This window comes from Streptomyces sp. NPDC050988 (genome assembly GCF_044456225.1).
In the GTDB taxonomy this organism is placed as follows: Bacteria; Actinomycetota; Actinomycetes; order Streptomycetales; family Streptomycetaceae; genus Streptomyces.
On the sequence record NZ_JBITFQ010000002.1, the window covers coordinates 398,149 to 511,268 of the forward strand.

Sequence of the window (113,120 nt, forward strand, 5' to 3'; positions counted from 1 at the left end):
ACCCGGCCGCCCGTCGGCTGGCCGCCGCCCGCAACAACCTCCTCGGCGTCTTCAGCTTCACCGCCACGTTCCCGACCGATGTGCAGCACTCGTACTACCCCTTCCTGGTCGGCGTGGAGCGCGAGGCGGCGGCGCTCGGTTACGACCTGGTGCTGTTCACCGGGTCGAGCACCGGCGGCGCGGGGGCCGCGGGTCCCGACGCCCTGAGCCGGGTCCGGCTCGCCGACGGCTGTCTCTTCATCGGTCGGCACACCCCCCGGGCGGAGCTCAAGCGGCTGGTCGAGGACGGCTTCCCGGTCGTGCACCTGGGCCGCCGCGAGGAGTTGGAGGGCGTGGCATGGGTGGGCGCCGACTATGTCGAGGCCACACGTGAAGTCGTGGGCCATCTGGCCGAGTTGGGACATCGGCGGATCGTCCTCGTCCGCGAGGACGACGACGCGCCCGCCTCGGCGGACCGCCAGCGCGGTTTCCTGGAAGGGCTGGAAGCGGCAGGTCTGCCCTCCGGGGCCACGACCGTCTTCCGGTCCCCGGATCCACAGCGGGACCTCACGCCCGAACGGCTGCGCGCCTGGGCCGACGAAGGAGTGACGGCCTTCGTCGCGGAGGAGACCGACACCGGGGCGGCCTGGCGAGGCCTGCTCTCCGCCGTGCGCGAGGCGGGCCTCGACTGCCCCACCGACGTGTCCCTCGCCCTGCTAGGCAGTCCACCCGCCGACCTGGCGAGTGAGCCCGAGCCCACCGGATTCGACATCCCCCGGCCGCAGTTGGGCGCCGCGGCCGTACGCCTGCTGGCCGCGCTCGTCGCGGGCGAGGAGGCGCGAGAACCGCTCGTCGGCTGTGTCTTCCGCCCGGGCCTGACAACCGCACCACCGCGTGCCCGTTCCTGAAGACACGGTCCCCGCAGACCCCTCTCCCCCACCGAACGCGAACAGCAGCAAGGAGAAGCGTGATACCGGAAGCAGACATCCTCGTCGTGGGCGGCGGTCTTGGTGGCGTTGCGGCCGCACTCGCCGCCTGCCGGGCGGGACGCAGCGTCGTGCTCACCGAGGAGACGGACTGGGTCGGCGGCCAGCTGACCAGCCAGGCCGTACCGTCCGACGAGCACCCGTGGGTCGAGCAGTTCGGCACGACCGCCTCGTACCGGCGGATGCGCGAGGAAATCCGGAGGTACTACCGCCACTGGTACCCGCTGCGGGCCGAGGCCCTGGCACTCACCGACCTCAACCCGGGGGCCGGCCGCGTCAGCAAGCTATGCCACGAACCGCGGGTCTCACTCGCGGTCCTGGAGGGGATGCTCGCGCCCCACCGGGCTGCGGGACGACTGACCGTACTCACCGAGCACCGGCCGGTCTCCGCCGAGTCCGACAACGATGTCGTACGGTCGGTGACGTTGGAGGACCTGCGTGACGGGACGCAGCGCACCCTCACCGCGCGGTATGTCCTGGACGCCACCGAGACGGGCGAACTGCTCCACCTCGCGGGTGTCGAGCACGCGAACGGGGCCGAGGCACGGGCCGAGTTCGACGAGCCGCATGCCCCGGACGAGGCTCAGCCTCTCAACCAGCAGGGCATCACGGTCTGTTTCGCGCTCTCCCACCACGAGGGCGAGGACCACACGATCGACCGGCCGCAGGACTACAGCTTCTGGAGCACGTACCAACCCTCGTTCTGGCCGGGCCCGTTGCTCGGCTTTCAGGCGCCCGACCCGCGCACGCTGGAACCAGTGCCGCGAACCTTCGTACCGAATCCGGATCTCGATCCGCTCGGCGTCTCGGCCGACCAGAGCGCCGACGCCGGCGACAAGGAACTGTGGGGCTTCCGCCGGATCCTCGCCCGCAAGCTGCACACGCCGGGGGCCTTCGACTCCGACATCACGCTCGTCAACTGGCCGCTCAACGACTACTGGCTCAAGCCGTACATCGGACAGGAGGCCGAAGCGCTGCGCGAGGCACGGCAGTTGTCGCTGTCACTGCTGTACTGGCTGCAGACCGAGGCACCGCGCGCGGACGGCGGCACCGGCTTCCCGGGCCTGCGGATCCGCCCGGACGTGACCGGCACGGCGGACGGCCTGGCCAAGGCGGCGTACGTCCGGGAGTCCCGCCGTATCAAGGCCGTCACCACGGTCACCGAGCACGACGTGGCGATCGACCTCGTCGGCCCACGCGGCGGAACGCGCCACCGCGACTCCGTGGGCGTCGGCAGCTACCGCATCGACCTGCATCCCTCGACCGGCGGCGACGACTACATCGACATCGGGTCCGTGCCGTTCGAGATCCCGCTCGGTGCGCTCGTACCGCGCCGAGTGCGCAATCTGCTGCCCGCCGGCAAGAACATCGGCACCACGCACATCACCAACGGCTGCTACCGGCTCCACCCGGTGGAGTGGAACGTCGGCGAGGTCGCCGGCGCCCTGGCCGCGCACTGCGTCGCCGAGGACGTCGAGCCGCACCAGGTGCAGGCCGAGGACAAGCGGTTCGAGGAGTTCGCGCGGCTGCTCGACCGCGACGGAGTGCAACGCCACTGGCCGGACGTACGCGGCTACTGAACAACCCCCGGGTGGACGGGAGTTCGGGCGCGGCGGCTCCACCCGCCCCGCCCGGCGACCGCCCGCGCGAACCGATCCAGCACAAGGAGGTGCACGGATATGAACACACCCCGCATCCGCGTCGGCATCGACGTGGGCGGAACCTTCACCGACGCCGTAGCCGTGGACGCCACGACCCTCGAACTCCTGGGGCAGGTCAAGGTCCCCACCAGCCACCATCACGAGGACGGCGTCGCACACGGCATCGTCGAGGCGCTCGACCGGCTCCTGGAGCAGACAGGCTCTGCCCCCGCCGACGTCGCCTTCCTGGCGCACGGCACGACCCAGGCCACCAACGCCCTCCTGGAGGGCGACGTGGCGACCGTCGGGCTGATCGGCATCGGGGCCGGTCCCGCGGCGGTGCTCACCCGCCGCCTCGCGTCGTTCGGCAAACTCGAACTCGCCCCCGGCAAAAGGCTTCCGCTCGCCTACGCGCATGTCACCGACCCTCAGGACACGGCAGACGTCCGCCGCGCGGTCGAGGAGCTGAAGAGCGAAGGCGCTCAAGTCCTCGTCGCCAGCCAGCCGTTCAGCGTCGACCGCCCCGAGGGCGAGCAGGCGGTCCTGGAGGCGGCACGGCCGTACGGGCTGCCGATGACCGCGGCGCACGAGATCACCTCGCTGTACGGGCTGCACAAGCGCACCCGCACCGCCGTCGTCAACGCGGCGATCCTGCCGCGCATGCTGGCCACCGCCGACCTCGTCGACGCCTCCATCACCAAGGCGGGCGTGACCGCGCCGCTGATGGTGATGCGCTGCGACGGCGGTGTGATGGCGCTCGACGAGATGCGCCGCCGGCCGCTCCTGACGGTCCTGTCGGGACCCGCTGCCGGAGTCGCGGGCGCTCTGATGCAGGAGCGTGTGAGCGAGGGCGTGTTCCTGGAGACCGGCGGCACATCGACCGACATCAGCGTCGTACGCCGCGGCAAGGTCGCCGTCCGGCACGCCACCATCCTCGGCAAGACCTCGTATCTCAGCGCCCTCGACGTGCGCACGGTCGGCGTCGGCGGCGGCTCCATGGTGCGGATCGGCGGCGGCCGGGTGACAGGTGTGGGACCGCGCAGCGCCCACATCGCGGGGCTGCCGTACGCCTGCTTCGCCTCCCCCGACCAGCTGCGCGACGCCACGGTGGACACCGTCCGGCCCATGGACGGCGACCCCGCCGACTACGCCGTGATCGACGCGGCGGGCGGCCGGTTCGCCGTCACCATGACCTGTGCCGCCAACACCCTCGGCCGCGTCCCCGAGGGCGACTTCGCCCGCTGCGATCCCGAGAGCGCACGTGCCGCCATCGCTCCGCTGGCCGCACATCTCGGCATCGATGTCGCGACCGCGGCGACGCGGATCCTCGACGCGGGCATCGCCCAGGTGAAGACGGTGGTGGATGCCATGATCCGCGACTACCGCCTCGACAAGGACACGGCGATCCTCGTCGGCGGAGGCGGCGGTGCCGCGTCCGTCACGCCGCACCTCGCCGGCACCAGCGGCATGGAAGGCCGGATCGCCCGCCACAACGAGGTCATCAGCCCCATCGGCGTCGCCCTCGCGCTCGTACGGGAACAGGTCGAGCGGATCGTGCCCGGCGCCACGCAGGAGCAGATCCTCGCCGTCCGGGCCGAGGCGGAGCGAGCGGTCGTCGCCCAGGGCGCCGCCGCCGAGGGCGTCGAGGTCGAGGTCACCGTCGACCCGCAGACCAACACCGTGCGCGCGGTCGCGACCGGCGCCACCGAACTCCGCACCCAGGACCGGTCCCACCGCGCCGACGACACCGAGCGGCTCCGCGCCGCGGCGTCCAGCCTCAAGACCGACCCCGCGACGGTCCACGTCCTGGCGGGCACCTCCGCCCACACCGTCTACGGCACCGAGACGCACCGCCGCCTGCGGCCGACCCGCCGGCCCATACGGATCGTCGACGTGGACGGCGTCGTACGCCACCACGCCGCCGACGCCCACGTGGAGACCACCACCGTGGCCGGCGCCCCGGAGGTGCTCGCCCGGCTGGTGGGCGAGTCCACCTCGTACGGCGACGGCGGGGTCCGCGCTCCCGCCCTGCGGCTGCTGCTCGGCGCCCGCATCGCCGACCTGTCCGGCGTCCTCGACCCGCAGCCTCTACTGGCGCTGGCCCGCAGCGAGTTGCGGGCCCGAGCGGCCGACGAGCCGGTGGTCGCGGTGCTGGAGGTGCGGTCATGACAGCCGCCGAACTCACCACTGGTGACCGGGCGTTGGTGGATCCCGCGTCCGTCGACGACGTTGAATGGGGCGTACGACTGCTGGCCGCCACGCCCACCCACGAGGGACGGGACCGCGAGCTGCTGCGCCAATGGGCCCGTAGGGCCGATGAGTTCGGGTCCCGGCTCGCCCCCGTCCAGTCCACCGCGCGTGTGGTCGAGCGGTCCGACGGGGTGGACCGGATGCTGCTCGCCCGCTACACGTCACGGCCCCCGACCGTCGAGCTGTACACCGACACACTCGCCCTCGCCGAGGAGTTGGTCGACGCGCGCGGCTGGCGGGCCTGGTACCCGCCGGGCTCGGTGCGCGCGGCCGCGCTGGCCCACGAGGCGGTGCACGCGCATCTCCACCACGGCCCCGCGAAGGCCGCGCTCAAGCAGGCGCTCGACCACACCGTGCTGCGCCTCGGACGCCACCGCGTGGCCGGCCATGTCGCCGGTGCCGAGGAGGTCGCCGCGCACGCCTATGCCCGAACCGTCTGCGGACTCGGTCGCAGCCCCCTGCTCCTCACCGCCGCGCTTCGCGCGGAACTCACCCGGCCCGGAAGAGAGAAGTGACCCATGGGTGTCGTCATCCTTCTCGTCATGGCGGCCGGCGTCGCCCTGATGCTCACCCGCAGACTGCCCACCGCCTTCGCGCTGGCCCTGCTCGCCGTCGCCATCGCCTTTCTCGCCGGGGCGCCGTTCACCGGCAAGAACAGCGTGCTGGACACCGTCCTTCAGGAAGGCGCGCCGGCCCTGGCCGCCACCATGATCGCGATCATTCTGGGGTCCTGGCTGGGGAAGCTCCTCGACGAGACGGGCATCGCCGGCACGCTCGTCCGCAAGATCGTCGAGTTCGGCGGTGACCGCCCGACCGTGGTGGCCCTCGGCGTCCTGGCCGTGTCCGCACTCGTCGGTACGGTGACCGGCTCGGCGCCCGCCGCCATGCTGGCCGGCATCATCGGCATCCACGCCATGATCGCCGTCGGCGTTCCCAAGGTGACCGCCGCGGGCACGATCCTGATGGGCATCGCCGTGGGCATCCCCTTCGAGCTGCCACTGTGGCAGTTCTTCTCCACCGCGCTGGAGCTGCCCATCCCGACCGTGCGCGGCTTCATGGTGAAGCTCTTCCCGTTCGCACTGGCCGCCGCCCTCGCGTTCGTCTTCGTGGAGACACGGAGGCGGGGCACCGAGCACGCCTGGTCGCTCAAGTCCGTTGACTGCCCCGGCTCCTCCGGCTCCTCCGACGCGAAGCCTCGTTCACGACGCGAGGAGCTGGGTGACGCGCCCTGGTACGCGCTGCTCGCCCCCGCCGTCCCGCTCGTTCTCGCCCTGGGCTTCGAACTCGCCATCATCCCCTCGCTGTTGGCGGGCGTCCTGTACGCGCTGGTCACCACGACGCGGCCCGGCGCGATGAACAAGCGGCTGCTGCGCACCCTGTACGGCGGCTTCGAGGTGGCCGCCCCGCCGCTCGTCCTGTTCATCTCCATCGGCGTCCTACTCGCGGCCGTGAAACTGCCCGGCGCCGTCGACGCGCTCGAACCGCTCGTCAAGGCCGTCAGCCCGCACAACCCCGTGGTGTTCGTCCTCGTCTTCACACTCCTCGTCCCACTGTGCCTCTACCGCGGCCCCCTCAACGTGTTCGGGCTCGGCGCGGGCATCGCCGGCGTCCTCATCGCCGCCGGCATCTACCCCGCGGTCGCCGTCCTCGGCATGGCCACCTCGTACAACCAGGTCTTCGGCGTCGCCGACCCCACCAGCACACAGACCGTGTGGAGCGCCCAGTACGCGGGGGTCTCTCCCCAGCAAGTCATGGTGCGCACCCTGCCATACGTCTGGGCGGTCGCCCTCGGCGGCCTGTGCGTGACCGCAGCCACCTACCTCTGAGCCCTGGCCCCGCCCGGGCCCGCCGAGCCACACACCTTCTGCCACCCTTCTGTCATTGGAGCCACCATGCAGGAGCAACACCTCGACCGACGCCTCTTCCTGCGCGCGACCGCGGCCACCGGAGCGGCCTTCGCCGTCGGGACGACCGTGGGCGCGCAGCCCTCAGCCGCAGCACCCGGCGGATTCCCCAACTACACCTATGTACGCACCCTTCTGACGCCGTCTCAGCTGAAGTACAACCCCACCGGCGAGATCATCTTCCCCTGCATCAGAGGCGTCTACGACAAGCTGAGCACCCCGCTCGGCCGCTACTACCTGTACTACGCGCCGCACGACGCGCCCGGTGGAATCTGCCTGGCCTACGGCAACTCGCTGGAAGGGCCGTTCACGGAGTACCCGTCGAACCCGATCGTCTCCAACAAGTGGTCCCCGCATTACTCCGTCAGCCATGTCTCGTCCCCCCACGTGCTGTGGAACGCGGACGCCAAGGAGTTCTGGCTGTACTTCCACGGAGAGAACACCACGACTCGCCTCGCCCGCTCGGCCGACGGGATCCACTTCACGTACGACAAGGTCGTGCTGTCGACATCCATGCTCCCGGCAGGCACCAACGAGACGTCGTACGCCCGGGTCTTCCGCCACGACCTGCCCTCACGCGGCGCCCGCTACGTGATGGTCTTCATGCTCAACAACACCACCAACCACCGTGACATCCACTGGGGTTGGTCCGCCGACGGCCGCACCTGGAGCTACGACCAGCAGCCGCTGATCCGGCACGGCGACGTCGGCGCCGTCAACGTCGGCGGCCCGCACCTTCTCTACCGCAACAACAGCACCTACGTCGTCTACAACAAGGACAAGGAGAGCGGCGGCGACATCATGATCACCGAGGTCGGCAACGACTTCAGCAAGCGCACCCACCTCGGCGTCTTCTACAACTCGCGCGGCACCGCTCCGGAGAACGGGCGCGCCGCGGCACCCTCCTTCGGCACCGACGGCGGCGTCCCGTACATGATCTACGAGGCGGGAGAGAGGCTCTCGGGGGCCATCGCGGTGGCCCGGGGCTAGACCCGCCGAGCGGGGGCGCCCCGGCTCGGCGGCACGTCCGGTGCCGCACGTCGTATATCGCGTTGTGGGTCCAGGGGCGCCCGCCATATGGTCACCGGCATGTCTGTACGTCTTCGAATGCGTCAAGCACTGCCGGAAGCGATGCGTGCCCGTGACAAGGCCGCGGTGAGCGCCCTGCGGTCGACACTCGCCGCGCTGGACAACGCCGAGGCGGCGCCCGTGGACGAAGCCGACCTGCGCGGCGTGGCCCTTGAACAGTCACCGGTCGGTGCCGGCGCCACCGAAGCGGTGCGGTGTGAGCTGAGCGAGCGCGGCGTGATGGATGTCGTGCGCGCCGAGGCCGCCGAACGGCTGGAGGCCGCGGAGCAGCTGACCGCACCCGCGCACGCCGACCGAGCCGCACGCCTCCGCGCGGAGGCCGCCGTGCTGCTCGGGTTCCTCGACGGTCCTGACACCGCGTAGGGCACGGCGAGGGGTCGCACTGGGCACTGGGCACTGAGCACGGCAACTGCGAGACCACGCCGATCGCCGGTCACGGGACGCGGGGCGGTACCCGGCGCTGAGGTTCCCGCACGCAGGCACCGCCCGACGGCCACCACGTCACGCGTCACGCGCCGCCGACATCGTGCGGGTTCGCCGCCAGGTGAACGGCCGCGTCGACCAGCACGTCCACCGCCGAAGGCGAGTGCGGCCAGCCCTCGTACCGCACGCGCAGTTCGCGGTCGCCCGTCTCCACCGAATCCACGCCGTGCGGCAGACCAAGCCGACGTATCTCCCGACGACTCAGCCGTGCGGCCGGCCGGCCCAGGCAGACGGACCAGGACGACCGTGATTGCCGTTCCCGCCTCGCCCATGTCCTCGACAGAGCAGGCGACGCCCACCTCAACGCTCCGCGGGCGGCCCACGGCAAGCAGCTCACCGCGGAATCGGGGACTTGCCGGCACTTCCCACCCCTGGGCGTCGCAGGTGAACGCCGCCGCGCTGGTGCCGAAGCGCCCCTCGTTGCGGCCGGCCCACGTGGCGAGAGCTCCGTGAGTCAACGCCTTCCGACGTGCGGCGCTTCGCACATCAGCCAGCGTCATCCCGGAGATCAGGCCGGCGATGGCGACCGAGACGACGACAAGCAGCAGCGACATCTGCCACGGAAATCCCCAGAAGAGCCCGACCCCCACGAGCAGCGCCGACGAGAACACCGCGAGGAAGACCCCCGTCTTCAGCACTTCCCGTTCTTCGTCCATGGACGGCATGTATCGCAGTACACCACCGGCTACGCCGGACCGACACACCCTTGCACCTGGCCATGGCCGACACCATGCCGTGGTTGGAGGGGAGGACGATGTCCTCCAGCACCCGTGCCGAGACGCCCGCCACGAGCTGTGCCCTCCGTGGCCGGTGTGCCAGTCCTGGAATCAGCGATGTCAAGCCGTGTGCTTGTGCATCACGTCGAGGTAGTGACGGTCCGGGTGAGGCACGTGGTTGTCCCTGCCGGGGAGACTGAAGACCGCGCAGACGTCAGCGGGCCGGGTGAGGATGCTGGACTGCCGGCCGAATGTCAGGGTGTCGTTGACGTGATGCTCGCAGCCTGCGATGTCCAGGGCTGCGACCAATTCCTCGCTGAGTACGGTGGCCTCGTACGACTCCGAGTCGGGGAGGATGAGATCGGGAAGCTTGACGGTCGAGCCGGGCCAGAGGTTGATCCCGATGCCGCTGACCGCCCGCCGGGTGACAACCAGCTCCAGCCTGCCCCAGGAGTACGGGTAGCCGTCGATGTCGGGCCCCTTCATGAGGATGGCGGGGTGCGGACGCCCTCGACCGAGGAGGTCCTCAGCCTCGGTCAGGGGCATTCCGCAGTGGAGAGGCCCGATCCGGCCGGTGCGGGCGAAGGCGACGAGGACGTCCATCAAGGTCACGGCAGTGACTGTGACATGCCCCTGGGCCGGTTCGCACTCCCATATCGGCTCGGCCTCCGGATCTCCCGTCGGCGCTGCTCGGCGGACTCGACGAGTTGAAGACCACAGCGGCCAACGCTCGGCAGCCGGCGGGTGGATGCCCCCCCAGCGATGCCGCCGGAGCCCGCTGCGAATTCCGCAGACGGCCGAAGTGGCGGTGTGGGATCTCCCCGCAGTGCGCTCCTACCGCGGTCGCATGAGAGCCAAGTCCTCACCCCATGAGTCCAGCACCGCGCTGTGCCCGGCCCGGCGGGCCACTGCCTCGACCTGGGCGAAGAGACGACGCTGTGTGGACACGTCGCCCGTTCCCGAGATGTGGTCCACAGCGTCGAGCAGCATGCCGGTGTCCCAGCCTGGCAGCGGGAATCGGGCAAGCTCCCATTCCAGGTACTTGTTGTAGGGGCGGGGGCGACGGTCGAGGGCGAAGAGCAGCTCCAGCAGAAACCGGATGCTGTCGGTGGCGTCGAGTCGGGCCGCGAGCGCATGTCCGTCGCGGGCGTTCTTGACCGAGCGGTAGAGGGAGTTGGCGTAGGCGTCGAGCCACTCGCCGGCCTCACGGAAGGCCTCATCGGTGTCGAGCCGTGCCTTGCCGGCCAGGATCCGGGCGATGCCTCCGTCGAGCTGGTCGAGCACGATCCGCGCGCGGGCCAGGGCGTACCGCTCGAAGCCGGGCATTCCGGCGGCGCGGAACTCGGCGAGGGAGAGGATGACGAGGTCAAGCTCTGGGGTGCGGTGCCCCGTGAACCGGGTGAGGGCCGTCGTCGCGCCGTCTGCGAGGACGACGTACAGGTCGTGGTCGGAGCTCTCAGTGGTCATGCCTTCGTGGGCTCGGGAACCCTTGAGGACAAGGCCGACGACAGCTGAATCATTGGTGGCGAGTTCGACGAACGCGTTGTAGGTGATGGGCTGTTGAGCAGTCATCGCGTGATCTCCCGTGTTGGGACGACGGGCAGGCCGGGGCCGGGCGACCCGGAACTCGTCGGGGTCACCCACACCGTCTGCGGCGGCGCATGGCCGCCGCCCGGAAGATCAACGCACGTGCGGACTCTACCGCCCTCCGGTCGACCCAGGGTTCTCGCCCACGGCCGTCTCAGGCACGGCGCGTACGCACGGCACGCACGCACGGCGCCGAGGTGGGTCATACAGCCCGGGCCCCGTCGGCCGGCACAGCGGGATCAGGGGCCGACAAATGTATTCGGCCGGGCAGCAAGAGCGGGGTGGCCAGTAGGAGTACGCCGGACAAGGTGATCGCGGTGAGCGGGCTGGTGAGTGTGGCGAGGATGCCCCAGATCACCATCAGGGCGGCTTGCAGGAGTTTGCTGGTGGCGCTCCAGGTACTGAGGACTTGGGCGGTGCGGTCCACAGGGGTCCGCTGCAGGCGTTCTGTCGCGTAGATCGGGTTGAAGATGCCCATGCAGGTGATCAGCAGGCCCTCGACGACGATCACGGTGAGGAGTCCGAGTGGGCCGGGCTGGACGAACGCGAGACCGAGCGGGAAGAACGATCGCAGCCAGCCGGAGACGATCATGATCCGGTATCGGCCGTAGCGGGCCACGAGGCGTGCGGAGAGGCGGGCGCCCACGAAGCCGCCGAGTGCCGGTATGCCGAAGGCGAGACCGTATTGCCAGGCCGGGAAGTGGTATTGGCCCAGCAGGAGGACGGACAGGAGCGGGGCGGTGGCCATGATGAGGCCGCCGACCAGGATCGAGTTGAGGAACAGGCGCCTCAGTGCGCGGTCGCGGAGGATGAACCGCCAGCCGCGGAGAAGGTCGGCTCCGCGCAATCTGGCGGCCCGGTCGCGGGGTGCCGCGATGTCGCCTCCCCGGATACGGAGGACACCCAGCGCGGAGAGCAGGTAGCTGAGGGCGTCGGCCATGACCGTGACGACCGGGCCGAGCAACCCTATGAGCGCACCGCCGAGGGGCGGGCCCGCCGCGGTCGCCGCCCAGCTCGTGCCCTCGAATCTCCCGTTCGCCACGAGGAGTTGATCGCCACGGAGGAGGTACTTCAGATACGCGCCCGAGGCAGCGGAGAAGGCGATGCTCGCGGTTCCGGAGATGACCGAGACAACCAGCAGTTGGCCGTACGAGAGCAAGTCGAGGACGTACGCGATCGGGATGCTCGCCACCGCGACGAACCGGATCAGGTCCATCGCGATCATCACCGGACGCTTGGCCCGCTGCTCGACCCACGGCCCGAGCGAGAACGCGACGATCGCCGCGACGGCAAGCCCGGCCGCCTCCAGCAGCGACACGGCGAATGCCGACGAGTGCAGCACTTGGACCGCGATCAGCGGGAACGCGCCGAAGGCAAGCCACGTACCGTATGTACTCACGGCGTAGGCCGACCACAGCCAACCGAAACCGCGCCCCAACTGCACGCGCATGCGTCTCCCTCGCGACAACCGATGTTCGGATCGCTGAATCACACCGGACGCTCCGGCGCGGAATCAAACAACCGGCTCCCGGGCAAGCCACAACCATCGGTTGGGCACGTCTATGCTCGACCAATGGATACCGAGGCGGTGCGATCGTTCGTCCGCGCGGCCGAGCTCGGGCAGCTGCAACACGCGGCCGACGAGCTGGGCGTAACGCAACAGGCCGTGTCGAAGCGGATCGCGGCCCTTGAGCGCGTACTCGACGTCCGGTTGTTCACCCGCACCGCCCGGGGGGTCGAGCTGACACTCGACGGCCAGGCCTTCCTCCCGCACGCCCGGAGCATCGTCACGGGTGTCGATCGCGCGATCACCGCGATCAGACCGGGTTCGCGGGCGCTTCGGATCGACGTTCTCGGCCTGCGATCCGCGCAGGCCGTCGTCCTGCACGACTACTGGCGGTCGCATCCCGAAACCGACCTCGACGTGGTGACCCTCAGGGTGAATGATCCGCGCCTGGTGGTCGCCGCCGTCCAGGCCGGCGATATCGACGCCTCGTTCCGCTCGGTCACCGACCCGGCCACGCTGCCGCGCGACGTGCGGATGATCCACGCCTTCGACTCCCCGTCGGAACTCCTCGTCGGCCCGAGGCACCCGCTCGCCTCCGCACGGACACTGACACCGACCCAGCTGCGGCGGCACCGGATCTGGGTGCCGGGTATCGCGCCACGGAGCGAGTGGGCGGATTTCTACGATCAGCTCGCCACCGACTTCGACCTCCGCGTCGACGCCACGGGCCCGAACTTCGGCAACGAGGTCCTCCTCGACATCCTCGCGGACTCCGCGGACGTGGCAACCCTCGTCGGCTCGCGCGACCGGTACATCTGGCCGACCAACCACGACCTGCGCCGCATCCCGATCGTGAATCCGACGCTCGCCTACCCGCTCTCGCTCATCCTCCCCCGCGAGAACCCACACCCAGGGCTCCGGGCGATCATCAACCACTTCGGAAGCCTGGCACCGCTCCCCGAGAACGTCTGGCGCCCCTCCTGGGCAACGACACCACGCCGAGGCGACGGACCACCCGTCGAACACACCTGACGCCGAGGGCGCACACCGCCATGGCCCACCCGTACCTGGTCGCTCAACAGTTGGCGGCGGTGGAGTCGATCGACTGCAGGATCGGACTAGGACCTGCGCAGCAGCCGTTGCCCGAGCGTCCGACGCCGGGGCCGCACCACCACGCGGCCGTGAGCTTTCTGCCCGACCAGCTCCACTCGCAGAGTGACCGGCGCGTCAGAATTCGTCGGAGTCTGCCGGTACTTGACCCTGCTGTGCACCAGCTGCAGCCCATCGGTATCGACCTCGACGCCCGGCCTCGTGACCAGCGTCAGGGTCTTCCCCGTCATGGCCACGTCGATCCGCAAGGTGTCGTGCGTGATCACGGCGTCAGTGAAGTCGAGTGTCACATGGCAGAACGTCACCGCGAGCTCCATCCTCCGCGGTACTACCCAGCGTCCCACGCGCTCGATCGCGCCGCTGTGGACCTGTTCGATCCGGACGACGTCCTTGACCTCGGCCACGGTCGTACCGGCCGCGGCCGATACGGGCGGCAAGTCAGCGGTGAGCGTGGCCAGTTCACTCAGGGTCCGCGCCGACAGGGCGGCTTCCAGGCGCTCGTCCAACTCGTCCGCGGTCAGCAGGCCGTCCCCCGCCGCGATACGCAGCACATCCACCACCCGGTCCCGGTCCGCGTGAGAGGCTCGCAACTCGGGCGACGAGTCGGAGTGCTTCCCGGTGGGCGAAATCTCTCCCGGCATGCTTCCGTCCTGGTCCAGTCGAACGTCTGCGCGCGACGCGGGCAGCGGCGCACGTTGAAGACTAACGCTATATCGCGACACGAACCCCGGACCTCGGACCCATCTGCAAGTGACGCCACCGCGCCGCCACCAACACATCAGGGCACTCGCCCAGAGACCGTGGGACGTGCGAGAGACCCGACCCGCCACTACGGGGGGAAGTGACGGGCCGGGCCTGGGGTCCACGGTGCCACACTCGTCCCCGGCGCGCGCGGTCTCCGGGGGAAGTCGCCCGGGCCCAAGGGAGCCGTCCCCCTTCACCGTGGCCTGTTCCTTCAGGGCGGCGCTCATCCGAGTCCCGTTACCGTGGGGCGCCATGAAGGTCCTGATCATCGGCGGCAGCGGGTTTCTCGGCACTGAACTGGTGCGCCAGGCGACAGCCGCGGGCTGGGAAACGGCCGCGACGTACTGTTCCAGCCCCGCCGGCATTGCCGGAGATGCCGGAGCCTCGTGGCACCGGCTCGATCTTCGCTCCCCCGGGCACATCGACGAGGTACTGGCCGCGGTGGCCCCCAGTGCCGTCATCGACGCAACGAGCGGAGGAAGCGACTGGGCGGTCACCGCCGACGGCTCGATCCGCGTGGCGATGGCCGCGATGCGACGCGGTTGCCGCCTGGTCCACGTCTCCAGCGACGCCGTGTTCTCCGGTTCCCGGATTCACTACGACGAGACCTGCCTGCCCGATCCGCTCACCCCGTACGGCGCGGCCAAGGCCACCGCCGAGACCGCGGTGCGGCTCATGGCGCCGACCGCCGCGGTCGCCCGTACGTCGTTGATCATCGGACACGGCGGGTCCCGGGCGTCCGTGCACGAGCGCCTGGTCCACGCCCTGGCCGACGGCACACGCGACGGCGTCCTGTTCACCGACGACATCCGCTGCCCGGTCCATGTCGAAGACCTGGCTTCCGCGCTGCTGGAGCTCGCGGTGTCGGACCGGGCCGGGATGTTCCACCTGGCCGGAGCCGACGCCTTCAGCCGCCATGAACTCGGCGTACTCATCGCCCGACGCGACGGACTCGACGCGGCCCGGCTGCCCGCCGGGCGCCGGGCCGACACCGTCACGCCCGGTGCCCTCGACATCCGCCTGGACAGCGGCGCCACCCAGAAAATCCTCCGCACACGGCTGCGTGGAGCCGGAGAGTTCCTCGACGTCCAGTAGACGCACGACGCACTACAGGACCGGCGGGCCCTGTTCGATGCGGCGCAGCACCGGTGTGAGCCGGTCCAGTGTTTCGCTGGTCTGGATCTGCCGCTCGTCCCACCAGGTGGCCCCCGCTTCGGCCAAGGGGCCGATCAGGTCGCGGGTCCTGGCCGCGTCGTCGCCCGGTGTGGCACCGCCGAGGACGATCTCGAACGGGGTGCCGGACCGGTCCTCGCGCTGCTTGCGGACGTAGGCGACCAGGTCGTGGACCTGATCGACGGGCGGTACGTGGCCGTGCCTGGCCTCGGTGAACAGCGGGACCACGCCGTCCCAGCGGGCGGCCCGGCGCATCGGCGGGCGGTTCGGCCAGAAGCCCGCGACCCAGACCGGCGGCCGGGGGCGCTGCACCGTGGCGGGCAGCAAGGTCACGTCCCGTACCTGGTAGTGCCGTCCGTCGTGGTTCACCGGCTTGCCCGACCAGTAGCGCCGGAGCAGGTCCAGGCCCTCGTCCAGCCGCTCGGCCAGTACCTTCGGGTCGGTGGTGTCGCCGAAACTCGCGTACTCGTCCTCGACGGGCCCGCCCAGCCCCGCGGCGAAGGTGACGCGGCCGCCGCTCACGGCGTCCAAGGTGGCCACCTGGCGGGCGAGTTGCTGTGGGCGCCGCCGGGCGACGGGGGTGACCAGCGTGCCCAGTCTGATCCGGGACGTCGCCAGGGCGGCGGCGGTCAGCAGCATCCAGGGGTCCCCGAACGGCCTGTCGCCGTGCTTGCGGTGCAGAACGTGATCCCAGACGAACAGCCCGTCCCACCCTGCCTGTTCGGCCGCCGCGGCCACCTTCGCCACGGTCCTGGGATCGGCGAAGTCACCGAAGTTCGGAATGTTCACCGAGAAGCGCATCCCCGCATCGTGCTGCACGGCACCGGGACCGGCAACCGAAAAACCTGGCTGGATGCTGCGCCCTGTTCTGGCGGGCCGGTACGCCCTGTCCCCCGAGAGAGCTACGCGCAGGTGTCCACCGAGCGGTGACGATTCCGGGTCGCCGGATCCATAGCTTTCTACACAGCCCGCGGCACTCCGGCCGCGGCTCCGGCGTAGGAGTTCTCATGAGACTGGTATGGCAATTCTTGGCCGTCGCGGCGGTCGCCTTCATCGGCGGGCAGGGGCTTGCCGCCGCGGAGGACAGCCCCTGGCTCCAACTGGCCATCGGCGTCCCGACGGCCGTGCTCGCGGTGCTGGTCTACGGGTGGGTGGTACGGCGGACCGAGCACCGGCCGACCACGGAAGTGGCTCTGGAAGGCGCCCCGGCCGCGACAGGCCGCGGAACACTGATCGGTGCCGCGCTGTTCGGGGCCGTCATGGTGAACCTCTTCACCTCCGGGCACTACGAGGTCGACGGCGTGGGCTCGGTGTCGGGCGCGGTGGGGCTGTTCGGCTTCATGGCCGCCGCCGCGGTGACGGAGGAACTGCTCTTCCGCGGCGTCCTGTTCCGCATCACCGAGGAACGCATCGGCAGCTGGATCGCGCTGGTGCTGACCGGTGCGCTGTTCGGCCTGTCGCATCTGCTCAACCCGAACGCCAGCCTGTGGGGAGCCACCGCCATCGCCATCGAGGCCGGCGGCATGCTCACCGCCGCGTACGTCGCCACCCGCAAGCTGTGGGTGCCGATCGGTCTGCACTTCGGCTGGAACTTCGCCGCGTCCGGCATCTTCAGCACCGAGGTCTCGGGCAACGACACACCTCAGGGACTGCTAGACTCCACGATGTCGGGCCCGAAGCTGCTCACCGGCGGCGACTTCGGCCCGGAGGGCAGCGTGTACTCGGTGCTGTTCTGCGTACTGGCGACGATCGCGTTCATGTGGCTGGCCCGTCGGCGCGGCCATGTGGTGCCCCGGCGCCGACGCGCCGAGCGGACCGACACCACCGCTACACTCCCCCGATGATCAGTCTTCGGCGGGCCCCGGAGTGGTGGCACCGGTCCGACGTCACGGTCCGGGATCTCCCGATCGGGTTGCTGTGCCTCGCCGCGTCGTTCCTGCCGGGGTTCTACGGCACGCAGATCGGGAACCTCCCGCACCGCCCCTTCGACGTACTGGCCTTCGTGGCGGTCGCCCTCGAATGCTTCCCGCTCGCCGTGCGACGGCGGTGGCCGGTCGTCTGTCTCGCCCTGGTGTCGGTCGGCTTCGCCATCGACCAGATCCGCGGCTACCACTCGTTCGCGGGCACCGCGCTGCCGATCGCACTGCTGAGCGTGGGGGCCCACCTGGAACGGCACCGGCGTACCGCCGCGATCGCCTTCTCCGTGGCGTACGTGCCGCTGGCGGTCGCGCTCCTCCTGCTCGATTCGGGCGAGCCGCCGAGCGGGTTCGTGACGTTCTATCTGGCGATGGTCCTCGCGTGGGGTTTCGGGGCGTGGCTGCGCTCCACCCGGGTCGCGGATGCCGAACGCCGGAGCCGTATCGCCGAGGACACCCGTACCGCCGAACGCACCCGCATCGCCAGTGAGTTGCACGACGTCGTGACCCATCATGTGACGGCGATGGTCGTGCAGGCCGAGGCGGCGCGCTATCTGACCGCCTCACCCGATCGGCTCGACGAGACACTGACCGCTGTCTCCGACACCGGCCGTCGGGCCATCACCGACCTGCGCCACCTGCTCGACCTGCTCAACCCCGACCACGGCACCGAGGCCAGAACGCCGTCCGTCGGCAGACTGCTGACACTCGTGGAGCAGACGCGCCGGGCCGGTCAGCCGGTGGAGTTCACCGAGGAGGGCACACCGGCGGAGTCGACCGGCAGCGCCGACCTCGTGGCCTACCGGGTCGTGCAGGAGGCCCTGACCAACGCCCTCAAATACGCTCACGGCAGCCGCACTTCGGTCCAAGTGCGCCATGCCGAAAGGGAGATCACCGTGGAGGTCAGTACGGACGGTTCCGGCTCGCGGGCCGGGTCCCCGGGCGGGAGCGGGCGGGGCCTGGCCGGTCTCCGCGAACGGGTGGACGTCCTGGGCGGCGACTTCAGCGCGGGCACGCGGAAGGCCGGTGGCTTCGTCGTACGGGCGCGGATACCCGCGGGGAGCCCGTCGTGACCGCACCGATCCGGGTCCTGGTCTGCGACGACCAGGTGCTGATCCGTACCGGGCTGGTGACGATCATCGACGCCCAGCCCGACCTCGAGGTGGCGGGCGAGTGCGGAGACGGACAGGCCGCGGTCGACCTCGCCGCCCAGGTGCACCCCGATGTCGTGGTGATGGACGTACGCATGCCGGTGCTGGACGGCATCGAGGCCACCCGCCTGCTGGCCGGCGCCGGGGTGCCGCATCCCGTCAAGGTGCTCGTGGTGACCACGTTCAACCTGGACGAGTACGTCTACGAGGCGCTGCGCGCGGGGGCCAGTGGGTTCCTGCTGAAGGACGCGCCGCCGGCCCAACTGCTCCACGGGATCCGGACGGTGGGCACGGGCGCGGCGCTGCTGGACCCCGAGGTGACGCGTCGGCTCGTGGGCAGGTACGCCGCCCGCATCCGCCCCGCCGAGAGCGGCCCCCACGACATCCCGCTGACCCCTCGCGAGCTGGAGGTCCTTCGGCTCATCGCCAACGGCCTCTCCAACAGCGAGATCGCCGCGACCCTCGTGATCAGCCCGGAGACCGTCAAGACCTTCGTCTCCCGCATCCTCGCCAAACTCAACCTCCGCGACCGCGTCCAGGCCGTCGTCTACGCCTACCGCCAGGGCCTGGTGACCTGACTTCGCTACCGGGCCTGTCCGGTCATCGGGCCGGCGACGGTACGCGCGCCGCTTCCGCGGCCGACCAGTCCCGCGAGGGCGAAGGCACCGGGGCCGGAGAACACGATGAGCAGGAATCCCCAGCAGAAGAGCACCGGTGCAAGTCCCCCGTTCTGCAAGGGGAAGAGGCCGTCCTGCTGGTGCTCCGTGAAGTACGCGAACGCCATGATGCCCGAGCTGATGAACGCCGCGCTGCGGGTCGCGACCCCGAGGAGAACGAGGACACCGCACACCAACTCGATCACCCCGGCGTACCAGAAGGGCCAGTCGCCCGTCGGACTGGCCTTGCGGTCCAGCACCCCGAAGACCGTGGCAGCGCCCTCGCTGGCGAACAACAGGCCAAGGACCATACGGAACAAGCCCAGCACGAACGGCTGGCGCGTCGTCAGCCAGTCTCCGAGGCGCGGAGTGGTGGTCATGGGTACTCCTCGAAAGTGTCACAACGGAATCAGGGGGCGATGAACCACAGGATGCCGGTAGAAGCCCCCAGTTGACCGTACGTGTCCGGAGCGCTCCCGGTTCAAACGGGTTCCGATGTCTCTGTCCACCGTGATCGCCGTCGCCTGCGCCAAGGCCTGAACCGCCCCCATCTCGCACTGGCACTCACCAAGTGGCAGACGGCATGATGTCCATCCGGAGCCCATAGGGAGTAGCCATGAGATCGCGCCTGCAGTGGACCCAAGGCCGCGGGGAGCATGTCGTAGTCGGCCGCAAGCAGACGTACACGGCCGAGATCTTCATCAAGTTCTTTGTCCTGGCCGGCCTGCTGTACATGCCGGTTCTCATCTTCAAATGGGGTGAGTGGATTCCGTTCGCCGGAGCCAGCGTCTACCTGCTCCTGGAGCTCGGCCGCTCCAACAGCGCACTCGGCGAACTCGCCGAGCTCTGGAACGAGCAGCACGAGCACCACGAGCACCGGCAGGAGCCGGCTCGCAGCGACTCGCTCCAGTGACACAGCCCGCCAGTTGACGCGCCTGCTGCCGCGCCCCGACCACGAGAGAGTGGCCGGGGCGCCCGCCTCATCGCACCCGTCAGTGGTGGTGGCCCTGGCGGCCGAGGGTCTCCACCGGGGTCGCGCCGGGGCGGGTCCACTGCGGCACGGGTCGGCTGGTCGGGCCCCAGGTGGCGATGCCGTCTGCGTCCGAGCGCCAGTACCAGCAGGCCTGTTGGCCCACGGACGGGTGTCCCTCGCGGACATCGCCGATCGCGGACCGGCCTTCGGGGTTGTCCTCCCACGCCTCGCCGCGGCCGTAGGGCGTCATGTCGAGCAGGCTGAGGGAGCCGTTGACCGGCTCGTTGCCGCGGCCCGTCGTGGAGTAGGTGAGGAACACACGGTCACCGTCGCGCAGGAAGCAGGAGATGTACCCCATGTCTCCGCCGACCGGCGCCTCCACTCCCCGTACCGAGTACCAGGGCTGGGTGTAACCCATGAACTCGACGTAGGCGGCGACCTCGTCCCACGGACCCGAAGTCAGGACGGCGTACGAGACACCCCGGGCGTTGAGGTAGACGGCGTCCTTCATGTGCCACGCCGTGGTGGTGCAGCCCTCGCACTGCCCCTGATGCGGAGCGCCGTCGTACCACATGTGCTGGTACACCACGAGCTCGTCGCGCCCCTGGAACAGGTCCAGGAACGGGACCGGGCCGTCGGCTCCGACGACCTCGACCGTCCCGTCCAGTTCGACCATCGGCAGGCGACGACGGGCAGCGGCGATCGCGTCGCCCTCACGGGTGTGCGCCTTCTCGCGGACCAGTAGTTCGTCACGGGCGGCCTGCCAGGTGGCGAGGTCGACGACCGGTGGCTTGCCGGGAAGGTCGCTGCTCGCGTGGCCGGGCGTGGTCGTCATGGTGTCCTCCGTGGTGTCTCGTGCCGGGCAGTGTCGTACGACGTCTCCACGACGTCTACGGTGCTCACCAGAACAGACTCGCGACCCCGCCGAAACTCATCGCGGCAGGGGGCTCCTCGGCCGAGCCTGCACGGATCCCTCCGGGCCGGCAACTTCACAGACGCGCGCCCGGCGATGAACGAGAGGGCCCCGTACACGGGTGCCGAGGTCAGCCCGGTTGGCGCAGGCCCGCGACGAGGAGCTCGACCAGTCGGCGTGCGTCGTAGCGGGAATCGCTGTCGGCGCCGATGCAGAGGTTTCCGACGCCGCGCATGAGTTGGTAGGCGGTGAGGTCGGAGCGGATCTCTCCGGAGGCGGCGGCAGCGTCGAGGAGCTGGGTGCACACCGGCAGGAGGCGGTCCAGGAAGTAGGAGTGCAGCGTTTCGAAGCCGGCGTTGTCGGTCTGCAGCGCGGCCGCGAGTCCGTGCTTGGTGACCAGGAAGTCGACGAAGAGGCCGACCCACTGTCCGAGGGCGGCGTGAGGTGTCGGGCTGGTGGCCAGCAGGGCCGGGCCCGCCTCGGCACAGGCGTCGACCTGATGGCGGTAGACGGCGATGACGAGATCCGCCCTGGTCGGGAAGTGGCGGTAGATCGTGCCCAGCCCGACGCCGGCCTCGGCCGCGATGTCACGTACCGGTGCTTCCACTCCCGACGTGACGAAGACCGCGGCGGCCGCGTCGAGCAGGGTCTCCTTGTTGCGCCGGGCGTCCTTGCGCTTGGACTGGGCCGCGCGCCCCGCGCCCTCGTCGCTGTCGTTCACCGCGCCATCCTCCACCGTCGAGCTCGCCAAACGGAACAGCGTTCCATATCGTTCCGGAACGAGGTTCCGTTTGCTCATGATGCCAGAGCAGGGGCCCGACAACCAAGCCATGCAGTGACACACCACACTTCACCCGCAATGGAGGATCACGGTCATGCAGTACCGCACCTTGGGCCGCACCGGTGTGCAGGTCAGCTCCCTCGCGCTCGGCGCGATGAACTTCGGCAGGATCGGGCGCACCACGCAGGACGAGGTCACCGCTGTCGTCGACGCCGCTCTCGCGGGTGGGATCAATGTCATCGACACGGCCGACGCGTACAGCGGCGGCGAGTCCGAGGAGATGGTCGGCAAGGCCATCGCCGGCCGCCGCGACGACATCGTGCTGGCCACGAAGGCGACCCTGCCGATGGGCGACGAGCGCAACCATCAGGGCAGCTCGCGCCGCTGGCTGGTCACCGAGCTGGACAACAGCCTGCGCCGTCTCGGTGTCGATCACGTCGATCTCTAACAGATCCACCGGTGGGACCCGGCCACCAGTGACGAGGAGACGCTGTCGGCCCTGACCGACCTGCAACGCGCGGGAAAGATCCGTTACTTCGGCTCCTCGACCTTCCCGGCGTACCGCATCGTGCAGGCACAGTGGGCCGCGCGCGAGCACCGCCTGAGCCGTTACGTCTCCGAACAGCCCAGCTACTCGATCCTGCAGCGCGGGATCGAGACCCATGTCCTGCCCGTGACCGAGGAGTACGGTCTCGCGGTACTGGCGTGGAGCCCGCTGGCCTCGGGCTGGCTGTCGGGGGCGATCCGCGAGGGCTGGGACATCACCACCAGCCGCTCGGCGTTCATGCCGCAGCGCTTCGACACCGCGATCCCCGCCAACCGGGCGAGGCTCGACGCCGTCGAGCAGCTGGCCGAAGTCGCCGACGAGGCCGGCCTGACCATGATCCAGCTCGCGCTCGGATTCGTGACCGCGCACCCGGCCGTGACCAGCGCGCTCATCGGTCCCCGCACACTGGACCACCTGCGCTCGCAGCTCGCCGCCGCCGACACCGTGCTCTCCGCCGACGTGCTGGACGCCATCGACACCATCGTCGCTCCCGGTGTCGACCTGGCAGCACACGAGAAGAACGACACTCCGCCGGCCCTGCTCGACCCGGCACTGCGACGCCGCTGACGGCCCGGCCCGCCACAGCGCGCCCACGTCCACATCAGACAGCCGTTACTCGTTCCGGCTCCCCGATCCGCCCGGTGGCCCTTGTTCTCGTCGGCCGGGTCCGGAGTCTCATCCGCGCTCGCGGAGGTACGCCTCCAACTCGGCGGCCCCGGTCAGCATCGCCCGTCCGCGGGCCGATACCCGGCCTCGCCAGTCGGACAGTGCGGCCTCCAGCGGCTCCAGCCCGCCGGCCGACCGCACCTGGGCGATCAGCGGGGCGATCTGCTCCAACAGGTAGCCACCGCGCCTGAGTTGGTGGGCCAGCCGGGCATCCCGTACGTCGGACTCGTCGTAGACGCGGTACCCGGTCAGCGCGTCGCGGCGCGGGCGCACGAGCCCGGCGCGCTCCCATTTGCGCAGGGTCGCGGGCCGGATCCCGAGCTCTTCCGCCAGCGGCCCGATGAACCTGTCGGGTCCGGAACTCGCGTCGGGCGCAGCAGCCGCAACGCTCCCGTACCCGGTGGTGGACTCCAGGTCGCGGAGGGCGCTCTCCACGGCCTGGAGAGTCCGCCGGTCGTCGAGGAGTTGGGCGTGGCTCTCGTCGATAAGACGGAACGCCTCATCGATCGCGCCCTGGTTCACGGCCCGCATGATCGACGTCGCCGTCTGATGGCCGTGGCCGGGCACCAGGGCGAGAAACGCGCGCAGGGCCCCCGCGTGCAGCGAGGTATAGGTCCGGTAGCCATTGGGTGTGCGGTCCGCGGCCGGAAGGATGCCCGCCTCCTCGTAGTTCCTGACCGCCTGCGTGGACAGACCGTGCCCGCGCGCGAGATCAACCGGCCTGAGCCGCTCACCGTTTTGAAGGTTTCGTCCCATGGTCCTGCCGACATCGCGCGAAAGTTTCAACTGTAGGTTCAACGATACCGTTGAAGGCATGGCTACTGACATCAAGGACGCCGTCCACGCCTTCGACGCTTCCGCAGTCATGAGGCTGCTTCCGACCCGCCCTCGCCTACTCGCGCTGGGCGAGCCCACCCACGGCGAGGACACTCTCCTCGACCTGCGCAACGAACTCTTCCGGCAGCTTGTCGAGCAGGAGGGCTACCGGACGATCGCGATTGAGAGCGACTGCCTGATGGGCCTGGTCGTGGACGACTACGTCACCTCGGGCAAGGGCACTCTCGACGACGTGATGGAGCACGGATTCAGCCACGGCTGGGGCGCGTCGGCGGCCAACCGCGAACTCGTGCGCTGGATGCGCGCCCACAACGAGGGCCGGCCCGCGTCCGAGCAGGTCCGCTTCGCCGGTTTCGACGGCCCGCTGGAGATCACCGCCGCCGCGAGCCCCCGGCGGGCCCTCACCGCACTCCACTCCTACCTCACGGCCCAGGTGGACGCGGACCTGCTCCCCTGCACCGCGGAAACCCTCGACGGCCTGCTCGGCACCGACGACCGGTGGACCGATCCCGCCGCGATGATGGACCCGTCCCAGTCCGTGGGGCAGTCGTCCGATGCCGGCCGGCTCCGGCTGCTCGCCGACGATCTGGTGGCGCTGCTGGACGCACAGACACCGCACCTGATCACGGCGACCTCACGGGAGGACTTGGACCGGGCGCGCCTGTACGGCCGCACCGCGACCGGCCTCCTGCGCTACCACCACTGGATGGCGGACACCTCACCTGCCCGCATGACACGGCTCTGCGCGCTGCGGGACCTGATGATGTCCCACAACCTCCTGGCCGTCGCCGCCCGGGGACCAGCCCTCGTCCACGCCCAGAACTCCCATCTCCAGCGGGAGAAGAGCTCCATGCAGATGTGGCAGGGCCGGGTGGAGTGGTGGAGCGCCGGCGCCCTGGTGAGCGCCCAACTCGGCAAGGAGTACGCCTTCGTGGCCACGGCCCTCGGCACGATCCGCCACCAGGGAGTGGACACCCCACCACCGGACACCCTCGAAGGCCTCCTCTACGAACTCCCGGACGACCGCTGCGTCATCAACCCCCCACGCCTGACCACCGCCCTCGGCGACACACTCCCCACACCCCGCGTCTCCCCCTGGTTCGGCTACGCCACGTTCGACCCGGCCCACCTGGTGAACAGCGATGGCATTGTGTTCGTGAAGGATGTCTTGCGGAGCTAGCGCCACTCACACGATCGGCGATGCGGCGGACGGGTAGGGCGGTGTCCCTCTACTCCGGTGCGGTGTCAGTGCCTCCTGGCATGCTCTGGCGCCATGAACACACAGCAGCTCTGGCAGCTCATCGAGGCAGCCCGCAGCCAGGCACCCACCCCGGACGACGTCGAAGAGGTTGCCCGCCGCGCAACCTCGCTGCTGGCCACACACCCGGCCGAGGAGATCGTTGCCGCTCAGCAGGTGTTGTGGAACCTGATGGCCGACTCCTACACGAATCCTCTGTGGGCCGCTGCATACGTGGTCAACGGCGGGTGCTCCGACGACGGCTTCGACTACTTCCGTGGCTGGTTGATCGCGCAGGGACGCGAGGTCTTCGAGCGCATAGTGGCTGACCCCGATGCCCTCGCGGAAATGCCCATCGTGCAAGCTTCCGCGGCCGCCGGAATCGATCTCAATTGTGAGGAGACCCTGACCATCGTCTGGAACGCACACATCACGGCGACCGGCAAGGAACTCCCTGACGACGCGTTCACCATCCGATACCCGAATCTGGACCTGGCTTGGGACTTCAACTTCGACGACCAAGGCGAGATGTCTCGCCGACTGCCACGCCTGGCAGCTCTGCACCTTGAGTAAGCGGAAATCGCAGTCCCGAGGCCAGGTCGAGCAGCGGAGGCAGGCCCCCAGGGATCCGCTCATGGCCTGGCGGCGATGCCCCCTCCGCCGGCTAGAGGGAGAACCGCTCCTTGCCCAGCAGTGGGCGTACGCGGGTGTGGAAGCCCGCCGTGCGGAACGGTGTCTGGAGCAGGCCCGGGTGCAGGTGTTGGGTGATGGCTGCGGTAATCATGCCTTGGTCGAGGGCGAGGACGAAGTCGCTTACGCGGCCGGTGGTGACGTCGACGGAGTCGCGGAAGCCGTAGCGGTCGTCGTAGGCGCCGAGGGTGCGGTCGAGGGCGCGGAGGTTGGAGAGGACCTCGGCCGGGGCCTGGGGCAGGGCGAGGAAGGAGGCGTGCGGGGTGACGACGCCCAGGGAGTTGTAGCCGTCCTCCTGCATGCCTATCGCGTCGACCCCGTACTCGCGGTAGCCGCCGGCGGGAATCGAGGCCGGGGAGAAGCCCCAGTAGCCGTACTCCTCCTCGATCAGGCCGTGTTCGATCTGACTGCGGACGTAACGTCGGTGGGTCGTGCCCCAGGAACGTGGGGACCACTCCGATTCGGGCACGAACAGCGGGACCATCAACGCCTCGAACATGGAGCCGCCCCAGGTGGGGACGAGTTTCCGGCCACGGTAGGTGTAGTGGCCCTCCCAGACTCGTACGCCGTCGATCTCGACGTACTCGCCCTGCGGTTCCTGTTCCTGGCCCATGCCCGGGAGCAGGGTGCGCATCAGGTGCCAGTAGTGCTCGGTGGGCAGTGAGCCGTCGGCGATGCCGAGGTAACTGGCCATACGGGGCTCGGTGTTGAGGGCGCCGTAGTGGTGGCCGGTGGGTTCGCCCTTGCCCGGCTTGTCCGGCCAGAAGCCGCCGCGCAGTTGTCCGGGGCCGGCGACCGGGTCGGCCGGATCGAAGGGGGTGTAGTAGTACGACCAGTCGGCGTCGGCGAGGAGGGCGGCGACGCGGGGGCGCAGACCGGGGTCCGCGTGCGCGGCGATGCGCAGGCCCGTCACCAGCCACGCGTTGTCGACGCTGGACAGGAACGGACGCAGGGGGTCGCCGGTCTCCGGCCAGGCCGTCAGCAGTGAACCGTCGTGCGCGTCATACCAGTTGAACCAGAAGCCATGCGCTCGCTCCAGGCGTTCCACGGCGGCGACCGTGCGCGCCAGCCGCCGGCGCATGGTGGCGGCGGAGATGACACCGAGTCCGGCGGCCGCGACGGTGGACCACAGACCGCAGCCGATGTTGGTCGGCGAGGTCTGCGCGGACGGCACCGGCGTGCCGCTCCCGCTGACGTCGATCTTGTCGGCGGCCAGGCCGAGTTCGGTCGTCATGGCCTCCATCGATCGGTGCGTCGCGACGAACCAGTCGCGCAGCAGACGGCGTTCGGCGTCGGTTCGTACGGCTGGGGTGGCGTTGGCCGCGGTGGCGGTGAGGGACGTTGCGCAGGTGGCCGCGGCAGTGGTTGCGGCGGCGGTGAGGAAGCTACGACGGTTCATGCGGCTCTGGCTCCTGTGCTGTTGTGGGCAGTCAGGCGAAAGGGTGCGTGTCCGTGGTGCGGTGATGCGCGGTCATGCGGTGATGCCGGATTGTGGTGTGTGTGGGGCAGGTTGTTGCGCGTGCGGAGGGGGCGGGAGCCGGTCGGTGTCAGGTGCCGGCCGGCTCCCGGGTTCTTGGAGGCGTCAGGACTCGGTGCGCGGCAGTGCGCGGTCGCGGCCCAGGCTGCCGAGCCAGACGGCGGACGGCTTCGCGGTGCGCTCGAAGGTGGTCGGGTCCACGGCGATCAGTCCGAAGGTCGGCTTGAAGGAGCCCCATTCGTAGTTGTCCAGGGCGCTCCACGCAAGGTAGCCCTGGACGTTCAGGCCGTCCTCGATGGCGGCGGCGACCGCGCCGAGGGCGCCGGTGTAGTAGTCGACGCGACGGCTGTCGTCCGCGGTGGCGATGCCGTTCTCGGTGACGATCAGGGGTGTGTCGTCACCGATGACCTCGGCGGTGTGGCGCAGGGCGTGGCCGACGGCGGTCGGGTAGTACTCCCACTGCGTGAGGGTGCGTTCGACGTCGTCGGGGGCCGGGACAGGCCCTTCGGGTGCGATCTTGGTGCGGGTGTAGGACTGCACGCCGATCCAGTCGTCGCCCCGCGCGGCCTCGATGAAGACGTCCTCGCGGGGGTGGCGGTAGTCGGCGGTGACCTGCTCGGCGCCGGGCAGTGCCTGGTAGACCTGGTTGGCGATGGTCCAGCCGACCTCGACGTCGGGGTGCTGGGCGCGGATGGTCTTGACGGCCGCCTGGTGCGCGGCGATCACCGCGAGGGTGGTCTCCTCGTCGGGCGTGGGCAGGCCCGCGGGCGGGAAGCCCTTGTCCCCGGCCTTCGCGGCGCCTGCCATGACAGCGATCATGTTCGGTTCGTTGATGGTGCACACGTGCCGCACACCGTCGGCGATGACGGGCGCGCACCGATCGACGTAACGTACGAAGAGGTCGACCGCGCCGTCGGCCGTCCAGCCGCCGAGGTCCTCGAACCACCGCGGGACGGTGAAGTGGTGCAGGGTCACCATGGGGCGCAGACCGCGGGCGAGGGCGCCTTCGACCATACGGCGGTAGTGGGCGATCTCGGCGTACGAGAACATGCCACGGACCGGCTCGATGCGTGCCCACTCGATGCTGAACCGGTAGTCGGTGAAGCCCAGTTCGGCGAGCAGGTCCATGTCCTGCTCCCAGCGGTGGTAGCTGTCGCAGGCGTCCAGGCTGGGTTCGGCGATGCCGGCCGCGGGGTCGTGCTCCTTGCGCCACCAGTCGCTGTTGACGTTGTTGCCCTCGATCTGGTGGGCGGCGGTGGAGGCGCCCCACAGGAAGCCGTCGGGGAAGCGGGTGGTGTGCGTCATCGTCCGTTTCTGTCCTTCTGATGTGGGGGTGGTGGCACGGCGACCCGGCCCGGGGGTCGACTGAGCGACCGGCGGGCGCGGAGGCCGGGAGAAGCGAAGGCTCGGGGAAAGGGGCCCAGTCGGGGCTACTTGAGAGCTACTTGAGACCTGCGGTGGCGATGCCCTGCGTGAAGTGCCGTTGCAGGACCGCGAAGACGGCCAGGACCGGCAGTACGACGAGGAGGGAGCCGGCCATCAGCATGCCGTTCCCGCCGCCGACCGTACGGTTGGGATCGTTGGCGAAGGTCGCCAACGCCACCGGCAGGGTGTACTTGTCCGGGTCGTTGGTGGCGATCAGGGGCCAGATGAAGTTGTTCCAGGAGCCGAGGAACGTGAAGATCGTCAGGGTCGCGAGGGCGGGCTTGACCAGCGGCATCACGATCCGCCAGAAGATGTACCACTCCCCCGCTCCGTCGAGGCGCGCCGCCTCCAGCAGTTCGTCGGGCACGGAGAGCATGAACTGGCGCATCAGGAACACCCCGAACGCGCCGGCCGCGAAGGGCAGTACGAGTCCGGCGTACGTGTCGATCAGGCCCAGGCCGTTCATGAGCACGTACAGCGGCAGGATCATGAGGTTGCCGGGGACCATCAGGGCGGCGAGCACGAGCGCGAAGACCTTGGAGCGCCCGGTGAAGTCGAGCTTGGCTAGCGCGTAGCCGAGCATGGAGCAGAACAGCAGGTTGCTGACGGTCACCAGGACGGCCACGATCAGCGAGTTGAGGAAGTACCGCGGCATGTCGAGCTGGTCGAGCAGGGCCGTGAAGTTGTCCAGTGTCCACCGGGAGGGGATCCACACGGGCGGGCTCGCCGTGAGGTCCTGCTTCGTCTTGAAACCGGACAGCGCCATCCACAGGAACGGGGCGGCCATCAGCAGTAGCGCGACCGAGGCGATCGTGTAGAGCAGCGGGGTGCGCACCCGTCCGGTGCGCCTGCGACGGCGGGCCTTGGTGGCCGTGTCGGCGGTCATCGGGTGTTGTCCTTCAGCAGTCGGAGCTGGAGCACCGTGATGCCCATGATCACGACGAACAGGACGTACGCCATGGCGCTGGCGTAGCCCATGTGGAAGAAGTTGAAGCCCTCGCGGTACATGTCGAGCGACACGGTCAGGGTGGAGTCGGAGGGGCCGCCCTGGGTCATCACGAAGGGCTCCTCGAAGACGTTGAGGTAGCCGATGGTGGTGATCACCGTGGCGTACAGCAGGGTGGGGCGCAGCAGCGGGACGGTGATGCCGCGCAGTTCCTGCCAGGCACCGGCGCCGTCGAGGCGGGCCGCCTCGCGGACCTCGGCCGGGATCGCCTGGAGGCCCGCGATGCACAGCACCATCACAGTGCCGAGGTTGCGCCATACGGCCATGGTGATCAGGGACGGCATGGCCCAGGTCTCCGAGCCGAGGAAGTCCGGTGCGGTCAGGCCCACTTCGGAGGCAAGTGAGGCGATCAGCCCGTCGGAGGGGTCGAGTACGAAGCGCCAGACGACGGCCACGGCGACGATGGTGGTGACGACCGGCGCGTAGAAGCCGACCCGGAACAACGTACGGGCCCGGTCGATCCCGTTGTTCAGCAGAATCGCCGCAAGCAGTCCGAGGACGATGGTCGCGGGGACGCCGACGACCAGGAAGTAGGCGGTGTTGAACAGGGCCTTGAGGAACTTGTCGTCCTGGAAGAGCTGTGTGTAGTTGTCGAGGCCGACGAACTCCGCCTCCAGCGGGCGGGTGACGTTGCGGGCGCCGAAGTCGGTGAAGCTCATCAGAAGCGTGGCGACGATCGGGAAGAGCATGAAGACGCCGAACAGCACCAGGAACGGCGTGGAGAACAGCCATCCGGTCAGGTTGTGCTTGCTCAGTGAGCGACGGCCTCGGCCGGCGCGACCGGATTTCCCGCCGCTGTCGGGGCTCTTGTCGACGGCCGCCTGGGGGACGGCAGGTCCTGTGGTGAGGGACATGAGGGGACGCTCTCCTACTGCCTACTACTGCCTTCTACTGCACGAGGCCTTCGATCTCGGACTGGGCCTTGTCCAGCGCGGCCTTCGCGGAGGACTTGCCCTGGGTGACCGACTCGATGGCCGTGTCCACCTTGGAGGTGATCTCGGTCAGCTTGGGCTGGGAGGGGATAGTGCGGGCGGTGTCCATCTGCTTCCGCCAGACCTGCATGGTGGGGTCGGTGGCGAGTTCACCGGTCTTCCAGGCCGCCGTGTTGGCGGGCAGGTCGTTGGTGCGCTCGAACCAGTCGGCCTGGCCCTTGGCGCCGGTCAGGTAGGAGACGAGCTCCTTGGCCGCGGCCTTGTGGTCGCTGTCGGCGGACACGGCCAGGCTGGATCCGCCGGCCATGGACACGGATGCCTCGTCGGCGGGAACGGGGGCGACGGCCCACTTGCCCTTGATGTCGGGGTAGTTCTCGTCGAGGAGGTTGGTGATCCAGGGGCCACCGAAGAACATGGGTACGGCACCGGAGTTGAAGTCCTTGGTGACGTCGTAACCGGGGCGTACGGCCTTCTCACTGAGGCCCTTGTCGAAGTAACTGCCGTAGTTCTCCAGCGCCTTGACTGCCGCGTCGGAGTTCACGACGGCCTTGCCGTTGTCGTCGATGATGGCGCCGCCGGCGGAGTACAGGAACTGGTAGAAGCTCTGTACGGTGTCGAGTCCGCCCGGCTGGATGGACAGGCCCCACTTGGTGCCGGCCTTCTTCTGGTAGGCCTCGGCGGCGCTCTGCAGTTCGGCCATGGTGGCCGGGGCCTTCTTGATGCCTGCCTTGGCGGCGAGGTCCGTGCGGTAGAAGAGGACGCGGGTGTCGACGTACCACGGGACGCCGTAGGTCTTGCCGTCGTAGGAACCCTGCTGCCAGGCGGCCGGGAAGAAGTCGCCCTCACGGAAGGTCTTGGTGTCGACCGGCTCCAGGACACCCATGTCGGCGAACTCACCCAGGTAGCTCCCGCCCATCTGCATCACGTCGGGCAGCTTCCCGGCGGCGGCAGCGGCGACCAGCTTCTGGTGGGCCACGTCCCAGCCGATCGGGGTGATCTTGACCTTGATGTTGGAGTGCGACTTCTCGTACTCCTTGGCGACGTCACCGAGCTTCTCCCCCTCCGTGCCCATCGCCCACACGGTCAGGGTCTGCTTGGCGTCTGCTGCCACGCCCGCGCCACCCGAACCGCCACAGGCGGTGAGGGTGAGCGCAGACGCCAGGGTGAGTGCGATCGACCCGGTTGCGACGGCGCGGTTCATGGGCGGCTCCTCCTTGAGCGGTGATGTATGCGCTGTCTGTAAGCGCATACATCACTCTGTTGCAGCGATTCCAAGCCTGACAAGAGGGGTCCTGGTCACACTCCCGTAACGAGAGGGACATCCGTGGGGCGGCCCGCGCTGCCCGGCGACACGATGCCGACCGCGATGGGCCTGTGCGAGAGCAACGTAAAACGGATCAGTGCGATGGGAAAGCATCTGTGATGCAGGGCTCTCTCACTGATGGCTGGGTGAGCCTTCGGGAGGTCGCGGCTTGTTCGACGGCAGGGGCCGCCTTTGCCGGCGCGACCGTGCGACGGAGGGCCGTACGCCTGCTATGGGTTGGTGTCTGAGGGCGGCTTCGGTGGGCGCGACGGGATCCGCGCCGACGTATTGCGGTTCGGGGAGCGGTTCGGGGGCGGGGCCGGTGACCCGGTGCACTTCGACGCGGCGGCGGCCGCTGTGCCTGCGCGTCCCGCCGCCGACGGGTCTGCTGCGCCCCGTTCGCCCCGGGTTCGTCACCGCCGGGCCAGTAGCGCAGGGTGAGCTTCCCCCTGAGGGTCGCCGCAGTCGGTCCGTCTGCAGGGAATCTCCAGGGCCGCTCTGCTCCCCCTCCGTACAGGGAGGGCGGGTACGGACAAGGTGGGGGCCGCGGGTTGGCGGCTGGGAGGCGGCCGGTCGGCCGTCGGCGGGCGGTCGGTCGGCGGGCGGTCGGTCGGTCGGCGGGCGGTCGGTCGGCGGGCGGTCGGTCAGTCGGCCGTCGGCGAGTGGTCGGGCGCGGGTGCGGGCGAGCGGGTGCGTGCAGATCGCTCGCCCGTGCGCACGGGCGAGCGATCTTCGGAGAGGGGGCGGTGGGCGACCAGTCTTCGGAGATCCAGCGGGCAGGTGGGCGATCGACCTCAGGAAACGCAGCCGACAGATGGGCGACCGGTCTCCGGAAACGCGGCCGGCGAGTGGGCGACCGGCCTCCGGGAACGCGGCGGTCAGCCGGTCGTCGCCGAAAGGGCCGTCGCCTCGTCGCAACCGCAGCTCGCCCGGCGGACCACGGCGACGGGCAGCATCAGCGAGACGGGCTCCTCCGGACGCTGTCCACTCAGCCGCCGCACGAGCAGATCGACGGCCTCTTCCCCCATGCGGACCATCGGCTGGCGCACGGTGGTCAGGGCAGGGCGCACAAGGCGGCTCAACGGAATGCCGTCGAAGCCGGTCACCACCACATCCTCGGGCACGCGTACGCCACGGCGTTCGAGCGCCTGGAGCGCGCCCACCGCCATCTGGTCATTGGCGAACACGAACGCCTCGGGCCGGTCGCCGTCCCCCTCGCACAACAGGTGGGCGGCGCGGGCGCCTTCGGCCTGGGTCATCATCGGCATGCGCAGCGCCGGAGCGGCGGCGGCCTCGATACCGGCGTCGCGGCAGGCGCGGCGGAATCCGCGGAAACGCGCCTCGACGTCCGGAGACTCGTCTCCGTGCCCCACGTAGGCGAGGCGGCGCAGCGCGTGGTCGTGGACCAGGTGGCGGGTCAGTTCGTACTGGCCGTCCTCGTTGGCGACCTCGACGTGGTCGAGGTGGTCGAGCGAGGGGTCCTGCTCGCGAGGGCCGGCCAGCATCACCACCGGTCGGCGCCGGGAGATCGCTTCGAGCTCCTCGGTCGGTACCGTGCGGGCCATCACCGCGAAGCCGTCCACGCGGCCGGCCACCTGGGCCACGAGGTTCTCCGGGCCGCCTTCGAGGGAGGCCGCGATCAGCAGCGCGTACCCGTGCCGGCGGGCCGCGCGTTCCATGCCCCGGATGATCTGGTCCGAGTAGAGCATCGCGGCATCGTCGTCCTCGGCACCGAGCGTGTCCGGGTCGGAATAGTCCGGGAAGCACAGACCGAGGACGCCGGTCGAACGGCTGGCGAGACCGCGGGCGTTGCCGCTCGGCACGTATCCCAGTTCGCCCGCCGCGGCCAGCACCCGTTCGCGAGTGGCGGCACGCACGGAGTCGGGGCTGCGGTACACCCTGGACACCGTGGCGATGGATACACCGGAGCGTTCTGCCACGTCGTACACCGTGGGGATCGCGTTCACGATGCGGCGCCGTTCATGGGTCTGGCCCCCGTCTCTTCTGATGCATGCATGTAGATGAAAGCGCATTCACCCTAGGACGGGCAGGTCTGTGAGGCAACCGGGGCTCGGAGCCTCGGGGTGTCGCGGCTGCGGAGGCGGGGGCCGATCCTCTGTCGTCGCCTCGAACCAGCGGCTTCAAGACGCCCTCTCCCGTGGGCGCATTCGCACAGGGATACCTGGCTACACCTCGGTCGTGGAGCAGGACCAAGTGGACCGCAGGCACAGGATCACTCTCGTGGGACCGGTCCGGCAGAGACGCACCCGCCAGTCACGCAAGGGAAGGCTGCGGCAAGGGCCCGGTCAAGTCCAGCTGCACGCGCAGCGAGCGACGGGCGTCGATCTTCCTGGCCGCGGCAGCTCTACGAACGGCAGGCAGCCGCCCGGGCCGCACAAAGACCGGCGAGTGGAAAGCGAACTACGCGATGCGTGCCGACAGCGTCACCTGCTGAGGTGAGAGACGGGTGCTACACCCTGACATCTGTCAGGGACGCGACGTCCCAGGCACGGTCTACCGTTCGAGGCGCTGCGTCGGGGGACCTCTTGGTCGCTGCGGCAGCTCGGGCAGGAACGACATGATCGCTCCGGTCGGGTGCAGTAGTAGCCATTGTGACGACGTGACGAAGGTCCCGGCAGGCCAGCAATACGGCGAAGAGCCGATCTGTGGGCGCCCTCAGCCCTTCGACCAGGGAGAAGACATGCGCAGTATCCGCCGGATCTTCAGCGTGGGAACGGCCGCGCTCGTGCTCGGGGCAGGGCTCATGGCCGGTTCTTCCGGTGCGGCGCAGGCGGCGCCGTCGGACTGCACGGGAGGTGCGGCGGGTTTCACCGACATCCCGGACAGTCTCAGCGGTCGCGGTGTGGCGGGGGCCGGGGCAGTGTCGATCGACTTTCCCGCCAACGTGCCGTACGCCGTCGCCTCATACGCGATGCAGACCGGCAACGTCGGCGGCAGGGAGATGGGGTGGGGCGTCCTGAGCACCAGCTCCAGCATCTGGGGCCCCGGTGCCGTAGGCAGCGTCTGGATGGATGTCACCAACGACGGCAAGAATTCGTGGATCCAGTGCGGCCCGTTCGCTGTGAGTTCGGGCGGCGTCAGGATCACGACGCCGGCCTACCCGACCAGCAGTTCGGCGAGTCGGGCCTTCCGTGTCTGCGCGCAGGTGACCACCCCCGTCCACCACAGCGGCATTGCCTGCACTCCCTGGTGGTAGTCCCCGACTCCTGGGAACACGACCTGTCCGCAAGCCTTCTTGGACGCCGTTTCCTTTGGTGCTGATGGTGCCTGCCGGACGGCGGGCCTGTAGGCCAGGGCCGGCCGCGGTCATATGGGGCACAAGCAGCGGTTGAGGGCCGCACTCCGCGCTGGGGTGCGCCCTCGGCGCGTGTCGTGTGGTCACAAGGTCCAATGGCCGTGCGGCACGGTGATGAGTTCACCGTGCGGCGCGGTCCTGAGTACCTTGGCGTAGCCCGCCGGGGCCATGAAGTACACGCCACGGCCACGGTCGTTGTGGTTGATCGCGCCGGGCTGCTTCCTGCACTCCGCCACCAACTGAGCCACCGCGATCTCGACCCCGGCACTTCCCACGCCTTTGGCGGCGCCCTCGACGAGAAGGGTGCGCTCCCGCAGGGGCCGAGCGCTCCAAGCCCACCCATCGCGTACCAAGGACAGTGAGCCGGTCGCGCTTCCGGAGGGGTCGGGGCACGCTTGAACCAGAACTCGTGACGCACGGGGCCGCCCGGTGCGGGGGCGAGTCGGCATGCGGTGCCCGAGAACAGAGCACGGGACGAGGTGACCACGGATGCGCCACGGGGTCGCGCCCTCGTTCCGGCAGGGCTCTCGCAGCTCTCCTATCCCTCGCAGCCCGTGTATCCCGTGTAACCCCCGGAGCGCCCGTAACCCTCGCGGTCCTCGCAGCCGTCGTCACCCTCTCGCACTGGAGCGGAGCGCGGGACATGCCCCGCCTTTCGGACCCGTCTGAGCCCTCTGAGTCGTCTGAGCCCGCTGAGCCGTCCGGCTCAGCGGGGTCTCGGGGCTCTGCGGGGGCACCCGAGGATTCGAGGGCGCAGGATTCTCCGGATGCCGCGCACCCCGGCCGACCCTGCAGAGGCAGGAGCAGGGGCGCGGCCAGGGCTCGGGGCTGGACTCATCTCCACGACCACGACCACGGCCGCCGGCACAAGCACCGGTCGGCGGAACTTGGACACTTCCTCCACGACAGAGGCACGCACGTATGGCGGCGCGGCAAAGAAGTTGAGCTGATGCACCGGGCCATGGGCTTCGCGGCTCTGGGTCTGGTGACGCTCGCGCCGCTGCTGATCGTGGTCGCGGCGGCCCTTCCGATCCAGGAACGCGGCTTCGCCCTGTGGATCGTGGACGGCATGGGGCTGTCCGGACGCCCCGCCGACGCCGTACAGGACGTGTTCGCCGCACCCGGCAAGGTCCTGAGCACGACCAGCGTCCTGAGCGTGGTGCTGCTCGCGCTCTTCGGCGTGACGTTCGCGGGCAGTGTCCAGACCGGCTACGAGAAGGTGTGGGACCTGGCGGCCGGGCGCTGGCACACCGTATGGCGACGCGTGGTGTGGCTCGTCGCTCTGACGGCCTATCTCTTCGCCGAAGCGCAGAGTGTGGCCGTCCTGGGGCCGGGAACCCTGCGCTCAACGGGCCGGATCGGGCTGTCCGCGCTGCTCGGCTGGCTCTTCTTCTGGTGGGGGCAGCGTTTCCTGCTGGGCGGCCGTATCCCCTGGCGTGCCCTCTTGCCGGGCGCCGTCGCCACGGTGGTGGGGCTGGGCGGTCTGCGCCTGTTCTCCTCCCTTGTCTTCTCCCCGCTCATCGTGAGCAACGCGGTCTCGTACGGTTCTGTCGGCACCGTACTGATCGTGACGTCCTGGCTCATCGGCGTCGGCTTCGTCGTCTTCGGCGGCGCCCTCCTCGGTCGCTATTGGTACGTCCACGAACCGCACCATGTTCCGCACCCCCATCCTCACCACCGTTCCCGCAATCGCTCCCGCAACCGGGACCGCTCAAGGAAGCGCTGAGGCTCCGAAGCGCCGAAGCAGCCGTCGGCCTGGCCGGGGCAGCCCACCTGGCCGACGGCTGCGTGGCGAAGTCGGCGGACAAGCCGTTGGAGCGCCTAGCCGGCAGCAGCCGCCTCGGCAACCCCGCGCTCGGTTGGTTCCGCGGCGCCGGACGGCGTGCGGTAGGCGCGGAGGGGTGCGTTGGTCGCGGCCACGGCGGCAATCGCCAGGATGGCGGACAGGCCACCGGCGACCAGGGAGAAAGAGGCGGAGGTGGCCGACGCCAGCAGGCCGCCTCGAAAATTACCGAGTTCGGGGCCCGCGACACCGATGACGTGTTCCACGGAGGAAACCCGTCCCCGGTACGCATCCGGCGTCTCCAACTGGACCAGGGCACTGCGCGTGACCACGGACACCGTGTCGGCGGCGCCCGCCACGGCCAGGCAGCCGAGCGCCAGCCACAGTGGCCCGGCCAGGCCGAAGCCTGCCAGCGCCACACCCCAGACGCCGGCCGCGATCAGCTGGACCAGGCCGCCACGGCGTCGGCGTGTCACCGTGCCGGAGAGCAGGCCGGCCGTGATCCCCCCGACCGCGACGGCCGAGAGGAACAGGCCGAGGGTCTGCGGGCCGCCGTCGAAGCGGATTTCGTTGACCAGCGGGAAGAGTGCGATGGGCATGGCGAGCAACGTCGCGGACAGGTCGGTGGCCATCGAGCCCCACAGTGTCGGACGGCGCAGGATGATCCCCCAGCCGCCGCGTTCCGGTCGGCGCCTGCCGCCCTTCGCGTCGACGCCCTCGGGCTTCATGGCCGGGAGGCGGATCACCGCGAGCATCGAGACCGCGACACTCACGGCTTGTACGGCGTACGCGGCCGGGAAGCCCCAGCGGGCGATGATCAGCCCGGCCAGCGCGGGACCGGCCAGCATCGCCGCCTGGAATGAGACGTTGGTCAGCGCGAGACCGGCCGCGACCTGGTCGGAGGGGAGCAGCCGGACCGGGAACGTACGCCGGGCAGGGGCGCCGAGCGCGCCGCAGGCGGTCCCCATGGCGACCAGGGCGAGCAGCAGCGGCACGTTCCGGTTGTCCGCCAGCGCCTGGGCACACAGCCCCGCGGCGGCCAGCAGTTGGCCCGCGGCGGTGGCCCGTACCACCGCACGTCGATCGACGGAGTCGGCCAGCGCGCCGCCGAGCAGCCCGAACAGCACCATCGGCAGGCCGGTCGCGAGCCCGATGGCGCCGGTACTCACCGGGCTGCCGGTCAGGTCCCACACCTGGGCCAGGACCGCCACGCCGGCTATCTGCCCTCCGAGTTGGGAGGCCGAGGAGCCGATCCACAGGTCGCGGAACGGTCGGCTGCTTCGCAGCGGGCGGGTGTCGAGGAACCGGCTACGGCGTCTCATCCCGCCGGCTCGACGAGGTGATGGAGAATCCGCTGCCGCATGGACCGGTGCTCCAGCGCCCGGCGCACCTCCTCGACGACGGTGGTCAGCGCGTACGGGATCTCTGCGTCCAGCTCAGCGACTGTCGCGTGCGTGGCGCGCCACTCGGCCTCCAGGAACGGCACCAGCGACCGGCCGCGCTCGGTCAGGTCGATCCGCCGGGTGCGGGCGTCGGGACCTGGCTCCGAGGTGACCAGATCCTCCCTTCGCATGGCGGCGACGGTCTGGCTGATCGCGGAGTGCGAGCGGTCCAGGGACTCGGCGAGCTCGCGGATGGTCAGCGGCCCGGTGTGGGCGAGCCTGATCAGCGGATAGGCGAACCGCGGCCGGACCCCCTCGATGCCACGCTCGACGTAGACCTGCTCGATCTCGGCGTCCATGGCGGCCAGCAGCTTGTGGAGCGACTGCCAGGGATCGGGCAGCGCCGTGGGATCTGAATATGTCACAGCGCTAATATAACAGCGCTGCGGTAATCGGGCAGTCCTTCACCTGAATCTTGAGTCGCAGCGGCCACGGGGCTCCGCAGAACAGGACGACGGCAACCTGCCACCCGAACTCCTGGGCCGCGCACACCACTTCGGCCGCCTCGGCGGACCGTCGCCACCTCGGCGGACTGTCCGTTCGACAATGGCCGTCAGTTGGGGTTCCAGGTCCGGCGCGCCGCATCAGGAGAGGCCACCGGCCTCATCGGGCGCACCCGTTCCAGTTGCGGGAGCGCCCGCTGACCGGAGGGGTTTCCGGCGTATACGCTCCCTTTCTGCGGCCGTACGAATCGCACAGGCGAACAGGGGGAGTTCGAGGTGCAGGCGCTGCGCGAAACGGATCCTCGGTGGATCGGCCCGTACGCGGTTCTGGGCAGACTCGGCGCGGGCGGCATGGGCGAGGTCTACCTCGCCGAGGCGCCCGCCGGCCCGCGACTGGCCGTCAAACTGGTGCGGGCCGAGCACGCCGAGGACCGGACCTTCCGGGCCCGTTTCCGTCAGGAGGTGCGGGCGGCGCGGACCGTGGGCGGGCCCGGGACGTACATCGCCCGTGTCGTCGACTCGGACACCGAAGCCGAACTGCCCTGGATGGCCTCGGAGTTCATCGATGGCCCGAACCTGCGCGACGCCGTCCTGGACCACGGCCGACTGCCTGAGGAGGCGGTGCGATCACTGGCAGCCGCCCTCGGCGAGGCTCTCATCGCGATCCACGGCCGGGGCATGGTCCACCGGGACCTCAAGCCGTCCAACATCCTGCTGGCACAGGACGGACCGCGCGTGATCGACTTCGGCATCGTGCGGGCGCTGGAGGCGACCGCGCTGACCCGCACCGGGACCGTGGTCGGCTCGGTCGGGTACGTCTCGCCCGAACAGATCCGCAACAACGGCCGGGTCGGGCCGCCGAGCGACGTCTTCGCGCTCGGCGCGGTCCTCGCGTACGCGGCGGCGGGGCGTGAGCCGTTCGGCGAGGGCCAGGACGCGGTGGTCCTGATGCGCATCATGAACCGGGACTTCGATCTGTCCGCGGTCCCCGAGGGCATACGGTGGCTCGTCGAGCCCTGCCTGCGGGAGGAACCGGAGGAGCGGCCCACTCCCGGCGAGGTGATGTCGGCGGTGGCCCACACGCCCGAGTCACTGCGGGAGAGCTGGCACCCGGGGTGGTACACGGCCGCCGCGGCGGGCTCCGAATCCTCCGAGGGCGTCGAGCGGTGGCTCCCCGAGCGGGACTCCGGGGAGCAGGAGAGCCGGGTCGAGTACGTGGCTCCGCTGACCGTCACCGACGTGCCGGCCGACGCGTCCTCGGCGCCACCGTCCCGGCGACGGCTCCTTCAGGGGCTCGCGGCCGGGACACTGGCCGCCGCTGGTGTCGGCACCGGAGGATGGCTGTGGCTGCGGGATCGGGGCGGCGACGGAGAGGCCGGGGGCGGCAACTCACCGTCGGCACGCCCGTCGGCCACGCCGCAGCCCGCGGTCGTGGACTGGGCCTACGGCACCGCCAGGCTCAGCGAGATGGGCGGGCCCAGTGTGACGCTCTCGCCCGACGGCGACACTCTGTACTTCGGGGGCGTGGACGGCAAACTGCACGCCGTGTCTCCGGACGGCAGGGAGCTGTGGAAGACGGATCTGGGCGAACCGCCCCTGTATGGAGGGCTGGTCGGGGGCTCCGTGGCCACCGACGACGGCGCCTACTGCGTGTACGGCCACGGCCAGAAACTGTGCGCGGTGGATGCCGGCGGCCGCGTGCGCTGGGAACGCGAGTTCCCTGAGGGCGACTACGGCACGATGCCGGTACTGGCCGGAGAACTGGTGCTCGTGACCACCGGCGGGTCCGCCAAGAAGCACATGGTTCGCGCGTACCGGTCCGACGGGAGTCTGGCCTGGCGCGCAGGCCTACCCGACGGGGCGGAGGAGCCTCCGGTCGTGGCCGACAACGTGGTCTACGTGGCCCTCTACTCCGAGGAGCTGATCACCCTCGACGCCAAGAAGGGAACACGGCTGTCGGGCTTCCAGACGGCATCCTCCGACAGACGGCCCGCCGAGTTCAACGGGACCGCCGTCGTCCCGCCCACCGACACCGGCTCCAAGGGCCTGGTAGTCCACTCGTTCGCCGGAAGACTCGTGGCGGTCGACTTCGACGACGGGTCCAAGGCATGGACGATGGATGGCCAGAGCGGCACGACGAGCAGCGAGCCCACCGTCCATGAGGACCTCATCTACGCGTTCCTCGGCGAAAAGCTGTTCGTCGTGGACCGCGACGGCGTCCCGCGGCGAGTGCTCACCTTCCCCAGGACGCCTCTCCTGACGGAGTACCGACCCGTGGTCGACAGCCGGCACGTGTACGTGGCCACCAACAGGGGCATCGCCGCAGTCAACCTGCCTGCGTAGCCCAACAGCCAGTCACTCAGCCCCGGTCGACGTGGTCCTGGGCCGTGTCGCCGACCCGTCGGTTCCCCGGGGGTGCCTCATCGCCCAGTCCGCCGCGCAGTCACTGACGCTGAAGGAGGAGAACAGCATGCAGGTACGTGGCCTGCTCGACGTGCAGCGTCAACGAGTGCGCGCGGCGCTGGCGGACTCGTCGGCCGACGCCCGTACCCTCGACGAGCTCGCCACGTTCGTCGTCGCCGTCAACCAGTCGCTGGGCGTCCTGAGCCGTGCCGGCACCTCGGACGCCGAGCTGCGCTCCGTGACCCGGCTCGCCGCCGGCGGAATCTCAGCACCTGGGCATCGACAGCGCGAACCAGCCCTCATCTCAGTGGGTTTGGACCCCTGTTGGCGATCGCTCGGGCATGATCTGTGACTGCGAATGACCCCGCCCTGGCGTCGCAAGGTGTCTTGGACACGGTCGCGCCCAGTGTGCGGGTCGCCGACGACGAGGTGGGAGAAGCGTGTGATCGTCTGGGTGAACGGCGCGTTCGGCAGCGGGAAGAGCACGCTGGTGGATGAACTGCGGCCACGTTGGCCCGAGGCTCTCGTCTATGACCCGGAGATGGTCGGGTATGTGCTGCGCGAGATCGTCGAGGTGCCGACCGGCGATTTCCAGGATCTGCGATTGTGGCGGCGGCAGGTCGCGGACCTGGCCGTGGGTCTGGTCCAGGAGTATCAACGCCCGGTCCTGGTGCCCATGACACTGGTCAATCCCGGGTATGCCGGCGAGATCTTCGGCGCACTCAAGGACGCGGGCATCGTCACGCACCACTTCTTCCTCAAAGTCCCGCCGGAAGTCTTGGTCAAGCGGATCGACGGACGGAGCTTCACCCCCGACGATCCCGCCAAGGACGAACAGGTCCGGCAGTGGTGCAAGGACAGGATCGAGCCGTGCACGGCCGCGGCCGACACTTTGCCCGGCGACACCGTGTTCCTGGACGGCGAGCTGACCCAGCAGGAACTGGCCGACAGCGTGCTAGCCCGTGTCAATGGCAGCCGGACCAGGTGATCCCCCGCAAGTGGGCCAGAGCGAGCACGGCCTAACAACCCGTCGGCAGACGTCGCCACCGTGTACCGATCTTCTGCCGCCGGGCTGTCAGCTACCAGGTCGGAAGACGCTCAGCGCTCCCTGCCGCCACACCCCACCTGCCCGGATGGGCGACCGCTCCTACGCCTTGATGTCTATGGGGCCGGCGCATGCCTCAGGCCCGGCGGACTTCCCCACGCACCCATAGAGGTCCAGAGAGGTCCCTTCGTCGAGATTGCCGGTGTTCCACCCGGTGTAGTAGGGGTAAGCGTGTCCGTACGTCGAGACCGAGCGCTCGGTGCCATTCGTGCTGGGCCATATGGTCACCCCCTTGATGCCGTACCCGTCGGCCGCGCCGTCATACGCCCGCAGCGCGTCTCCGGGGGTGCCGAAGCTGTCCGGGTCCGCGTTCCAGTTCACGTATCCGGCGTAGTCGCCGTTGAGGTAGAGGTATATGGTCGCCGACTTGTTGCCGTCGTAGTGGCTCACTGTGTAGGTAACGTTGAAAGCCGCGCTGGCGGTGCCTGCGCCGACGCTGAGTGTGACGCCGACCATCACGGCGGTCGCAGCCAGCAGGGTAGCGATCCGGTTCCTCATATTGACCATCAGAAGCCCTTCCGCAGCAGCAGTGATCGAATCAGATGAGGATGCCAGGTCGCTGTCCAGTTGTCGTTGGCTTTCCGTCCACAGTTCCTTGGCAATGCGTCTCCTGCCCTGCCACGACGAGTAGATGAGCTGCCGCTCGGAACTCGAGGAACGCCGCGATGCGCGCGCAGTACCTGACCTGCGGTCAGACCTCCGAGAGACACGGCACATGTGCTGGTCCACGTGACTCACCCCCGTGGCCACCAAGCCGTCGCCGCGGCCCGTCACGCTCGGGCGGCACAGGAAGAACGCCTACGGCAGCGCTTCGGCACCACGGCCGTCCAGCGCCGCGAGGTCAGGCCACTCCGATAAGCGAGTTCGAGGAACGATACCGCTCAACAGGCAGCCACCAAGCGCCTGTTGGGCCGAAGCGCGTTTCCTCGGTTCCAACTGTCCCGACGGGACCATTCGGGATCCTCACACAAGCTGTGCACAACCATTCGTATGCCCCGCGTGTCACACCAGGCAGGAGCAAACGCCTGCAAGAAGTACAAGGGGGAAATATGAGATTCAACCGTTCTGTCCTGACCGGTGCCGCTTTGGCGGCCCTGGCGGTGGGAGCCACCACCGCGTTGGCGGCACCCGCCTCCGCCGCACCGAACACCACACCGCAGAAGGTCTGCGGAAGCAGCTACAAGACCGTGAACTCAGCGCCTGTCGGCTCGTTGGGCACCGTCTACCTGACGTACAACTCGTCGAACGGCGAGAACTGCGTCGCGACCATCCGCAACAACCCCGGCACCGCGGTGGACATGTCCACCTGGATCTACGTCCCCGACACCGATGAAGGTGCGGAGGACTACGGGCGGTACACCTCGTACGCGGGTCCTGCCTACGTGTACGGCAAGGCCCACTGCGTCGACTGGGGCGGCCACATCAACAACGTGTACGTGCAGATAACGGGCTCCAACTGCCAGGCGCTCAAGGAGCACCGGTCCACCTTCACCCGCTGACCCGCTCCTCCCCCGGCCACCACCTCCCGTACCGCCGGCTCCCGCCACCGACCATGCGGAGCCGACAGTAATCGCGACCGCGCCCACGACCAGCCGCTCGCACGGGAACCCGTAGTGGTTCGGCCCGCCCTGGCAGACTCACGGATTCTGCCAGGGCGGTGGCGCGTTCGGGCCCTCCACCACAGGGAGTACCCGACCATTCGCACGACCCACAATCGGCGCGGATCGCCGACCGGACAGCTGGGTACCACTACGAGCCAGCACCCTCTTGAGCCCCTGGATACTCATGAGTGCTGTGTCACACCTGTGTGCGACTATCGCCTCAACTACCAATGATCCAGGGGGGATTCCATGTCGGACGATGACTCCAGTCTGCCTGCGAGACGCGGGCGGGCGGCCTTGTTTCCGGCCGTGTTCGCCGCTCTCACCGCACTGTTTGCCTCATTGCTGACCCTGACCGGGGCGAGCCCCGCCGTCGCTGCCGACGAGGAGTGCGCGCCGCTCGCACTCGCGCCCTTCGGCAATCCGGGCGACGCCGTCGGCAAGGCCCGTGTCGCGCCCGACTCAAGCGTCTGCTACACCGTCACCGTCATGACACCGGGCCTCTATCTGGCACCGGCACTGGACAGCAGTGGCAACAAGATGACCAGGCAACTGCTCGCCGCCGACGGCAGCACGGTGGACTGCTCCGGCGACGCGTACACCACGCAAGGCATGTGCACGGTGCCTGCGGCCGGCACGTACACGCTGAGGGTCCTCAACACCGGCTGGGAGGACGAGGACACGTCGGTCACCTTCGTGCCGCTCGGCTCCACCCGAGGCTGCGCGGACGCCGTCGGTACGAACTGGGACCAGCCAGAAGTCACCCGTACGACCGTGAGTCCGGTCGAGGTCGACTGCCAGCCTTTCGAGGGTGAGCGAGGCGACCGAGTCCGGCTCACCTACGGCTCCAAGGTGTACGGCGACTCCCTCGCCTGGATCACCGATGCGACCGGCGCCCGGATCTGCGAGCGGTTCCCGGACGACAACGAGGACAGCTGTCTCCTGCCCGGCAACGGCCCCTATCGCGCGATCTCCACCGTATGGCGCGCGGAGAACGGCTTCCCCACCGAGTATGCGGTGAAGGTGCGTCGGCTCAGCGACCCGCAGGGCTGCACCACCGCGCCGGTCCGCCCGTACGGCCCGCTGGAGCAGCAGGATTTCACCACCAACCCGTGCTTCACCTTCACGACGGGTGCGGCAGGCCCGTACACCGTGCACTCCGTGAGCGAGGACCGGGCGGTCGAGGTGGCCCGGGTGTACGACGCGGCCGGGCTGAGCGTGTGCCGGTACGGAGCCGATCCGTGCCCGATCAAGGCGCCGGGCACCTACACGGCCGTCCTCGACGGCACATATCCCTTCCCTGGGTCCCGGACAGGCCTGGCCGTCCTCGACCGCGCCTCCAACGCCGGGTGCCTGACGACGGGGATCGGCCTGCACCAGGGCGAGTTGAGCACAGTCGGGCAGTACGACTGTCTGGCGCTGGACGCTCCACAGGGCGCCAGGATCGGCGCGCTGACCCCGCTCTCCTCCTCCGGCGTCGACGTCGACGTGGAGGTTCTCGACCGGGATGGCGCGGCCCAGTGCGACGCATCCGAACTGGGCAGCGGTGACTGCGAGTTGGCCGGTGCGGCTCCTTTCCGCGCGCTGGTGCACACCGAGGACAGCGGGGAGGACGCGACAGGCCCGTACTCCATCGCCTTCCACCGCACCGATGCCGCGAACGACTGCCCCGTCCTGCCCGCGGGAAGCTTTGCGGCCAACGGCGCCAAGGCCACGCTGACCACCGGTAGCGGCGCCTTCTCACAGTGCCTGAGTGTCCCCGCGGACGAGCACACGAACGTCGAGGTCTTCCAACTGGCCGCCACCTCCGGTGGTGTACCGGCGAAGTTCTCGGTGCTGGACTCCACCGGCAAGAAGGTCTGCGACCGTATTGCCACCACCAACGGCTGGACGCTCTGCCCGCTGACCCCCGGCGTGGCCCACACCGTGCTCTTCACCGGCCGCGACCAGGCCGCCACGTACACGCTGACTCGGCGCGACGTCACCTCGACCGCCCCCTCGGCAGGTTGTGTGCAGACCGCCGCGGCCAAGGTCGGCGGCCCGTCCGTCCTCGGTACGTACGGCGACCCGGGCTCTCTGAACTGCCATCAGGTCACCACCGACGCCACCACGGATGTCATCCACCTCGACGTGCGGGACGCGCTGGGCACCGCCAATATCGTCGTCCTCGGCGGTGACGGCACCGCCGAGTGCTCCTTCCGCAACCGCTCCTGCGCGGCGACGGGGTCCACCACCCACCAGGTCCTGGTGCAGACTCCGGCCACACTGAAGGCTGCGCCCGAGTACAACTTGGACGCCCTGCGCATCGCGACCGCGGACGGCCCGTCGCCGGAGTGCACCAGAGTCCCGTCCGTGTCCTACGGCTATGGGCCGGTCACCGGAACACTCGACGAGTCACATACCGCGGTGTGCGCGGTCCTGCCCACTGCCGGTCTCGACCGCTTCAACGCGGAGATCACGGACACCACCGGATCCACCGACACCGCGGTGCCCGCCCTGTACAACAGTGCCTGGAACAACGGCTGCACGATGTCATCCTCAGGCAGTCTGTGCGCGGTGGGCGGTTCGTCCTCGGCGGCCAGCCCGAGCCTGTTCGTGCTCGGCCTGCCGGAGAAGGCGTCCAGCACGGCCTACAGCGCCAAGCTGGCCTGCACCTCCGAGCCCTGCGGCCCGGACAAGGTGACGGTCACCGCAGTCAGCCCGGACACCGGGGTCGCCGGCGGCAAGGTCACACTCACGGTGACCGGCACCGCGCTGCCCGCGAACGCGACGGTACGGCTGGCCCGGAGCGGCAAGACCCTCACCGCCACGACGCAGTCGGTCTCCGCGGACAACCGGACACTGACCGCGACCCTCGATCTGTCCGACGCGGCCGCCGGTGCCTGGAACGTCAGCGTAATCACCACCTGCTGCGAGTACTTGCGGGGCACATTCACCGTGACCCCCGGACCCGAATTGCGGAGTGCTGGCCCCCCGATGGCCTCCGGCACGGCCAACACGGGCACCAAGGTCACGGTGGCGGCTGGGAGCTAGTCAGCTACAACTCGGGCTCCCACGCGCTGATCTGGCGCGGGCCACGTTCGGAGCAACACCCCGGACGTCGCATCCCCGCACTATCAACACAGCCAATCCATGGAACCCATCAGGGATTTCGTCTCCGCCGCGAGAGCACTGCCCGCGTCGCCGGCCCCCGCGCATCTCACCAAGGTGCTGCTGCGCGCGGGCCGGCTCGACGCGGCGCCTCGACGGGTCCTCCTCGCCGAACGTCTCGGGTGAGAGCGCCGGGAGAGTGCGGGCGGCCGGTCAGAATGGCATCCGGCCCCGCGTACGACGGCCGGCGGCGCCGCTGCGGCCGACGGCTCGGGAGCTGCTGCTGAAGGGTTTGCGCAGCAGCCTGCCCAGGGGACCTGGCGCCTTGCCCGCGACCTGGCCGCCAGCTCCGAGGGTGCGTTGCGTTCCGTTCTGGGGGTGGCGTGACAGCCTGGGCAGCAGGAACGCGAGCACGAGCAGGACGACGCAGACGACAACGATACCGACGATCATCATGAACTGAGTCCTCCTTCTATTGGGTCCTTCACCGGGCCCTTCACCCGCCCTTCGTTGGGCGAAGTGCCCGGGTACCCACACGCCGACGTCACCCGCGCTCTCCCGCTTCTGCGCCAGCCCGAGGACCACCTGGGCGGCCCTCGGCAACCACACGATCCCGTTGCTGCGCCGCTGGGACCAGACGCGCCCCGGGACTCCGCTGGAACCGCTCCGCATCGACGACCATACGGCGGGACTCACACAGGGCAAGGTCGATGCGGCCATGTTGCGCGGAGCGGTCACCACGGCCGGGCTCCGCACGGAGCCGCTGCTGTCGGAGGAGCGGGTGGTGGTCATGCCGGCAGGCAGCCCGCTGGCGGCTCTCCCCCGGATCACCCTGGTGGACCTCGCTGCCCATCCGATCGCCCTCAACACCGTTTCCGGCGCCACGACGATGGACCTGTGGCCGTGAACGGCCCGACCCATCACCACCATCGAGGTGACCAACACCGGTGAATGGGTCATCGCCATCGCCGCGGGCCGCGCCGTAGGGGTCTCTACATCGGCCACCCCGAGCAACTACACGCACCCCTCATTGGTCTACCGCCCGCTCGCGGACGGAGGCAGCTGAACCAGTCGTCAGCGAGGTCGGCGGGTGTTGAGGCGGGCCGCCTGGCGGGTGAGGTGGTTGCGTTCGGCGAGGTTGGGTGCCTTCTGGGCCGCCTCGGCGTACAGCCGTGCCGCCGTCGTCAGGTCACCGTCGCGTTCGTGGAGGTAAGCGGCCACCGCGGTGTGGCGGGGCAGCGAGTCGTCCAGTGCCGCGAGCGCCGCCAGACCGGCCCGCGGTCCGTCGGCCTCGCCGACGGCGACCGCGCGGTTGAGACGCACGACCGGGTTGTCGGTCAGGCGGGCGAGCTCGTCGTACCACTCGACGATCTGTACCCAGTCGGTCTCCTCCGCGGCAGGCGCATCCGCGTGGAGAGCCGCGATGGCGGCCTGGGCCTGGAACTCGCCGAGGCGGTCGCGGGCGAGAGCCGCCTGAAGGATCTCCACGCCCTCGGCGATCGAGGTGGTGTCCCATCGGCCGCGGTCCTGGTCGGCGAGCGGAACGATGCTGCCGTCGGGTGCGGTCCGGGCGGCGCGCCGGGCGTGGTGGAGGAGCATGAGGGCGAGCAGTCCCGCCACCTCGGGGTGGTCGATCACGGCGGCGAGTTGCCGGGTGAGGCGGATGGCCTCGGCGGCGAGGTCGACGTCGCCGGAGTAACCCTCGTTGAAGACCAGGTAGAGGACGCGCAGGACGGTGGCGACGTCGCCGGGCTGGTCGAAGCGCACGTCGGAGACGGTGCGCTTGGCCCGGCTGATGCGCTGGGCCATCGTCGCCTCCGGCACCAGGTAGGCCTGGGCGATCTGCCGGGTGGTGAGCCCGCCGACGGCGCGCAGCGTGAGCGCGACCGCGGATGACGGTGTCAGCGACGGGTGGGCGCACAGGAAGTAGAGCTGGAGCGTGTCGTCCGCCGCCGGTGCGGGCCCGGGTGCCGGTTCCTCGTCGACGAGGTCCTCGCGCCGGCGGCGGGCGGTGTCCGCCCGGGTCGCGTCGAGGAACTTGCGCCAGGCCACGGTGACCAGCCAGCCCTTCGCATCGCGCGGCGGGTCGGCGGGCCACACGCGGATCGCCTCGATGAGCGCGTCCTGCACGGCGTCCTCGGCCGCCGCGAAGTCGGCTCCGCGGCGGACGAGGATCCCGAGCACGTTCGGCGTGAGGCTCCTGAGGAGGGCCTCGTTCACTTCCAAGTGCATTCCGTGGCCGTGGGCGCGCTGTAGAACGGACGCAGCTCCAGCCACTCGTGGATCGGCTTGCCACCCGCCCCGGGGGCGGCCGACAGTTCCCCAGCCAACTCGACGGCACGCTCGTAGCTGTCGACGTCGATGATCATCCAGCCGGCGATGAGGTCCTTGGTCTCCGCGAACGGCCCGTCGGTGACCGGCGGACGCCCCTCACCGCCGTACTGGACGAACGTCCCCTCCGGAGCCAGCGCCTTGCTGTCGACGAACTCGCCGCTCTTCTCCAGCCGCGCCGCGAAGTCGTTCATGTACTGCACGTGCGCCGAGATCTCCTCGGGCGTCCACTGGTCCATGGGTACGTCGTTGACCGCGGCCGGGGCGCCCCGGTAGTGCTTCAGCAGCAGGTACTTGGCCATGATGTCTCTCCTCGGTGCCGTGCGACCCATTGTGGTCGCGTTCACTGCGGGGACGGAGCCAGCCACGGGTTCTCGACATCGCCGTCCAAGTTTTTCTAGTGCGGCTTGCTCACGTCCACGGGGATCCGGCGATGGATGTCCTCGATCAGGGTCCGCATCGCCATGCGGAAGATCTCGGACTGGTGGTCACCGAGGAATGAGGTGTGTCCGAACACCTCCAGGACGACGAGGCCGTGCAGGTGTCCCCACGCGCTCAGCAGGAGAGCGGTCGAGGCCGGCGGCAGATTCCCGAAGCCGTAGTGGGGCAGTTGTTCCAGGTATGCCCGCAGTGAGGGCGAGAGTGCGGGGGTGTCGGCCGCGGCGAGTTGCTCCGCGGTGAACTCGTCGAACATCTCGCGCTCGAAGATCGAGCTCATCCGGCGCGTCGCCTGGGTGGTCGGGCCGTCGACCGGTGCCGCGTAGTCCCGCAGCGGTGTTCCGTAGAGGAGTTGGAAGCGCTCGGGGTGGGCGATGGCCCATGCGCGATAGCCCTCGGCCGCGACCACCAGGCGCGGCAGGTCCGGTTCGTCCGGCGCGGTCTCGACGGCGGCCTGTACGGCATCGGTCAGGTCGTCATACGCCTTGGCGACGAGGGCCGTGACGAGGGCGTCCCGGCTCGGAAAGTAGTGGTAGAGCGCCTGCACGGTCATTCCGAGGCTGCGGGCGACCCCTCGCAGGGACAGGGCCGCCGGTCCTCGTTCGGCGATGTGGCGCTCAGCGGCGTCCAGGATCTCCTGTGTGGCGGCGGCCCGGCGTCGCTGGCGCAGGGTGGGCTGGGCCATTGCGTGTTCCTCCGCGGGCATGTGCGGCGACCGTAGGACGGCCGCCCGTGTGGACCACCCGGCAGTGCGGGGTGTGAAGAAAATCTAACACTGCCAAATCTTCTGCCGCGTCACTAACGTCTCTCCCGGCGACGAAGAGTGCGACACCGCACCTGCTTCTGACGGGGTGAAGCGACTCCGCAGAGCACCGCGCCGGCCCCCGCGTTGGCCAACTCCGGCCTTTTCGCGTCGTTTTCACCGTATGGACATCAAAGGAGATCGGGCGTGTTTGAACGCATAGCCGAACTGGCGATTCGCCGGTCCCGGCTGGTACTCGTCGTCGCCGTCGTGGCGGTGGCCCTCATGGGAGTCCTGGGCGCCGGCGCGTTCGGCAAGTTGCTGGGAGGTGGCTACGACGACCCGGCCTCCCAGTCCTCCCGGGCCGCGAAAGTCATCGACGAGAAGTTCGGCGGGGAGACGAACCTGGTCCTGCTGGTCCGTGCCTCCGAAGGCCGTGTCGACGCCCCGGCCGCCCAGCAGAGTGGCCGGGCCCTGGCGGCCGATCTCAAGAAGGAGAAGAACCTTGAGAACGTGGTCTCGTTCTGGGACACGGCCAGCCCCGATCTCCGTTCCAAGGACGGCCGCGAGGCCATGGTCCTCGCGCATGTGAAGGGTGAGGGCACCGAGCGGGACGAGAACGCCAAGAGCGTCATCGACGCCTACACCGGACCGTACAAGGACGCGTTCACGGTCCAGGCAGGCGGCAGTGCCGCCGTGAACAGCGAGATGGGCACTCAGACGGGCGAGGACCTCGTACTGGCCGAGGGCATCGCGGTGCCGCTCACCCTCGTGCTGCTCCTGCTCGTCTTCGGCAGCATGGTCGCCGCCCTGCTGCCGCTGGCGATCGGGATCATCGCCATCATGGGCACGTTCGCGGAGCTGTTCATCCTCGGCAGCGTCACCGACGTCTCCGTCTTCGCGATCAACCTGACCACGGCTCTGGGCCTCGGCCTCGGCATCGACTACGCGCTGCTGATGGTCAGCCGGTTCCGGGAGCAGCTCGCGGCAGGGGCGAGCGTGGACGACGCCGTACGGCGGACGGTGAGTACCGCGGGCCGTACGGTCGCGTTCTCCGCCGCGACGGTCGCGGCCGCGCTCGCGGCACTCATGGTGTTCCCGCAGTACTTCCTCCGCTCGTTCGGCTATGCCGGGGTCGGTGTCGTCGCCATCGCGGCCGTCAGCACCCTGTTCGTCATGCCGGCCCTGTTCGTCGTCCTCGGGCACCGGGTCAACAGCGGGCGACTGCCGTGGGCGAAGGCGAACCGTGGGCGCTCCGACTCCCGGGACCCGTTCTGGGGACGGCTGGCCGGCACCGTCATGCGGCGGCCCGCGCTGACCGCGCTGCCCGTGCTCGCGGTCCTGCTGGTGGCGGCGAGCCCGCTCCTCGGCATCACCTTCGGCACGCCGGACGAACGGGTGCTGCCCGAGGACTCCGAGAGCCGTCAGGTCTCGTCGGTACTGCAGGAGAAGTTCAACGGCAATGACAGCGCGGCCCTCCACGTCGTCATCGACAAGGCAGTGAGCAAGGCCCCATTGGAGTCGTACGCGGTAGAACTGTCCGGGCTCAAGGGCGTCGTCCGCGTCGAGACCAGCGCGGGAACCTACGCCGACGGAGGGCCCGCTGCGACCGACCCCGGCAACGCCGCCCTCGGCCGCCCCGACGCGCAGCAGATCAACGTGGTGAGCACCCTGTCACCGAAGTCCGACGCGGCGCAGAACCTGGTCGATGAGGTACGGGCGGTCGCCCCGCCCACCGGGTCACAGTCTCTGGTGGGCGGAGTCGACGCCGTACTTGTCGACTCCAAGGACTCCGTCGGCAGCCGGCTCCCGCTCGCCGTGGCCCTGGTCGCGCTGACCACCTTCCTCCTCCTCTTCCTGTTCACCGGCAGCGTCGTACAGCCGCTGCGTGCGCTGGTCCTCAACATGATCAGCCTGGGAGCGACCCTCGGCGTCATGACCTGGATCTTCCAGGACGGCAACCTCTCGTCCCTGCTCGGCTTCACGGCGCAGCCGATGGATGTGTCCATGACCGTGCTGATGTTCTGCATCGCCTTCGGCCTCTCGATGGACTACGAGGTGTTCGTCACCAGCCGGATCAAGGAACTCCACGACCTGGGCGAGGACAACGAGTCCGCCGTGACCAACGGCCTCGGGCACACGGGACGCATCGTCACCGCGGCGGCCTGTCTGCTCGCGGTGAGCTTCTTCGCCTTCGGAACCGCCAAGCTCAGCTTCATGCAGCTGTTCGGCCTGGGCAGCGGACTGGCCATCCTCATCGACGCCGTCGCCGTACGCGGCGTCCTCGTCCCCGCCGCGATGCGCCTGCTCGGCCGCTCGGCCTGGTACGCGCCCGGCTTCCTGCGAAAGTTCCACGGGCGGTTCGGCCTCAGCGAAGGCGGCCCCGCGCCCGCGGCCGCACGGGAGTCCGCGGCGGAGCCGCCGTACGTGAAGAACTCGACGGGGGTCTGACCGCCCAAGCCCATCCGACGCTGTGTGCCCGCCTCTGCGACACGAGAGGCGGGCGCTGCCGCGCATGGGGCACGCGGAGGGCGTGAGGACGCTCTTCCCCCACTCACTCACCCACCCACCCACCCAGCCAGCCAGCCAGCCAGCCGCGGATGTTGGTCAGCTGACCGGGACTGCTGCACCCGGCGGACCACCGGCCGCTCGCTCTCCTCCACGGCGAGGCGCTCCTGTTGCAGCACGTCATCGACGACACGCATGACGTCTGTCATGAACAGTGATGACAGGTCGCGCCACTCTCGCTGTCCATTCGGGCCTAGCTTGGACCGAGGCCCGCTCCCGAGGGCCTCTCGCGATGCCGACGGTTGGAAATGGACCATGCAGAACAAGACCCTCATTGTCGAAGATCTGATGCTGCTGCTGATGGACGACAAGTCGGGAGCGATCGCGGGAGCCGGCACGCTGTACTACACCCTCGGCGGCGCCGTTCTCGTCGAACTCGGCCTCGACGGACACATCACGGTCGACGAGAACGACAAGGGACTGAACGGTCTGAAGGTCCACGCAGTCTCCGGCAAACCGCTGTCGGACCCTGTGCTCCGGAGCGCCCATGAGAAGGTCGCCGACCGAGTGCGAGGTGTGCAGACGCTTCTCATCGAGATCGGCACCGGGTTGCGCGAAACCGTTCTCGAGCGACTCGTCGAGCGGGGCATGCTGCACCAGGAGAGCAAGAAGACGCTGGGCGTGTTCCGTTCGACTTCCACGACGGCCGCGGACACCCAGCACAAGAAGGCCCTCATGGAGAAGGTCCGCGCCGTCCTGGTCTACGGCGAGGAGCCCGATGCCCGTACCGCGGCCGTGCTCGGGCTCCTCTCCGCAAGCGGCACCCTGCCGAGCCTGCACCGCTCCATCCCGTGGTCGGGCAAGGTCTACCAGCGTGCGAAGGAACTGGAGCAGGCCAGTTGGGGTGCCGAAGCGGTGAACACCGCCGTGATGCGGACCGTCGCAGCGGTGTCCGTAGGCACCGCTGTCGCCGTCACGGTCACCAGCTAGGGCGCAACCGGGACGTGTCCGAACGATCACGCAACTCCCCGAGTTTCCGAACGATCACGCAACTCCACGGTTCCGGGGCTGCGGGCTCCGCGGCGAGCGGGCACCAGGTCAGACCCGCCAGTCGAGTTGCCGCTCGGGGACACCGACGGAGCGGCCATGATCCTGGGCTTCGCGACGGCCCTCGGCCTGCCCGCGCGGGTAGCGGAAAACCCTCTCGGCGAAGATCACGAACGTGTCGCGCGAGGTGTGGAAGTCGGCGTACCAGCCTCCCGTTGACGAGAGACTTGACGCCAGCTGATCCGCGAGTCGCTCGGCTTCGCGCTCGTCGGCGGCGAAGTCCAGCAGTGTCCAGAGCCGTGGCTGGTCCTGCCCGGGGTCGGTCATCTCGACCCGTGCCAGCCTGGTGATCCGCAGTGGGATTCCCGTCAACTGGGCCCCACCCCGCAGGCTTTCGGCGATCAGTACACCTTCGAGCATCTGTACCTCCTTGGTGTCGGTGGGGTTCTTTCCTTCTCGGGACCCTCCCGAGCATCCCTCAGTAGAGTTCCCGGCGATCGAGCACGGTCGAGCACGGTCGCCCGAACGCGTAGTGCCGGAGGGCCACACAGAAGGATCACGACGCGGATGGGGCAGAAAGCTCGAAGAGCTGGTTGAGAGCCTGAGTATCTGGCAGACGGGCGACTAGGCCGAAGCGGCTGTGACCTGCTAGGACGGGTTGCAGAGGCGATCGGAGGCAGTCAGAGGCGATCCCTCTGATATTGGCTCCCAGTCGGCCTCTGAGGGGATGCCAGCCTCCATCGGCGCCAGGCTTACGAAAGCCCCCAGGGCGGGAATCCTGGGGGCTTCGCCTGCACCGATCGGAGGGCGTACCGCGCATTCAGGGCGACGACCGAACAGCCGTCCTGAGTGGATACAGGCGCGACGACGAACCGCAGTCCGTCGCGCTCGCGCAGGGTTCGAGCGGTCCCCATGGCCCGCCGTAACCCGTCCACCTCCGCCGCGGCTCCGTGCCCGCAGTACTCCTTGTACTCAAGGTCGGCCCCCAGGTGTGCCGCTGGCGCGCCGCCGACCATGGGCACCGGGGGGGCCACGCGGCCGGCACAGCGCAGGCGGCCGTGGAACCCGTTGCCACCAGATGTTGGTCGAGCGTCCAAGACGCTGCGATACCCTGGCTGGGACACACATTCCGCTCTCGAAGCAGAAAGCGATCCAGATGTCTCGTATGGCAGCGAAGGACCGGCGCGAAGAGCTGATCGCGGCGGGGTTTCGGGTGATGATCCGCGACGGAGTCACGAAGGCGACCACGCGCGCGATCGTCAATGAGGCCAAAATGCCGCTGGGCGTCTTCCACTACTGCTTCAAATCGCGCGAAGAACTGCTTCAGGAAGTCCTCACCCGCTTTACCGACAGCACCGTGGCCGCCGCGCGGAAGACGTTCGAAGCGGAGGGCGACCTCGAATCGCGTATCACCAAGAGCCTGAGCGCCTTCTGGGGCACGGTCGAGCTCAGTCCGGGAGAACACCAGGTCAGCTATGAACTGACGCACTACGCGTTGCGCCAGGCCGGGTTCGAGGATCTGGCCCGACGTCAGTACCAGCACTACCGGGAAGTCCACCAGGAACTCCTGGAGGAGGCCGCCAAGGCCGCTGACATCGAGTGGGCCGTACCCGTTCCGGTGCTGGCCCGCTATCTCAACGCGGTGCTCGACGGCGTCACCCTGAACTGGCTCGTCGACCGCGACAGCGAGCACAGTCGCGAGGTCCTGCGTCTGACGGGCGACCACCTCTTGACACTCGCCCGCGAGCGGAGCCGGCCGACAGCGGAGCCGAGCCCGGCGACAACAGAGCCGGGCCCGGCGTCGTAGTCGCCACTCGCAGGGAAAGCGGCCGGAACCGCTCCGCAGAACCGGGAGCGGCGCCGCGTCCCCTACGTCTGCGCCGCCTACCCGGACGAGTCGCCTACTGGAACAGATCGGGCTCTTCCGCCGTGATCTGATCCCAGAGCGGACGGAACTGGAACCAGCCCGGCAGCGCACCGGAGATCTGGTCACGGACCATCCGCGCCGTCTCGGGGTCGATGAGGTGCGGCTCCCCGGCGGCCATGGCCAGCAACTGGGCCTGGCAGGAACGCTCCATAGTGATGAAGTACCAGGCCGCCTCGGCGACGGACGCCCCGACCGTGAGCAGTCCGTGGTTCCGCAGGACGACGGCCTTGCCGTCGCCCAGGGCCGCGCCGATGCGCCGGCCCTCCTCGGTGTCGTTGACCACGCCCCGGTAGTCGGAGTAGATGCCGTGGTCCTCGTAGAAGGCGCAGGCGTCCTGGGTGATCGGCTGCAGCGGGACGCCGAGGCTGGAGAAGGCCTTGCCGTGCACGGAGTGGGTGTGTGCCGCCGCGACCACGTCCGGCCTGGCCCGGTGTACCTCGGAGTGGATGCAGAACGCGGCGTTGTTCACCGGGCGCCTGCCTTCCAGGAGCGTGCCGTCGTGGTCGACGAGGATCAGGTCGGAGACGCTGATCTGGCTGAACGACATGCCGAAGGGGTTGACCCAGAAGGCCGACGGGTTCTCGGGGTCACGGGCCGTGATGTGTCCGGCCACGCCCTCGGAGAAGCCGAAGCGGGCGAACAGCCGGAAGGCGGCGGCGAGTTCCTGCTTGCGCACCTCGCGCTCCTGCTCGAAGCTCAGGTTCTGCTGGGGCAGCGGCAGGAAGACGCCTTCGGGCAGGGTGACGACGGAGTCGTGCGTGGGCGTCTCGGGTGTCGTGGTCATGGTCTGGCCTCTCGAAGGTCCGGCAGATGTGTGAGCTGCGAGTGCGTGAACTGCGGGGCGTGAAGCGCTACTTGGCGCGGCCGCGCAGGCCGGCCCCGTACATGACGTCCACCAGGCGGAGGATGAACCGGTAGGCCGAGGGCTCGTACGGGATCATGTGCATGTCGCGGCGCATCGGGAACCGGTTCGCGCTGATGGCCTGGAGCCTCGTGTACTTGAGGAATCCCTCGGCTCCGTGGCGGACACCGAGGCCCGATTCCTTCCAGCCGCCCATCGGCAGACCGAGGGCCATGTAGTTGGTCTGGGCGTCGTTGATGGTGACGCAGCCGGCCTCGAACCGTTCGGCGAGGCGGCGGGCGCGCTTCAGGTCCGACCCGATGATCGAGGCCTGAAGCCCGTACTTGCTGTCATTGACCAGCCGGAGGGCTTCCTCGGCGTCGGCGACCTTCATCACGGGCAGCGTGGGGCCGAAGGTCTCCTCCCGCATGCACTTCATGCTGTGGTCGACGTCAACGAGCAGCGTGGGTGCGAAGAACCGGCCGGGCCCTTCGGACGCCTTCCCTCCGACGAGTACGCGGGCGCCCTTGCGCACGGCGTCGGCGACATGGTCCTTGATGACCGCCAGTTGGGGAGGGAAGGTGACGGCGCCCACGTCGACACTGCCGAGCCCGGCCGGCCGACCCGAGGTGACCTGCTGGAACCGTTCACGCAGCAGGGCGATGTACGCGTCGTACACCGGTTCTTCGACATAGACCCGCTCCACCGAGGTGCACATCTGACCTCCGTTGGACAGGGCCCCCTGGATCGTGACGCTGACGGCCCGCTCCAGGGAGGCGTCGGCGAGGACGACCAGGGCGTCCTTGCCGCCGAGCTCCAGCGAGCAGGGGATGAGACGCTCGCCCGCGCGGGCCGCGACCAGGCGGCCGGTCCTCGTCGATCCGGTGAACATCACGAAGTCCACGGAGTCCACGACCGCCGCGCCGGTGGCCCCCGCGCCCGTGACGACCTGGAAGACGTCCTCGGGCCAGCCGCACTCACGGGCCATCCGCTCCATCAGCAGCGCGGTCAATGGCGTCTGTTCGGAAGGCTTCAGGACGACCGCGTTCCCCGCGGCGAGGGCGGGGATGGCGTCACCGAAGGAGTTGAGCAACGGGTTGTTCCACGGGCCGATGACTCCGACGACACCACGCGGCACCTGGCGCGTGTACATACTCCGGCCGAGGACGAACGGCGAGAGGGAGCGGATTCTCGTCGTGGCGAGCAGGCTGCGGGCCTGCTTCGCCCAGTAGGCGAAGGCGCTGGCGCAGTAGACGATCTCGACGATCGCGTCCTCCTCCGCCTTCCCGTTCTCCTCGACGATGCAGTCAGTGACCTCCTCGCGGTGGGCCAGGAGCCAGCGGCGGCCCCGCGCGAAGAACTCGGCACGGGCACGGATGTCCAGCTCGGCCCAGCCCTTCTGCGCCCGCCGGGCGCGCTCCACCGCCTGCGCCACCTCTTCCGCGGACGTCTCGGAAACCTCGCCGACCACCGCTCCGGTGGCGGGGTTGTCCACCTCGATGCGTGCACCCGTCGGGGGGCCACCTGTCATGAGCGCTTGATTCTGAGTCACGGAAACTCCCCACCGGAACGTTGACTTCTCTTCACTCAGAATGAGACGGTCAGTCGTACAAGTCAAGCGTCTTGCACAAGCGTCCAAGTAGACGTGAAGGAGCGGTCGAATGAATCGTCGGGCGAAAAGGACGGCGTTGGTCGCACTGAGCGGCCTGGGCGTTCCCGAGTCCCTGCGCTGGCATCAGGGAGCCCTGTGGTTCTCGGATCTCGCGCACGGCAGGGTGCACCGATGGGACGGCGTCGCGGAGCCGGAGACGGTGATCGAGGTCCCCGGCCGGGCCGGCGGGCTCGGCTGGCTTCCCGACGGCCGCCTGCTCGTCGTCTCCATGGACGGTGGCTGCGTGTACCGCCTGGAGGCGGGGGGTGAACTGGTCGTACACGCCGATCTGCGCCACATCGTCGGCGGCCCGGTCAACGACATGCTCGTCGACCCCGAAGGGCGCGCCTACGTCGGCAACTTCGGCTTCGACTACCACGCCCACTCCCGTGAGCACCCGAACTCCATGCTCTACGCGCCGCCCGGCCCTCCGAGAGCCCCGATCGCCTGTCTGGCGCCGGACGGAAGCCTGCTCGGGCTGACGGATCCCCTGCTCTTCCCGAACGGGACCCTGCTCAGCGCCGACGGCGAGAACGTGATCGTGGCCGAGACCCTGGCCATGCGACTCACCGCCTTCTCCAGGAACCCCGATGGCTCCCTGACCCGCCCGGAACCGTGGGCACCCCTGATCTCGCCGCTCCTGTGGCGCCTGGTGAACCACCCGGGGACGGCCGGCCGCATCACCCGCAGGATCTCGGCACTCCTGGACCACCCGGCCGTATCGAAGCGCTCCTCGTCCCCGATCGCACCGGACGGCATCGCGTGGGACGCCGACGGCACGTCCGTCTGGGTCGCGAACGCCCTCCGAGGCGAATGCGTGCGCGTCGCCCGCGGTGGCCGCGTCCTCGACCGCGTCGCCACCAGCCAGAACACCCTGAGCTGCCTGATGGCCGGACGCGACGGACGCACCCTCTTCGCCGCCACCGTCCCTACGGACGATCCCGTCCGTGCCGCCGAACTCAACGGTGGGCGCATCGAGATGGTGCGGCTGTAGGCCCCTGCCTCTGGCCCTGTTCCTGCCCCGGCCCCGGGGTAACAATTCAGGAGAATTCCACTTGAACAATTGACTTGGACAAGTGACCAAGAGAAGCTGAGGCCATGTCCCAACCATCCGAACCATCCGAACCGTCCACAAAGAGCAAGGTCGTTCTCGTGACCGGCGCGGGCAGCGGCATCGGAGCCGCCATCGCGGAACTGGCGATCACGCGGGGCCATCGCGTCCTGCTGACCGACGTGGACGAGGACGCCGTCCTGGCCCGGGCCCACGCCCTGGGCGAGCGAGCCGCCGCACACGCCCTGGACATTCGCAGTCCCACGGACTGGAACAGGGCGTACGACGCGGCTCAGGCCCGATTCGGGAACGTCGACGTGCTGGTCAACAACGCCGGCATCACCCACACCGGACTCGCCCGCGATCTCCGTCCCCAGCAGCACCGCGACATCGTCGAGATCAACCTGCTCGGCACCGTCACCGGGGTCTGCACGGCGCTGGAGCGCATGACCGCACAGGGCCACGGTCACATCATCACCGTATGCAGCATGACGTCGTTCCTGCCGCTGCCCGGATACGCCACCTACGGCGCCACGAAGCACGGCCTTCGGGCCTTCCACCACAGCGTCGCCATCGAGGAACGCGACGGACCGCTGGACTTCACGATCGTCCATCCGCCGTCCACCCGGACCGGCATGCTCGACCAGGAAATGGCCGACCCCTCCGCCGCCATCGCCTTCGCGGAGAAGTCGTACGCCCCGGAGCGGATCGCCAAGGCCGTCGTGGACGCCATGACCGCCAAGCCGGTCGAAGTGGTGTTCCCGCCGCTCGCCGGCCGCTTCCAGCGGATCGTCGGAGTCTTCCCCAGGCTGATGCGCCGCGTCATCCCCATCGTCGAGGCCAAGGGCCGACGGCAGCGGGAGCGGCTGCGCTCCGCTCAGGGGCTCCCGGCATCCGGAAACTGACGAACCTCCAAGAAAGGGTGCGAATGTGAGTACGCACATGGCGTCCCGACCGGACGTGACAAGGCCGGACGCGAAAAGGCCGGACGCGAAAAGGGCCGTATCCGCCGCCGGGCCGAACGAGGCCCGGATGATCCAGCTGAACAGGGCGACCGAGCACCTGGACCCGCCGTTCGCGGTGGTGGACCTAGACGCCTTCGACGCCAACGCGGCGGAACTGGCACACCGGGCGGCGGGCCTGGCGACCATCCGCCAGGCCAGCAAGTCGGTCCGCTGCCGCGAGCTGATCGCGCGTGCCGCCCGGTGTGACGGGTACCGGGGAATCCTCGCCTTCACCCTGCCCGAGGCCCTGTGGCTGGCCGAGGACCACGAGGACGTGGTGATCGGCTATCCGACGACGGACCGCACCGCGCTGAAGCGGCTCGCCTCGGACGAGCGCGCGGCCTCCCGCATCACCCTCATGATCGACTCGGTCAGCCAGTTGGACTTCGTCGACGAGGTGGTGGGCACCTCCCGCCCCGACATCCGCGTCTGCATCGATCTGGACGCCTCGCTGGAACTGGCCGGAGGCCGCATCCACCTGGGCCCGTACCGCTCGCCGGTGCACTCCCCCCGGCAGGCCGCCGCACTCGCCCGCGTCATCCAGGACCGACCCGGATTCCGTCTGGCCGGGCTCATGTCGTACGAAGGCCAGATCGCCGGGCTGGGCGACAACCAGCCGGGCTCGCTGCTCAGGCGGGCCGCGATCCGCGCCATGCAGCGCCTCTCCGCCGCCGAACTGGCCGACCGGCGTGCGGCGGCCATAGCCGCCGTCGAAGCCGTGGCGCCGCTGGAATTCGTCAACGGCGGCGGCACGGGCTCCATCGAGCAGACCTCCGCCGAACACGTCATCACCGAGATCGGTGCCGGATCGGGGCTCTACGGGCCCGGACTCTTCGACTTCTACCGGCGCTTCCGCCCCCGGCCCGCGGCCTTCTTCGTCATGTCCGTCGTACGCCGCCCAAGCCCCAGGATCGCCACCGTGCTCGGCGGCGGCTGGATCGCTTCCGGCGCGACCGGCCCCGACCGCCAGCCCACCCTGGCCTGGCCGCGCGGGCTGCGTACGAACCCACGGGAAGGGGCCGGCGAAGTCCAGACACCCGTCCTGGGCGCTGCCGCCCACGGGATGCGGCTCGGCGACCACGTGTGGTTCCGCCACGCCAAGGCCGGCGAACTGTGCGAACGCGTCAACACACTCCACCTGGTGTCCGGCACGGAGATCGTCGGCGAGGCCGCGACCTACCGGGGCGAGGGACACGCGTTCCTGTGAGCCCGTCCTGAACAGGCCCGTTTCCGTTCCCGGGAGGCCGTATGTCCACCGAGTTCCGTCCTCCGGCCCCGGAGCCGGCGACTGCCGTCGCGACCGATGCCGGTCACGCGCCGACCGAGCCCGTCTCCCGTGCCTGGATCACCTTGTTCGGCCTGGTCTGGTTCGGGTTCTGGATGGCGAGTCTCGTACCCCTTCAACTGCTGCTGCCCCAGCAGCTGGAGATCATCGATCCGGCGTCCAAGGTTCACAGTTTCGCCGTCGTCAACGCCCTCGCCGGACTGGTTTCGCTGCTCGCCCTCCCGGTGTGCGGAGCGCTGTGCGACCGTTCCCGCAGCCGCTTCGGACGCAGAAGGCTCTGGCTCGCGGGCGGCGCGCTGTGGTTCGCGGCGGGGCTGGCGATCACCGGGGAGCAGACGACGGTGACAGGCATGACCCTCGCGTGGTCGGCGAGCATGCTCGGCCTCAGTGCCGCCACGGCCGGGCTGACCGCCATGATCGCCGACCGCGTCCCCGTCGGCCAGCGCGGTCTGGTGTCCAGCGCGATCTACGGCCCCCAGGCCCTCGGCGTGGTGACCGGCATCGCCCTCGTCTCCGTGTTCGCGCTGTCCCCCGCGAGCGGCTACCTCGTCATCGCGGCCCTGCTGATCGTCTGTACCGTGCCGTTCCTCGCACGCTTCCGGGACACCTCGTACGCCGCCGAGCCCGCACTGAGTCTGCGCACACTGCTCACCTCCATGGGCCGCTCGCTCAGGAACCGCGACTTCGCCTGGGCGTTCGGCGGACGGCTCCTGGTCAACCTGGCGAACTCCCTGGGCGTCTGCTACACCCTCTACTTCCTGACCGACGACCTGAAGGTCCCCGATCCGGCCGGCAGCCTTCTCGCCTGTACAGCCCTCTACCTCGTGGCCGGCGTCCTGGCCAGCTCCGTCGCCGGAGTGCTGTCCGATCGCCTCGGCAGACGGCGGATCTTCGTCGCGCTGGCGGCGCTGCTCCAGGCGGCATCGGGTTTCCTCCTGGCGAGCTTTCCCACCCTGGGTGTCACGCTGGTGGCGTCAGCCGTCATGGGTGCCGGCTTCGGTGCGTACATGGCCGTCGACCAGGCGCTGATCACCCAGGTCCTGCCCGATGCCGAGAGCCGGGCGCAGGACCTCGGCATCATGAACATCGCCGCGGTCGTCCCGCCCTCACTGGCCCCTCTGATCGCCAGCTTCATCATCACCTCCGACCGCGGCTATCCGCTGCTGTTCTCCTGCGTGGGCGTGGCCGCGACCGTGGGGGTTCTGCTCGTGTACCGCGTTCGGTCGGTCAGATAGAGCCGCCGAGCAACTCACCCCTCACCCGCCCTCCGCCCCGAGAAGAAAGGAAAGCCGTGGACACGCTCCCCTCCAACGCGCCCCGGCACAGAGCGAATCCGAACCGGAAGCCGATCCCGAAGTCGATCCCGAAGCCGGACACCTGGCGGAACTGGGCCGGGAACGTCACCGCTCGCCCGGCCCGAGTCGTCTCCCCCGCCTCGGTGGAGGAACTGCGCGCCGTCGTCCGCCGGGCGGCCGAGGACGGCCTGCCCGTGAAGGCGGTGGGCAGCGGCCACTCCTTCACCACCGCCGCCGCAACGGACGGCGTACTGATTCGCCCCGACCGACTCAGCGGCATCCGTGCGATCGACCCGAAGGCCGGCACCGTCACCGTCGAGGCGGGTACGCAGCTCAAAACGATGAACATGGCCCTGGCCGGGCAGGGCCTGTCGCTCACGAACATGGGCGACATCATGGAGCAGACCGCGGCCGGCGCCACCAGCACTGGCACCCACGGCACAGGGCGCGCATCGGGTGCGATCGCGGCACAGATCCGTGGCATGGAGCTGGTGACGGCGGACGGTTCGCTGCTGAGGTGCTCCACGACGCAGAACCCGGAGGTGTTCGCCGCGGCGCGCGTCGGACTCGGCGCTCTGGGCGTCGTCAGCGCCCTCACCTTCGCCGTCGAGCCCCTCTTTCTCCTCGCCTCCCATGAGGAACCGATGACGTTCGACACCGTCACCGCGGCCTTCGACGAACTCCACGCGCACAACGACCACTTCGAGTTCTACTGGTTCCCGCACACCGACAACTGCAACACCCTGCGCAACAACCGGACCATCGGCCCCCACGCCCCGCTGGGCCGGCTCAAGGCATGGTTCGACGACGAGTTCCTCGCCAACAACGTGTTCCAGGCACTCAATTCCGTAGGCCGAACCATCCCCGCCACCGTCCCGGCGATCGCGCGGATCACAAGCCGGGGCCTCTCGGCCAGGAGCTACACGGACATCCCGTACAAGGTCTTCACCAGCCCGCGCCGCGTCCGGATGATCGAGATGGAGTACGCCATTCCGCGCTGGGCCGTCCTCGACGTCCTCCGCGAACTCAAGGCCATGATCGAGCGCTCCGGTCTGCGCATCAGCTTCCCGGTCGAGGTCCGCACCACGCCCGCCGACGACATCACCCTCTCCACGGCATCCGCACGCGACAGCGCCTACATCGCCGTCCACGTCTACCGGGGCATGCCGTACCGCCGGTACTTCGCGGAGGCGGAGCGCATCTTCGTCGCGCACGAGGGTCGCCCGCACTGGGGCAAGCTCCACACCCGGGACGCCGCCTACTTCGCGGACGCCTACCCCCGCTTCCACGAGTTCACGGCACTTCGCGATCGGCTCGACCCCGACCGACGCTTCACCAACGCCTATCTCCGCAGGGTGCTGGGAGACTGACCCACCCGGCGCCTGCGCGGCTCAACTGCTGGGCGGACAGGGCGTACCCGGCTCCGACAAGCCCGTCCGGGTACCGTTGCCCTCAACCGCCGCCACATCCCGCACACCGCACTGGTTCACCGAACCCACGGCCCGGGCCGTCACCCCGCCCGAGGAGCGAGAAGGCCACCACGCCCGCCGGCTGTGGGCCGAGCAACAGGTCGCGGTCCGGTGCGCCGACCGCAAGACCCTGCTGCATCCACAGGTCGACCGCCAGCTGATGGAATGCGAAACCCTGGTCACGACCGGCCAACGCGCAGTGGCTCGGTAGCTCAAGGAGGCGGGGCGCTCGGGACACCACGGAGCATAGCTGGCCGGCTGCTGGGGTTCGCCAGCTTCAACGCGGGCCTGGGCGTGGCCTGGTGGAGGCCTACGCGTGCGGAGCGGCAGTTCGTGCGGGACTCACGGGAGTCGTCGGTCGTGGACCCGATCCAGGCGGGGCGGTGGCTCGGCGGGTTCCCGCCCTTCGATCATGTCTGCGAGAGTGTAGGAGGCAGGACTGACACAGGAAGACGGAACCAAGGGGACGCGGCAGGCCATCAGGTGCGGATCAGTTCCAGCGCCTGCTTCAGGTTCCACTCGGCGATGCCCGCCATGAACTCCCGGTCGGGGAAGTTCCCGTCGAGCAACCGCAGCGGTCCCGCCGTCAGCGACAGACGCTGCGCCAGCATGTAGAGCGCGAGCCGGTCCTCGTCCAGTCCGTCCACTTCCAGCGGCCGGTAGGCGTCGTGCAGGCGGATCCGTAGAAAGACGTGCTCCCATTCGATGTCGAAGTACATCAAGCCCTCGATGTCGATCGCCACGGGGTTCCCGACCGCGTCCACCAGCACGTGGTCGGGCCCCAGTTCGCCGTGCACGGCCGCGTACTCCGTGCGCGGCCGCACCTCCGCCGCCAGATCCCGCAGCCGTTCCTCCAGCCGGTCACGTGCTCCCGCGATCCGTGGATCACGGGACGCCGCCTCTGCCAGGTCCCGCAGCGCGCGGTCCAGCACGACCGACTCGCACGACGTCCCGAGCGACGTGCCTCCGCCGTCGACCACGGCCACCTTGCCGTACGTTGGTGCCCGGTGTTGCCGCATCGCCTCAAGGGACTCCCCGAGCCGGGCCATGACCGGGGCGGCCGCGCCCGGGTCGCGCGCGAGCAGGTCCTCCAAGCTCTCGCCCGGGATGTCCTCGACGATCGCGAGGTCGGCCGGGCAGTGGGCGCCGTCGCGGTCGACGAGACGGATCGCGGGAACGCGAACACCGAGCGAGTCGAGCCGTGTGTGCGCGGCCTCGAACAGGTCGAGCCCGAGGCCGGGAGCGAACGGGTCGGTGAGGTCGTCGTCGCCCTCGACCGTCGGCCAGTAGTTCTCGGCGTCGTCCCACAGGTAGGCGATCGCGGTCGTCGCGTCGTCCATCACCAGGCGGTACACGCCCTTCTTGCTACCACCCGCGATCCGCTCAGCGGCCTCCAGCCGCCGCCCACCGCCCAGCGCGGCCCGCGCCGCACCGGCCAACCGCGCACGCGTCTCTGCCCTGGGTGCCACGCCCGAACCACCTCTCCCTCACGACAACCCACGCACCGTACGGGACCATCTGCCGAGGGGCGATTGGTTTGTTCCGCTCCTCAAGAGACGCGTCGGCCCCCGGAACACGTGTTCCGGGGGCCGACGATGTCCGACCGCTGGGTCAGGCAGGGGTGATGTTCTCCGCCTGCGGGCCCTTCTGGCCCTGCGTGACGTCGAAGGTGACGACCTGGCCTTCCTGGAGCTCACGGAAGCCGGTGGAGTTGATGTTGGAGTAGTGCGCGAAGACGTCCGGTCCCCCGCCGTCCTGAGCAATGAAGCCGAAGCCCTTTTCGGCGTTGAACCACTTGACGGTTCCCTTGGCCATGCTGATGCCTTCCAGTCAATATCGGACCCGCACCGCGCGGCCCCGGAGGTGATCGCCCTGGTCCGGCACTGCACAGCAAAACGCCCGCGCCGGAGCGCGGGCAGGTACTGCGAACCACGACATCTGAGAGTGACGCTACACGGCAAAACCGGCTCCCACCAGAGAACAACGGCCATGATCCGAACCGCGTCGCGCGTACTGGCCGTCAGCGGTCCGCGCGAGCAGCGTCGGTACTCGTCTTCCCGGCGCTTCCTGGCGCGCGGGACCATGCCGGTCGTCGTCGGAGGCGCAGATCACTCGCCCAGGCGTGACATTCCGCAGGCGTGGCAGCACCGCCCAACCGGAGGGGCGGGGCCGGGCGCGGCCGGGTCGCTCAGAGCCGGCCGTGCTCCCGAAGGATGTGCAGGGCGCCGAGGGTGACGATGCCGCGCCACTCGGTGCTCTGTGCCGGCATCCAGTGGAGGAAGTGGAAGTCCCAGCCGCCGTCGTCCAGTTGCTCGCTCGCCAGCCGCTCGAGGTCGGCATCGAGCTGGGCGGGTGTGAAGAGTGCCCGGCTCGGGGTTTCCGGCCGTGGTGAGAGTTCGAGCGGCTTGATGTGTTCGCCCTCGATGCCGCCCGGGACCGGGACGGTGCCGTCGGGGCCGATCGTCGGCCGTAGCCGGTCGATCGCGGCGGCGGCGCGGTCCGGGTCGGGCACCGCGTCGAGGAACTGCAGGGCGAACACCACGGTGTAGCCGCCGGCCTCCTTCTGCGATTCGAGCTCCCGCCAGCTCCAGGCCGTCGCGGCGTCGAGCCACGGGTGCTCGACTCCCAACTGGTGCAGTCGTCCGGCGATGGCGAAGGTCAGGAAACTGGACTCGTCGTTCGGCTCCATCCAGGGGGTACGTGGGTGGCCGAGCGCCGAGGGCAGTACTTGTGCGACACCGCCGTCGGGTCGGGCGACCGAGGCGACCCAGTCGGCGGTCGCAGTGACCATCGGGTCGTTCGTGGCGCCGATCTCCGCCAGTACCCCGAGTGCGGTGAGGGCCGCGGAGGGCTGGCTGCCCGGACAGCGCACATCGGGTTCGAGCGCGTGGCCGAAGCCGCCGTCGGGATTCCGGTAGGGCCGCAGCGCGTCGAGCACCGGCTCGACCGGCGCGTCGTCGAGAAACACCTCCAGCTGGCGCCGCTCGAGCACGCGGGCCGTGCCTTCCATGAACTGTCGCGCCGAGTCGATACGGGACTGGCTGCTTTTCTCGGTGGTCGTTCGAGTAGTCATGCCGTCGACGCTAGGCGGCGGTCAGCCGGACGTCTTCCAGGAATCGGACAGGCGTGACTCCCGTCAGCCGGTGGACCTCGTCCGTCATGTGGGCCTGGCTGGCATAGCCGGCCGCAAGCGCCTGATCAGCCAGTGACATGGTGGGGGTCTCGTCGGCCCCGATGAGCCGGCGGAGCCGGGCGACGCGGGCGAGCGTCTTCGGGGCGTACCCGACCGCGGCGGTCACCCGCCGGTGGAGCTGTCTCTCGCCGACTCCGAGTTCGGCGGCGAGGTCGGCCACCCGGATCTCGCGATCCGCCAGGCGGCGGGCCGCCGCGGTGGCGAGCGTGTCAGGTGTGGCCCGGCGGTGGAGTACGGCTCCAGCAAGCAGGCGGAGGCTTTCGGCCGTGTCACCGACGGTGGCCACCTGCTCGCTCAGAGCCCCGGCCTCCGGCCACACCTCGGTGAGAGGCACCTGAAGGTCGCGGACGGCGGAGGCCGGCAGCCCCAGCACGTTGCCGGCGGCGCCCTGCCGCAGGCGTACGCCGCAGGTCGGCGCGCCGGTCGGCTTCCACAGCACCGGGCCGGTGTCGGGGCCTACGACGAGCGGCGGGCCTTCCCCCAGCCAGACCAGGTCGACGCAGCCGTCCGGGACCACCCGCTCCGTCCCGTCCACGAGGGTGTCGTTGCGCCACAAGCAAGCGACCACGGGCAACAGCCCGGTCGGCGCACGGAACTCTCGGTAGTTCACGCCATCCACGATAGAACTCCGACCGGCTTCGGCCCACCGTCAGCCGGACCGCGGCCCGCATGCGGCGCGACGGCCTGCTGCACATCGCCGGCGACCGGCATCTGGAGCGAGTGGGAGCAGGTGCACGCCGAGGCCTGCCACTGGGAGCACGTGATGAGCGAGGCCGTCGAGCTGCGCGCCCTGGAGTCGCTCCGGAACCTGACCAAGTCGCCCTACGGCAATCCGATCCCGGGCCTGGTGGAACTCGGCGTGAAGAGCACGGTGTCTCCGTTCCTCGACGATCCCATCGTCAGCCTCAGCGACCTGGACCCCCGGTCCGAACGGCGCGAACGGCGCGAACGCGGTCGTACGGCGCATCGGGGAGCTGATCCAGACCGATCCCGGCTGATGCGCACCCGGCGGCAGGCCGGGGTGCGGCCCCGGCCTGCCGCCGGTCGTGAGCGTGACGTCATCGCCCGGCGGCGTGCTGGTCGGCAGCGGCGGGGAGGCCGCCGAACTCCCCACGCAGACCGCCGCGCACGTCTTCGTGGTCGAGCGCTGAGCCCTGCCGGGCGCCGACCCGTCGCCATGGACCCGTACACGCACCCGGATGGCCCCCGACCTGGAACCCCGGTCGCGATCGAGGGCCGCCCTCGCCCTCACGGCGCGCAGGCCTCGGCGATCGACAGGCTGTTCTCGTAGAGGTGGTGCCGGGTGATCCGGCCGTCCTCGACGGTGAGGCGCAGTGCGAACGGGCCCTCGAAGGACTTTCCCGTCGCGCGTACGGTCCCCGACAGATGGCCCATCAGGACGGCGTCGGTGCCGTCGACGAGGAAGGTGTCGACGGAGGCCCGCGCGTCCTCGGGCACGGTGTACTCCATCAACTCCGAGAACTGGGCGGCACATTCGGCGGCGGTGGATCGCGGACGGATCCACGGGACGGCGGGGTTCGCCGCGAGCATCCAGTCGACCTCGGCGGCGAAGAGCGCGACGAGCCGCCCGGTGTCCCCGGCCACCCGAGCCGCGATGAACTCCTGCACGACGGCCCGAGTGGCCTCGGCCACGGCACTCGCGGTGTCGGCCGAACTCGCGATCGTTGCTGACCTCGCCTTGGTCACGGGGGACTTGACGACCATGACACTCTCCTCGCTGCTACGGCTGAATCCCGGCGGGAGTTCCCGTCGATGTGCTCGATCCTGCTCGAGTGACGGGCGAACGGTCGATTACCCCGGGAGTAATGGCTCCGGCCTCAACTTTGAACACCGAGATGACAAAGTATGGACATGTCAAGTGAAAGTCCCTTAGGTTGGCGGCGCAACGCAGCCCGTCACTGAAGACCGGAACGAAATCCGGCACGGTCCGGTCCCGCCTTATGGAGGACCGTTGTCCCACCATCCGTTCCTGCGTGCCCGAAGACTTCTCACCGCCCTACTGACCGGAGCCGTCCTCGCCGGGGGCCTGTTGGCCGCCCCGGCGTCCTCAGCCGCTCCGCCGGACATCCCGCCACAGGAGCCCGGGGTCACGCTGCGCGTGTTCGACGTGCAGACACCGCTGAGCAAGCTGTGCACCCTCAAGCCCGGACAGACCCCCAACCACGACTCGTTGAAGGCCACGGTGGACTGGTCCACGGCCGACGACTTCGGTGGCTTCTCCGACCGCTTCGTCACAGAGGTGACCGGCAACCTGGTCGTGCCGCGCGACGGCACCTACGGGTTCCGTCTCACCAGCGACGACGGCTCCCGGCTGACCATCGACGACACCACGGTGGTCGACCACGACGGACTCCACGGCGCTGAGCCGAAGGACGGCGCGGTCACGCTCACCGCGGGGTCGCATCCCCTGCGCATCGATCACTTCGAGCGCGACGGCGGGCAGCGGCTCCAGCTGGCCTGGAAGCCGCCGGGTGAGAGCGACTTCACCGTCGTGCCCCGCGAAGCCCTGAGTACGGATGCCGACGTCGTCCGAGTGACGGCACCCGGACGCAAGGAGTGCGAGGCGAGCGGCGACTCCCCCGGCGACGGCCTCCCGCTCACCTCCGTACGGCCGGACCTGACGCTCACCGATCTGCGCCCCGACGGTTTCGAACCGCAGGTCACCGGTATGGACTGGCTGCCCGACGGACGGTTGGCGATCAGTACCTGGGGCGGCTCCGACAACGTTGCCGGAGAGGTCTATCTGCTGGACAACGTCACCGGTCCGACCAGCCAGGACAAGGTCACCTTCAAGAAGGTGGCAAGTGGGCTGCGCGAGCCCATGGGCATCAAGTACGTCGACGGTTCGCTGTATGTCTCGCAGAAGCACGAGCTGACCCGGCTCGTCGACCGGGACCGCGATGACGTGGCCGACGAGTACCGCACCGTCGCGACCTGGCCGTACGGCGGGAACTTCCACGAGTTCGCCTTCGGGCTGCTCTACCGCGACGGCTACTTCTACGTGAACCTCTCCGTCTCCATCAACCTCGGCGGGGCGACCACGGTTCCGCAGCCGGCGCCGGGCCGCGGAACGACGTACAAGGTCAGCAAGAAGACCGGAAAGATCAGCCCGGTCGCAGGCGGGCTCCGTACCCCGAACGGGATCGGCTGGGGCCCGGACGGTGAGCTCTTCGCCACGGACAACCAAGGCGGTTGGCTTCCTTCGTCGAAGCTCGTCCACGTCAAGCAGGACCGCTTCTTCAACCACTACACCGAGCCGTCCGGTCCCTTCGACGCGGCCACACCGACCAGTCCGGTGCTGTGGCTGCCCCAGAACGAGATCGCCAACTCGCCTTCCACGCCTCTGTACTTGAAGAAGGGCAGGTTCGCGGGTCAGATGCTGATCGGCGACGTGACCTACGGCGGCCTGCAGCGCGCGTACCTGGAGAAGGTGAAGGGCCAGTATCAGGGCGCCGTCTTCCGCTACACGCAGGGTCTTGAGGCCGGAGTCAACCGCCTCACCCTCGGTCCCGACGGCTCGATCTACGCCGGCGGCCTGGGCGCCGAGGGCAACTGGGGCCAGGAGGGCAAGCTCAAGTTCGGCCTGCAGAAGCTGACGCCCAACGGCGGGAACACCTTCGACATCCAGACGATGCGTGCCGTGCCGGGCGGCTTCGACCTGACGTACACCCAGCCGGTGTCCGCGACGACGGCCGAGGAGCTGGCCAAGCGCTACCGGGCCGAGCAGTGGCGTTACACGCCGACCACCGACTACGGCGGTCCGAAGATCGCCGAGGAGGCCCTGCCCGTACGCTCGGCCGAGCTGTCGAAGGACGGGCGTACCGTGCGGCTTCGGCTGGACGGGCTGAAGTCGGGCCGGGTCGTCCACCTTCGCTCCCCGCGGCCCTTCACCTCTGCGTCCGGTGAGGCGCTGTGGAGCACCGAGGCCTGGTACACACTCAACGCCATGCCCGGCAAGCAGCCGCCACCCGCCACCCAGTACGAGGCCGAGGAAGCGCGTCTGACGGGCTCAGCGGGCGTCAACACCGATCATGTCGGCCATTCCGGCAGCGGCTTCGTCGACCGGTACTCCACGGAGGGCAAGGTTGCCACCACCTTCGACGTGACAGTCCCCAAGGCGGGCACGTACGACGTCAACCTGCGCTATTCCAACGGCCCGAATCCGTTCCAGGGCACCAAGTCGCTCTCCCTGTACGCCAACGGGAAGAAGCTGCGGCAAGTGAGGCTGGCCTCCACGGGTGACTGGGATTCATGGTCCACGCAGACCGAACCGGTAGTGCTGCGCGCCGGAAGGAACACCCTCTCCTACAGCTACGACGCCGGCGACACCGGTCACGTCAACCTCGATCTGATCACTGTTCGCCCACACGGCGCGCCGGTCACGCTCTTCGACGGGAGCGCCGCCTCGCAGTCCGAGTGGCAGCACACTGACGGGCGACGGCTCAAGTGGCCGCTCACCGACGAGGAGTCGATGGAGGTGTGCTGCGGTGACATCCGGACCCTGGACGCGTACCAGGACTTCAAGTTGCATGTCGAGTTCCGCGTTCCGCTGCTGCCTCCCGATGTCACGGGACAGGACCGTGGGAACAGCGGAATCTTCATCCAGGACCGCTACGAACTCCAGATCCTCGACTCCTACGGTGACACCTCCCTGGACACCAACGAAGCCGGAGCCATCTATCTGAAGAAGGCGCCCGACGTGAACGCGGCCAAGGCGCCCGAGACCTGGCAGACGTACGACATCGTCTTCCGCGCCGCCCGCTACGACGACAGCGGCCGCAAGACCGCCGACGCGCGGGTGACCGTGGTGTGGAACGGCGAGAAGGTGCACGACGACATCGCCCTCGACAGCCCCACTGCCTCGGGCAGACCCGAGACGCCGGCAGCGGGCGCGATCCGTCTGCAGGACCACGGGAACAAGGTCCGGTTCCGCGACATCACACTGGAGCCGCTGACCTGACCCGACCTGATCCGAAGCCGGGCCCGGTTCCTGACCCGGGCCCGGCTTCCATGTCGCCTCGTGCGGAGGGGGTCCGAGTCAGTCAGCTCGTCTGCCTGTCCGCACGTACGACAGGCAGCGTCACTCCGAAGACCGTGCCGGCCCCCGGAGTGCTGTGGACCGTGACCGTCCCGTCGTGGGCGTGGGTGAGCTGGCGGACGATGGCCAGGCCGAGCCCGCTGCCGCCGGTGGAGCGGTTGCGGGACTTCTCCGCCCGCCAGAAACGGTCGAAGACATACGGCAGTTCCTCCGGCTCGATGCCATGGCCGGTGTCCCTGACCTCGATGCTCACCTCTGACTCCGCGCCGACCGCGCGCAGTTCGACACTGCCCCGTGCCGCCGTGTGGCGTACCGCGTTCGACACCAGGTTGCCGATCACCTGACGGATGCGTACCGGGTCGGCGTACAGCTTCGGATCGTCTTCCGTGCGGACAGTGAGGGTGACTCCGGCCGAGTCCGCCGCGGCACGGTGTGCTGTCGCGACCTGGTGGAGGAGGTCACGTACGAAGACGTCCTCGCGGTGCAGCCCCAGCACACCCGCGTCGGCTGCGGCGAGGTCCTGCAAGTCGTCGATGAGGTGCTGCAGTTGCAGCGCCTCCTCCAGGAGCGAGGTGGTGAACCGGTCGTCGGGCTCGGCGACTCCGTCCTCCGCGGCCTCCAGCCAGACCCGGATGTTGTTGAGCGGGCTGCGAAGCTCGTGGGCGATGTCGCTGACCATCGCCTTGCGCTGTTCCTCGGCGTGCTCGCGCCGCGCGGAGAGGTCGTTGAAGGCCGAGGCGAGCCGGCCGATCTCCTCGTTGGTGGTGACGGGTACGCGGGCGTGCCGGTCCCCCGGACCACGGGCCGCGGCGGTCAGCGCACGCAGCGGCCGGACCAGCCGAAGGCCGACCAGCACGGTCATACACACGGTCAGGACGAGGACGAGACCGGTCACCCCGGCGATCCGCGTGGTGTTGGCCGGTGAGAGGTCGAGTCCCACGGACGCCACGGTGGACGCCTGGGCGTCACCGATGAACAGGAGGGCGGGCGGCGCCACGTACGGGGCGAGCTGCTCGCGCCGGGCGGTGTCCACACAGTCCTGCGCCGTGGGGGTGGTGGCGATGAAGTCGAGGCCGACGCCGACGGGCGGCTCGTGCCGGTCACGCAGGCACTTCGACACAAGGGCGTTGAGGCGGCCGAGAGCCTTCCGCTCCGTCTCCGTCGGGGTGTCCAGCTTGACCGTCGGACAGAGGACGACGATCTTGTATCCGACGGCGTCGTCGTTGCCGATCCGGAACACCGGGCGACCGCTTGGCTGGTAGGTGCGCTTCGCGGGTGCTCCGTACCGGTTCAGACAGGCCTGGAGCCGGTCGGCGGCGCTGCGCAGTTCCGCGCGGCCGTCGGCGGTGAGCCGGTAGGGGCCGATGACACGCGGGTCGATGTGATCGGTGTCCGTGCTCCCGGCCGGTGCGACGCGCAACGGGTCGACGACCGCGGACACCCGGTCGGGCAGCGGCGCCTTCGGATCGGAGTCGGCGATCGTCCGGCGGTCGCGGGTCGTCAGCGCGATCCGCCGCCCGGTGCGCGACGCCAACTCCCCCACCAGGCTTTCCACTTGGGACCAGGTCCGATGGGTTGCCGCGCGGCCCACCAGAGCGTCGTAGACCTGGGTGTCGTCGGCCAGGATGCGGCCCTGCTCCTGGCGGATCGCACCGGTGGTGGTGCGTACGGTGAGCCACGCGGTGGCCGCGATCGCGCAGACGGCGATCAGGACGGACGTGGCGAGCAGACGTACCAGGAGACTGCGGTGCGGCGGAACCCGCTCGGCGTCGGCCCGCCTAGAGCGCGGCACGGCCGTCGCTGAGATGGGTGCCGTCGGTGAACTCGGTGTCGTTGGTGAACTCAGTGGAATCGGTCGCCTCAGCGCTGTGAGTCGGCTCGGCGCCACCGGTTGCCTCGGCATCACCGGTTGCCTCGGCATCACCGGTCGGCTTTCTGCCGTCGGTGAGCTTGTATCCGACGCCGTACACGGTCAGCAGGCGGACGGGTGCGCGCGGATCCGACTCGATCTTCCTGCGCAGGTTCATCACATGGACGTCCACGGTCCGTTCCGTGATGTAGCGGTCGAACCCCCGGGTCCTGGCAAGGAGTTGACGGCGGCTGAACACCCGCTCCGGGTGGGCGGCCAGTGCCTGGAGGATCACGAACTCGCCCGGTGTGCACTCCACTTCACGGCCGTCGGCCTCGACCACATGGCGTACGGGGTCGACGGCCAGGCCACCGACCCGCAGAACGGACTCCTCCTCGGCGGCGGAGCCGGACCGGTGGGTGCGTCTGAGGAGTGCACGTATCCGGGCCATCAGTTCGCGCGGGCTGTACGGCTTGGTCATGTAGTCGTCGGCGCCGTGGTCGAGCCCGCGCAGCAGATCCTCCTCCATGGAGCGTGCCGTGAGCATCAGTACCGCCACGTCCTCGGCCTCGCATCGGACCGTACGGCACACGTCCAGGCCGTCCACGAGGGGCATCATCACATCGAGGATCAGCACATCAGGTCGGTTGCGGCGGATCTCCTCGATCGCGGCATGCCCATCATGGACGACGACCACCGAATGGCCCTCCCGCCGCAGATAACGCCGCACGACCTCAGCGTGCTTCGGATCGTCTTCCGCGACCAGAACATGTGCGCACATGCTGCGGACCCTACGGGGCTCAACAGCTCTCTCATACCGGCCTGACAAGTTCTTCAAATCTCTTCGTGAGCGTACGGGGATGACGAAAACCCCTCAGTTCACCGGTACGGGGGCGGTCGTGGCCGCAGCCTTGTCCCTGGCCGCGCTGTCCGCGTGCGGCGAATCACCCGGCGGTGGCCCGGACGACAGGGCCAAGGACGGTCAGGTGGCCTCGGTGACGAGCCCGGCGACGAAGGACGGTGCGAGTGGTGCGAGCGCCTCGGCGAGCCCGTCCGGCACGGAGAAGGGCGTCCGGCACGGAGAAGGGCGTCCAGCACGGAGAAGGGCGTCCAGCTGCGGATGGACATGAGCGATGACGAGAAGGACCGGATCTTCCAGAGCTGGAGCAGCTGTCTGAAGAACCAGGGCGTGCCCACGGGAGACAAGGGCATTCCCGGGAAGGCGAACCCAGCAGCCGGCGCGGACGAGTACCCCAAGGAATTCAAGGCCTGCGAGGCGAAGCACCCCATCCAGCCCCCCGAACTGGACCCGAAGAAGAACCCGGAGTACGAGGACGACTTCCGCGCATGGGTGCGCTGCATGAACGACAAGGGGCTGAAGGTGGACTCCCTTCCCGACGGCGCCGGATGGACCTGGGCCGACGAGCAGGGCCCGGTGACTCCGGGTTCGGCGCAGGCCAACCAGATCGAGGCCGACTGCCGGAATGAAGCGTTCAGTGCGAAGAAATGAGGCCACTCCCCGGCCCCGGCGACGCCTCCTGCTGACGGTGAGCGGCGCCTCGGTGGTACTCGCCGTCACTGCTGGAGCGGTCGTCTGGACCGATCGACACGGACAGGAGCCGCAGGCCTCCGCCGACGAGGGCGTGCGTGTGGCGACCGCGGTGGTGGAGCGCGCCGATCTGTCCGACACCCGGACCCTGGCCGGAACCCTCGGTCACGGCCGGAGCCGGGTGATACGCGGCGGCAAGGAGGGCCTGGTCACGTGGCTGCCGCGGATCGGGGCGGAGATATCCCGGGGCGAGCAGCTGTTCCGAGTGAACGACAAGCCCGTACCGCTGCTGTACGGATCGACCCCGCTGTACCGCACCCTGCGTGACGAGGGCACGGTCGGGCGCGATGTGAAGGTCCTCGTCGACAACCTCAGGAGGCTCGGGTACGACTTCGGAGGGCAGCCGGAGGTCGGCAGCTGGGTGCGGCCGCGTCCGGCGGCGACTCCGGCGCCGGCTCCGGACGAGGTCGGCGATGCCGAGGGTCAGTCGGCGTCTGCCGATGTGGCTTCGGTTGGGTCCGCCGAGGACGGCAGGGGTTCGGGTTCGGGCAAGTCCGGCCAGGACTCAGCGCCCACGGCCCGGCCGACCGCTGCCGCCTCCACCTCCGCCCCCGCACCCGCACCCGTCCAAGTCCGCCGCGGAGATGGCGTGTTGACGTCGGGTGTGATCGCCGCGCTCAAGCGCTGGCAGTCCCGTACCGACGCTGCGGTGACCGGCGAGCTGGGGCCGGGGGACGCGGTCGTACTCTCCGGTGCCGTGCGCGTGGGCGGTCTGCCGGCGGAGCCCGGTGACGCGGCCGACGCGGACCTGCTGTCGGTCACCTCCACCGTCAAGCAGGTCACCGTCTCCCTGGAGACGGACACGACCGGCGCCATCGGCAAGGGCGACGCGGTGACCGTGACCCTGCCGGACGACTCCACCGTCCGGGGACACATCACCGCGCTGAGCAGCGACACGCAGTCCGCGGACAAGGAACAGAACACAGGCGGCGAGCCCCAACTCACAGTGCTCGCGGGCCTCGACGACGCCGACGCCGAACCCGTACGCGATATGGACTCCGGCTCCGTCCGGGTCGGCTTCACCTCGGCCACCAGGAAAGGCGTCCTCGTGGTGCCGGTCGGCGCGCTGCTGGCGCTGAGCGAGGGCGGCTACGCCCTGCAACTGCGGGACGGCCGACTGCTGCCCGTGAAGACGGGCCTGTTCGCCAAGGGCCGGGTCGAGGTCAGCGGTCCGGGCGTCTCGGAAGGGCTGCGCGTGGTGACCGCCTCATGACGCCCGTACTCGGCGTCCGCGAGGTCGGCATGGCATACGGAGGCGGTGTCAGGGCCCTGGACGGCGTGTCGTTGACGATCGCGGAGGGCGAACTCCTCGCCATCGTCGGCCCGTCGGGATCCGGGAAGTCCACCCTGCTGCACATCATGGGCACGCTGGGCCGGCCGACCTCCGGAACCGTCGAGATCGGCGGCGAGGATGTCATGAGCCTCTCCGACCGGGAGCTGTCGACGCTGCGCGGCCGCCAACTCGGCTTCGTGTTCCAGCAGTTCCATCTCACCGACGGACTGAGCGCCTGGGAAAACGTGGCGACCGGGCTGCTGTACGCGGGTGTTGCCCGCCGTTCGCGTCGGCCGCGCGCGCTGGAGGCACTGGCGAGGGTGGGACTCGACCACCGTTCAGGTCATCTCCCCCAGCAGCTCTCCGGTGGCGAGCGACAACGCGTGGCGATCGCCCGGGCCCTCGTCCATGAGCCCATGCTGGTCCTGGCGGACGAGCCGACCGGTGCCCTGGACACCGCGAACGGCACCGCCGTCCTCGATCTGCTCAGCACACTCAACGACGAGGGCACGACCATCGCCGTCATCACCCATGACCGCGACATCGCGTCCCGGCTGCCCCGGACGGTGGAACTCCGGGACGGGCGCATCGTCGCGGACACGCGAGCCGGAACACGAGCCGAAACTCGACCCGGAACTCCACCCATCGCGGACACTCAGAAGGTACGGAAGGCTCCCGCATGACCGGAACCGAAATCGCGTCGGCACACCGCCGCAAGAGACCCCGCCCCGTCCGGCTCGCCCCGGCCGATCTGCTCGGTCTCGGGCTGCTGGGCATCCGTACCCGCCAGGTGCGGGCCGCCCTGTCCGCCCTGGGCATCTCCATCGGTATCGCGACGCTGATCGTGGTGACCGGCATCCCGGCGTCGAGCCAGCGGGCCCTGATGGCTGAACTCTCGGCGCTGGGCACCGACATGCTGCGGGCGCAGCCGATCCCCGACCAGGATCCGCCGGTACTGCTGCCCGAGGAGTCCCCCGCGATGGCCCGCCGTATCGGCCCGGTCACCTCGGTCAGGGTGGTCGCCAACACCCATGCCGGCGTGCACCGTTCGGACCGCGTCGACCCCGGTGACTTCTCCGGAATCAGCGTGCTGGCCACTCGGCCGGGGCTCCTGAAGGCCGTCAACGGCCGACTGCGGTCGGGCCGCTTCCTCGGCTCGTCGACCGAGCGGCTGCCGACCGTGGTGCTGGGCTCGGTGGCCGCGTCCCGGCTCGGCATTCCCCAGGTGACCGGGAACCAGCAGATCTTCGTCGGCGGCCACTGGTTCACCGTCATCGGCATCCTGCGGCAGACACCGCTCTCCCCCGACCTGGACCGGGCGGTGTTCGTCGACTGGCAGACCGCCCGCGACACACTGAAGTTCGACGGCCACCCCACGGTGATCTACGTCAAAGCGCGGGAGTCCCAGGTCGAGGCCGTCCGGGATGTTCTCCCCGCCACGGTCGGCTACGCGTCCTGGCACGACTGGCCTCCGGTCGTCCCCGCGGCGGCTGTGCTGAGCGGGGTGGGAGGTGCCGTGGTGATCGGGGTGGTGGCCGGCGTCTACCCCTCGGTCAGAGCGGCCCGGCTCACTCCTACGGAGGCACTGGCCACCGTCTAGCGGCTCGTCACGTCCGGACCGGCATCTGTATGGCGGAGGCGAGCAGGGCCAGTTTGTCGGCGTTGTCGGTGCCGGGGTCCGGGTGGTAGACGACAAGCATCTGGCCGGCCGCGCCGCCGATGCCCAGCCTCTCCCGGTTCAACCGCAGGCCACCGACCTGAGGGTGGTCCATGTACTTGGATGCGCCTTCGCACGCCTCCACGTCGTGGCGGGCCCAGAGCCGGCTGAAGAGGGGGCTGGCGAGACAGAGTTCGCCGACGAGTTCGACGACTCGGGGGTCGTCCGTGTCGGTGCCGACGGACTCCCGGAACCCGGCGACCATGCCCGCGGTGGCGTTCTCCCAGTCCGGATGGAGAGCCTGCTCGGCGGGGTCGAGGAACACGTCCCGCAGCCGGTTGGCTCCCACCACGAGACGCGGGGACAGGGCGGTCGCCAAAGCGTTGGCGGCGAGTACGTCGAAGTAGCGGCCCTCGACCGTGGCGGGCAGCGGGAGCATGGCGACGAGGTTGGCGACGCCCGGAGGGACGGTCTCTTTCCGGCGTCGGCGTTGGCGCCGTCGGGGCTTGTCGGCGCCGAGGCGCAGCAGGTATGCCGTCGCGTCGTCGTCGAGCCGCAACACGCGGGCGAGGGACTCGAGGACCTGCACGGAGGGGTTGCGGTCGCGGCCCTGTTCCAGGCGCAGGTAGTAGTCGACGCTGATACCGGCGAGCATCGCGACCTCCTCCCGGCGCAGACCCGGTACGCGCCGTACCCCCATGGCGGGGATACCGACCTGTTCGGGAGCCACCAGCTCACGGCGGGCACGCACGTAGTCGCCCAGCAGGTTCGGTCCGTCCGTCATCCGTCCACTGTAATTTGCCCGGTTGCGCGCGTGCCTGGTCCTGTCACCCCCAGGATCGCGGGGGCCCTGGCCCGGTCGGAACCTGGGCGGCAGCGTGGCCGGCGACCCACTTCACCGCCCGCCTGTAGCGCGCGGACAAGCACTGCGAGGAGCGCGAACATGTCGACGTATCTGCTGGTACACGGTGCCTGGCACAGCGGAGAGTGCTGGCGGCGGGTGGTCCCTTTGCTGGAGTCGGCCGGGCATCGGGTGCTCACGCCGTCGCTGACCGGCTACGGCGACAAGGCGCACCTGCTCGGCCCCGAGGTAGGGCTCGACACCCATGTCGACGACATCGTCGAGCTGATCGTCGAAGAGAACCTCACCGAGGTGACCCTCGTGGGACACAGCTACGCCGGGCTGGTCATCTCGTCCGCCGCCAACCAGGTGCCGGACCGGATCGCGCGTCTGGTCTACCTCGATGCGATGGTGCCGGAGGACGGCGAGAGCGCGGCCGATGTCCTGCCCGTGACCCAGGCCCTGATCGACCTCGCCGTGCAGTCCGACAGCGGTTGGCGGGTTCCGCCACCGCCCGAACTGCCCCCGCCCTCCGGCCTGTTCGGCGTCACCGACCCGGCGGACGTGGCTTGGCTGCGCTCGATGCTGTCGGACCAGCCGGTGCGCTGCCTCCAACAACCGGTCCGACTCGACAACCCGGCCATGAACGCGATCCCGCGGACCCACATCCACTGCACTGTCGGCAAGCCGGACGGCTTCGACCGGCGCCCCGTCCCCACGACACAGCCCAACGGCGAACCGGCCCAGGTGTGGGAACTGGCGACCGGCCACGACTGCATGGTCACCATGCCGGTCGGGCTCGCCGAACTACTGCTCAAGCTCGGCTGACCCGCTGACCCGCTGACCCGGCGACCCGCTCACCCGGTCACCCGGTCACCCAGTCCGTCGGAGCGCTCCGCCTTGACGGGTCAGGTCGTCCCGGTTCGGGAATGGAGCATCCGCCGTACCGTGTCCGAGCGTTCCAGGATGGTGTTGCGAACCACCGGGGCCGCCTCGTGGGACGCCTTCTGGGCCTCCTCGATGTACGTGGGGTCGATGGCATGCGGTGGGAAGAGCTGGCCTGCGAAGACCATCGCCGGGATCATCCCGCCTCGATGCAGGTGCGGAATCAAGTCCAGGTAGCGCTGGGTGTAGGGCGTCAACAGGGCGTCCTGGCCAGGGCGCCAGAACGCCGCGGCCACCTGGCCGACCGAGTTGACGGGCACCGCACGGTCCACGGCCAGCTGCTGCCAGACCTCTGCCTTCGCGGCGGGGTCCGGCAGGGCGGCCCGTACGGTGAGGGCGCGGACCCAGGCGTCGGGGTCCGGGTCGCGTTCCAGCAGGAGGGCGCTCTCCGAGGAGACGTCCCCGCCCAGTTCCGCCTCGCGGACCAGCGCTCGCCAGAGCAGGTCCACGTCGTCGCCGGCCTGTTCGCGGAGCCACGTCAGGTCGTCCGGTTTCGTCGCGGTCCGAGCCAGTCCGCGCAGGGCGACCTGGCGACGGCCGGGGTCCGTTGCGAGGCGTCGGCAGGCCTCCGCCACCGCCGCCGTCAGTCCGGCGCGTTCGCCTTCCGGCGCCCACAGTTCGGCGATGTTCGCGGCGAGGGTCAGACAGGGCTCGATCACGGCGTCGGACGTCTCGGCGGTGAGGACAGCGGTGATGCACCCACCGGCTTCCGCCGCCGTGGCCTCGCCGGTGGTCAGCATGTCCCACACGGTCGCCGTGGCCACTCCTCGGGAGATGGCCGTGGGCAGTTGTGCCGCCGAGCGGAAGAAGGCGTCCCTGGTCGCGGGGTCGGGGCGGGTCGTGGCGAAGGTCAGGTCCTCGTCGTTGATCAGCAGAACGTCGAGGTCCGCCCGGTTCGGGAGGCCGGTGACCGGAGTGCGGGTCTGCGTGACCTCGACGCGCACGAGCGCCCGGCGCACCAAGGCTTCACCGTTCGTGTCGTTGTTCCCGCCGTCGCTGCCGTTGCCGCCGTTCCTGCCGCGTCTGCTGTACGCGCCCACCGCCAGCACCTGCGGGCGCGGGGTGTCGGCGGCCACCAACGTGACGGTGTCGCCCTCGCGTTCCAGTGAGAAACGGTCGGTGCCCGCCCTCGCGAGCCAGGCCGTCCGCCAGGTGTCCAGGTCCCGCCCACTTGCCTCGGAGAGAGCGTCGATCAGGTCCTGGAGCGTGGCGCTGCCCCACGCGTGACGCGCGAAGTAGGCGGTCATGCCAACCCTGAAGCGCTCTTCGCCGACATACGTCATGAGCTGCTGGAGGACTGAGGCGCCCTTGGGATACGTGATGTTGTCGAAGATCGACGCGGCCTGGGCGACGTCGTGGATCGGCTGGTGGATCGGGTGAGAGACGGGACCCTGATCGGAGAGGTACGCCCTGAGCTTGCCGCCTGCCAGGTGGCTCGCCCACGCGTCGGTGTACCGGGTGGCGCGCTCGGCGGCCCAGTGACAGGCGAACTCCGCGAACGCCTCGTTCAGCCACAGGTCGTCCCACCACCGCATGGTGACGATGTTGCCGAACCACATGTGCGCCATCTCGTGCAGCAGCACCTTCGCGAGCAGCTCGCTCTCGGCGGGCGTCGGCGTGGCCCGCCGCAGGAACGCGTCCGACCAGGTCACACAGCCGTAGTTCTCCATCGCCCCGCCGAACTCGGGCACGAACACCTGGTCGTACTTGCGCTGCGGGAACGGCATCGCGAAGGCCTCGCCGAAGAAGGCGAGGCCCTGACGGGTTACGGTGAAGAGTTCGTCCGCGTCACGCTCGAGAATCGGAGCGAGGGAGCGGCGGGCGTAGAGGCCCAGGTCGTAGCCGTCGGCATCGCGGCGGATCTCGTGGAAGGGGCCCGCGTTGACGACGGTGTTGTACGTCGACAGCGGCGGGGTGTCCGGGAAGGTCCAGCGGCGTGCCGACTCCAGTTCCTCTATGCGCGGGTCGCCGGAGTTGCTGGTGACGGTCCACGTGGGCGGGGCCGTGACGGAGAAGGCGTGCGGTGCCTTGAGGTCGGGTTGGTCGAAGCACGCCCAGACGAAGCGGGCCTCGTCCGGTTCGAAACTCATCCACACGTAGACCTCGCCGTCCGCGGGGTCGATCGCCCTGTGCACGCCCTGGCCCGTGGTTGTGTCGGCCTGGACGCTCTCGACGCGCAGAACGTTGTGCCCGGCGAGCGTGGGTAGCGCGATCCGGCCGTCCGCGGTGGGGGTGAGGGATCCGCCGTTCAGCGTGGCGCTCCGCACCTCCGCCGCACAGTCCACGAAGGTCTCCGCGCCCGGCTCGCGACAGCTGAAGGTAACGGTGGACACACACCGAACCTCCGGCCCGTCGGCCAGGCCGGTGAGGTCGATGTCCACGTCGTACCGCTCGACCTCCAACAGCGCACCCCGGCGCTCGGCTTCGGTACGGGTCAGGCTCCGGATCTCCATGCGTCCTCCCTCGTCAGACAGCGGGCGTCAGCGTACGACGGAGGACGGCTGCGGGCGCAGATTTTTTCGGCATGCCGAACGGGCTTCGGGTGCCTGGCAGCAGCCACTGGCGACACCCGCTCGGGAACGTCGACGTACTCAACTCACCAACTCCGGCGCGAAGTAGTCGCGCAGCCGGGCGATCTTCCCGTCACGGATGCGGAAGATCTGTACCAGCGAGACAGTCACGTCCTCTCCGTCTCCCTCCCCGTCCCCGTCCCCGTCGAAGACCGTGTCGATCTCGGCGATGAAGACGTCGGGGCTGGAGGCCTGCTTTCCGCGAACGTTCACCTTCCGCGAGAGAGACCGACGAGCAGCCTGGGAGGGCTGTTGCCTGCGCGCCGCCGGATGGCCGACCGGTCCGATCAGAGTCTTCCGGCACGGTTGAGAGCGTCTTCGGCCTGCGCGGCCAGGGTGGCGACGAGATCAGCCGCGGATGGCAGGTCGTTGATGAGGTCGACCGCCTCGCCCGCCCACATGGGCAGTGAGGGGATCTCGCCCTGCGCCACGTCGTGTTCGTAGTCCTGCCTCGCCCTGGGATCCGCGGCGAGTTCGGCTTCCCTGCCCCGCCACCGGTCGAGGTAGCGGTGGCCGAGGGTGCGGGCGGTGTACTTCGACGGCCACCGGGAGCCTCGGGCGATGTCGAGCACCCTGTTGCGCTCGGTGTCCTCGCCGTGTCCCTCGACGATCGCCTTGGCGGTCGAGGGATCCACAAGGGCCTCGGTCGTGGCTTGGAAGCGTGTGCCGACGAGCGCCCCCGCCGCGCCCAACGCCAGGGCCGCCGCCACCCCGCGGCCGTCGGCGATCCCGCCGGCCGCCAGTACGGGCACGGGTGCTGCCAGATCCACCACGACCGGCACGAAGGGCAGGGTGGAACGCCCTTGCCGGGCCCCGTGCCCGCCGCTCTCGGTGCCCTGCGCCACGATGACATCGGCGCCCAGGTCAACCGCCTGCCTGGCCTCTTCCAGGTCGGTCACCTGAATGATCAGCACCGTGTCCGACGCGCGGATGCGCTCAACGAACGGGCTCGGGTCCCCGAAGGACAACATCACTGCCCTGGGCCGGTGTTCAAGCGCCCGCTCGATCGCTTCGACGTCGATCTGCCAGGTCAGAAACCCGATACCCCACGGCTTCCCGGCGGCCTCGGCAATGAGCGGCAGCTCGCGGGCCAGCCACTCCGGGTCCCCGTTCGCGGAGCCCAGCATGCCGAGCCCACCGCCACGAGACACGGCCGCCGCCAGCGCACCACCGGCCGATCCTCCCATCGGCGCCAGCGCGATCGGGTGCTGCACACCGAGCAACTCCGTGAACCGAGTCGACAGTCCCATGGCAGCCTTCATCCCCCTCAACTCGCCCCCGCGAACATCACTTGCCGCGGGGCGAGCGAAGTGGATATGACTGGCCCCGCCGCGCACCCGGTCGTTAGCCTCGGCACTCATGAACCATCGGCAGTGGAAGAAGCTCTCCCGCCAACTATTCGCAGCGATTCTGGCGGGTGACACCGCCCGCGTGCAGGCGGCATTGCGGGCCGGAGCCGACCCGGAGCAAGGAGACAGCGAGGGCACCACTCCTCTGTACGTGGCATCCGTGAACGGAGAAGCAGAGATCGCCCGCCTGCTCCTGACGGCCGGAGCCGCCCCCGACGCCGAGAGCAGCGGACTCGGCTCGGACGGCACGCCGTTGTGCGCGGCCGCATGCTGGGGGCACGCCGAGACGGTGCGCGAACTTCTGGCGCACGGCGCCGATCCGAACCTGCATGAAGATCACGGCACAGGCCGCTCCCCCCTGCAGTGGGCGAACATCGGCCCCCACACCGAGACGGCCGAACTCCTCAGGAAAGCGGGAGCGGCAAACACGTAGCCCCGCCGCCGACGGACCAACTCGGCTCGGTGCACCTGCGGCTCGGTGCATCTGCCGCCGAGAGCGGCGCGCTGGAAGACGCCGCCACCAGTTCCATGGCCTGGCGAAACTCTCTGTCACTGCTGGCGAAGCTCGCCCAGGCGTAGGCCCGAGCAGCACGGCAGATCGTCGCGTGCAGGTCTGCCTTTCCGGTGTTGCCGGAACTCAGCTTGTCCTTCGGACCGCACTACGCAGGTGGCGGCTCAGACACCGTTACGTGGGTCGCCGCGCGTGTCAGTTCCGGGCGGCTGAGGACGTCGGTGCTGTCGATGAACTGGTCCACGGCACCGACCGTCGACAGGGAGCCGATCGTCGGGTCGGTGATGCGGGCGATCAGCGCCTCGGTGAAGCGTTCGGCGTGCAGCACCTGGAACGGTCTGCTGTGGTACGGCCGCGTGGTGGGGTCGACGGGGTCGGTGAGGCCGAGCTGGTTGTGCGTGGCCGCGATGATCTCGTAGGCGCGGGTCAAGTGGTGCTCGCGGATGTGCCAGTCGGTGGCGGCGAGGGCCGCGGTGAGGACGGGGGTGAGGGAGGACGCCTGAGGGAGGCGGGCGAAGGCGCTGCCGAGCCATTTGCTGTAGGGCGGATAGCGGCGGTCCATGAGCAGGCAGAGCCGCATCACATCGCGTACCAGGCGGCCGGTGACGACGGCGGAGCCGAGCTCGTCGCCCACTTCGCCGCAACGGCCGACGAAGGCTTCCTCCTGGGAGATGCGCTGCCACTGGCAGGCGAGTACGTAGAGCCAGAGATCGTGGGGGTACCAGTCGAGGGCTGCGCGTGCCGGCGCGAGCCGGCCGACTCCGTCGTGGAAGACGGCACCGCCGGTGACCTCGGCGAGCAGTTGGGTGGGCGTGGCCAGCCAGTCCGCCGGTGTGATGTCCTTACGCGGGTCGAAGCCCAGTTGCGCGGTGAACCAGGCGCCGAGGTCCGTGACTTCGACCCGGTGATGGACCGGCCCGTCGGTCGTCTGCATGACCCCGATGTCCGCTTCGCCGGCCGGTGCGAAGTGCGTCGGGTAGCCGCGAAAGCTCTTCGGCAGGCGTTCGGAGAGCAGTTCTGTGATCGTCGCACCATGACGGGCGACGTCCTGCGGGTGCAGGAAGAGCTGCAGGCGGGGGCCCCACTCGTGGTCGGCGGAGCGGGCGGTGTCGAATCCGAGGACTTCCGAGCCGCTGCCCAGCCGGGCGGCGGAGTGCGCAACTCCGGGGACGAACTCGTCCAGCAGGGGCCGTACAGCTTCGAAGTAGAAGTGGCGGGAGAGTTCCAGTCCGGGGATGAAGGACGGCTCGAAGGACGGCTTGAAGGACGGCTTGAAGGACGGCTTGGTCATGCCGTGGAGGGTGCCGGATCGGCGTACCGCCGGTCGAAGGCTTTTCCACGCCCAACGGCAGGGCTGACGATCTTTCGGGTGCCTGCGGACGCCTCTCCGATGTGGCACCGCCCCCGACCACGCGCCAGGGGATAGCTGTCCGCGCACCCGTTCAGGATCCGGGTTGACGTGCGGCCGGCCCGCCACGACGACAGTCGGCACGGTCTCATCGCCGTCGCTGGCCGCCCTCACCACGGCTGCTCCATCTGCGCCACGCCAGATGTCGACCCGATGCAACTGGCGGACGCTGCGGCCCAACCGTAGGTGCAGTCGCAGGCAGTACATGCAGCCCGGCCGCCAGAAGAAGCCCGGTCGGCCGTCGACCGCGCCGCGGCGTTGCGTCTCCAGGGCACCGATCGACCCCGGGGAGGGCGCTCCTGGGCGTCCGCCACTTTTCCGTGTTGGCGGCGCGTCGGGCACGCCGCGCCGGTGCCCGGCAGGCCGCCGGGACTACCGTCGGCGGCATGGACGGTGATCGCCGAGGGTGGCGTGAGTGTTTGCTCAGCGGAGCGGTGTTCGCCGTGTGCATGGCCGGCACCACGCTGCCGACCCCTCTCTACGGCCTCTACCAGGAGAAGTTCGGGTTCTCCGAGCTGACGGTGACCGTCGTGTACGCCGTGTACGCCTTCGCGGTCATCGCCGTGCTGCTGCTGACGGGCAACGTCTCGGATGCCGTGGGCAGGCGGCCGGTGCTGCTCTGGGGCCTGGGATTCGCGGCGGCCAGCGCCGTCTGCTTCCTGTGTGCCACTGGGCTGGGCTGGCTGTATGTGGGGCGGTTGTTCTCGGGACTGTCCGCCGGTCTCTTCACCGGGGCTGCCACGGTGTACGTGATCGAGCTGGCACCGGACGGCGGTACGTCCCGGGCCACGTTCGTGGCGACCGCCGCCAACATGGGTGGGCTGGGCTGCGGTCCGTTGCTCGCCGGGATCCTCGCTCAGTACGCCCCCTGGCCGCTGTACCTGCCGTTCGTCGTGCACCTTGCGCTGGTGACCGGCTCGGCCGCCGTCCTGCTGTGGCTGCCGGAGGCCGTGCGCGAGCGGCGGCCTCTGAGCACGGTACGGCCGCAGCGGCCCGGTGTGCCCGCGCCGGTGCGGAAGGTGTTCGGGCCCGCGGCGATCGCCTCGTTCGTCGGGTTCGCGCTGTTCGGGGTGTTCACGTCGGTCAGCCCGGCGTTCCTCGCGGAGTCCCTGGACGTGGACAACCACGCGGTGAGCGGCCTCGTCGTCGCGCTCGCTTTCTTCTCGTCGACCGCCGGGCAACTGCTGGTCGGCCGGGTCGGGTTGGAACGGTCGTTGCCGCTGGGCTGCGCCGGGCTCCTCGCCGGACTGGCGCTGCTCGCGGGCGCGCTGCACTGGGACCTGCTCTCGCTGGTGGTGCTCAGCGCGGTCGTCGGCGGGGTCGGGCAGGGGCTGGCGTTTCGCGGGGCGCTGTCCGCGGTGGCCCGGGCGTCTCCCGCGGACCGCCGGGCGTCAGTGATCTCGACACTGTTCGTGGTGGCCTACGCGGGCATCTCCGTGCCGGTGATCGGTGTGGGAGTACTGACGGGTCCGATCGGCCTGGAGGACGCGGGGCTGGTGTTCATCGCCTGCATGACGGTCCTGGTCTCGACCGCCGGCGTCTACTTGCTCCTGCGACCGGCACGAACGAGGACGTGAGGTGTGGGCTCTCCCCCGGGGGTGCTGCGGGCAGCGTCAGTTGTCGGCGTGAGGGTGGGAGGCGAACTGGTCGAGGAGACCCTGCAGAGCGTTGTCGCCGAACATCATCTCCAGGCTGGCGGCGGAGTCGGTGGCGGACGCCTCGCTGCGAGGGAAGAGTTCCTGTTCGTAGGCCGTGAGGGCGGACTCGGTGTCGCCGGGGTGGTCGGCGATCGCCCGCCCGAGCCGGGCACCGTCGAGCATGGCCAGGTTGGCTCCCTCCCCTGCGAAGGGGGACATGAGGTGCGCGGCGTCGCCGAGGAGGGTGACACCGGCTTGGTGGTCCCAGCGGTGGCCGACGGGCAGGGCGTGGATACGGCGAGGTACCGCGGGGCCGTCGGAGTCGGCGATCAGCGCGCGCAGGTCCTCGTGCCAGCCGTCGAAGTGGGCGAGGACTTCCTTCTTCGCGGCCCCCGTGTCGGTGAAGTCGATGGTGTCGAGCCAGTCCTCGGCCGCCCTGACTGCGGTGTAGACGTGGATGCTGCCGTCTGACTCGTTGTGCGCCAGGAAACCTTTGTGGTCGCCGAGGCAGATGAAGAAGCCGCTTCCGACCAGCGCGGCGCGGGCCGGGTGGCGGGTGGCGGCCTCCAGCAGGTCGGTCTCGACGAAGGAGATGCCCGTGTAGGCGGGGAGTGCATCGGAGACAAGGGGACGGATCCGCGACCATGCACCGTCCGCGCCGACGAGCAGATCGGTGGTGATCGACGTGCCGTCGCCGAAGGTCACCTCGTGGCGGCCGTGCTCCAGTACCTGAGCGCCGGTCGCCCGCTTGCCCCAGCGAATCGTGTCCGCCGGAAGCGAGTCCAGCAGCAGGTCGCGCAGCTGCCCGCGATCCACTTCGGGACGGTCGCCGTTGCCGTCGTCCTCCTCCGCCAGATGCACCGTGCCCTGTGGGTCGACGAGGCGCATCGCCTGGCCGCCGGGATGGATCAGCTTGCGGAATTCGTCGTACAGGTCCGCGGCGCGCAGCGCGGCCTGGCCGGAGTCCTCGTGGATGTCGAGCATGCCGCCCTGAGTGCGGACCTCGGGTGATGCTTCCAGGTCGAAGACGGTCGCCTCGATGCCGCTGACGTGCAGTACGCGAGCCAGTGTGAGGCCGCCGAGGCCGCCTCCGATGATCGCGACGGGGTGGTGCCGGGTGGGCCGGGTGGAACTGCTGTCATTCATGGCTGCTCCTTGTACTGGTCGAGTTGTACTGGTCGAGGCGGTGGGGAGGGTTCAGCTGTCGGCGCGGTCGGTGTCCCGTGTCGGAGTGGCGGTGGGTGTGGGAGTCGGGGTGTGGGCGATGCCGTTGATCAGCGCCTGAAGACACCAGGTCATGCGGTCCTCGGGCGAGCCGGTCAGGAGGCTTGTCGCCAGGGTGTGGACGTGGGGGTGGGTTCTCACATCGACGCCGTGGATGACACGGGTCAGGGCGTCCCATTCCTCCTCGGCCTCTGGGGCCTGTCTACGGGTGGACTGCTCGGCCGCGGTGGCAGTGGCGAACTGCAGCAGCACGTCCACGCCCCAGGCTGCCTGCGTGCGCGGTACACCGCCCTCGTCAAGGAGGGCCAGCAGGCGCTCAAGCAGCCGCAGGTAGTGCTCGCCGCTGGGGCGGGCGGTCAGGGCCGAGCGGGCCAGCGCCGGGTGCTCGAAGAGCATGTCGGAGTACGAGGTCAGTACCCCCGCGAGCCGATCGCGCCAGTCACCCTCGTCCTCGGCGGGGTCCAGGTCGACCTCGCCGAGCAGTTCGTCCAGAACGGCCGCGTGCAGTTCGGCGGTGTTGGCCACGTACACGTACAGCGAGGCCGGGCCGGTGTCCAGCTCCTGCGCCAGGAGCCGCATGGTCACCTTCTCCAGCCCTTCGGCCCGCATCAGGGCGACCGCGGTCGCAATGATCCCTTCGCGGGTCAGCGCCGGCTTCGCCGGACGCTCCCGCCTGCTGGTCGGTGTTCTACGTCGTTCTGTCACACCACCAACATAACGAACATGTTCGTGAGAAACAAGTTCGTGACGAACGTGTTCGTCGCGAACTTCCAGATGCGCCCAGGACGTGCTCAGGTGCCGCCGGCAACTCGTCGACGTCGAAATCCACGAGCCATTCCGGTCCCGGTCCGGGCAGGATGCCCTCTGTGAACCATGTCCTGTGCGGGCTCGCCGCCAATCCGGCTCTGCCCTCCGCGTTGGTCGACCGGCTGATCGCGGTCGCGGACGCCGACATCGCCGCGGACCTCGCCGGTCGCGCGGACCTCAGCCGTGCACAGGCGGTTGCGTTGGTCTCGCGCGTTGAGGAGAGCGCCTGGCGGCTTGCGTGCGAGGGCCGGCTCACCGCCGCCGACATCGATCCCGCGGCGCAGCCACACGCCGCCCTCGCCCTGCTCCGGGAAGGCCTCGGCGGACCGGAGTGGGCGCGTCTGCTCGCGGCAGATCCGCTCGTTGAGCGCCGGGAGGAGCTGGCTGCCTGTCCCGGCCTCCCGTCCGATGTGGTGGAGCTGCTCGCCGCGGACCCGGACATACGAGTCGTCGCGGAGCTCGCGCTGTGGGCAGCGCCGGACGTGGCGGCCAGGCTTGCGGGACATCCGCACGCCGAGGTCCGCCGCGCGGTGGCGGCGAACGAGGGAACACCGTCGGCCGTACTGGCGGCGCGCTCCCACGAGTCCACCATGCATGACGTGCGGCAGGCCGTTGTGTGGAACCCCGCGACACCCGCGGAGGCCGTCATCGGCGTTGCCGACCATGCTTCAACGCTGCTTCGCTGGGCCCTCGCGGCCCGCCCGGACCTGCCTTCCGAGGTGTACGGACGGCTCGCCGCGGACGGCACTCCTGGTGTCCGAGGCGACCTCGCCGAGAATCCCGCGATCGACGAAACCCTGATCCGCGTGCTGGCAGGCGACCACGGCCACGATGTGCGGCGCGGGCTCGCACACAACCCGCGCGTTCCGCTCGACGTGCTCACCGACCTGGCCGACACCGCCAGGATCGGCGCCACCCTGCTGCCGCGGATCGCCGCCGCCTCGACCAGAGAGGTCGAGGAACTGGCCAAGTCATCGAACCCTGCCGTACGGATGCTCCTGGCCCAACGACGCGATCTGCCGGCCGAGATTCGCGACGCGTTGGCCGCCGACCCTGACGCGAAGGTGGTCAAGTCCATCGCCGGGCACCCGGGCCTCTCCGAAGCACGGTTGCGGACCATGGTCGACCGGCACGGATCCCGGGTCCTCGCCAAGGTGGCGGCCAATCCGGACGCGACTCCGGCGCTGTTGGAGGACCTGGCCCAGCACCAACCACCGGTGCAGAAGGCGCTGCGCGAGGTCGCCCGGCATCTCAATGCGACCGCCCCGGCCCTGCTTGCCTGCTTGGCGGACAAGAGGGCCAGGCCCGTCGCCGCCGGCCACCCGGCGCTCCCGCCGCCGGTGATCGTGGAACTCCTCACCGACACCGACTGGCAGGTGGTCGAAGCGGCCGCCGCCAACCCGTCGCTGCCTCCTGCCGTGATGTCGGACCTGGTGCCCCAGCTGTAACTGCCCTGCCCGCCAAGGGAATCGCTCAGCCTGTCGGCTCATGCGCCGAACTGCCGATTGAAACCTGGCCTCGATGGATTCAGTTGCCACAGCCCTCGATGTGTTCGGGCAATGTGAGGGCTGTGTGAGCAGGGCGCCCGGCTTTTGGTGGCAGAGCGGTGAGGCCACGAAGCCTCTTGTTGCGCTTCTCAAGGGCCTCGGCCGTGGTGGGGAAGAGCGCCGCGCCGCCTTTACCGACCTGTGCCTGGTTCAGTTCTACGAATCCGCGGATGTCGCGTTCGTAGGCGGCGAAGGCCTCGGTGTGGTCGCGGTGGGCGGCCAGCGAGCGGGCGAGCATATAGGCGCCGACGAGGGCGAGGCTGGAGCCTTGACCGGTCAGGAACGACGGGGCGTAGGCGGCATCGCCGAGGAACGCGACCCGTCCGCTGGACCAGCACGGCATGTGGACTTGGCTCACGGTGTCGAAGAACGAATCGTTCGAGTGGCGCATGGCGGCGACCATGGCCGGGATTTCCCATCCGTCGTCGGCGAAGGTGGTGGCGACGAGGTCACGTTGTGCCTCGGGGTCGCGGAGGACCTCGTGCGGTTGCTCGGGTTGAGCGAAGTTGAGGAATGCGTGCAGCTCGTTGCTGTCTTTGACCGCGTAGAGCGCTGCGGCCCTTCCGGGAGTGTTCCAGATGAGTGCTTCATGGGAGAGTCCCAGCGTGTTGGGCATGGTGAAGATGGCGAAGCAGTAGCCGAGATAGCGGTGGAATTGCTCCTCGGGGCCGAATACGAGCTCCCGCGTACGCGAGTGCAGTCCGTCCGCGCCCAGGACCAGGTCGAAGCTGCGCCGGACGCCGCTGCGGAAGGTTACGTCGACCCCGTGCTCGTGTTCCTCGATCGCATCGATGGAGTCGTCGAACACGAACTCCGCCTCGTCACGGACGGCCCCGTACAGGACTTCCGCCAAGTCCCCGCGAGGCACCTCGACATCATGTCCCTCGACGCCGCCGACCACCGCCTGCGGATGAACCACCGCCGCCGCACTGCCGTCGGCGTTGAGGAAGGTCAACCGGCGTGACTCGACATGTGCTTTCTGGAGCTGCGGCAGGATTCCCATCCGGCTCGCCACCTCAACCGCCGTACCACGCACGTCGATCGGGTAGCCACCGCCCCGCAGTCCGGTGGACTTCTCCACCACCGTCACCGTGAATCCGTACCGTCGCAGCCAGAACGTCACGGCCGGACCCGCGATGCTCGCGCCGGAAACCAGGACCGTACCTTTCGATGCAGTTCTTGTGTTCATTCGTCAACTCCCAGTCCGCCATGAGGAATTCGAAGAGAAACTCGTATTGCCCGTAACGCGAGGAAACTTTCGGCTTCTGCCGACCTCTTCAGAGGTCCGTCACACCGCTTCCCGCTCCAGGTCGGGCGTCGGCAACTCGCGGCCGCGGCGTGTGCTTCGTACGAGCAGGGCGACCAGCACCGCGGCGATCGCGAACGCGCCGGAAGCGATCGCGATGTAGCTGAACACGCCGGTGGCCGAGTTCGTTGTCTCGCCGTCGACGACCACGGCGGTCGACTTGAGCACGGCCGCGCCCACGAAGTTCAGGACCACCGACCCGATCGACACCATCACCATGACCAGGCTGGACACGATGCCCTGCCGTTCGGCGGACGCCAGGCTGCCGGCCATGTTGAAGCCGGATGTCCCGAGCGCTCCTACCGTGACGCCCAGCAGGAACGCGCAGCAGAGCGCGACGGCAAGCTGGGAGGCCCCGAGGAACATCCCGATGGTCACCACCGTTCCGAGCATGACTGTCCCGGCCAACGTCGAGGCCGGTCCGATGCGTGCGCCGAGCCATCCGGCGACCGGACCTCCGAGCATGACTCCGAGTCCGGGCGCCGCGAGCAACTGTGCGACTGATCCCTGATCGGCCAGTCCGTACCCGAGTTGCTGATCCGCCGAGACGTCTCCGAGGAGAGGGATGAGCTGCAGCATGCTCTGGTACGAACCGGCCCCGAGGAAGACGACGAGGAGCATGAGCACCAGTGGCCCATCCAGATCCCTGACGTCGATCAGGGGGTCGGGCTTTCGACTCGAGACCAGGAACCACCTGATCAGTGCCGCGACGCCGCCGACGAGGAGAGCCAGCGGGCCGGCGGCGAGCCAGCCGAGGTCCGAGCCGAGACTGACATGGCTGAGCACCCCCGCGAGACCTCCACCCAGAAGGAGGGCACCGGCGACGTCGATCTTGCCTGGCGTCTTGACCAGGGATTCGGGAATCACCTTCCACACGCAGATCGCCATCGCGGCCCCGACGAGGGCCGACAGGAGGAACAAGATCTGGAAGCCGAACTCCGTGGCCAGCTTCTCGATGAGGAAACGGGACGCGATGTTGAGCACCGCGGAGCTGGAGGTGACGATGCCCACGACGATCATCGCGATCCGGGGTGCGCAGACACCTCGAACGATCGCGACGGAGAGGAACACCGCGGCCAGAGACGCTCCTTGAAGCATGCGCCCCGGCACGAACACCCAGATGCTCGGGGCCACGGCACACAGGAGGGCACCCGCGCAGCTGAGGAGCAACGCCACCACGAGCACTCTGCGCTTGCCGTGGATGTCAGCACTCTTCCCGAGCAGGGGCGCCCACATCACCCCCGCCAGCATCGCGGTGGCGTTGAGCCATGCCGCCTGGTCGGTACCGAAATGGTCGAGCATCTCCGGGAGGACGAGCAGTGGTGCGGTGATGGCCGAGTCGACCACGAAGTTCACCAGGGCCAGGACGACCACCAGGCCGATGAGCCGCCCGTTCCATCTCGTGTGCAGTCCGGTCTCTTCACTTCCGCTCCTGCTCTGCTGCATTGAGGACTCCTCACTACGGGTTCGCGTCCGTCCACTTCTGCGACGGGGTGAAGAGTGCGGGGACGGCTGCGCGCCGGGCGTCATACCCGGGAGCCAATGTGGAGGTGCTACCGCGGTAGGGGGTGGAGGCGGCAAGGTCGACGGCTCGGCCTTCCCCGGGGCGGACCCTGGCGTCGCCACACGGCGAGGAGCGTCGCCACACGGCGAGGAGCGTCGCCACACGGCGAGGAGCGTCGCCACACGGCGAGGAGCCTCCTCCGAGCTGCAGAAACGCAGCTCGAAGGAGGCTCCTGCCGGGGAACCGACAGTTGTCAGGCCTCGCGGTCGCGCAGTGCCACGCCGGCCGGGAGGGTTACGGCGAGAAGGCCGAGGGATACCGCGGTCGCGGCGAAGGTGGCGTACAGCAGTGGGGGTATGTGTGGGGACTCGCCCGTCAGGCCGCGCATCATGGGGGTCAACGTGATCATGGCGATGGCTGTGCCCAGGGCCACGCCCGCCACCGATACCAGCAGGCTCTCCCAGTGGAGCATGCGCAGCACCTGGCGGCGGGTGGAGCCGACGAGGCGGAGCGTGGCCAGTTCGCGGCGGCGGTCCAGGACCGTCATCACAAGGGTGTTGACGGCGGCGATGACGGCGAAGCCGCCCAGGACGGCGGCCATCGTGTAGTTGGCCCAGGCGCCGAGTTCGCGGTCCACGTTCTGCTCGACGGCGTAGCCCGAGGCGTCGGTGACCTCGCCGAGTGCGGCCAGCGGCTCGGCGTCGCCGCCGCGTACCAGCAGCGTGCTGTCGAAGGCCGACGTGACGTGGCCGGCCAGGGCCGCGCGATCCATGGTGACCGCCGCGAGGCCCAGGCCGCGGCCGTAGACCGCGACGACTTCCGGGCGGGCCTCGGTGCCGTCGGGGAGGTAGAGCGGCAGCTTGTCGCCGACCTCGACCTTCGCCGAGGTGGCGAGGGTGGTGCCGATGGCGATTCGGCCCGAACCCACGTGGTCCAGGCTGCCGCTGCGTACGTCCAGGTCCTGAACGTTGGCGAGCTGGGCGCCGGAGCCCGAGATGCCCTGGGTCGCCGCCCCTTGCAGTGACGTCTCGCCGCCGGAGTCGACGGGCACCAGCACCTGCGTGTCGAGCAGGCTCACGGCCGCCTCGACACCCGGAGCGCGGGCGGCCCTGTCTGCGGCGCCGGCGGGCAGGCCCGCCGGGTCCGTGACGACGTGGTCCGCCGTGATGCCGTCGCGGAGCTGTTCCGAGGCGATCTGGCTCTCGCTCGTGTGCATGAAGACGAGCGTCGAGGCGAAGGCCATCGCCAGCACGATCGGGGTGATCGCGGAGGCCAACCGGCGCGCGTTGGTACGGGAGTTGGCCGCGGCCAGCGCCGCCGAGGCGCCACCGCCGCGCAGCAGCAGGCCGAAGAGCGCCGCGCACAGGCGGGCCACCAGCGGGCCGAGCAGGGCGACGGCGAGCATGAAGAGCATGATGACGCCGAGGGAGGCGTTGGCCGCGTTGTCACCGGCGGCGGAGGCGGCGACTCCGGCGAAGACCGCGCCGCCGACGAGGGCGCCCAGCCCCAGGACGGTACGGATGGCGCCCGGCCGCAGCCGCTCCACCGAGGCTTCGGTGAGCGCCTGCCCCGGCTTGATCTTCGCGGGCCTGCGCCCGGCCATCCAGCCGGAGCCGAGCGCCGCGAGCAGCCCGGTGCCGACGGCGGCGAGCAACGGGATCCACGAGACGTGCAGATCGACCGCCTCCGGGATGGCCCCGCGGTCCTTCAGCTGCCCGAACCACCAGTGCGCCAACCCGATCCCCGGCAGGCATCCGACCAGCCCGGCGAGCGGCGCGACGAGCAGCGCCTCTGCGGCGACGGCACGGCGGATCTGCCGCGGCGTGGCACCGACGGCTCGCAGCAGCGCGAACTCACGGGTGCGCTGACCGACGGACAGGGCGACCGTACCGGCCGCGGTGAAGACGGCGACCAGGGTGGCGATCCCGCCGAACTGGCTGCCGAGTCCGAGGAGCGTCTCCTTGGCGTACGCCAGGCCCCGCTCCTCGGCTTCGCCGCGGCCGTCGCCGGTGTGCACCTGCGCGCCGGAGCCGGCGAGGGACTTCTCGACGGCGGCGGCGAGGGCGTCGGTGTCGGCGCCGTCCGCGGCCAGCACGGCGATGGCGTCTGTCTTGCCGGGGTGCCCGGCCAGTGCGGGTGCCTCGGCGTCGGCGAACCAGGCCGTGGCCCCGCCGCCGGCCGCCGCGCCCGCCGCCGCGGTGTCGGCCGCCCCGGCCTTGGCCAGCCCGGACACCCTGAAGTCCGCGCGCCCGGCGGCCGTTTCGAGCGCGACGGTGTCACCGACGTCGGCCTTCGCGGTTCGGGCCGCCGCGGCGTCGAGCACGACCTCGCCCGCGCGCGGCGCGACGCCCGCGGACAACGCCGTACCGGTGAAGGCGTGCGAGCCCCAGCCGTGTGCGACGAACGCGCCGTCGCCCTGCCGCACCGGGAAGGTGAAGTCCGGCATCGCGGCCTCGACGCCGGCCGCCCGGGCGGCCTTCGCCGCGAGCACCACGTCCACGCGGGCGGTGTCCGGCAGCGGGTACACGGTTTCCTCGGGGCCGTCGATGCTGTCGGCGACGAGCCGCACGGACTGGTCGGCCGCCACGACGACCGGCGCCTTCGCGTACCGCTCCGCCGGCACCGAGGCGCGGGCTCCCGTCTCCAGCAGGATCCCGCAGGCCGTGACGATCAGCGCCGACATCATCAGCGCGACGAACGTGCCCGCGAACGACGCGGGTTTGAAGCGTACGGCCGCGCGAGCGAGACCGTTCGGGGCGAAGCTCCTCATGCCGCGGCCCCTGCCATCGCGCCCGTACGGCGGGCGAGCATCGTCATCCGCGCCGCGATCTGCTCTGCAGAACCGCGCTCCAGGCCGTCGACGAATGTGCCCTTGTCGAGGAACAGCACGCTGTCCGCCCAGACGGCGGCGGTCGGGTCGTGGGTGACCATGACGACGGTGGCGCCGAGAGTGTCCACCGCGTGCCGGAGCAGGCCGAGGACCTCGGCGGCGGTGCCGGTGTCGAGGGCGCCGGTGGGCTCGTCGGCGAAGATCACGTCGGGGCCGGTGACCAGGGCGCGGGCGACGGCCACGCGCTGCTGCTGGCCGCCGGAGAGTTCGCCGGGCCTGCGCCGCGCCTTGTCGGCGAGCCCGACCTGCGCGAGTACGGCGGCCGCTCGGCGGCGGTCCTGACGCTGCCCGGCGAGGCGCAGTGGCAGCAGGACGTTCTGCTCCACGGTCAGCGACGGCAGCAGGTTGAACGCCTGGAAGACGAATCCGAGGCGGCTGCGGCGCAGCTCGGTCAGCTTGTTCTCGCTCATGCCGGTGATCTCCGTACCGCCGAGGCACACGGATCCCGCCGACGGCCGGTCGAGGCCGGCGGCGCACTGCAGGAAGGTGGACTTGCCGGACCCGGACGGGCCCATCACCGCGGTGAACGTGCCGCGCGGGAGGGCGAGGTCGACGCCCGCGAGGGCGTGCACCGAGCCCGCGCCGCGGCCGTACTGCCGCCGGACACCGCGGAGTTCGACGGCGAGACCGGGTGTGGCGGCCGGAGCCTCCGGTCGGTCGTCCGTCTTCTGCCGCTTGCCGCTGCGTAGCTTCATGTTCCGCCCTCTCGCGATGTTCTCGTGCCGACGAGGAGGAGAGTGCGGGGACGGCTGCGCGCCGGGCGTCATACCCGGGAGCCAACGTGGAGGTGCTACCGCGGTAGGGGGTGGAGGAGGAGCAGGACCCGCCGGTGGCCACCGACCGGGCCCCGGGCCTGTCTGCCGGGGGCGGGTCGGCCTGGCCGCCGCCGACGAGGCGCGCATGGGGCTTCGCCCCGCTGCCGCCCTGCGCCAGGGCCCGGGAGGCACCCCGGCGAGGAAGCCACATCGCTGGGGGGTGCCACCTGCACCGTCCGCGGTCATGGAACGAACGGCCCCGACTCGGACGGCGACCCGCCCGACACGCCTCTGGGACGCCGCGACGAGCAGGTCGGAACGTCTCGCCGCGCGCTGTGCGAGCGCCAGGAGCCACGGGCCCCTCCGCTCCGATGGCGACGCGCCCGGCGTCCGGCGGCCTCAGCCCCGCGGCGGGCCCGTCCTACTCCCCCGGAGCCACCAGCCCCGATTCGTACGCGAAGACCACCGCCTGGGCCCGGTCGCGCAGGTCGAGCTTGGTGAGGACGCGGCTCACATGCGTCTTCACCGTCTGCTCGGCCAGCACCAGCGTCTCCGCGATCTCCGTGTTGGACTGGCCGCGGGCCACCAGGGTGAGGACCTCGGTTTCGCGTTCCGTCAGGCCCTTGAGCCGCAGCGCGGGCTTGCCTCGGCCGGCGGGACGTTGCCGGGCGAAGTCCGCGATGAGGCGGCGCGTCACGGAGGGGGCGAGCAGCGCGTCGCCCGAGGCCACGACGCGTACCGCCGCGATCAGGTCGGCCGGCGGCGCGTCCTTCAGCAGGAAGCCGCTCGCGCCTGCCCGCAGCGCTTCGTAGACGTAGTCGTCGACGTCGAACGTGGTGAGCATCAGGACGCGTGGCCGGTGTGTCACACCCGGCGGGGGTACGAGGAGGCGGCGCGCGGCCTCCAGGCCGTCCATCTCAGGCATACGAACGTCCATCAGTACGACGTCGGGATGGGTGCTCCGGCTCAGCTCCACGCCCTGCGCACCGTTGGGGGCCTCGCCCACCACGTCGATGTCGCTCTGGGCGGCGAGCAGCGCGGCGAAGCCGGCCCGCACCATGGCCTGGTCGTCGACGATGATGACGCGCGTGGTCACGTGAAGTCCTTTTCGTTCAGGGGGAGTTGGGCTGCCACCCGGAATCCGCCGTCCGGCAGCGGCCCCGCGTCGAGGGTGCCGCCGACGAGCCGCACCCGCTCGCGCATGCCGACGAGGCCGTGCCCGGTGCCGCCCTCCTCGAGCGGCGCGGCGGGCGGCTCGGGCGACGGTCCGTTGACCACGAGGACGGTGAGCCGCGCACCGTCCTCCGAACCGGACTCCGCCGCCGACTCCGACACCCGCACCTGCGTTGGAGCACCCGGCGCGTGCCGCACGACGTTCGCGAGGGCCTCCTGGACGATGCGGTACGCGGAGAGACCCACCGCCTCGGGCACGTCGGCGTCACAGGGGGTGAACTCCACCGGCACGCCCGCCCTTGCCGTCGCCTCCACCAGCTTCCCGAGCCGCGTCAGGCCCGGCTGGGGCGCGAGCTCGCCGTTCGACTCCTCGTTCCGCAGCACGCCGAGGAGCCGTCGCATCTCGCCGAGCGACTCGCGCGAGGTCGACGCGATGGACGTGAACTCCTCCTGCGCGTCCGGCGGCAGCCGTTCGAGGCGGTAGGCGGCGGTGTCCGCCTGCACCGTGATGACGGACATGTGGTGCGCCACCACGTCGTGCAGCTCGCGCGCGATACGGGCGCGTTCCTCCAGCAGCGTCCGCCGGTCGCGCTCGGCCTCGCTGATCGTCTCCTGCTCGGCCAGCCTGCGCTGCGCCTCGTACCGCTCGCGGAGAGCACCGCCGAGCACGAGTACGACGCCGCTGAGAATGGTGAGCAGTACGTTCATGGCACTCGTGCCGTTGGGCGCGAAGAACCCCAGGCCGACGTTCACGGCCGCCGTGGCCAGCCACACCAGCAGCAGCGTCCGGCGCGGCTCGCGCAGGCCGAGGGCGAGGCAGAGGCCGATGTACCCGACGATCTCCATGGGCGGGAACGGCCACAGGAGCTGCTCCTTGAAGTCGACGGTGAGCAGGGCGATCGCTCCGGCCACGTCCGCGGCGAAGATCACGTACCAGGCCCGCAGCGGGCGCACGACGGCGAGCAGCAGCGGTGCCGCCTGCGCCACGGCCAGCGCGCTCGCTATGCCGCCGTGCAGGCCGTAGTCGGCGGTGAGGACCTGGATGGTGGTGGGCAGCAGAGCGACGCTCAGCACGAACGCCACACCCCACGGCAGCAGACGTACCCACCGCCGCGAAGCCCCCGCGAGCAGCGCGCGCGGGGGTTCCTCCTCCAGTGAGGTCATGGGCCCCAGCCTATGTGAGGTGCGACGACGTCAGGAGATGCGCAACTGCCGGGCCGATTCGGCGGAACCGCGGTCACCGAGGCCGCCTGACTCGTGAGTGCCTCCTGTCGGCGCGCAGTGGTTCTCCCACTTCGTGCATGTGCCGCAGGGCCTGGCGGTAGGAGTCGATGAGGCCGGTCTCCGCTTGTGGTTGGGCGCGAAGGCCATGCCCAGGTGCAGCCCGAACAGGGCTTGATGAAGCGCGGCGAAGAAGACCGCCACTTCGGACGGGGTGGCCGTGGCGGGGTCCGACAACTCCTTGCCCAGAGAGTCGTCCGCCAGCAAAGCGGCGGTGCCGGGGAGCGGACCCGCTCAGCGCGCTCTCACTGCTCTCCGAGGCCCAGCCTGCCGTGCCGCCGACCAGCATTGCGGTCGGTACGGCCGTGGTCAGGACCTTCCTCAGGCGGCGCATCCGGCCGTCTCCCTCTGTCTCGTCCGTGGTGACGGGGAGGAAGGTAGGAAGACGGTTGAGGGTCAGGCGTCACGCTGGGGAGCCAGGTCGGGAGTGATACCCCGGTAGGGGGTGGGTTAGGTCCGGAGCCCCGGCGACGACCGCGCCGACTGCGACGACTGCGCCGACCTACGGAACCACCGCCCGGTACGGCTTCAACCACCCAAGCCAGTGAGCAGAGTTGGCTACTAACTGATCAGAAGTTGGCTGAACAGCCGGCTGGGTTCACGCGTACAGTGCGGCAGCAAGGCTGAAGATCATCTGACCGGCCCGGACGTCTGGAACCTGCCCAGTCCTGGCTTTGGGACACACACGGATCCGCGTCCATCCCACGAACACGTTCAGAAATTGCTCTGGAGACACACCTGATGAAGCTAGCCAAGCGGCTTGTCCTCACCACCACGGCTCTCGCCACTGTCACCGCCGCCACCCTCATAGGCGCGACGGTCGGCCCGGCGGCGGCCTCGCAGCCCGCCCGCACCGGCGTCGAGGTACCCGACGCGCTGAAGGTTCCGGACGGCAACCGGCTCACCGGCGTCTTCTCCGCCGAAGGCGTCCAGACCTACACCTGCACCGACGGCGCCTGGAAGCTGCTGGAGCCCGCCGCCACCCTGTGGGCCAAGAAGGACCACTCCCGCCGCACGGTCGCCCTCCACTCCCGCGGCCCCGTCTGGGTGTCCACGGTGGACGGAAGCGCCGTCAACGCCGCCGCCGTTGCCACCTCCCCGAAGGCCGGCACCATCCCCGAACTCCTCCTGAAGTCCACCGCCACTCGCGGCACCGGGGTCTTCGCCGACGTCTCCTACATCCAGCGCCTCAACACCAGCGGCGGCGTCGCTCCCACCACCGCCTGCACCGGCACGGACCAGACGAGCGTCCCGTACTCCGCCACCTACACCTTCTACAAGCCCGCCAAGTGATGCCGTAGGCAGCAACGGCAGTGGCCCCCGGGCGATTTCGAGGGGCCACTGCCGTTGCTGTTCCCGGCAGCAGAACGTACGACGTGGACTGGCGCCATGCACCGGACCGGCCTCCGGCCGCTACGCTCGGTCCGGTTCGAACAAACGACGACCGGTGGGCGTCCAGGCCGCCGGAAAGGAAACGTGAGAGAGCGCGTGATATCCGGAGATGGCGATCAACAGGCGGGGACACGTTCGGAACGCGGCTCGGGGCGGCTGATCGCCGGCCGGTATCTGCTCCAGGACGTCCTCGGCAGGGGCGGTATGGGCACGGTCTGGCGGGCTCATGACCAGTTGCTGGACCGCCCGGTCGCCGTCAAGGAACTCCACATCCTCACCCACGGCGACGAGGAGCACCGCATACGGGTGCGCCGCGCGGTCCGTGAGGCGCGCGCGGTCGCGCGAGTGCCGCACCCGCATGTGGTGGGTGTCCATGACCTGGTCGAGTCCGAGGACCGGCTGTGGATCGTCATGGAACTCGTCCAGGGGCCCTCGCTGGCCCACCACATCGCCGAGACCGGACCGCTCACCCCGCAGCACACCGCCTCCCTCGGACTGCAACTGCTCGACGCTCTGGAGGCGGTGCACGCGGCAGGCACCCTGCACCGGGACGTCAAACCGGCCAACGTCCTGCTCCGCCGCGACGGCAGCGCCGTCCTCACGGACTTCGGCATCGCGGTCCTGGACGACGGCGAGTTCCTGACGACCACCGGCGAACTGGTCGGCTCCCTGGAGTTCATGGCGCCGGAGCGGGTGATGGGGGTGGAGGTCGGCCCGGCCTCCGACCTGTGGTCCCTGGGCGCGACGCTGGCCACGGTGTGCGGCGGGCTGTCCCCGTTCCGCAGGCCGGCACGCCCCGCGACGCTGCACGCGGTGGCCTACCAGGAACCCGCCCTGAGCGAGCGGCTCGGTCCACTGCGCCCGGTCATCGAGGCACTCCTGCGCAAGTCCCCCGACGAACGCCCCACTGCGGCCAGTACGCGCGACGCGCTGCACCGTGTCGCGGCGGGACACACGGACGCCGGTCCGCCGCTGCCGTCACCGACCGTCCACGCGTCCTGGCCCGCGCCCCTGCTGGCCGACGCGGACACCATGACCAGCGGCCGCCAACAGCCGGTCCCGGCCGGGCCGAACGGGCAGACGGCCGTGCACACCACCTCGCTCAGGCCCTCACCCGAGCCCTCGTCCCGTTCCCGGGGCGCGAAGCGGCTGTTGTGGGCGCTGGTCGGAACTGCCGTGCTGGTGGCGGGTGTTGGCGGTGGTCTGTTCCTCACCGGAGTACTGCCGCCGAAGAAGGACCCCGTCACGACGACCACCCGTCAGGCCGTGAAGGCCACGACCGGCTGGCAGAAGGTGACCGGTGTGTCCGTCCAGCAAGGAGACAAGGTCGCCGTGCGCTTCGTCTCGGGCCAATGGACCGTCGACTACGTCAACATCCCCATGACCGGCCCGGTCGGTTACAACGCCGTCATCGACCAGTCCTTGAACGGCGCGAAGGACTGCAAGATCAAGCCCGCGGCACCGTTCGGCGCCCTCCTGGCACGTCTCGCCGGCGAGCCGGACCTTCCCATACGCTCCGTCGGGCGGAAGCTGACCTTCAACGCAACCGTCAACGGCACCCTGCAACTGGCCATCAACGACGAGGCCGACAGATGCGTCCAGGACAACAGAGGCGCCGTGACGGTACAGATCAGCGTCACGCACCAACCTTGATGAGCCACAACCGGGCACTGGTCGCAGTCGTCGCGTCCTTGAACCAGTCACTCCAACTCATCACCGGCGGGCTCTCCCCCACCGCCCGACCCGCCGTCAGGGCTCGATGAGGCCGACTCGGATGGCGTAGTCGCGTTCGGTGATGGGCGGGCGGGCTGTTGTTCGCCGGTGCGGGCGCGGTCGAGGCAGGTGCGGTTGAGGGTGGTCTCGGCGTCGGGGTGGATGAGGGGTTCGTCGCGCAGGGCGGCGCGGCAGACTTCGACGAGGTCGCGGTCGGCGGCAGATCCGTTCCACCCGGGCACATCTCCCGCTTCGTCTCCAGCGACGACCCCGAAAAACTCCTGCTCGTCGTCCTCGGCCTGACCCTGCTGGTCGCGGGCGTCGCCCAGCAGCTGCAGCTCTCCGCCACCGTCGGCGCGTTCCTGGTGGGCATCGCGCTGTCCGGCGAGGTCGCCGACCGGTGGGGGCTGATCGCGCAGTTCCCCCGCGCCCCTAGGTGTCTGGGGAGTGCGGTGGATTGCGACGTGCAGGTCGTGCGTGGCCGATCGCACAGTTCCGCGCCCTCAGGGATGGGTGGGGGTTGCGGTGGTTTGCGGCGTGCGGGGAGTCGGTAGGCTCACCGATCATGACCGTTGCTCGTTCCGTTGCCCTGTTCGTCGTGGCCGCCCTGTTCGAGATCGGAGGGGCCTGGCTGGTCTGGCAGGGCATCCGCGAACACAAGGGCTGGATCTGGATCGGCACCGGTGTCGTCGCCCTCGGTCTCTACGGCGTGGTGGCCACTTTCCAGTCCGACGACAACTTCGGACGCATCCTCGCCGCGTACGGCGGGATCTTCGTCGCCGGGTCGATCGCCTGGGGCATGGTCGCCGACGGCTACCGGCCCGACCGGTACGACGTCGTCGGAGCGTTGGTGTGCCTCGCCGGGATGGCCGTGATCATGTACGCGCCCCGCAGTCACTGACCGCGGTCGCTGCCTCGGCGGTAACGCGGACAACGAAGGCACCGCACCACCGCACCTACGATGACGGCATGCCCATCGACCTCTTCGCAGGCATCCCGGTCAACGACTACACAGCGGCGCTGCCCTGGTACGAGCGACTCCTGGGCGCCCCGCCGACGTTCCTCCCGCACGGCACGGAGGCCGTATGGGAACTGGCGGAACATCGGTACGTGTACATCGTGCAGCGGCCCGGCCGGGCCGGAAACGCCGTGCACACCGTCCTCGTCGATGACCTCGACACCCGTGTCGCGCAGATCGCCGATCGAGGTCTGGAGCCCACGACCCGCGAGACCTACGCGGAAGGCATGCGCAAGATCACCTATCACGACCCGGACGGCAACGAGTTCGGATTCGGCGGCGCCACACACTGACGACGAACCGCGCGTTCACCTGAGCCGCGTCCTACGCCAAATCCTTTTCGCCTGAGGCCTGTTGGCCAAGAGCGGCCCGGCCTCGGAGCATCGACGCGCCGCACCGCCAGAAAGCGCAATCACACCTGATTGAACACTCACCGGCATCGCCTGCGTACTCATGGCCAAGGTGCAAACCACGGGCGCAGTGAAGGATCAGCATGGCAGAAGCGCAGACCTCCACAAATGAGTTGATCGCCGGGAGGTATCGACCGCTCCAGATCGTGCACCGAGAGGAATTCCGGGTCGGCTGGCACGGCCAGGACATGGCATCCGGCCGATTGGTGTTCCTGGCGGAGGCACGGCTGCCCGCGGTCCTCCGCGAGGAGACGCCCCGGCAGACCACGGCCCGGGTACTGCGGGAGACCGCTGACCTGGAGGCCGCCGCCCCCGGCCAGGTGGCGACCGTCCTCGACGTCACCGAGCAGGACGGCCGCCTGTGGACCGTCATGGAACCGATCGAAGGCCGGTCCCTGAGCGAACTCCTCGACCGGCGTGGGCCGTTCAACCAGCCCCGGGCGGTCCGCATCGGCCTGCAGATCCTCGATGTGCTCGCGGCCGCGCACCGCCTGGGCGTCACACACGGCGACCTCGGTCCCGACCAGGTCTTCGTCAAGGCGGACGGCGGGGTCGTGGTCACGGGGTTCGGACTGACCGGAGCGACCCGGTCCTTAAGGGCGACCACACCCTCGTACGCCTCTCCGGAGCAGATCCGTGGTGAGGCGATCGATCCCTCGACGGATCTGTGGGCTCTGGGGGCGCTGCTGCACACCATGACCGAGGGTCGGCCGCCGGCCCCGAACCAGGCGCGCGGTGAGGGCAGTTCGACCTTCGCGCAGGTGTATGTGGGAGAGGGGGCCCAGGGAGAGGGGGAAAGATCCTCGGGGGACGACGTCCACACCGGCCGACTGCGCCAGACCATTCACGGGCTGCTCCGCGAGAACCCGAACGAACGGCTCACCGAACCGGTACTGCGCCAGGCGCTGAGCCGTATGGTCAGCGAGGACTCGGCCCGACAGTCGCACATGTTCAGGCTGCGCGGAGCCTACGGGAACGCGCCGGGAACGGATCGGACCTGGCACAGGAAGCGGCCCATCGTCCTCGCCATCGTCGGTTCCGCGCTGGCCGTCGTGGCCATCCCGGTCGTGCTCGCCATGAACAGCAGACCGGCCTCGGACGCACCCGATGCCTCCGGCCCCGTACCCACCGCATCCGGTTCCGCCGCAACGCCGCCTCCCGCGGCCACCACTCCTGCCGCACCCTCCGCGGACCCGACCGGGGACGCCTCGGCAAGCCCATCGGATCCGGGCGCGCCCGCCGCCCCCTCCCCCACGGCTTCCGCCGGGAAGACGGCACCGCCCGCCACCAAGCGCTACGACGCGCCGGAAGGGTTCTCGGTCCAACTGCCCTCGGACTGGCGGCGCATCAAGGACTCCGGGCGCCCGGACAACGCCTTCAGTGTCACGTTCGGTGCCACGGGCGACCCCCGCGCGCTGAGGATCACCTTCGGCAGGGTCCTCTCCTCCGACCCCGTCACCGTCTGGCGCGACGCCGAGCCCCAGTTGCGGCGCCTCAACCCCGGCTTCGACCGCATCGGCGACATCCGGCGCGTGGACGATTCCGACGGCCGGGCAGCCGACCTCGAATGGTTCGCCGACGGCGACCCCGACCGCACGCGCACGCTCGCCCGCGCCCTTCTCGTCGACACCGACCTCGGCTATTCCATCAGGTGGACGACCCCGGCCGACGACTGGAACTCCCCCGCCAACCAGCAGGCCCTCGACACCTTTTTGACATCGTTCCGCCCCGCGCAGTGAACGGCGCCGCCGCGTCGAGGAGTTGACTCGGTGGACTCCGCACAGTCCACCGTGGCGGCCCCCACCGGGCGGCCGCCCACGAAGCCATCAGCCTCGTACTACTCGGTCCGCTGACGCACCATCCCGGCGAACAACCCACTGGACGTCGGCTCGGGCGACGCGGCAAGGGCCGCCGAAGACCATCCGCTGGGGTCGCACGCGGCGTCGCAGCCGTATCGGTGCCCCGCTTCGCGATGGCCGAGTCCGCACAGGTCTCCCCCTGTCGCCCGCCTCTGCGCCTACGCGGCGCACCGCCGCCGGGGCCGTCCGACGAGCGTCTCGGGTTCCCGGGAACCTCTGGAACCGTACAGGCGTCGCATGGATCATCGGCGCACGGGGCGTACAGGCAGGGGGCCGATGGGCCGGTTCGAGTTCGGGGAGTACCGGACGCTCGCGCTGCTCGGGGCGGGTGGCATGGGCCGGGCGTATCTGGCCCGTTCGGGGTCGGGGCGGCTTGTCGTGGTCAAGGTGATGCATGCGCACCTCGCCGCCGAGCCGCTGTTCCGGGAGCGGCTGCGGCGTGAGGTGCGGGCGGCGCGCTCCATGACCGGCCCGTTCACGGCGGCCGTGCTCGACGCGGAGCCACAGGCCCCGCTGCCGTGGCTGGCCGTCGAGTACTGCGCGGGCCCCACCCTGTCGGAGGCCGTGGCCGGGTACAGGCCACTGGCAGCCGGCGACCTCGCCTCGCTCGGTGCCGCTCTCGCCGAGGCTTTCACCGCGATCCACACGGCGGGCCTCGTGCACCGCGACCTGAAGCCGGCGAACATCCTGGTCACCTGCCAGGGCCCGCGCGTCATCGACTTCGGTATCGCGATGGCACTCGCTGACGGACCTGCCTCGGGCCCCTCGGACGAGGCCCTGACAGGGAGCGGGGACATGCTCGGCTGCGTCGGCTTCATGGCTCCGGAGCAGATCACGTACGCCACCGAACCTGCCGCCTCCTGTGACGTGTTCGCGCTCGGGGCGCTGCTCGCGCTGGCGGCGACGGGCCGCAATCCGCACGGCGGGGGTACGTCCCCGCGGATCGTGTACCGGACGCTGCACGAGTAGCCGGACCTCGTCGGCGTACCGGACGGGGAGTGGACCGCCTTCTTGACCCGCTGCCTGTCGAAGGAACCGGACGGGCGCCCCACCGCGGCCGAGGTCCTGGACTGGTGCGCCGCCCGCGCGGCCGAACGGCCGTGGTGGGAGCGGCCGGAGGTGACCGCGCTGATCGAGGACCACGAGGAGGCCGTCGCGCCGGATCGCCGTGTCGGCCGAGGCCGACGGGGAGGTCACCACCCGCATCGACCCGCCGCCGCCCCTGCTAGCTCCCGCGGGTCCGTCGCGCAGACGCGTGTTCGCGTGGGCGGGCGCCGCCGTCACGACCGCCGCTGGGGCGACGGCGGCGATCGCCCTCTGGGGAACAGGCCCGGCACACGGCGACAGCCGGTCACCCCGTCCTGGCGCTCCGGCACCCCGCTGTGGACCCGCGAGGTCGGCGCCCTCGAATACGGCGGCACGCTGACCCGCACGGCCGACGCCCTCTACGTACGCTTCGACGGCACCGCCCGCCGGCTCGACCCGCACACCGGCGCGTGACCTGGGAGTTCGAGGACGCGTCCGCCGTCCTGCCCTACGGCGACACGGTGTACGTCACCTACCGCCGAGCGGACATCACCTCCCCCGCGATCGTGGCGGTCGACGCGGCGGGCGGCACGGAGCGGTGGCGCACCGACGCCCTGGAATCGAATCCGTACCGGCCCTACAGCTTCGGCTCCCCCGACGGCGGCAAGACGCTGCTCGCAGTCACTCGTCGCACGGCATGCCTGGTCACGTTCGACACGTACGACACGTTGTGGGCACGGCGCTCGAACGAAGGTGATCGAGTCGGAGACAGCACGCCGTGCCGCCTCCACGCCACCCCGATCGAGGTCCGGGCCATCCGGGAGAGCGCTGAGAGCTCCCTGACAGCGGCCACGATGAACGACGTGGACACCTTTGCCAAGGCCGACGCGGCGTTCCACGACTCGGTGGGCGCCGCCTCGCACAACGTGTTCCTGAGGGCGAGCGTCGCCGGCGTGCGGCGCCTGGCATCCCAGTCCGACGTGCTGCTCTTCCACGGTGACGTGCCCGGATCGCTGGAAGTCGCCGCACACCAGCATATGGCCATAGCGGAGGCGGTCGCCGCGGGGTCGGCCGATCTCGCCGAGCGTCTGATGGTGGAACACATCGCCACCACGCAGAGCCAGTTCGAGAGCAAGATTCGCGACCGGCTGTTCAGTCCCGGCGCCCATGCGGCCGCCGAGGGACCTCCGGGGCCTTCGGGACCTTCGGGGAGCGGCAGCGCCGGGGCTCCGCCGCCGTCCGCGTAAGCAGCAGGCTCGTAAACCGGCCGATCCCGCATGTGCCGCAGCACAGCGACCGGGCCGCCCAACGCCCTGACAGTCCCGGTGGACGACCGGGACTCCCAGGTATCAACCTCCCTCAGGCGATTGGATAGGTGTGTCTCATCCGTCTGCGCTCCGGCGTGTCTTCGCGCCGCTGCGAAGAAGTCTCACGGCCGCCTTCTCGGTGGCCGTAGCGGCCGCCCTGCTGAATGCCGTGCCGGCCCGGGCGGCCAGGACGGCGCCATGACGACGTGGTTGCGCAACTCGGCCGTCTACTCGGGCGGTTCGCTCGTCCTCACGCTGGCCGTGAGCGTTCCGGTCGGCTACGCGCTCGCGCTGACGAAGTTCCGGGGACGCAAGACACTTCTCGTGATCACCCTGGTCGCCATGATCATGCCGCAGGCCACCCTGGTGCTGCCGATCTTCCTGGAGCTCAACCGCTTCCATCTGATCGGCACCATCTGGTCGGTGATACTCCCCTTCTCCTTCTATCCGTTCGGCGTGTACCTGGTCTACATCTACTTCGGGAGCAGCCTCCCCAGGGACCTGTTGTCCGCCGCACGCATCGACGGCTGCACCGAGTGGCAGCTCTTCTCCCGCATCGCGCTCCCGCTCGCCAAGCCGGTGGTCGGACTGGTCGCGTTCTTCAGCTTCGTGGGGAACTGGAACAACTTCTTCCTGCCCTATCTCGTCCTGCCGAACAGCGAGCAGTTCCCCGTCCAGGTGGGCCTGAACCAACTCCTCACCTCGACGCCGTCCTTCAACCCCGTCGCCGGCGCCGGACTGAACGTCACCATCCCCGAACTCGCCCTGGCCATCATCATCGCCATCCTGCCTGTGCTGGTGCTCTTCGTCTTCTCGCAGCGCACCCTGGTGTCCGGGATGCTCGCCGGATCGAGCAAGGAATGAGCGCCGCCCCCTGTCTGTAGAGGAGACCGTGTGTACCGGCTCGATCCGCGCTACGCCCCCGCCCCGCAGGCTGTCCTCCACACAGGCTGGCAGGCAGTGGTCTCCCAACTCCCCGACGGCCCAGCTGTGTTGGCCATCGAGGGGCCCCCGTCCGTCGACTGGTCCCTCCTCGCCGATCGCCTCGGACACGAGCTGACCGACCGCGGCACCCCCGTCACCCTGCGACAAGTGCGCTGATCAGCCGTCCTGTTGGCGGCCGTCCGAGGAGAGTGTCCTGCCCATGAGCCAACCAGAGTTGTCGGAGGTGGCGTTGGGCGGCCGCTGGGGCATTTTCTGACGCCACGTCAGGACTCAGGAAGCGGGGCACATGCCGTGAGCGGCGAGTTGGGATGGATCATCGCCTGGCTGGCTGCTGGGGTTCGCCGGATTCAACTCGACCCTGGGCGTGGCCTGGTGGAGGCGTACGCGTGCGGAGCGGCAGTTCGTGCGGGACGCTCGGAACTCGGACGTGGACCCGATCCAGGCGGGGTGGTGGCTCGGCGCCTCATTGAAGGGCGCGTCGGCCCAGGAGGAGAGATACGCTGCCGAGGTGGCCGTACGGCTGCTCGTACTGACCGGCCGAGCCCAGGCCGACGGGGACGGTCGGATCAGCCTGACGCCGGGGCAGCACAGCGCTCCCCAGGATCCAGCCCTCGCGTCCCTCATGGCCGGCCTGCGCCGCGACGAGGGCGTCACCGTCCATGAACTCCTCACCGAGCCGCGCTTCGCACCGTTCCGCGCGGTCCTGGAATCACGCCGTGCCCCCCCCTGCGCCGGTGCTTCGGCGCCTACCGCGTCCCCGCGCTGCTCGCCGCCTTGGTGGTGTCGTTCGGGATGTCCATGAACGCGATGCTCCTGCGCAACGGGTTCCCGGGCCTGCCCGACCAGGACCCCGGATCGTGGACGCTTCTGTGGATGACGCCCTGGGCCGCCCTGTCCCTCCTGGCGGCCGCCTGCTCCCTGGACGACTCCATCGACCGCATGGGGCGTGGGGATCCCGTCGAACTCACCAATGACAAGGCGGACGTTGACGTGGACCACGGCGGCTTCGCGGGAGGTGACTGACACGAGGGCGAGACACGCCAACAGCACTCAAATCGAAGTAGTTGCGCAATCAACTTCTGTATTCTCGGTGCGCATGACGGCCGTGGACGACCGTCCCGCCGTGCCAACTCCCTTGCAGGGAACCGGTATGCGCTGGTCGCCCGAGGGGACGGCCGATGGTTGCCACGACTACTCAGCAAGGAACAACCATGAAGATCGGTTTTGCGCTCCCGCAGTTTCACAAGCAGGCCCTGGGCATAGCCCGGACCGCGGAGTTCGCGCGCGAGGCGGAGAACGCGGGGGCCGCCAGCCTCTGGGTGGGCGACCGCAACCTGGCCGCCGTCAACCCCAAGGTCGGCTACGGCGGGCAGGGCGACTCGATTCCGGCCGAACTCAACACGGCCGCCGACCCGTTCGTACTCCTCGCCATCGCCGCGAGCGCCACCGAACGCGTACTGCTCGGAACGCATGTACTCATCGCCCCGTTGTACCCGCCCGTCCAGCTGGCCAGGTCGCTCACCAGCATCGACGTGATCAGCGACGGGCGTCTGCTGCCCGGTTTCGGAATCGGCTGGTCGCCCGAGGAGTACGAGGCGGCCGGCTCGGACTTCACCCGGCGCGGCGCCCGGATGAACGAACTGCTCGACGCCCTCGATGCCATCTGGACCACCGACCCGGCCCAGTACAGCGGTGAGCTGATCTCGGTGCCCCTGCACCATTCCCCCCTCAAGCCCTCCCGGCGCCCGCGTCCGCCCTTCTACCTCGGCGCCATGTCCGAGCGCGCCCTGCGCCGGGTCGCCGAGCGCGGTGACGGCTGGCTGCCGCTGGTCGTGGTGCCGAGTTACGTGGACGTCGACGGGCTGGTGAACCAGCGGGCGGCCATCGACCTGTGGGCCCGGGAGGCCGGCCGGAACCCGTCCGCGATCGATGCCGTCCTGCGGGTCAACATCGATGCGGGCACCTCGGCCCAGCAGGTCGCCGACACCATCAAGGCTGTCCACGAGCGAACCGGCATCGACCACTTCATGGTCGACTCCATGTACGCCGTCCACAGCGTCGACGAGTCCCTGACCGTCGCCACCGAACTGATCGCCCTGGTCGAAAAGGGCTGAGTGCCTGTTTTCCGATCCCGGATTCCGAGCAGCTTGGGCGCCGTGGCTTGGTTGGGTGCCCAAGGGCGCTGGGTGTCGGCGCCTGGGCTGCGGCGAGCGGTTGCGGTCAGGGGCACGGTCCGACGCCTTGTACTGCTCGGCAGCATGCTGCTCCAGGCAGTGGTGGGTTGACCGCCGGCTGAAGCGGCACCTGGCGGCCGTGCAACGTGGCGAGGGCGAGCGAGAGTGTGACGCGGGAGCGGTACGACGAGATCGTCGCCGAGATGCGGGCGGAGATGCGGGCGGATCACCGGATCCAGTTCGTCGCGGAGACCGCGCCCTGCAAGTGGCCCCGTTGGGGCCGCACGGCGGGTCCATGCCGAACGGGGACATGACCTGTACTCCGTCACGGAGTCGCTGCACCTGCTGTTCGGAGGACACCGGCATCCTCTACGGCACGATCGAGCGGCACAGCTGGACGGCTTCCCGGTGCCCGGCCGGCCACCGTACGGCCTAGTC

At 69.8% G+C, this 113,120-nt stretch carries 100 protein-coding genes and 9 pseudogenes (1 of these 109 running past the window's edge); 59 read left to right on the plus strand and 50 right to left on the minus strand.

Going from position 1 to position 113,120, the window contains the following annotated elements:
- The 7 genes from ACIBEI_RS06595 to ACIBEI_RS06625 form a co-directional block, all read left to right on the plus strand.
- A protein-coding gene (locus ACIBEI_RS06595) for a LacI family DNA-binding transcriptional regulator (protein ID WP_398885716.1) crosses the window boundary here: on the plus strand, positions 1-887 show its 3' portion. The gene continues 211 nt to the left of window position 1, outside the view; the window shows 887 of its 1,098 coding nt (coding positions 212-1,098); the start codon falls outside the window, past its left edge; the stop codon is at positions 885-887.
- 59 nt (positions 888-946) lie between these two features.
- Entirely contained in the window at positions 947-2,545 is a 1,599-nt protein-coding gene (locus tag ACIBEI_RS06600; protein WP_398885718.1) for an FAD-dependent oxidoreductase, read from the plus strand.
- Positions 2,546-2,644: 99 nt separating this feature from the next.
- Positions 2,645-4,774, plus strand: coding sequence for a hydantoinase/oxoprolinase family protein (locus tag ACIBEI_RS06605; protein ID WP_398885720.1), 2,130 nt, complete (start codon positions 2,645-2,647; stop codon positions 4,772-4,774).
- The gene (locus tag ACIBEI_RS06610) at positions 4,771-5,370 is read left to right on the plus strand and encodes a hypothetical protein (RefSeq protein WP_398885722.1); all 600 of its coding nucleotides are present in this window, start codon (positions 4,771-4,773) and stop codon (positions 5,368-5,370) included. The genes ACIBEI_RS06605 and ACIBEI_RS06610 overlap by 4 nt, the downstream gene beginning before the upstream one ends.
- Positions 5,371-5,373: 3 nt before the next feature.
- Positions 5,374-6,681, plus strand: a complete 1,308-nt coding sequence (locus ACIBEI_RS06615; RefSeq protein ID WP_398885724.1) for a transporter — start codon at positions 5,374-5,376, stop codon at positions 6,679-6,681.
- Positions 6,682-6,747: 66 nt separating this feature from the next.
- Complete coding sequence (locus ACIBEI_RS06620) at positions 6,748-7,749, plus strand: hypothetical protein (protein ID WP_398885726.1); 1,002 nt, start codon at positions 6,748-6,750, stop codon at positions 7,747-7,749.
- Between the two features lie 141 nt (positions 7,750-7,890).
- Positions 7,891-8,211, plus strand: a complete 321-nt coding sequence (locus tag ACIBEI_RS06625) for a hypothetical protein (protein WP_398886321.1) — start codon at positions 7,891-7,893, stop codon at positions 8,209-8,211.
- Between the two features lie 145 nt (positions 8,212-8,356).
- On the opposite strand, the gene ACIBEI_RS06630 is transcribed toward ACIBEI_RS06625, so the two are convergent.
- The 4 genes from ACIBEI_RS06630 to ACIBEI_RS06645 all read right to left on the minus strand — a co-directional run bounded on the left by ACIBEI_RS06630 (position 8,357) and on the right by ACIBEI_RS06645 (position 12,084).
- A complete protein-coding gene (locus ACIBEI_RS06630; RefSeq protein ID WP_398885728.1) occupies positions 8,357-8,494 on the minus strand; it encodes a hypothetical protein in 138 nt (45 codons plus the stop codon).
- A gap of 673 nt (positions 8,495-9,167) precedes the next feature.
- Complete coding sequence (locus tag ACIBEI_RS06635) at positions 9,168-9,659, minus strand: hypothetical protein (RefSeq protein ID WP_398885730.1); 492 nt, start codon at positions 9,657-9,659, stop codon at positions 9,168-9,170.
- Positions 9,660-9,881: 222 nt separating this feature from the next.
- Positions 9,882-10,619 (minus strand): hypothetical protein, encoded by a 738-nt coding sequence (locus tag ACIBEI_RS06640; protein ID WP_398885732.1) that lies wholly within the window; start codon positions 10,617-10,619, stop codon positions 9,882-9,884.
- A 217-nt stretch (positions 10,620-10,836) separates the two neighbouring features.
- Positions 10,837-12,084, minus strand: coding sequence for an MFS transporter (locus tag ACIBEI_RS06645; protein WP_398885733.1), 1,248 nt, complete (start codon positions 12,082-12,084; stop codon positions 10,837-10,839).
- Between the two features lie 123 nt (positions 12,085-12,207).
- Between ACIBEI_RS06645 and ACIBEI_RS06650 the strand changes: the two genes are divergently transcribed.
- On the plus strand, positions 12,208-13,173 hold the full coding sequence (locus ACIBEI_RS06650; RefSeq protein WP_398885734.1) for a LysR family transcriptional regulator: 966 nt from the start codon (positions 12,208-12,210) through the stop codon (positions 13,171-13,173).
- 86 nt (positions 13,174-13,259) lie between these two features.
- Here ACIBEI_RS06650 and ACIBEI_RS06655 read toward each other — a convergent pair whose 3' ends face one another.
- The gene (locus tag ACIBEI_RS06655; RefSeq protein ID WP_398885736.1) at positions 13,260-13,892 is read right to left on the minus strand and encodes a DUF1707 domain-containing protein; all 633 of its coding nucleotides are present in this window, start codon (positions 13,890-13,892) and stop codon (positions 13,260-13,262) included.
- A 355-nt stretch (positions 13,893-14,247) separates the two neighbouring features.
- Between ACIBEI_RS06655 and ACIBEI_RS06660 the strand changes: the two genes are divergently transcribed.
- A complete protein-coding gene (locus tag ACIBEI_RS06660) occupies positions 14,248-15,090 on the plus strand; it encodes an SDR family oxidoreductase (protein ID WP_398885738.1) in 843 nt (280 codons plus the stop codon).
- Between the two features lie 12 nt (positions 15,091-15,102).
- On the opposite strand, the gene ACIBEI_RS06665 is transcribed toward ACIBEI_RS06660, so the two are convergent.
- A complete protein-coding gene (locus tag ACIBEI_RS06665) occupies positions 15,103-15,969 on the minus strand; it encodes an LLM class flavin-dependent oxidoreductase (RefSeq protein WP_398885740.1) in 867 nt (288 codons plus the stop codon).
- Between the two features lie 206 nt (positions 15,970-16,175).
- On the opposite strand from ACIBEI_RS06665, the gene ACIBEI_RS06670 reads away from it, so the two are divergent.
- From ACIBEI_RS06670 to ACIBEI_RS06680, 3 genes are read left to right on the plus strand one after another with little or no spacing between them, the layout of a single operon-like run.
- Entirely contained in the window at positions 16,176-17,012 is an 837-nt protein-coding gene (locus ACIBEI_RS06670; RefSeq protein ID WP_398885742.1) for a lysostaphin resistance A-like protein, read from the plus strand.
- Positions 17,009-18,157: a sensor histidine kinase gene (locus tag ACIBEI_RS06675; RefSeq protein ID WP_398885744.1), complete on the plus strand. Its 1,149-nt coding sequence runs from the start codon at positions 17,009-17,011 to the stop codon at positions 18,155-18,157. The genes ACIBEI_RS06670 and ACIBEI_RS06675 overlap by 4 nt, the downstream gene beginning before the upstream one ends.
- Positions 18,154-18,813, plus strand: coding sequence for a response regulator (locus tag ACIBEI_RS06680; protein WP_398885746.1), 660 nt, complete (start codon positions 18,154-18,156; stop codon positions 18,811-18,813). Before ACIBEI_RS06675 ends, ACIBEI_RS06680 begins: the two co-directional genes overlap by 4 nt.
- 5 nt (positions 18,814-18,818) lie before the next feature.
- Here ACIBEI_RS06680 and ACIBEI_RS06685 read toward each other — a convergent pair whose 3' ends face one another.
- Positions 18,819-19,271, minus strand: a complete 453-nt coding sequence (locus tag ACIBEI_RS06685; protein WP_398885748.1) for a DoxX family protein — start codon at positions 19,269-19,271, stop codon at positions 18,819-18,821.
- A gap of 236 nt (positions 19,272-19,507) precedes the next feature.
- Between ACIBEI_RS06685 and ACIBEI_RS06690 the strand changes: the two genes are divergently transcribed.
- Entirely contained in the window at positions 19,508-19,804 is a 297-nt protein-coding gene (locus ACIBEI_RS06690) for a hypothetical protein (protein WP_398885750.1), read from the plus strand.
- A gap of 79 nt (positions 19,805-19,883) precedes the next feature.
- Here ACIBEI_RS06690 and ACIBEI_RS06695 read toward each other — a convergent pair whose 3' ends face one another.
- Entirely contained in the window at positions 19,884-20,699 is an 816-nt protein-coding gene (locus ACIBEI_RS06695; protein WP_398885752.1) for a DUF899 domain-containing protein, read from the minus strand.
- A gap of 208 nt (positions 20,700-20,907) precedes the next feature.
- Positions 20,908-21,498 (minus strand): TetR/AcrR family transcriptional regulator, encoded by a 591-nt coding sequence (locus ACIBEI_RS06700; protein ID WP_398885755.1) that lies wholly within the window; start codon positions 21,496-21,498, stop codon positions 20,908-20,910.
- Between the two features lie 154 nt (positions 21,499-21,652).
- Here ACIBEI_RS06700 and ACIBEI_RS06705 point away from each other — a divergent pair.
- Positions 21,653-22,672: pseudogene (locus ACIBEI_RS06705) on the plus strand (aldo/keto reductase).
- 108 nt (positions 22,673-22,780) lie between these two features.
- Here the strand turns inward: ACIBEI_RS06705 and ACIBEI_RS06710 are convergent.
- Positions 22,781-23,527, minus strand: a complete 747-nt coding sequence (locus ACIBEI_RS06710; protein ID WP_398885757.1) for a TioE family transcriptional regulator — start codon at positions 23,525-23,527, stop codon at positions 22,781-22,783.
- A 58-nt stretch (positions 23,528-23,585) separates the two neighbouring features.
- On the opposite strand from ACIBEI_RS06710, the gene ACIBEI_RS06715 reads away from it, so the two are divergent.
- The gene (locus ACIBEI_RS06715; protein WP_398885759.1) at positions 23,586-24,788 is read left to right on the plus strand and encodes an erythromycin esterase family protein; all 1,203 of its coding nucleotides are present in this window, start codon (positions 23,586-23,588) and stop codon (positions 24,786-24,788) included.
- Positions 24,789-24,881: 93 nt separating this feature from the next.
- Entirely contained in the window at positions 24,882-25,418 is a 537-nt protein-coding gene (locus ACIBEI_RS06720) for a DUF4240 domain-containing protein (protein WP_398885761.1), read from the plus strand.
- A gap of 91 nt (positions 25,419-25,509) precedes the next feature.
- Here ACIBEI_RS06720 and ACIBEI_RS06725 read toward each other — a convergent pair whose 3' ends face one another.
- The 6 genes from ACIBEI_RS06725 to ACIBEI_RS06750 all read right to left on the minus strand — a co-directional run bounded on the left by ACIBEI_RS06725 (position 25,510) and on the right by ACIBEI_RS06750 (position 33,645).
- Positions 25,510-26,934, minus strand: coding sequence for a glucoamylase family protein (locus tag ACIBEI_RS06725; protein WP_398885763.1), 1,425 nt, complete (start codon positions 26,932-26,934; stop codon positions 25,510-25,512).
- Positions 26,935-27,117: 183 nt separating this feature from the next.
- Positions 27,118-28,317, minus strand: a complete 1,200-nt coding sequence (locus ACIBEI_RS06730) for a glycoside hydrolase family 1 protein (protein WP_398885765.1) — start codon at positions 28,315-28,317, stop codon at positions 27,118-27,120.
- A 136-nt stretch (positions 28,318-28,453) separates the two neighbouring features.
- Positions 28,454-29,323 (minus strand): carbohydrate ABC transporter permease, encoded by an 870-nt coding sequence (locus ACIBEI_RS06735; RefSeq protein WP_398885767.1) that lies wholly within the window; start codon positions 29,321-29,323, stop codon positions 28,454-28,456.
- Positions 29,320-30,297 carry a carbohydrate ABC transporter permease gene (locus ACIBEI_RS06740; protein ID WP_398885769.1) on the minus strand — a complete coding sequence of 326 codons (978 nt, stop codon included), beginning with the start codon at positions 30,295-30,297 and terminating at the stop codon, positions 29,320-29,322. Before ACIBEI_RS06740 ends, ACIBEI_RS06735 begins: the two co-directional genes overlap by 4 nt.
- Before the next feature lie 34 nt (positions 30,298-30,331).
- Entirely contained in the window at positions 30,332-31,576 is a 1,245-nt protein-coding gene (locus tag ACIBEI_RS06745) for a sugar ABC transporter substrate-binding protein (protein WP_398885771.1), read from the minus strand.
- 980 nt (positions 31,577-32,556) lie between these two features.
- Entirely contained in the window at positions 32,557-33,645 is a 1,089-nt protein-coding gene (locus ACIBEI_RS06750) for a LacI family DNA-binding transcriptional regulator (protein ID WP_398885773.1), read from the minus strand.
- 734 nt (positions 33,646-34,379) lie between these two features.
- Here ACIBEI_RS06750 and ACIBEI_RS06755 point away from each other — a divergent pair.
- Positions 34,380-34,895, plus strand: coding sequence for a hypothetical protein (locus tag ACIBEI_RS06755; protein ID WP_398885775.1), 516 nt, complete (start codon positions 34,380-34,382; stop codon positions 34,893-34,895).
- A 338-nt stretch (positions 34,896-35,233) separates the two neighbouring features.
- Here the strand turns inward: ACIBEI_RS06755 and ACIBEI_RS06760 are convergent.
- Positions 35,234-35,340, minus strand: a pseudogene (locus ACIBEI_RS06760) (NADP-dependent oxidoreductase); the annotation flags it as partial.
- A gap of 603 nt (positions 35,341-35,943) precedes the next feature.
- Between ACIBEI_RS06760 and ACIBEI_RS06765 the strand changes: the two are divergent.
- Positions 35,944-36,720 carry a YhjD/YihY/BrkB family envelope integrity protein gene (locus tag ACIBEI_RS06765; protein ID WP_398885777.1) on the plus strand — a complete coding sequence of 259 codons (777 nt, stop codon included), beginning with the start codon at positions 35,944-35,946 and terminating at the stop codon, positions 36,718-36,720.
- 95 nt (positions 36,721-36,815) lie between these two features.
- Here the strand turns inward: ACIBEI_RS06765 and ACIBEI_RS06770 are convergent, their stop codons facing one another.
- A complete protein-coding gene (locus ACIBEI_RS06770; protein ID WP_398885779.1) occupies positions 36,816-38,099 on the minus strand; it encodes an MFS transporter in 1,284 nt (427 codons plus the stop codon).
- Positions 38,096-38,584, minus strand: coding sequence for a MarR family winged helix-turn-helix transcriptional regulator (locus tag ACIBEI_RS06775; RefSeq protein WP_398885781.1), 489 nt, complete (start codon positions 38,582-38,584; stop codon positions 38,096-38,098). The genes ACIBEI_RS06770 and ACIBEI_RS06775 overlap by 4 nt, the downstream gene beginning before the upstream one ends.
- A gap of 354 nt (positions 38,585-38,938) precedes the next feature.
- Between ACIBEI_RS06775 and ACIBEI_RS06780 the strand changes: the two genes are divergently transcribed.
- From ACIBEI_RS06780 to ACIBEI_RS06790, 3 genes are all read left to right on the plus strand, one after another.
- Positions 38,939-41,005, plus strand: coding sequence for a PQQ-binding-like beta-propeller repeat protein (locus ACIBEI_RS06780; RefSeq protein WP_398885783.1), 2,067 nt, complete (start codon positions 38,939-38,941; stop codon positions 41,003-41,005).
- 127 nt (positions 41,006-41,132) lie between these two features.
- Positions 41,133-41,417: a hypothetical protein gene (locus tag ACIBEI_RS06785; RefSeq protein WP_398885785.1), complete on the plus strand. Its 285-nt coding sequence runs from the start codon at positions 41,133-41,135 to the stop codon at positions 41,415-41,417.
- A 90-nt stretch (positions 41,418-41,507) separates the two neighbouring features.
- Positions 41,508-42,053 carry an AAA family ATPase gene (locus ACIBEI_RS06790; RefSeq protein ID WP_398885787.1) on the plus strand — a complete coding sequence of 182 codons (546 nt, stop codon included), beginning with the start codon at positions 41,508-41,510 and terminating at the stop codon, positions 42,051-42,053.
- A 159-nt stretch (positions 42,054-42,212) separates the two neighbouring features.
- On the opposite strand, the gene ACIBEI_RS06795 is transcribed toward ACIBEI_RS06790, so the two are convergent.
- A complete protein-coding gene (locus ACIBEI_RS06795) occupies positions 42,213-42,668 on the minus strand; it encodes a hypothetical protein (RefSeq protein WP_398885789.1) in 456 nt (151 codons plus the stop codon).
- Between the two features lie 551 nt (positions 42,669-43,219).
- Between ACIBEI_RS06795 and ACIBEI_RS06800 the strand changes: the two genes are divergently transcribed.
- The 3 genes from ACIBEI_RS06800 (at position 43,220) to ACIBEI_RS06810 (ending at position 47,047) form a co-directional block, all read left to right on the plus strand.
- The gene (locus ACIBEI_RS06800) at positions 43,220-43,669 is read left to right on the plus strand and encodes a spore-associated protein (protein WP_398885791.1); all 450 of its coding nucleotides are present in this window, start codon (positions 43,220-43,222) and stop codon (positions 43,667-43,669) included.
- Positions 43,670-44,020: 351 nt separating this feature from the next.
- The gene (locus ACIBEI_RS06805) at positions 44,021-46,804 is read left to right on the plus strand and encodes a Tat pathway signal protein (RefSeq protein ID WP_398885793.1); all 2,784 of its coding nucleotides are present in this window, start codon (positions 44,021-44,023) and stop codon (positions 46,802-46,804) included.
- Positions 46,805-46,903: 99 nt separating this feature from the next.
- The gene (locus ACIBEI_RS06810; RefSeq protein ID WP_398885795.1) at positions 46,904-47,047 is read left to right on the plus strand and encodes a hypothetical protein; all 144 of its coding nucleotides are present in this window, start codon (positions 46,904-46,906) and stop codon (positions 47,045-47,047) included.
- A 27-nt stretch (positions 47,048-47,074) separates the two neighbouring features.
- Here the strand turns inward: ACIBEI_RS06810 and ACIBEI_RS06815 are convergent, their stop codons facing one another.
- Positions 47,075-47,317 (minus strand): DUF6411 family protein, encoded by a 243-nt coding sequence (locus ACIBEI_RS06815; RefSeq protein ID WP_398885797.1) that lies wholly within the window; start codon positions 47,315-47,317, stop codon positions 47,075-47,077.
- A 19-nt stretch (positions 47,318-47,336) separates the two neighbouring features.
- On the opposite strand from ACIBEI_RS06815, the gene ACIBEI_RS06820 reads away from it, so the two are divergent.
- Together ACIBEI_RS06820 and ACIBEI_RS06825 are read left to right on the plus strand one after the other, a co-directional pair.
- Positions 47,337-47,768, plus strand: a complete 432-nt coding sequence (locus ACIBEI_RS06820) for a LysR substrate-binding domain-containing protein (protein WP_398885799.1) — start codon at positions 47,337-47,339, stop codon at positions 47,766-47,768.
- 27 nt (positions 47,769-47,795) lie between these two features.
- Positions 47,796-47,927: a hypothetical protein gene (locus ACIBEI_RS06825; protein WP_398885801.1), complete on the plus strand. Its 132-nt coding sequence runs from the start codon at positions 47,796-47,798 to the stop codon at positions 47,925-47,927.
- Positions 47,928-47,935: 8 nt separating this feature from the next.
- Here ACIBEI_RS06825 and ACIBEI_RS06830 read toward each other — a convergent pair whose 3' ends face one another.
- The 3 genes from ACIBEI_RS06830 to ACIBEI_RS06840 form a co-directional block, all read right to left on the minus strand.
- Positions 47,936-49,081 carry an RNA polymerase sigma factor gene (locus ACIBEI_RS06830; RefSeq protein WP_398886323.1) on the minus strand — a complete coding sequence of 382 codons (1,146 nt, stop codon included), beginning with the start codon at positions 49,079-49,081 and terminating at the stop codon, positions 47,936-47,938.
- The gene (locus tag ACIBEI_RS06835; protein ID WP_189842512.1) at positions 49,078-49,494 is read right to left on the minus strand and encodes a YciI family protein; all 417 of its coding nucleotides are present in this window, start codon (positions 49,492-49,494) and stop codon (positions 49,078-49,080) included. Before ACIBEI_RS06835 ends, ACIBEI_RS06830 begins: the two co-directional genes overlap by 4 nt.
- Before the next feature lie 95 nt (positions 49,495-49,589).
- Positions 49,590-50,336, minus strand: a complete 747-nt coding sequence (locus ACIBEI_RS06840; RefSeq protein WP_398885803.1) for a TetR/AcrR family transcriptional regulator — start codon at positions 50,334-50,336, stop codon at positions 49,590-49,592.
- A 243-nt stretch (positions 50,337-50,579) separates the two neighbouring features.
- Here ACIBEI_RS06840 and ACIBEI_RS06845 point away from each other — a divergent pair, with 243 nt between their 5' ends.
- A complete protein-coding gene (locus ACIBEI_RS06845; protein ID WP_398885805.1) occupies positions 50,580-52,823 on the plus strand; it encodes an MMPL family transporter in 2,244 nt (747 codons plus the stop codon).
- Between the two features lie 372 nt (positions 52,824-53,195).
- The gene (locus tag ACIBEI_RS06850; protein ID WP_398885807.1) at positions 53,196-53,870 is read left to right on the plus strand and encodes a GPP34 family phosphoprotein; all 675 of its coding nucleotides are present in this window, start codon (positions 53,196-53,198) and stop codon (positions 53,868-53,870) included.
- A gap of 108 nt (positions 53,871-53,978) precedes the next feature.
- On the opposite strand, the gene ACIBEI_RS06855 is transcribed toward ACIBEI_RS06850, so the two are convergent.
- Entirely contained in the window at positions 53,979-54,347 is a 369-nt protein-coding gene (locus ACIBEI_RS06855; protein ID WP_398885809.1) for a hypothetical protein, read from the minus strand.
- Positions 54,348-55,092: 745 nt separating this feature from the next.
- On the opposite strand from ACIBEI_RS06855, the gene ACIBEI_RS06860 reads away from it, so the two are divergent.
- The gene (locus tag ACIBEI_RS06860) at positions 55,093-55,734 is read left to right on the plus strand and encodes a TetR/AcrR family transcriptional regulator (protein ID WP_398885811.1); all 642 of its coding nucleotides are present in this window, start codon (positions 55,093-55,095) and stop codon (positions 55,732-55,734) included.
- Positions 55,735-55,828: 94 nt separating this feature from the next.
- Here ACIBEI_RS06860 and ACIBEI_RS06865 read toward each other — a convergent pair whose 3' ends face one another.
- Together ACIBEI_RS06865 and ACIBEI_RS06870 are read right to left on the minus strand one after the other, a co-directional pair.
- Positions 55,829-56,638 carry a class II aldolase/adducin family protein gene (locus tag ACIBEI_RS06865; protein ID WP_398885813.1) on the minus strand — a complete coding sequence of 270 codons (810 nt, stop codon included), beginning with the start codon at positions 56,636-56,638 and terminating at the stop codon, positions 55,829-55,831.
- Between the two features lie 67 nt (positions 56,639-56,705).
- Positions 56,706-58,226, minus strand: a complete 1,521-nt coding sequence (locus ACIBEI_RS06870; RefSeq protein WP_398885815.1) for an aldehyde dehydrogenase family protein — start codon at positions 58,224-58,226, stop codon at positions 56,706-56,708.
- A 130-nt stretch (positions 58,227-58,356) separates the two neighbouring features.
- Between ACIBEI_RS06870 and ACIBEI_RS06875 the strand changes: the two genes are divergently transcribed.
- The 6 genes and pseudogenes from ACIBEI_RS06875 to ACIBEI_RS06900 form a co-directional block, all read left to right on the plus strand.
- Entirely contained in the window at positions 58,357-59,340 is a 984-nt protein-coding gene (locus ACIBEI_RS06875) for an SMP-30/gluconolactonase/LRE family protein (RefSeq protein WP_398885817.1), read from the plus strand.
- 104 nt (positions 59,341-59,444) lie between these two features.
- On the plus strand, positions 59,445-60,302 hold the full coding sequence (locus ACIBEI_RS06880; protein WP_398885819.1) for an SDR family NAD(P)-dependent oxidoreductase: 858 nt from the start codon (positions 59,445-59,447) through the stop codon (positions 60,300-60,302).
- A gap of 127 nt (positions 60,303-60,429) precedes the next feature.
- The gene (locus ACIBEI_RS06885) at positions 60,430-61,608 is read left to right on the plus strand and encodes an amino acid deaminase/aldolase (RefSeq protein WP_398885821.1); all 1,179 of its coding nucleotides are present in this window, start codon (positions 60,430-60,432) and stop codon (positions 61,606-61,608) included.
- 41 nt (positions 61,609-61,649) lie between these two features.
- Positions 61,650-62,921, plus strand: coding sequence for an MFS transporter (locus ACIBEI_RS06890; protein WP_398885823.1), 1,272 nt, complete (start codon positions 61,650-61,652; stop codon positions 62,919-62,921).
- A 113-nt stretch (positions 62,922-63,034) separates the two neighbouring features.
- A complete protein-coding gene (locus ACIBEI_RS06895; RefSeq protein WP_398886325.1) occupies positions 63,035-64,351 on the plus strand; it encodes a D-arabinono-1,4-lactone oxidase in 1,317 nt (438 codons plus the stop codon).
- A 112-nt stretch (positions 64,352-64,463) separates the two neighbouring features.
- Positions 64,464-64,643: pseudogene (locus ACIBEI_RS06900) on the plus strand (transcriptional regulator); the annotation flags it as partial.
- Between the two features lie 286 nt (positions 64,644-64,929).
- Here the strand turns inward: ACIBEI_RS06900 and ACIBEI_RS06905 are convergent.
- The 4 genes from ACIBEI_RS06905 to ACIBEI_RS06920 form a co-directional block, all read right to left on the minus strand.
- Entirely contained in the window at positions 64,930-65,919 is a 990-nt protein-coding gene (locus tag ACIBEI_RS06905) for a phosphotransferase family protein (protein ID WP_398885825.1), read from the minus strand.
- Between the two features lie 142 nt (positions 65,920-66,061).
- The gene (locus ACIBEI_RS06910; RefSeq protein ID WP_055617413.1) at positions 66,062-66,265 is read right to left on the minus strand and encodes a cold-shock protein; all 204 of its coding nucleotides are present in this window, start codon (positions 66,263-66,265) and stop codon (positions 66,062-66,064) included.
- 373 nt (positions 66,266-66,638) lie between these two features.
- Complete coding sequence (locus ACIBEI_RS06915; RefSeq protein WP_398885827.1) at positions 66,639-67,523, minus strand: hypothetical protein; 885 nt, start codon at positions 67,521-67,523, stop codon at positions 66,639-66,641.
- Between the two features lie 10 nt (positions 67,524-67,533).
- Positions 67,534-68,253 carry a helix-turn-helix domain-containing protein gene (locus ACIBEI_RS06920; protein ID WP_398885829.1) on the minus strand — a complete coding sequence of 240 codons (720 nt, stop codon included), beginning with the start codon at positions 68,251-68,253 and terminating at the stop codon, positions 67,534-67,536.
- 20 nt (positions 68,254-68,273) lie between these two features.
- On the opposite strand from ACIBEI_RS06920, the pseudogene ACIBEI_RS06925 reads away from it, so the two are divergent.
- Positions 68,274-68,794, plus strand: a pseudogene (locus ACIBEI_RS06925) (metal-dependent transcriptional regulator); the annotation flags it as partial.
- 97 nt (positions 68,795-68,891) lie between these two features.
- On the opposite strand, the gene ACIBEI_RS06930 reads toward ACIBEI_RS06925, so the two are convergent.
- Positions 68,892-69,368 (minus strand): nuclear transport factor 2 family protein, encoded by a 477-nt coding sequence (locus ACIBEI_RS06930; RefSeq protein WP_398885831.1) that lies wholly within the window; start codon positions 69,366-69,368, stop codon positions 68,892-68,894.
- Positions 69,369-69,615: 247 nt separating this feature from the next.
- On the opposite strand from ACIBEI_RS06930, the gene ACIBEI_RS06935 reads away from it, so the two are divergent.
- Positions 69,616-72,624 (plus strand): family 16 glycoside hydrolase, encoded by a 3,009-nt coding sequence (locus tag ACIBEI_RS06935; protein WP_398885833.1) that lies wholly within the window; start codon positions 69,616-69,618, stop codon positions 72,622-72,624.
- Positions 72,625-72,706: 82 nt separating this feature from the next.
- On the opposite strand, the gene ACIBEI_RS06940 is transcribed toward ACIBEI_RS06935, so the two are convergent.
- Positions 72,707-74,494 (minus strand): sensor histidine kinase, encoded by a 1,788-nt coding sequence (locus ACIBEI_RS06940; RefSeq protein ID WP_398885835.1) that lies wholly within the window; start codon positions 74,492-74,494, stop codon positions 72,707-72,709.
- A gap of 139 nt (positions 74,495-74,633) precedes the next feature.
- Positions 74,634-75,332 (minus strand): annotated as a pseudogene (locus tag ACIBEI_RS06945) (response regulator transcription factor); the annotation flags it as partial.
- Between the two features lie 79 nt (positions 75,333-75,411).
- Here ACIBEI_RS06945 and ACIBEI_RS06950 point away from each other — a divergent pair.
- The 5 genes from ACIBEI_RS06950 to ACIBEI_RS06970 are packed head-to-tail and all read left to right on the plus strand — an operon-like array spanning position 75,412 to position 79,033.
- A complete protein-coding gene (locus ACIBEI_RS06950; protein WP_398885837.1) occupies positions 75,412-75,681 on the plus strand; it encodes a hypothetical protein in 270 nt (89 codons plus the stop codon).
- Positions 75,678-76,061 carry a hypothetical protein gene (locus ACIBEI_RS06955; RefSeq protein ID WP_398885839.1) on the plus strand — a complete coding sequence of 128 codons (384 nt, stop codon included), beginning with the start codon at positions 75,678-75,680 and terminating at the stop codon, positions 76,059-76,061. The genes ACIBEI_RS06950 and ACIBEI_RS06955 overlap by 4 nt, the downstream gene beginning before the upstream one ends.
- A complete protein-coding gene (locus ACIBEI_RS06960) occupies positions 76,048-77,373 on the plus strand; it encodes a hypothetical protein (RefSeq protein WP_398885841.1) in 1,326 nt (441 codons plus the stop codon). The genes ACIBEI_RS06955 and ACIBEI_RS06960 overlap by 14 nt, the downstream gene beginning before the upstream one ends.
- Positions 77,370-78,116, plus strand: a complete 747-nt coding sequence (locus tag ACIBEI_RS06965) for an ABC transporter ATP-binding protein (protein ID WP_398885843.1) — start codon at positions 77,370-77,372, stop codon at positions 78,114-78,116. Before ACIBEI_RS06960 ends, ACIBEI_RS06965 begins: the two co-directional genes overlap by 4 nt.
- On the plus strand, positions 78,113-79,033 hold the full coding sequence (locus ACIBEI_RS06970) for an ABC transporter permease (RefSeq protein ID WP_398885845.1): 921 nt from the start codon (positions 78,113-78,115) through the stop codon (positions 79,031-79,033). Before ACIBEI_RS06965 ends, ACIBEI_RS06970 begins: the two co-directional genes overlap by 4 nt.
- 7 nt (positions 79,034-79,040) lie before the next feature.
- Here ACIBEI_RS06970 and ACIBEI_RS06975 read toward each other — a convergent pair whose 3' ends face one another.
- Positions 79,041-79,874 carry a helix-turn-helix domain-containing protein gene (locus ACIBEI_RS06975; RefSeq protein ID WP_398885847.1) on the minus strand — a complete coding sequence of 278 codons (834 nt, stop codon included), beginning with the start codon at positions 79,872-79,874 and terminating at the stop codon, positions 79,041-79,043.
- 159 nt (positions 79,875-80,033) lie between these two features.
- On the opposite strand from ACIBEI_RS06975, the gene ACIBEI_RS06980 reads away from it, so the two are divergent.
- Positions 80,034-80,759 carry an alpha/beta fold hydrolase gene (locus ACIBEI_RS06980; protein ID WP_398885849.1) on the plus strand — a complete coding sequence of 242 codons (726 nt, stop codon included), beginning with the start codon at positions 80,034-80,036 and terminating at the stop codon, positions 80,757-80,759.
- 80 nt (positions 80,760-80,839) lie between these two features.
- Here ACIBEI_RS06980 and pepN read toward each other — a convergent pair whose 3' ends face one another.
- The 3 genes from pepN to ACIBEI_RS06995 form a co-directional block, all read right to left on the minus strand.
- Positions 80,840-83,329, minus strand: coding sequence for an aminopeptidase N (gene pepN / locus ACIBEI_RS06985; RefSeq protein ID WP_398885851.1), 2,490 nt, complete (start codon positions 83,327-83,329; stop codon positions 80,840-80,842).
- Between the two features lie 138 nt (positions 83,330-83,467).
- Positions 83,468-83,659: a hypothetical protein gene (locus ACIBEI_RS06990; RefSeq protein WP_398885853.1), complete on the minus strand. Its 192-nt coding sequence runs from the start codon at positions 83,657-83,659 to the stop codon at positions 83,468-83,470.
- Between the two features lie 74 nt (positions 83,660-83,733).
- Positions 83,734-84,696 carry an NAD(P)H-dependent flavin oxidoreductase gene (locus ACIBEI_RS06995; RefSeq protein ID WP_398885855.1) on the minus strand — a complete coding sequence of 321 codons (963 nt, stop codon included), beginning with the start codon at positions 84,694-84,696 and terminating at the stop codon, positions 83,734-83,736.
- 109 nt (positions 84,697-84,805) lie between these two features.
- On the opposite strand from ACIBEI_RS06995, the gene ACIBEI_RS07000 reads away from it, so the two are divergent.
- Entirely contained in the window at positions 84,806-85,228 is a 423-nt protein-coding gene (locus ACIBEI_RS07000) for an ankyrin repeat domain-containing protein (RefSeq protein ID WP_398885857.1), read from the plus strand.
- Between the two features lie 226 nt (positions 85,229-85,454).
- Here ACIBEI_RS07000 and ACIBEI_RS07005 read toward each other — a convergent pair whose 3' ends face one another.
- Together ACIBEI_RS07005 and ACIBEI_RS07010 are read right to left on the minus strand one after the other, a co-directional pair.
- Positions 85,455-86,597, minus strand: a complete 1,143-nt coding sequence (locus tag ACIBEI_RS07005; protein WP_398886327.1) for a DUF4037 domain-containing protein — start codon at positions 86,595-86,597, stop codon at positions 85,455-85,457.
- Positions 86,598-86,717: 120 nt separating this feature from the next.
- Positions 86,718-87,056, minus strand: a pseudogene (locus ACIBEI_RS07010) (hypothetical protein); the annotation flags it as partial.
- Positions 87,057-87,100: 44 nt separating this feature from the next.
- Here ACIBEI_RS07010 and ACIBEI_RS07015 point away from each other — a divergent pair.
- On the plus strand, positions 87,101-88,291 hold the full coding sequence (locus ACIBEI_RS07015; protein ID WP_398885859.1) for an MFS transporter: 1,191 nt from the start codon (positions 87,101-87,103) through the stop codon (positions 88,289-88,291).
- Between the two features lie 36 nt (positions 88,292-88,327).
- Here ACIBEI_RS07015 and ACIBEI_RS07020 read toward each other — a convergent pair whose 3' ends face one another.
- Together ACIBEI_RS07020 and ACIBEI_RS07025 are read right to left on the minus strand one after the other, a co-directional pair.
- Entirely contained in the window at positions 88,328-89,497 is a 1,170-nt protein-coding gene (locus ACIBEI_RS07020; protein WP_398885861.1) for an FAD-dependent oxidoreductase, read from the minus strand.
- 51 nt (positions 89,498-89,548) lie between these two features.
- Positions 89,549-90,280: a TetR/AcrR family transcriptional regulator gene (locus tag ACIBEI_RS07025; protein WP_398885863.1), complete on the minus strand. Its 732-nt coding sequence runs from the start codon at positions 90,278-90,280 to the stop codon at positions 89,549-89,551.
- A 161-nt stretch (positions 90,281-90,441) separates the two neighbouring features.
- Between ACIBEI_RS07025 and ACIBEI_RS07030 the strand changes: the two genes are divergently transcribed.
- Positions 90,442-91,830, plus strand: a complete 1,389-nt coding sequence (locus ACIBEI_RS07030; RefSeq protein ID WP_398885865.1) for a hypothetical protein — start codon at positions 90,442-90,444, stop codon at positions 91,828-91,830.
- Positions 91,831-91,909: 79 nt separating this feature from the next.
- On the opposite strand, the gene ACIBEI_RS07035 is transcribed toward ACIBEI_RS07030, so the two are convergent.
- The 7 genes and pseudogenes from ACIBEI_RS07035 to ACIBEI_RS07065 all read right to left on the minus strand — a co-directional run.
- Positions 91,910-93,118 (minus strand): FAD-dependent monooxygenase, encoded by a 1,209-nt coding sequence (locus tag ACIBEI_RS07035; RefSeq protein WP_398885867.1) that lies wholly within the window; start codon positions 93,116-93,118, stop codon positions 91,910-91,912.
- A gap of 99 nt (positions 93,119-93,217) precedes the next feature.
- Positions 93,218-94,681 carry an MFS transporter gene (locus ACIBEI_RS07040; RefSeq protein ID WP_398885869.1) on the minus strand — a complete coding sequence of 488 codons (1,464 nt, stop codon included), beginning with the start codon at positions 94,679-94,681 and terminating at the stop codon, positions 93,218-93,220.
- 311 nt (positions 94,682-94,992) lie between these two features.
- Positions 94,993-97,509 carry an FtsX-like permease family protein gene (locus ACIBEI_RS07045; protein ID WP_398885871.1) on the minus strand — a complete coding sequence of 839 codons (2,517 nt, stop codon included), beginning with the start codon at positions 97,507-97,509 and terminating at the stop codon, positions 94,993-94,995.
- Positions 97,506-98,324, minus strand: a complete 819-nt coding sequence (locus ACIBEI_RS07050; protein ID WP_398885873.1) for an ABC transporter ATP-binding protein — start codon at positions 98,322-98,324, stop codon at positions 97,506-97,508. Before ACIBEI_RS07050 ends, ACIBEI_RS07045 begins: the two co-directional genes overlap by 4 nt.
- A gap of 481 nt (positions 98,325-98,805) precedes the next feature.
- Positions 98,806-99,480, minus strand: a complete 675-nt coding sequence (locus ACIBEI_RS07055; protein WP_398885875.1) for a response regulator — start codon at positions 99,478-99,480, stop codon at positions 98,806-98,808.
- The gene (locus ACIBEI_RS07060) at positions 99,477-100,721 is read right to left on the minus strand and encodes a sensor histidine kinase (protein ID WP_398885877.1); all 1,245 of its coding nucleotides are present in this window, start codon (positions 100,719-100,721) and stop codon (positions 99,477-99,479) included. Before ACIBEI_RS07060 ends, ACIBEI_RS07055 begins: the two co-directional genes overlap by 4 nt.
- A 73-nt stretch (positions 100,722-100,794) precedes the next feature.
- Positions 100,795-100,991, minus strand: a pseudogene (locus ACIBEI_RS07065) (hypothetical protein); the annotation flags it as partial.
- Between the two features lie 588 nt (positions 100,992-101,579).
- Here ACIBEI_RS07065 and ACIBEI_RS07070 point away from each other — a divergent pair.
- From ACIBEI_RS07070 to ACIBEI_RS07120, 11 genes and pseudogenes are all read left to right on the plus strand, one after another.
- A complete protein-coding gene (locus tag ACIBEI_RS07070; RefSeq protein ID WP_398885879.1) occupies positions 101,580-102,131 on the plus strand; it encodes a DUF3455 domain-containing protein in 552 nt (183 codons plus the stop codon).
- A gap of 195 nt (positions 102,132-102,326) precedes the next feature.
- A complete protein-coding gene (locus ACIBEI_RS07075; protein ID WP_398885881.1) occupies positions 102,327-103,883 on the plus strand; it encodes a serine/threonine-protein kinase in 1,557 nt (518 codons plus the stop codon).
- A 299-nt stretch (positions 103,884-104,182) separates the two neighbouring features.
- Positions 104,183-104,341 (plus strand): annotated as a pseudogene (locus ACIBEI_RS07080) (cation:proton antiporter); the annotation flags it as partial.
- Between the two features lie 167 nt (positions 104,342-104,508).
- On the plus strand, positions 104,509-104,844 hold the full coding sequence (locus ACIBEI_RS07085) for a YnfA family protein (protein WP_398885883.1): 336 nt from the start codon (positions 104,509-104,511) through the stop codon (positions 104,842-104,844).
- Positions 104,845-104,912: 68 nt separating this feature from the next.
- Positions 104,913-105,254 (plus strand): VOC family protein, encoded by a 342-nt coding sequence (locus tag ACIBEI_RS07090; protein WP_398885885.1) that lies wholly within the window; start codon positions 104,913-104,915, stop codon positions 105,252-105,254.
- Positions 105,255-105,454: 200 nt separating this feature from the next.
- Positions 105,455-107,110, plus strand: a complete 1,656-nt coding sequence (locus ACIBEI_RS07095) for a serine/threonine-protein kinase (protein WP_398885887.1) — start codon at positions 105,455-105,457, stop codon at positions 107,108-107,110.
- A 357-nt stretch (positions 107,111-107,467) separates the two neighbouring features.
- Complete coding sequence (locus ACIBEI_RS07100; RefSeq protein ID WP_398885889.1) at positions 107,468-108,199, plus strand: serine/threonine-protein kinase; 732 nt, start codon at positions 107,468-107,470, stop codon at positions 108,197-108,199.
- Between the two features lie 42 nt (positions 108,200-108,241).
- Positions 108,242-108,730 carry a hypothetical protein gene (locus tag ACIBEI_RS07105; protein ID WP_398885891.1) on the plus strand — a complete coding sequence of 163 codons (489 nt, stop codon included), beginning with the start codon at positions 108,242-108,244 and terminating at the stop codon, positions 108,728-108,730.
- Complete coding sequence (locus tag ACIBEI_RS07110) at positions 108,727-109,503, plus strand: FadR/GntR family transcriptional regulator (protein WP_398885893.1); 777 nt, start codon at positions 108,727-108,729, stop codon at positions 109,501-109,503. Before ACIBEI_RS07105 ends, ACIBEI_RS07110 begins: the two co-directional genes overlap by 4 nt.
- A 246-nt stretch (positions 109,504-109,749) precedes the next feature.
- Positions 109,750-110,427: pseudogene (locus ACIBEI_RS07115) on the plus strand (carbohydrate ABC transporter permease); the annotation flags it as partial.
- A gap of 30 nt (positions 110,428-110,457) precedes the next feature.
- The gene (locus ACIBEI_RS07120; protein WP_398885895.1) at positions 110,458-110,664 is read left to right on the plus strand and encodes a hypothetical protein; all 207 of its coding nucleotides are present in this window, start codon (positions 110,458-110,460) and stop codon (positions 110,662-110,664) included.
- A 307-nt stretch (positions 110,665-110,971) separates the two neighbouring features.
- Here the strand turns inward: ACIBEI_RS07120 and ACIBEI_RS07125 are convergent, their stop codons facing one another.
- A complete protein-coding gene (locus ACIBEI_RS07125; RefSeq protein WP_398885897.1) occupies positions 110,972-111,169 on the minus strand; it encodes a hypothetical protein in 198 nt (65 codons plus the stop codon).
- A 137-nt stretch (positions 111,170-111,306) separates the two neighbouring features.
- Here ACIBEI_RS07125 and ACIBEI_RS07130 point away from each other — a divergent pair, with 137 nt between their 5' ends.
- Positions 111,307-111,531: a hypothetical protein gene (locus tag ACIBEI_RS07130; RefSeq protein WP_398885899.1), complete on the plus strand. Its 225-nt coding sequence runs from the start codon at positions 111,307-111,309 to the stop codon at positions 111,529-111,531.
- 188 nt (positions 111,532-111,719) lie between these two features.
- Entirely contained in the window at positions 111,720-112,622 is a 903-nt protein-coding gene (locus tag ACIBEI_RS07135; RefSeq protein ID WP_398885901.1) for a TIGR03619 family F420-dependent LLM class oxidoreductase, read from the plus strand.
- Positions 112,623-113,120 lie beyond the last annotated feature (498 nt).

Bases quoted from the DNA above. Each gene is read 5' to 3' on its own strand.
- ACIBEI_RS06610 (WP_398885722.1), top strand. From the start codon at position 4,771: ATGACAGCCGCCGAACTCACCACTGGTGACCGGGCGTTGGTGGATCCC.
- ACIBEI_RS06665 (WP_398885740.1), bottom strand. From the start codon at position 15,969: ATGCGCTTCTCGGTGAACATTCCGAACTTCGGTGACTTCGCCGATCCC.
- ACIBEI_RS06930 (WP_398885831.1), bottom strand. From the start codon at position 69,368: ATGGTCGTCAAGTCCCCCGTGACCAAGGCGAGGTCAGCAACGATCGCG.
- ACIBEI_RS06880 (WP_398885819.1), top strand. From the start codon at position 59,445: ATGTCCCAACCATCCGAACCATCCGAACCGTCCACAAAGAGCAAGGTC.
- ACIBEI_RS06970 (WP_398885845.1), top strand. From the start codon at position 78,113: ATGACCGGAACCGAAATCGCGTCGGCACACCGCCGCAAGAGACCCCGC.
- ACIBEI_RS06620 (WP_398885726.1), top strand. From the start codon at position 6,748: ATGCAGGAGCAACACCTCGACCGACGCCTCTTCCTGCGCGCGACCGCG.
- ACIBEI_RS06890 (WP_398885823.1), top strand. From the start codon at position 61,650: ATGTCCACCGAGTTCCGTCCTCCGGCCCCGGAGCCGGCGACTGCCGTC.
- ACIBEI_RS06615 (WP_398885724.1), top strand. From the start codon at position 5,374: ATGGGTGTCGTCATCCTTCTCGTCATGGCGGCCGGCGTCGCCCTGATG.
- ACIBEI_RS07070 (WP_398885879.1), top strand. From the start codon at position 101,580: ATGAAGCTAGCCAAGCGGCTTGTCCTCACCACCACGGCTCTCGCCACT.
- ACIBEI_RS06655 (WP_398885736.1), bottom strand. From the start codon at position 13,892: ATGCCGGGAGAGATTTCGCCCACCGGGAAGCACTCCGACTCGTCGCCC.
- ACIBEI_RS06995 (WP_398885855.1), bottom strand. From the start codon at position 84,696: ATGGGACTGTCGACTCGGTTCACGGAGTTGCTCGGTGTGCAGCACCCG.
- ACIBEI_RS07045 (WP_398885871.1), bottom strand. From the start codon at position 97,509: ATGAGGAGCTTCGCCCCGAACGGTCTCGCTCGCGCGGCCGTACGCTTC.
- ACIBEI_RS06605 (WP_398885720.1), top strand. From the start codon at position 2,645: ATGAACACACCCCGCATCCGCGTCGGCATCGACGTGGGCGGAACCTTC.
- ACIBEI_RS06675 (WP_398885744.1), top strand. From the start codon at position 17,009: ATGATCAGTCTTCGGCGGGCCCCGGAGTGGTGGCACCGGTCCGACGTC.
- ACIBEI_RS06955 (WP_398885839.1), top strand. From the start codon at position 75,678: ATGAGCGATGACGAGAAGGACCGGATCTTCCAGAGCTGGAGCAGCTGT.
- ACIBEI_RS06835 (WP_189842512.1), bottom strand. From the start codon at position 49,494: ATGGCCAAGTACCTGCTGCTGAAGCACTACCGGGGCGCCCCGGCCGCG.
- ACIBEI_RS06715 (WP_398885759.1), top strand. From the start codon at position 23,586: ATGGCTACTGACATCAAGGACGCCGTCCACGCCTTCGACGCTTCCGCA.
- ACIBEI_RS07020 (WP_398885861.1), bottom strand. From the start codon at position 89,497: ATGAATGACAGCAGTTCCACCCGGCCCACCCGGCACCACCCCGTCGCG.
- ACIBEI_RS07015 (WP_398885859.1), top strand. From the start codon at position 87,101: ATGGACGGTGATCGCCGAGGGTGGCGTGAGTGTTTGCTCAGCGGAGCG.
- ACIBEI_RS06795 (WP_398885789.1), bottom strand. From the start codon at position 42,668: ATGAGGAACCGGATCGCTACCCTGCTGGCTGCGACCGCCGTGATGGTC.
- ACIBEI_RS07050 (WP_398885873.1), bottom strand. From the start codon at position 98,324: ATGAAGCTACGCAGCGGCAAGCGGCAGAAGACGGACGACCGACCGGAG.
- ACIBEI_RS06980 (WP_398885849.1), top strand. From the start codon at position 80,034: ATGTCGACGTATCTGCTGGTACACGGTGCCTGGCACAGCGGAGAGTGC.
- ACIBEI_RS06735 (WP_398885767.1), bottom strand. From the start codon at position 29,323: ATGACCGCCGACACGGCCACCAAGGCCCGCCGTCGCAGGCGCACCGGA.
- ACIBEI_RS06870 (WP_398885815.1), bottom strand. From the start codon at position 58,226: ATGACAGGTGGCCCCCCGACGGGTGCACGCATCGAGGTGGACAACCCC.
- ACIBEI_RS06650 (WP_398885734.1), top strand. From the start codon at position 12,208: ATGGATACCGAGGCGGTGCGATCGTTCGTCCGCGCGGCCGAGCTCGGG.
- ACIBEI_RS07060 (WP_398885877.1), bottom strand. From the start codon at position 100,721: ATGACCTCACTGGAGGAGGAACCCCCGCGCGCGCTGCTCGCGGGGGCT.
- ACIBEI_RS06695 (WP_398885752.1), bottom strand. From the start codon at position 20,699: ATGACGACCACGCCCGGCCACGCGAGCAGCGACCTTCCCGGCAAGCCA.
- ACIBEI_RS06685 (WP_398885748.1), bottom strand. From the start codon at position 19,271: ATGACCACCACTCCGCGCCTCGGAGACTGGCTGACGACGCGCCAGCCG.
- ACIBEI_RS06875 (WP_398885817.1), top strand. From the start codon at position 58,357: ATGAATCGTCGGGCGAAAAGGACGGCGTTGGTCGCACTGAGCGGCCTG.
- ACIBEI_RS06710 (WP_398885757.1), bottom strand. From the start codon at position 23,527: ATGGGACGAAACCTTCAAAACGGTGAGCGGCTCAGGCCGGTTGATCTC.
- ACIBEI_RS06965 (WP_398885843.1), top strand. From the start codon at position 77,370: ATGACGCCCGTACTCGGCGTCCGCGAGGTCGGCATGGCATACGGAGGC.
- ACIBEI_RS06850 (WP_398885807.1), top strand. From the start codon at position 53,196: ATGCAGAACAAGACCCTCATTGTCGAAGATCTGATGCTGCTGCTGATG.
- ACIBEI_RS07100 (WP_398885889.1), top strand. From the start codon at position 107,468: ATGGATCATCGGCGCACGGGGCGTACAGGCAGGGGGCCGATGGGCCGG.
- ACIBEI_RS06840 (WP_398885803.1), bottom strand. From the start codon at position 50,336: ATGCCCGCGGAGGAACACGCAATGGCCCAGCCCACCCTGCGCCAGCGA.
- ACIBEI_RS06800 (WP_398885791.1), top strand. From the start codon at position 43,220: ATGAGATTCAACCGTTCTGTCCTGACCGGTGCCGCTTTGGCGGCCCTG.
- ACIBEI_RS06745 (WP_398885771.1), bottom strand. From the start codon at position 31,576: ATGAACCGCGCCGTCGCAACCGGGTCGATCGCACTCACCCTGGCGTCT.
- ACIBEI_RS06815 (WP_398885797.1), bottom strand. From the start codon at position 47,317: ATGATGATCGTCGGTATCGTTGTCGTCTGCGTCGTCCTGCTCGTGCTC.
- ACIBEI_RS06865 (WP_398885813.1), bottom strand. From the start codon at position 56,638: ATGACCACGACACCCGAGACGCCCACGCACGACTCCGTCGTCACCCTG.
- ACIBEI_RS06645 (WP_398885733.1), bottom strand. From the start codon at position 12,084: ATGCGCGTGCAGTTGGGGCGCGGTTTCGGTTGGCTGTGGTCGGCCTAC.
- ACIBEI_RS06690 (WP_398885750.1), top strand. From the start codon at position 19,508: ATGAGATCGCGCCTGCAGTGGACCCAAGGCCGCGGGGAGCATGTCGTA.
- ACIBEI_RS06860 (WP_398885811.1), top strand. From the start codon at position 55,093: ATGGCAGCGAAGGACCGGCGCGAAGAGCTGATCGCGGCGGGGTTTCGG.
- ACIBEI_RS07035 (WP_398885867.1), bottom strand. From the start codon at position 93,118: ATGAACACAAGAACTGCATCGAAAGGTACGGTCCTGGTTTCCGGCGCG.
- ACIBEI_RS06810 (WP_398885795.1), top strand. From the start codon at position 46,904: ATGGAACCCATCAGGGATTTCGTCTCCGCCGCGAGAGCACTGCCCGCG.
- ACIBEI_RS07090 (WP_398885885.1), top strand. From the start codon at position 104,913: ATGCCCATCGACCTCTTCGCAGGCATCCCGGTCAACGACTACACAGCG.
- ACIBEI_RS07135 (WP_398885901.1), top strand. From the start codon at position 111,720: ATGAAGATCGGTTTTGCGCTCCCGCAGTTTCACAAGCAGGCCCTGGGC.
- ACIBEI_RS07095 (WP_398885887.1), top strand. From the start codon at position 105,455: ATGGCAGAAGCGCAGACCTCCACAAATGAGTTGATCGCCGGGAGGTAT.
- ACIBEI_RS06885 (WP_398885821.1), top strand. From the start codon at position 60,430: ATGATCCAGCTGAACAGGGCGACCGAGCACCTGGACCCGCCGTTCGCG.
- ACIBEI_RS06770 (WP_398885779.1), bottom strand. From the start codon at position 38,099: ATGAGACGCCGTAGCCGGTTCCTCGACACCCGCCCGCTGCGAAGCAGC.
- ACIBEI_RS06725 (WP_398885763.1), bottom strand. From the start codon at position 26,934: ATGAACCGTCGTAGCTTCCTCACCGCCGCCGCAACCACTGCCGCGGCC.
- ACIBEI_RS06950 (WP_398885837.1), top strand. From the start codon at position 75,412: ATGACGAAAACCCCTCAGTTCACCGGTACGGGGGCGGTCGTGGCCGCA.
- ACIBEI_RS06855 (WP_398885809.1), bottom strand. From the start codon at position 54,347: ATGCTCGAAGGTGTACTGATCGCCGAAAGCCTGCGGGGTGGGGCCCAG.
- ACIBEI_RS06785 (WP_398885785.1), top strand. From the start codon at position 41,133: ATGCAGGTACGTGGCCTGCTCGACGTGCAGCGTCAACGAGTGCGCGCG.
- ACIBEI_RS07125 (WP_398885897.1), bottom strand. From the start codon at position 111,169: ATGGACGGTGACGCCCTCGTCGCGGCGCAGGCCGGCCATGAGGGACGC.
- pepN (WP_398885851.1), bottom strand. From the start codon at position 83,329: ATGGAGATCCGGAGCCTGACCCGTACCGAAGCCGAGCGCCGGGGTGCG.
- ACIBEI_RS06625 (WP_398886321.1), top strand. From the start codon at position 7,891: ATGCGTGCCCGTGACAAGGCCGCGGTGAGCGCCCTGCGGTCGACACTC.
- ACIBEI_RS07040 (WP_398885869.1), bottom strand. From the start codon at position 94,681: ATGCAGCAGAGCAGGAGCGGAAGTGAAGAGACCGGACTGCACACGAGA.
- ACIBEI_RS06740 (WP_398885769.1), bottom strand. From the start codon at position 30,297: ATGTCCCTCACCACAGGACCTGCCGTCCCCCAGGCGGCCGTCGACAAG.
- ACIBEI_RS06765 (WP_398885777.1), top strand. From the start codon at position 35,944: ATGCACCGGGCCATGGGCTTCGCGGCTCTGGGTCTGGTGACGCTCGCG.
- ACIBEI_RS06730 (WP_398885765.1), bottom strand. From the start codon at position 28,317: ATGACGCACACCACCCGCTTCCCCGACGGCTTCCTGTGGGGCGCCTCC.
- ACIBEI_RS07005 (WP_398886327.1), bottom strand. From the start codon at position 86,597: ATGACCAAGCCGTCCTTCAAGCCGTCCTTCAAGCCGTCCTTCGAGCCG.
- ACIBEI_RS06755 (WP_398885775.1), top strand. From the start codon at position 34,380: ATGCGCAGTATCCGCCGGATCTTCAGCGTGGGAACGGCCGCGCTCGTG.
- ACIBEI_RS06805 (WP_398885793.1), top strand. From the start codon at position 44,021: ATGTCGGACGATGACTCCAGTCTGCCTGCGAGACGCGGGCGGGCGGCC.
- ACIBEI_RS06640 (WP_398885732.1), bottom strand. From the start codon at position 10,619: ATGACTGCTCAACAGCCCATCACCTACAACGCGTTCGTCGAACTCGCC.
- ACIBEI_RS06670 (WP_398885742.1), top strand. From the start codon at position 16,176: ATGAGACTGGTATGGCAATTCTTGGCCGTCGCGGCGGTCGCCTTCATC.
- ACIBEI_RS06660 (WP_398885738.1), top strand. From the start codon at position 14,248: ATGAAGGTCCTGATCATCGGCGGCAGCGGGTTTCTCGGCACTGAACTG.
- ACIBEI_RS07130 (WP_398885899.1), top strand. From the start codon at position 111,307: ATGAACGCGATGCTCCTGCGCAACGGGTTCCCGGGCCTGCCCGACCAG.
- ACIBEI_RS07000 (WP_398885857.1), top strand. From the start codon at position 84,806: ATGAACCATCGGCAGTGGAAGAAGCTCTCCCGCCAACTATTCGCAGCG.
- ACIBEI_RS06915 (WP_398885827.1), bottom strand. From the start codon at position 67,523: ATGACTACTCGAACGACCACCGAGAAAAGCAGCCAGTCCCGTATCGAC.
- ACIBEI_RS07085 (WP_398885883.1), top strand. From the start codon at position 104,509: ATGACCGTTGCTCGTTCCGTTGCCCTGTTCGTCGTGGCCGCCCTGTTC.
- ACIBEI_RS06910 (WP_055617413.1), bottom strand. From the start codon at position 66,265: ATGGCCAAGGGAACCGTCAAGTGGTTCAACGCCGAAAAGGGCTTCGGC.
- ACIBEI_RS06720 (WP_398885761.1), top strand. From the start codon at position 24,882: ATGAACACACAGCAGCTCTGGCAGCTCATCGAGGCAGCCCGCAGCCAG.
- ACIBEI_RS06975 (WP_398885847.1), bottom strand. From the start codon at position 79,874: ATGACGGACGGACCGAACCTGCTGGGCGACTACGTGCGTGCCCGCCGT.